Genomic DNA, 113,734 nt, shown 5'->3' on the forward strand with positions numbered 1-113,734 from the left:
ATTTCCACACGCCGGCCTCGGCCACTAACGGGAGGAGATGGCTGTCCAGCGAGACGGCGAACGTGAGCAGAGGGAACGCGTCATCCAAGCGAGGCTGCTCACTTCATGACGAGCCGACCGGTCTTGCCGAACTCCTCAAGGTCGGCCAGGGCCTCCTCGATCACCAGCGACTTCTGCCCGGGCAGCTCGTCGAGGGCGAAGAAGCCGGCGTCCACGCTCTCCTCGGTCTCCCGGAGCAGCTCACCCTCCCAGGCGTGCACCACGAAGGTCATCAAAACCTGTTGGTACGTGTGACCGAAATCGTTCGTGTACGTATAGGCCGTGTAGAACGCGTACGGCGTGAGCGAGGTGGCCGTCAGTCCGGTCTCCTCCCAGAGCTCGCGGACCGCGCACTGCTCCATGCTCTCGCCGAGCTCCATCGCCCCGGCCGGGATTGCCCAGCGATGGTTGTCGGAGCGCTGGATCAGCAGCAGCCGGTTCTGGTCGTCGAGGAGCACGGTCCGCGCCCCGACGAAGAAGATCGTGTCGGTGTCACCGACGCTCGCGCGCACCCGCCCGAGGTAAGACTCTGCCCACGTCAGCGACACCGGACCACCTCACGAGGAACCCATGCAAATCCCATGGGCCGAGCGTAGTCATGCGGACTTCTTGGCGGGCTTCTCGGTAGCCGTGGATTTTCTCGCAGCGGTGGTCTTCTTGGCCGGCGCGGCCTTCTTCGCCGCCGTGGTCGTCTTCTTGGCGGCCGTCTTCTTGGCCGGAGCCGCCTTCTTGGTGGGCGCGGACGAAGGCGAATCCGACGACGAAGGCGTACCAGAAGAATCGCGCGCCTTGCGCGCGCGTTCGACGGAGGCCTTGAGTGCCGCCATCAGGTCGATCGCCGCGGCCGGCGCCTCTTCGGCCTCTTCCGGCTGCACGACCTCGCGGCCTTCGACCTTGGCGTCGATGACCTCCTGGAGCGCGGCCCGGTAGTTGTCGGTGAAGTCCTCCGCGTTGAAGCTGCCCGCCATCGAGTCGATCAGCGAACTTGCCATCGCCAGCTCGGCCGGGCGGGTCTCGATGTCGTCGTCGAGGAACCCGAAGTCCGGCGTGCGCACCTCGTCGGGCCACATCATCGTGTTCAGGATCAAGACGTCGTCGCGGACCCGCAGGGTGGCGAGCTGTTCCCGCTGCCGGATCGCGATCTTGACGATGGCGACCCGGTCGGCGTCGCGCAGCGCGTCTCGAAGCAGGATGTAGGGCTTCGCGGCCTGGCCCTCGGGTTCGAGATAGTACGACTTGGCGAAGAGAATCGGGTCGATCTGCTCGGCCGGAACGAATTCCAGGACGTCAATGGCTCGCGACGTGCTGAGCGGGAGCTCGGCGAAGTCCTCGTCTGTCAAGATCACCATTTCGCCGCCGCCGATGTCGTACCCCTTGGCGATGTCGTCGTAGCTCACCACCTCGCCGTCGACCGAGCAGGTGCGCTGGTACTTGATGCGACCACCGTCGGTGCGGTGCACCTGGTGGAAACGAATGTCCTTCTCCTCGGTCGCCGAGTACAGCTTGACGGCGATCGACACCAGGCCGAACGAGACAGCGCCTTTCCAGATCGCTCGCATGTTCTCAGAATCGCATTACTGGGACGCCTGCGTAAGGTGATTGCTTCTGCTTATGGTGATCAGATGCCGGGTCCATCCCTGTCGCCGATGCTCGCGACGGCGGGCCCGCTGCCGGTGGGGCCGGAGTGGAGCTACGAGTTCAAGTGGGACGGCGTTCGCGTCCTGGCCCTGTTCGGTGGCGGCCCGCCGGACCTTTTCGCGCGCTCGGGCGCCGTGGTCACCCCGGCATACCCTGAAATAGCCGACTTGCACCTGCCGGAGGGCACCCTTCTCGACGGCGAGATGGTCGTCCTCGACGCTGCCGGCCGGCCGTCGTTCACCGCGCTCGCCGAGCGGATGCACGTCCGGGACAAGCCGAGGGCGGCTCGGCTCGCGGCGGCCCTTCCGGTCACGTACATGATCTTTGATCTGCTTTTTCTCGACGGCATGGACCAAACCGGTCTGCCCTATCTGGCTCGCCGGGAGCGGCTCGAGGAGCTCGGGCTGAACGAGGAGCGCTGGATGGTGCCGCCGTCCTTCGGCGACGGGCAGGCGACAGCCGACGCTGCTCGGGAGAACCGGCTCGAAGGCGTCATGGCGAAACGATCAGATTCGGTCTACCTGCCCGGCCGCCGATCCGCCGACTGGATCAAGGTCAAGTTCGACCAGACCGGCGACTACGTGATCGGCGGGTGGCGGCCCGGCGCCCGCAAACTCGGTGGTCTGCTGGTCGGTGTGCCCACCGCGGACGGTCTGGCGTTCCGCGGCCGGGTCGGCGGCGGCATCGGCGCGGCCGCCGAGAAAGAGCTTCTGGCCCGGCTCGAGCCGATCGCCTCCGGCGATTCGCCCTTCGCGCCGGGCGCGGTCCCGCGCGAGGATTCACGAGGAGCCAATTGGGTACGCCCAGAGCTGGTCGCCGAGATCAAGTTTGGCAACCGGACTCCCGATCGCCGGCTGAGGTTCCCCCGGTTTCTGCGGCTGCGCGACGACAAGACGCCAGCGGAGTGTGCCGACGATGAAGAGTGAACGGTTCCTGGTGACGATCGAGGGCCGCGACGTCGAGCTGTCCAACCTCGACAAGCTGATGTACCCGGCCGCCGGATTCACCAAAGGTGAAGTGATCGATTACTACACCCGGATCGCGCCGGTCATGCTGCCGCACCTGCGCGGCCGGGCGGCCACCCGGATCCGCTTCCCCAACGGCGTCGACGACATCAACTTCTTCGAGAAGAACAAACCAGGGGGTACCCCCGACTGGGTCAGGCTGGAGACGCTGCCCGTACCCGGGTCGACGAAGAGCCGCGAGACGATCGAGTTCGTTGTCGTCGACGACCTGCCCACCCTCGTCTGGCTGGCGAACCTCGCCGCTCTTGAACTGCACACCCCGCAGTGGCGGGTCGGCGCCGAACCGGATCTGCTCGTCGTCGACCTGGACCCGGGCGCGCCCGCTGGGCTGAAGGAGTGCTGTGCCGTCGCCACGCTGATGCGGGATCGGCTCGGCGAGGACGGCATCGCCGCCTATCCGAAGACCTCGGGGAAGAAGGGCATGCAGCTCTGCTGTCCGATTTCGGGGACCCAGGATGCTGAGGTCGTTTCCGCGTACGCGAAAAGGGTTGCCGAAGAGCTGGCGGCGATGGTCCCGAGCTCGATCACCGCGAAGATGGCCAAGGCCGTCAGGCCTGGCAAGATTTTCATCGACTGGAGTCAGAACGCGGCGGCGAAGACGACGGTGACGCCGTACTCGCTGCGCGCGGGCGAGAAACCGACCGCGTCGGCGCCGCTGACCTGGGACGAGGTGATCGCGATGGCGACGGGGGAGGCGGAGGCGCGGCAGTTCGGGGCGGGGGAGGTGCTGGAGCGGGTGGAAGAGCACGGTGACCTGCTGGTGAATTTGCTCCGAAATGGCAACGTCGTGCCGGAACCGGATCGACGTGATTGATCGAAATATGTAAGGTCCTTGCATGATCCGCTCTGCCGCGACCGCGGTGATCATTTCCTCTCTGATTCTCTCCGCGGCCGGCCCAGCTCTCGCTGACGAACCTGCCACCGATACGACCCCGCCGGTGATCGTCTCCACCGGGCTCATCGGGGGTCAGTACATCCGGCCGTTCCACATGATTTATCCCACCGGGACCGACGATGTCGGCGTCACCGGCACGCAGGTCTTCGTCAACGGCAAACACGCCGGCGCTTACGGGTGGGTCGAGGGGATGGGGCCGGCTGCCCAGCTCAGCATCGGCGACGTGGCGGACGGCGCCGAGGTGGAGATCGGGGTCCGCCTCCGGGACACGGCTTACAACTGGAGCGAGGTCCTCACCACCCGGGTGATCGTCGACCGGGTGATCCCCACTGCCACCATCTCGCCGGCGGACCAGCACATCCTGGTGGGGCGCTCGCTGACGTTCAGCGCGTCCGGCGTGCCGGCGGACACCGCCTCGATCGTGATGTACGACCGCGACGACCGGGAACTCGCCCGGGCCACCGCCGCGCCCTGGAAACTGCCGCTGGACACCGCCCAGCTGCCGGCGGACTTCCCCTCGGTGCGGATCACCATCACCGACCGGGCCACCAACAAGACCGATTACTACAAGTTCTTCGACATCGACACCGCAGGCCCGGAGATCTCCATCAATTCTCCCAAGGCCGGCATCATGGGTCCGGGTGTCTGGCCCGTGCTCGGTTACGCGGAGGACCGGGCGGGCGTGGCGCGGGCCGAGTGGTGGGTCGACGGCGCGCTGCGCGGGCGGAACCTGGACCAGCTCAGCTACGACTTCGGCACGCGGGAGCGGACCGCCACCGTTGAGTTGCGAGTCTGGGACACGTTCGGCAATCTGACCGTCGGGCGGTACCCGTTCAAGATCGACGCGCAAGCGCCCACGGCCGTGTCCCACTCTCCCGCCACGAACACCCGGGTCAGGGGCGCGACGCTCAAGGCCACGCTGCGTCTGGCGGACCCCTCCGGCATCGGGACGGTCATGACGGACCAGGGTTACGGCGCCAGCGCGACGTCACCCTTCACTGCCACCTTCCAGCTCGGCCAGGACGGTAAGCAGAATCTCGGCTGGATCGTCACCGACTACTGGAACAACCGGCGGACGATCTACCAGACCGTCATCGTGGACAACACCGGTCCGTCGGTGGCGTGGCTCGCGCCGGGTAACGGCGCCCTGATCCGCGGCTCCAAGATCTCGTCCAGCGTCAGGGCCAGTGACGGGGCCGGAGTCGCCTCGGCCACCCTCTCCGGCGCGAAGGCGGACACCACGTCGCCCTACGCCTCGTCGATCACGGCCGGTAAGGACGGCAAGAAGACGCTGACCTGGACGGTTCGCGACAAGCTCGGCAACGCGGCCGTGGTCCGGCGGACGGTGATCGTCGACAACACCAAGGCCTCGCTGAAGGTGACAAAGGCGCCGAAGAACAAGGCGAAGGTCACCGGCACCGTGAAGATCGCGGCCTCGGCGAGCGACAAGAACGGCGTCGTAAAGGTCCAGCTGCTGGTCAACGGCAAGGTGGTCGCCACCGACGCCAAGGCCGCCTACACCTTCTCGGTCAACACCAAGAAATACGGCAAGACAATCAAGATCCAACTGCGTGCGTACGACAAGGCGGGCAACGTGACAACGACATCAATCCGTACCTGGTACCGCAAATGAGCGCGCGCATGAGGCTCGTTCGAGCCGGCGCCGGCTCGGCGCTGTCCGCGACGCTGATCCTCTCGGCCGCGTCGCCGGCGGCTGCGGACGACATCGTCGACGAGACGCCGCCGGTGATCACCTCGACCGGTGTCACCGAAGGCCAGGTTCTCGGCAATCTGTCGCCGATCATCCCCACGTTCAGTGACGATGTCGGCGTCATCCAGGTACGGGTCCTGATCGATGGGGTGTTCCGGGGCGGACGCGCCCCCGGCGTGGCCGCCACGACCGGGGTCCCGGTCACCCTGTACGCCACGGACAACAACCGGGACGTCGATCTGACCGTCCAAGCCGTGGACGCCGCCCGCAACATCGGCGAGGCCACCACACGGGTCCACCTCGACTCGGTGGCGCCGTCGGTGACCTTCGCGCCGGCGCAGTACGCGATCCTGCACGGCAAGGCCACGATCACCGCGACGCCGGACGCCGCCGACACCACCGAGGTCGTGTTGAGCTGGGGCGGTAAGGAACTCAGCCGCGCGACAGCGGCGCCGTGGGCGCTTACCTGGGACACGGCCGTGCACACCGGCAAGACGGCACGGCTCAAGGTCACGGCGAAGGACCGGGCCGGCAACGAAGCGACCTACTACCAGCAGTACCGCATCGACAACGTTGGCCCGGTCATCAGCTTGCTCGACGTCCCGGCCCTGGTCGGGCCCGGGGCCACCAACCTTTACGCGTACGGGCGGGACCTGTCGAAGGTGGCTCGTATCGAGTGGTGGGTGGACGGAGTGCGCCGAGCGGCCGGGGAGGCCTACACCCACGACTTCGGCCGGAAGAGCCGCGTCGCGACGGTGACAGTCAAGGCCTGGGACAAGCTCGGCCACGCCTCCTCGGCGAGCCGCCAGGTGACAGTGGACGCCACCGGCCCGGCTGTCACCTGGCTCTCGCCGAAGTCCGGTGTCCTGCTGCGCGGGAAGACGGTTCAGACATCGATCCGCGCTGTCGATGCGCACACCGCTGTGGAGGCGCTGCTGGGCAACAACGCCTCCGGATACCTGACCTGCAAGCCGATCTGCAGCCACAAGGCGCTGCTCGTCGAAGGCAGGCAGAACCTGGTCTGGTACGTCTACGACAGGTTCGGCAACGCGACTGTCGTCCGCCGTCCGGTGATCGTCGACAACACCAAGGCCTCGCTGAAGGTGACCAAGGCGCCGAAGAACAAGGCGAAGGTCAAGGGGACCGTGAAGATCACCGCCTCGGCGAGCGACAAGAACGGCGTCGCACGAGTCGAGCTGCTGGTCAACGGCAAGGTGGTCGCCAAGGACGTCAAGGCGGCGTACAAGTTTTCGGTCAACACCAAGAAATACGGCAAGAAGATCAAGATCCAACTGCGTGCGTACGACAAAGCGGGCAATGTGACGACCACGTCTACCCGCACGTGGTATCGCAAATGACGTTCTGAGGTTAGGCTCCCGCGCACCTTGAGCTGCGAGGGAGCCACCTTTGAGCACGCTGCGGGCCGCGATTCTCGCGGTGTTGTGCGGTCTGTTGATGATCGGCGTGCCGGCCTGGCTGCCGTTGTCAGGGCCGCAGGCCGGGACGGCGGGTGCGGCTGCCGCTGTCGGCGCGGTTGTGCCGGCTCGGTCGGCGGTTTCTGCGCCTGGCGCTGTCCTGCACGGGGTTGCCACTATCGCGCCCGCGTCGCTCGCTGATGACACCGCCGGCGTCGTGTACATCCTGGGCGGGCGTGAACTCGGCCGGGCCGCGGGCGCGCCGTGGGCGTTGACGCTGGATACCCGGAGCGTCTTCGGCTCGGTGAGCGGCGACTTCCGGCTCAAGCTGGCCGTCATCGATCGTCTTGGCGGGGTTACCTACCGTTATCCGTCGTACCGGGTCGACAACGCCGGCCCGGTGATCGACACGACTGGGATTCCGGCGCGGGTTGCGGCCGGCCGCACCGAATTGTCCGTTCGGGTGGGTGATCTGTCGCGTACGGCCCGGATCGAGTGGTGGGTTGGCGGCGTTCCGAGTGGCACGGGGGAGCGCATCACCGCTGATCTCCACGGGAACACTCAGGTGACAGTGAAGGCCTGGGACCGTGTCGGCAACACCACCGCAGTGACCAGCCTCGTGATCACGAAACGCTCCTGATCGGGCTCTGCGGGCACGTTCGCTCACGCCAGCACCGGCCGGCGCGCCTCAGCCGCCCCGCTTGCCCCGGCGCGCGTCCGGCATCGGACAAACGCAGATTTACCCGGTTTGATGAGCAGGTCGGCCGTCTCAGTGTGTTGATTTGGGGTGCGTTACGCGCCCAATGTCGACACGCACGCCACGAAACGGCTGCCCTGTGTCGACTTCAGGTTCGGATCGCGCCCTAAATCAACACGCGGCGGGTTGTGGTGGGGCGGCTCTGCGGAGCGTGGCGATTTGCGGTTCCCCGGCGCCCTTTCGTCGCACCGCTGCCCGGAGTTTCCAAGATCGCGTTGGCGAAACCGCTGGCGTGTGGGACAGTTCTAGAACTGTAGAGTTCTAGAACTGTGGGGTGGGTTGTGTCGGAACTTGTGTTGCCTTCCGGTGGGGTGATGACGGAGCCGGGGGAGCTCGGCCGCTTCGGTGATTACGGCGGGCGTTTTGTCCCCGAATCCCTGATTCCGGCCTGTGCTGAGCTTGAGGAAGCGTTCCGGGACGCCTGGGCTGACCCGCGGTTTCGCCGTGATCTGGATCGGCTGCTGGCGGTCTACGCCGGGCGGCCTACCGCACTCACCCCGGCCTGGCGGCTGTCGGCCGAGCTCGGGATCAACGTGCTGCTCAAGCGCGAGGATCTGGCGCACACCGGCTCGCACAAAATCAACAACGTGCTCGGGCAGGCGCTGCTGGCTCAGCGGATGGGTAAGACCCGGCTGCTCGCCGAGACCGGGGCCGGGCAGCACGGTGTGGCTACCGCGACCGCCGGTGCGCTGCTCGGGCTCGGGGTCACGGTCTACATGGGAGAGAAGGACATCGAGCGGCAGGCGCTCAACGTCTATCGGATGAAGATGCTCGGCGCTGAAGTGGTGCCGGTCACCGGTGGCAGCCGCACGCTCAAGGACGCCACCAGTGAGGCTCTGCGGCAGTGGGTCACCTGTGTCGACGAGGCCCACTATTGCCTCGGGTCGGTGATGGGGCCTCACCCGTACCCATGGATGGTTCGTGAATTTCAGCGGGTCATCGGGGATGAGGCGCGGGGGCAGTGTGCGGCTGAGCTGAGCGCCGGGATCCCGGATTTTGTCGTCGCCTGTGTGGGTGGCGGATCCAATGCGGCGGGGACGTTCGCCGGGTTCGCTGACACGAACGCGCGGCTGATCGGGGTGGAGGCGGCCGGTGGGGCGGCGGTGGCCTCGGGGCAGACCGGTGTGCTGCACGGGTTCCGGTCATACCTGCTCCAGGACGAGAACGGGCAGGTCAGCGAGGCGCACTCGGTTGCGCCGGGCCTGGACTACCCGGGTGTCGGGCCGGAGCACGCGTACCTCAACGACATCGGGCGGGCCCGGTACGTCATGGTCGGCGACGACGAGGTTGTTCCGGCTGTGCACCGGCTTGCGCGTACCGAAGGGATCTTGCCGGCTCTGGAGTCGGCGCATGCGATCGCGTGGGTGATCCGCGCTGCTGAATCCGGTGAGCTGCCGCCGTTCTGCACGGTCCTCGTCACGCTCTCCGGCCGGGGTGACAAGGACGTCGCGACCCTGATGGAGGCGTCATGAGGAAGAAGATGCTGGTCCCCTATCTGACCGGTGGGATCCGGCCGGACTGGACGCGGTACCTGGAGGAGTACGAACGCAGCGGGGCGGACGCGATCGAGATCGGGTTGCCGTTCTCCGATCCGATCCTGGACGGGCCGACGATCCAGGAGGCTTCCGATCTGGCGCTGAGCCGTGGAGTGTCCCCCCGAAGCATCCTCGATGATCTCGCCGGACTGAAAATCACCATCCCTCTGATCGCGATGACCTACTACAACCTGGTCCTCCACAAAGGAGCTGACCGCTTCTGCCAGGATCTCGCCGAAGCCGGCGTCAGCGGCCTCATCGTGCCGGACCTTCCCCTCGACGAGGCCGGCGCGCTCTCCGAGGCGGCGATCAAGCACGGCGTCGACCTCACCCTGCTGGCCTCGCCGGTCACCGCACCCGACCGGCTGGCCGAGATCGCTTCCCGCAGCCGGGGCTTCGTCTACGCGATCTCGGTCATGGGTACGACAGGCGAACGCGACCAGGTAGCCGGCGACGGCATCAAGCTCGCCGTGGAGCTGCGGAAACTAACCGACCAGCCGATTCTGCTGGCGTTCGGCATCTCCCGGCCGGAGCACGCGACCGCCGCCGCCGAGGCCTGTGACGGCGTGGTGATCGGCGCCGCCCTGATGCGGAAGATCCTCGACGGCGGGGAGCCGGAGCAGATGGGTGCCGTCCTCAGCGAGTTCCGGAGAGCTCTCGATACTGTGACGGTCTGAGGGATCGTGACTGTGACGGTCTGAAGGATCGTGACAGGAGGACCATGGCGGATCGGGCGGATCGGGCGGATCGGGCGGATCGGGTGCCGGCCTATCGGCGGATCGCCGTCGACCTGGCTGAGAAGATCCGCGGCGGCGTTTACCGGCCCGGCGACGCGTTGCCGGCGCAGCGGGAGCTCAGCGCCAGTTACGGCGTGACGCTGATGACGCTGCGTCAGGCACTTCAGCAGCTCACGCTCGAAGGACTGATCGTCCAGCAGGCCGGCCGGGGCACCTATGTGACCCCGGCCCAGGCCGCTTACCGGGTGGACACGCTGCGCAGTTTCGTCGAGGACCTGCGGGAACAGGGCCACGAGGTGACGACCGTGGTCCTGAACAACGCGGACGGCGTCCTGGAACGGCTCCGAATCCTGGACGGCCGGCCGGCGATCCACCAAACGTCCAAGATCGCGGCGCCGTGGATATCAGCGGTTAAAAGCGAAGATTTTCGATATATCTCGCTTTATGAAGCCCTGGCAAAGGCCGGCGTGACCGTCGCCAGGGCTTCCGAGCGGATCGTGCCGGGCCTTCTCCCCGCCGACAGCGCCGCCCACCTGAACCGGGAAAGCGGCAGCCCGACCTTCGTCAGCGAACGTGCGACGTACGGCATCAACGACGAGATCCTCGTGGAAGACCGCGCGATCATCCTCGGTGACCTGCTGGAGATCCGTGCGGAGCGGGCCGCCACCCGCCTCTCGCTGCAGTGGGGAAGCTCAGTCGACCTGGGGCAGTGACGGGCCAAGAACGTCGTCGGCGTCGACGATCTTGTACGCGTACCCCTGCTCGGCCAGGAACCGCTGCCGGTGCGCCGCGTACTCGGTGTCGATCGTGTCCCGGGAGACGACCGTGTAGAAGTGCGCCTGCCGCCCGTCGCCCTTGGGCCGCAGCACCCGGCCGAGCCGCTGTGCCTCCTCCTGCCGGGAGCCGAACGTGCCGGAGACCTGGATCGCCACGGCCGCCTCGGGCAGGTCGATCGAGAAGTTGCCGACTTTCGACAGGACCAGCGTCCGCTGCGACCCGTCACGGAACGCGTCGAAGAGGCGTTCCCTCTCCTTGTTCGTCGTGGAGCCCTGCACGATCGGGGCATCCAGGTATTCGCCCAGCTCATGCAGCTGGTCGAGGAAACCGCCGATGACCAGGATCTGCTCGTCCGGGTGCTTTTCGATGAGGGCTTTCACCACGGGCAGTTTCGTCCGGGCCGACGCCGCGACCCGGTAACGCTCTTCGGCCTCGGTCACCGCGTACGACATGCGTTCCGCGTCGGTAAGGGTGACCCGGACCTCGACGCACTCGGCCGGTGCGATCCAGCCCTGCGACTCGATGTCCTTCCACGGCGCGTCGTAACGCTTGGGGCCGATCAGCGAGAAGACGTCGCCCTCACGGCCGTCCTCGCGGACCAGCGTGGCGGTGAGACCGAGCCGGCGGCGGGCCTGCAGGTCAGCGGTGAACCGGAAGATCGGCGCGGGCAGCAGGTGCACCTCGTCGTAGATCACCAGGCCCCAGTCGCGGGCGCCGAAGAGGTCCAGGTGGGTGAAGGCGCCGCCCCGGCGTGACGTCAGCACCTGGTACGTGGCGATGGTGACCGGGCGGATCTCCTTGCGCTCGCCGCTGTACTCGCCGATCTCGTCCTCGGTGAGCGACGTGCGGGCCACCAGCTCGCGTTTCCACTGCCGGCCGGCGACCGTGTTCGTCACCAGGATCAGCGTCGTGGCCTTGGCGGTCGCCATCGCGGCCGCGCCGACAAGCGTCTTGCCGGCGCCACAGGGCAGCACGACGACCCCGGAGCCACCGGCCCAGAAGCCGTCCACCGCTTCCTGCTGGTAGGACCGAAGCGTCCAGCCATCTTGTGCCAGGTCGATCTCGTGCGCCTCGCCGTCGACGTAACCGGCCAGGTCCTCGGCCGGCCAGCCGAGCTTGAGCAGCGCCTGCTTGAGGCGGCCGCGCTCGGACCCGTGCACCGCGATCGTCTCGTCGTCGATCCGGTTGCCGAGCATGCCGGCCAGTTTCTTCGATTTCGCCACCTCGACCAGCACGATCCGATCGAGGCCGCGCAGCACCAGGCCGTGCACCGGGTCGTTGACGAGCTGGAGCCGACCGTACCGATCCATCGTCTCGGCGATGTCGACGAGCAGCGCGTGCGGCACCGGGTATCGCGAGTATTTGATCAGGGCGTCGACCACGCTCTCAGCGTCGTGGCCGGCTGCCCGGGAGTTCCACAGCCCCAGCGGGGTCAGCCGGTAGGTGTGCACGTGCTCCGGCGAGCGTTCCAGCTCGGCGAAGGGTGCGATCGCCATCCGGCACGCTTGCGCGTCCGGATGGTCCACCTCCAGAAGCAGGGTCTTGTCCGACTGCACGATCAGTGGTCCGGAGCTCACTCGTACACCTTCCGTACTGCGGAAATGCCGACCCTCCAGTGTGCCACGGAAATTGGGTGCAACATTCCAGAGCTCCCGAGCGTGTATAGGTTGCCGGGCCGTGTGCGAATACGGGGGTGCACGGCCCGGCAAAATCTCACTCCTCGTTGACCGCCGCGGTGATCCGGTGCAGGGCGAACGTGTGCAGGCTTTCGCCTCGCTCGTCCTCGGCACGGAGGTATCCCGCGCTCATCGAGACGGGTTTGACCAGGCGGGACAGGGTGGCGCCGTGCGAGTCCACGTACCCGACCCAGACCTTGACCTTGTCCCGGACCGCCTGCTGAAGCACCGCCATGGCCTGGCTGTGCTGCTGCACCGCGGTGAGTCCCGGCACTGCCTGGCCCTGCGCGGCGCGGACGGTCATCGGCGCGCGATGCGCCGCGCGCGTTGCGATGTCGCCGCGGCGGAGTTGTTCGACAACGCCGGCCAGGCGCGGACCGGCCAGGTGCGGCGGCCCCATCGGTTCGGCGATTCTTGGAGTACGGCTCGGCGCCCTCCGAGCCTTCGGCCTGGTGAGCACCATCGTGCCCCCGGCGTCCTCGGCGACCGGCGCATAGCCGGCGTCCCGCAGCGCACCCAGCAGCCGGGCCACCGGACGCGGGCTGACCAGCACGGTCGGCGCGATCCGGCGCAGGTCGACCGGGATCAGCCGCTTGTCGCCGAGCACCTCGGTGAGCAGCGCCTCGTCGTCGCTGCGCAGGTATGACCCGGCGGATCCGCTGCGCAGGCCGCCGTGCTTACGGGCGGTGTCGTCGATCAGGTACGTCAGCGTCTGCGGCACCGGTGTGCGGGACCGGCGGCGGAACAGGGTGTGCAGGTCGTCGGCGCGGTAACCGATGTCCAGGGCACGCCGCACGCTCGCCGGCGTGACCCGGAACACGCTCGCGCCACCGGCTGACTCCGGCTCGGCGACGGCGTCCAGATCGGCGGCGAGTTCCGGTTCCGGCGGTCCGGGCACCACCACTGTCAGGTCGGCCTGGACCAGCAGATGGTCGACCGGCGCGGGCAGCATCGCGTCCAGGGCGCGCACGGCGTCAGCCGGGGCATCCGCCGGGTTCAACCCCAGCGGGTCGGTCTCGTCCGTCTCCGGATCGGCCAGGAGCAGGCGAGAGTACGACGTGACGGCGTTCAGCCCGGTCACACCGAGTAGCGCCGCCCCGAAGTACGCGTCCCGGTGCGCCACCTCCCGGCCCCGCGACCGCCGTGGCGTCTGCCAGGCGAGCAGCGCGAGCAGGTCGTCGACCGACGGCGCGGCGCCCTGCTCCAGGTCGGCCAGGGCGTCCAGCGCCTCCCGCCGGGCCTGCGGTGCGCCGGCCCGTTCGGCGTCCGGCGCGAGCGGGTTGATCGGGCGGTCCCGCTCGTCGCGGCGGCCGACCAGGCCGGGCTGCCGGGTCATCGTGAGCCAGGACCGAACCAGCGTGGCCCATCGGGTCGCCACACCTGTTGCCCGCCACAGGTCGTACGCCCCGGTCGGCAGGAACACGTCCTGAGCGGCCCCGTTGGTGCTGCGGGGGTTCACCTCGGACTCGCCGAGCAGGCCGGACGCGTACGAGATCTCGATCAGCAGGGCGGCGCCGGACTCGTCGACACCGGCGGCCTTGGCGAGCCGTTTCAGGTCGCGTACGCCCAGGCCACCGGCTCGGAGCACCGGAGCGGCTTCGGCGGCCAGCGCTTCGAGGATCGCCTCGGTGGCGCGTACCGCCTCCATCACCTGGCCGGCGCCGGCCGAGTCGGCGGCCTTGCGGTCGCGAACCGGTGCGTCCGGCAGCGGCGGGAACGGCCGCAGCGCGCCGAGCGGCCCGGTGTCGCGGCGCAGCAGCATGCCGACCTCGCGGGGCAGCTCGACCAGCTCGCCGTCCGGCCGTGGCGCGCGGCCGGCTTCCGAGACCGGGACCAGGATGTGCTGGTCGACGAGCCAGCGAACGGGTTCGGCCGTGTCCATCGCGGTCCGGGAAAGTGCCCCGATCGGGGGACCCGCTGCCAGGCGGTCGAGCACCGCACGGGCCGCCGCGGGTGCGGCCAGCACGGTACGGCGCAGTTTCGCCCGGTCGGCGCAGAGTGCACCGGCGGCCGGGTCCAGGAAGTCGGCGGGCCGGCCGAGACCGGCCGGGTACGGCGAGGTGACCTCGTCGACCGCTCCCACGACCTGCAGCGCCTCGGGCGGGCCGTGCAGCAGGAATCGGACGCGGAGGCGCTCGATCGCGGCTTTCACGTCCTCGGGATCGACCCCGCCGGTGAGCGTGAGAACCGCGTCGACCGAGGTCAGTGCGGTGTCGGTAGCACGGCTCAAGCGAGCCGCGTCCAGGATCAGCAGGGTGAACTCGTCCAGCCCGTCCAGGCAGCGGGCGACCGAGTTACGCGACTGTGCGCGTACAGCGAGGGCCGAGATGTCGGCGGGCACCGGCACGACGAGGTCGGGGCGCAGCTGGATGAGCGCGCCCAGGGCGTCGTCGGGCAGCGACCGTAGTTGATCGGCGAATGTGGTGGCCATCGTCTTCAACGCTAACGTTCATGGGACGATAGTGGTGGGTCCGGGCGTGGCCGGACCCCGATCTGAGGAGGACTCACTGTGGCGTCGAAGGCCAAGCCGGGTGCTCAGGTGCCCGTCAAGGAGCACAGCGGCCCTCGTGGTGTGGACATGAAGGGTCAAATGCACGTCTCCGAGCTGATTTCCGATCGGGCCGCGGCCCCGTCGCCGTTCGGTGACGACCAGACCTTCCCGCTGCCGGTGGAGAACCTCACATACCAGCCGCACGTGGCGAAGAACTCCGGGCACTGATCCGGCCCGCCTCCTCCTGGACACCGACACTGAACGGCCACTGACCGGAGTTGGACCCTGCTGCTGGGTGAGATTGCAGTTGGGTCCAAGCCCGCGTCTGGATAGCCTTGCCGTGAGCAGTTGTGTCCATTGAGTGAAGTTGAGGTCAGCGGTGCCCACGGGTCGAGTGAAGTGGTACGACGCGGCTAAGGGATTCGGGTTCGTCACCAGTGATGAGGGCGGTGACGTGTTCCTGCCCAAGGGTTCGCTGCCGACCGGGGTCACCGAGTTGAAAACCGGTCAGCGGATCGAGTTCGGCGTGGTCGACAGCCGCAAGGGCGCGCAGGCGCTCGGTGTGACGCTGTTGGAGGCTCCGCCGTCCGTTGCCGAGCTTCGACGGCGCCCGGCGGACGAGCTGGCCAGCATGATCGAAGACATGATCAAGGTCCTGGAGAGCTCGGTGCAGCCGTCGTTGCAGCGCGGCCGGTACCCGGACAAGAAAACCGCACTGAAGATCGCGCAGCTGGTGCACGCGGTCGCGCGAGAGTTCGAGGTTTAGAGCTTTCCTTTTAAACGAACGGCTTCACAGCGGGCGTAAGACCCGCCGCCGCCGCGCGCCCGAGCAGGGCGTCGGCGGCGGCGAGTCCGTCTTTGCCCAGGTCAAGGGTGAACTCGTTGACGTAGAGCTCGATGTGCTGCCGCACCACGTCCGGTTCCATCTCCTGCGCGTTGGCGAGGACGAATTCGTAACTGGCGGCCGGGTCGAGCCAGCCCTGGCGCAGTGACGCCCGGATCCACTCGGTGGCCTCGACCGGATCGACGGTGCCTTTCTTGGCGAGGATCGCGCCGAGCGGGATCGGCAGGCCGGTGTCGGCCTCCCACCACTCGCCGAGGTCGGCCAGGGCGATCAGGCCGAACCGCTGGTACGTGAAACGGGCCTCGTGGATGACCAGGCCGGCGTCGAACCGGCCCTCGGCCACGCCCGGCATGATCTCGTGGAAGGGCACGACCTCGATGTGAGCCGGCGGGTGCTCCGCGGACCAGAGGCGGAAGAGAAGGTACGCCGTGGTGCGGTCGCCTGGCACCGCAACGGTTTTGCCGGTGAGGTCGGCCAGGGGCTCCCGGGCCAGCACGAGTGGACCGCAGCCCCGGCCGAGCGCGCCGCCGCAGTGCAGCAGCTCGTAATCGTCGAGCAGCCAGGGCAAGGCCGCGTAACTCACCTTGACCAGGTCGAACCGGCCGTCGAGCGCAGCCGTGTTCGTAACGTCGACGTCCGCGAAGGTCAGGTTCACCGGCGGTGCGCCGGGCACCTGCCCGTGGATCAGAGCGTGGAACACAAAGGTGTCGTTCGGGCACGGCGAGACGGCCAGAGAAAGCTCCACGACCTCACGCTAGCCGCGTGTGTGGCGAAGCGCCCGTTACGGCGCCTGTCTAGCTCCCCACACCTCGGGGTGCACCGAGGAAAAGATTCGCGTTTACATCTGGATCTAAGCCGTGACAATTCTTACACTCCGCTTTGTTGGATCATTTGATCGATCAAAGGGGGTGTCCCGTGGCCCGGTTCCGCTCCATCGCTGCGGGCGTCCTGGTGCTCGGCCTGGTAGGTGGGCTGCCCGCGCCCGCCGCCATGGCTGCGACCTGGACGTCTGCGACCGATCTCGAGGGTGCGTGTGTCACCCTCCAGACCTCGAACGGTTACGTCTTCAAGGACAGCGTCGGGTACGGGTACACGAGCACCGCGTCGAAGGCGGAGAAGTTCCGCTTCGAGGCCACCCAGCTCGGCCGGTACTCGATCCGGGACTCGACGAGCGCCCCGATCTATCAGAGCGTGGTCAGCTGGATCTGGGCCGGCGCCGATTACGGCGACCGCGCCGACTGGACCGCCACCGTCTCCGAGGGCAAGTACAAGTTCACCTCGACCGCCACCGGCCAGCAGATGGGCGTCTACCTCGGCGGGCTGGGCGCGGGCAGTTCGACGTACACCCTCACCGCGGCGAGTGGTTGTGCCGCCATCCCGGACATCGCCACCGGTGTCACCGGGACGCCGGCCGCCGGGGTCGACGCCAACGGCAAGCTCGTCGGCTGGATCGACGCCCACGCGCACGTCACCGCTGCCGAGGCGTTCGGCGGATCACTGCACTGCGGTGACCCGTACGCATCAGGCGGTGTGACGGTGGCGCTGAAGGGCTGCGCGTCGCACGGGACGCTCGGCTGGGGTGCGCTGCTCGAAGCGATCATCGCGGGCACCGACCCGATCAACTCGGCCGAGGATGGCTGGCCGACGTTCGGCGACTGGCCGCAGAACGACACGATGCTGCACGAGGCGTCGTACTTCCGCAGCCTGGAACGGGCCTGGAAGTCCGGCCAGCGGGTGCTCAACGTGCTTCTCGTGGCGAACCGGGTGATCTGCGAGCTGACCCCGGAGCACACCTCCTGCGACGAGATGGACCAGATCCGCGCGCAGGCTGCATACCTGAAGAAGATGCAGGACTACGTGGATGCCCGCAGCGGCGGACCGGGCAAGGGCTGGTTCCGGCTGGCGAAAACCCCGGCCGAGGTACGCGCGATCGCCGCGACCGGCAAGCTGGCCGTCACGATCGGCGTGGAGAACTCCGAGCTGTTCGGCTGCCGGGAGATCAAGGACGTCCCGCAGTGCACCACCGCCGACATCGACGCCGGGCTCGACGAACTGGAGGCGATCGGGGTCAGCGGCATGTACCCGGTGCACAAGTTCGACAACGCTTTCGGCGGCACCCGGTTCGACGAGGGTGTCACCGGCGCCGCGATCAACGTGGGTCAGCTGCTCTCCAGCGGCCATTGGTGGACGGCGACCAGCTGCACCGGACCGTCCGACAACGAGCAGCCGATCGTCAGCGACGACTTCGCGAAGCTGCTCCAGCTCGGGGTCGGCCTGCCGGCCGGTGCGGTCCTCCCGGTCTATCCGAGCGGCAAGATCTGCAACACCCGCGGCTTGACCTCGCTGGGGGCGTACCTGATCCAGGAAATGATCGAGCGCGGCATGATCATCCACATCGACCACATGGGTGTGAAGACCGCGCAAGCGGTCCTCGACATCGCCACGCAGGCCGGATACCCGGGCGTCACCTCGGTGCACACCTGGTCGGACCCGACAATCGTGAACCGCATCCTCGGCCTCGGTGGCTTCGTCGCCAGTTACGCGTTCGCCGCCAGCGACGACGGCCAGGACACCGGGACCTTCCTCGACGAATGGCGTGCGCACCAGGCGCTCACCAACGCTTCGAAGATCACCGGGTACGGGGTCGGCACTGACGTGAACGGGCTGGGCCCGCAGGCAGCCCCCCGCCTGAACGCCGGGTCCAGCCCGCTCACCTATCCCTTCACCGCGACCAATGGCACTACGGTGACCAAGCAGGTGTACGGCACCAGGACGTTCGATCTGAACACCGACGGCGTCGCCCAGTACGGCCTGTACGCCGACTGGATCACCGACCTGATCAACCAGTCCGGCTCCGACGCCACCAAGCTGCGCAAACAGCTGCTGAGTGGCGCTGAGTCATACACCGTGATGTGGGAAAAGGCCCGGCTGTGACGCTCGTCGACATACCGGTCCGCCGCCGCTGGATGACCGCCTATGGCTTGGCCATGGTCGGGGTGGCGGCGGGCTGGTTCGGCCCGATCCAGATCCTGCTTCCGGAGCAGGCGGCCCGGCTCGCCGGTGAGGACGGCAAGGAGGCGCTGCTCGCCTTCGTGACCGCCTGGGGCGCCGCCGTGTCGATGGTGGCGAACCCGCTCTGGGGCGTTCTCTCCGACCGGATCGGGTCACGGCGTCTGCCGATCTTCCTGGCCGGCACCGTGGTCGGCATCGCCGGTCTGCTGGTGCTGGCCGGGGCGGACACCCGGTCCACCATGGTCATCGGCTGGTGCCTGGTGCAGGCCGGTCTCAACGGGCCGCTTGCCGCGCTGGCCGCGATGATCGGTGACCGGGTTCCGGAACGGCAGCGGGGCACGGTCGGCGCGATCTTCGGAGTGGCGCAGATCGTCGGGGTGGTGCTCGGCACCGCCGTGGCGGTCGCGGTCGGCCAGGGCGCACCGGGGTACATCGCGGTGGCGATCGCGGTGCCGGCCTTCGGTGCGGCGCTTCTGATCATGCACCGGGACGGTCCGGCCTCGCCGGCCGAGACCAGCAAGATCAAGTGGACAGTGATCACCAGGCCGGGCAGCCAGTTCGCCTGGGCCTGGGTCATCCGGTTCCTGCTGAACCTCAGCAACGCGCTGGTCCTGGTCTACCTCTTCTACTACCTGTCGGACTCCGTCGGTGTCGCCGACCCGGCCCTCTGGGTGCTGATCCTGACCGTGGTCAACGTGCTCTTCGCCGGCATCGTCGGCGGTTTCGGCGGCGTCCTCTCCGACAAGTGGGTACGCCGCCGTGTCTTCGTCGCCGCTGCCGCGGTGATCATCGCGGCCGGGAGCACGGTGCTGGCCCTGGTGCCCGTGACAGCCGTCGTCATCGTTGCTTCGGCGCTGGTCGGGGTGGGCTGGGGGGCGTACATCGCTGTCGACATGGCGGTGATCACCCATGTGCTGCCGGACGCGGAAACCCGCGCCACGATGCTCGGCGTCGCCAACATCGCCGGCACCCTGCCCCAGCTGATCGCGCCGGTGATCGCCGCGCCGATCGTCACCGGGCTCGGCGGTTATCCGGCCCTGTACCTGCTCACCGGCGGCGCCGCGCTGCTCGCGCTGGCGGCGCTGCCGCGGTTGAAAGCACTTCCGTAAGAAAGGGATCGTCTTGTACCCACAGTTCCCACCTGGCTTCCGGTTCGGCATGTCGACCTCGGCCTATCAGATCGAGGGCACCCAAGGCCTGCCCCCGAGCATCTGGGACACGTTCGCAGCCCGGCCCGGCACGATCCGGCACGGCGAGGACGCCCGGGTCGCGATCGACCACGTCAACCGGTACGCCGAGGACGTCGGGCACATCGCCGGCGCCGGGGCACACGACTATCGGTTCTCGTTCTCCTGGCCGCGAGTCCTCTCCGGAGGAATCGACTTCTACGACCGGCTTGTCGACTCGCTTCTCGAAGCCGGCGTGCGGCCGGTACCGACGCTGTACCACTGGGACCTGCCGCAGAGCCTGGAGGACGCCGGCGGCTGGATGAACCGGGACACCGCGCACCGGCTCGCCGATCACGCCAGCACGTTGGTCCTGCGCCTCGGCGACCGGGTCCGCGACTGGATCACGCTGAACGAGATGAACGTCCACACCCTTTATGGGTACGCCTTGACCGACCACGCGCCCGCCCGTGGCCTCGGCCTGGAAGCGCTGCCGGCGGCACATCACCAGTTGCTCGCGCACGGCCTGGCCGTGCAGGTGCTCCGTACGCACGGGGCCGCGTCGGTCGGTGTGGCGAACCAGCACTTCCCGGTTATCCCGGCCACCGACGACCCGGCGGACCTGGGCGCGGCGGGCCTGTTCGAGGACCTGACGAACTGGACGTTCTCCGATCCGATCCTGCGCGGCGAGTACCCGAACGAGATGATCGCGGCCGGGATCGGCACCGGTGGCGCGCAGCTCGACCGTGACCTGGAGCTGATCCGGGCCCGGCTCGACTTCTACGGGGTCAACTACTACGAGCCGACGATGATCGAGGCGCCGCGGGCCGGCAAGGATTACTCCGGCGTGCTGGAGGTGGACATCCCGGAGGGCCTGCCGTTCTCGCCGGTGCCGGTGAAGAGCGACGAGCGTACCGATTTCGGCTGGTCGATCGTGCCCTCGGCGCTCACCGAGATCCTGGTCAAGCTGAAGGACCGTTACCCGCACCTGCCGCCTGTGATCATCACCGAGAACGGGGCGTCCTTCCACGACGCGCCGCCCGGTGCGGACGACCGGGTGCACGACGAGCGGCGGATCTCCTACCTGGATTCACACCTGAGGGCGGTCAGCGAAGCCATCGATTCCGGGGTGGACGTGACCGGTTACTACATCTGGTCGGCGCTGGACAACTTCGAGTGGGCGGCCGGCTATGACGAACGATTCGGACTCATATATGTGGACAAGGCGACATTGAACCGGACGCGCAAGGACTCCTGGCACTGGTACAGGGACGTGATCGCGGCTCAGCGCCGCAGCTGATCCACGAACTGGGTGGCGAGGCGGGACAGGCGCTCGGCGCGGCCCTCCTCGGCCCACCCGTCGACCAGGCTGAGCAGCGTGCTGCCCTCGACCAGGATGATGAAGTCGTCGATCACGGCCTCGTCGTCCACCCCGGCGCGCAGCTCACCCAGCTCCCGCGCCTCGCGCAGACAGTTGATCAGGTGCACCCGGATCTCCTGGTGCGACCGGCGGCGGGACTCGGCGAGCCGGGGATGGGACAGCGCGGCGCCGGCGAACGCGACGTTGACGTGCGCGTCGGCGGCCCGCTCCTCGTCCAGCGGCAGCACCGCTTCCAGCGCGGCGCGCAGACCGTCGAGTCCGAAGAGGTCGCCGCCTATCCGGAAGGCGCGCTCCACGATCCGGTCGTAGACCGCTTTCTGTGCGGCGACCAGGATGTCGTCTTTGCCGCCCAGGAAGTGCGCGAGGACGCTCAGCGAGCAACCAGCCTCGTCGGCGATGGCCCTGGTCGTGGTGCCCTCGACACCGCGGACGCGAACCACTCGCCAAGCGGCGGCGAGCAACTCGGCTTTTCTGAGATCGCGGTCGACCAGCCTCGGCACGCGGCAAGCTTAGCCAGCGCTTTTGGCAACCGGCTCCGGGATCGAGAGATGACGCAGCCGGCGAGCCAGCGGCAGGGTCAGAATCACCGCGACAACCGGGATCAGGAACGCGATCTGAAGGCCGATCGGCTCGGAGAGAGCGCCGAGCAGAACTGCGCCGAGCAGCGCGCCGCCGTAGTTGAAGAGGTTCACCTTGGCGATCACCTCGTCGCTGTTCTCAGCGGCTGCCTCGCCGGCCGCGCTGAACGCCAGCGGGACCAGCACACCCACCCCGATGCCGGCGATCGCGAAGCCGGCCACCGCGGCGCCGATCGACGGCAGCGCCGCCACCAGCCCGCAGCCGGCACCACAGACGGCCAGGCCGCCCAGGGCGACAGCGAGACGGCCGGCCCGGGGCATCACGTGATCGGCGATGAGACGGCTCACCAGGACGGCTACCTGGTAGGCCGCGTAACCCAGCGGGGCCACCGCGGAAGCGGCCTTGAGGGTGTCGTGCAGGTAGACCGAGCTCCAGGTGCTGATTGCCGAGTCCACCAGGAACGCCGTGAAGATCAACATGCCGCAGACCAGCACGATCGGGCGGATCGCCCGGCCACCGTGCGCGTGCACGGCCGCCGCTCGAAGCGTCCGGCCGGGCTCGAAGGCGCGCCAGCCGATCACGCCGATCACCGCTGCGAACACGGCAGCCACACCGACCGCCAGCTCGGCGCCCGCGCCGATCCGGAGCACGCCGGACATCAGCAGCGCGGCCGCGATGGCGGCCGCCGTGTACGCCGCGAAGAGCCTGCTCATCACGCTGCGCCCGAGCCGGGCCTGCACGAGCACACCCTGCATGGACAGCGACGCGTCGACAGCGCCGAGACCGATGCCGTAGGCCAGCAGGATCACCGCGAAGACAGCGTTCGGCGTGGTGATGGTCGCGCCGGTCAGCCCCACCGCGACGACCAGCAGACCGGTGGCCAGTGCGTAACGGCTGCCCCAGCGGGTCGCGATCTTGTCGGCCAGCACCGAACCGCCGGCCGCCGCGACACAGACCAGCAGCAGGATCGCCGAGACGAACGTGTCGTCGATGCCCTGCCGGTCCTTGAACGTGGGCAGGGCGGTCACCACTGCGGCGTAACCGAGGCCCTGAGCCGCGTAACCGGCGCCGATCAACCGGGCTCTGGCCGCGGCCGTCATCTCGGTGCCGCCCACGTCTGTCATAGCGCCTCGCTGGGTTAGGAGACCGGCCGTCAATCGGTTGTCAGCGCAGCATGCCGTTCTCGATGTTCAACAGCAATAACTTCCAGGTAAAGGAATCGGACAAGATTCAGGAGATGGCCTTCAATGCCGGAGCGGCGGCTCGCAGGGCGGCGAACGCGTCGGCCAGGCGCCACGCCGCCCGGTCCCGCGGCCCCACCGGGTTGGAGATCGTCCTCAGCTCGGCGAACGGCACTCCGGCGCCGAGCGCCGCGCTCGCCACGCCGTACCCCTCCATGGCTTCCGCGACCGCCCGCGGGAAGCGAGCCGCCAGCCGGTCCGCGGTCGCTTGCGTGCCGGTGACCGTGCTCAGCGTCAGCACGTCGCCGGTCAGCGCCGCCGGAAGCGCCTCGCTCAGTGCCTTGACCAGCGCCGGGTCGCACTCCAGCACGCTGTTGCCGAAACCCAGCTCCTCCACCGGCAGGAATCCGTCGGGTGTCTCGGCGCCCAGATCGGCGGCGATGCTGCGGGTCGCGAGAACGGTCCCTCCGATGGTCGCGCGCCCGGGGAAACCGCCGGCGATGCCCGCACTGATCACCGCGCGGTAGCTGCCGGTGGCGAGCAGCCGTGCGGTACCGGCCGCGGCCGCTGCCGGACCGACGCCTACGGCGCCGACCACGATCAGATCACTGTCGAGACCTGGGCGGATCGCTTCGGCCTCGGCGGTCACCGCGGTCACCACCAAGATTTTGTACGCGTTCACGAGGCCTCATCGTTCGTCGGATCGGCGTTTCGTGCGCCGTTTCCGGAGCTGGACGGCCGGTAGACGTGGAATCCGGGCGGCGCCCCGGCGCCGGACGGCTTGGCCGGCGGAGTGCCGCTGCCATCACCACCTCGGTAGCGGACCGTGTGCCGCTCGGACTCGTCGAGATCTGGCCCGTTCGACTTCACCTGCGGTTCCGGGGAATGCACGACAGGCTTTTTCCCGCCCCGGCGCCATCTGCGCCCGGCTTCGCGCTGGGCCGGTGCCTTGGCTGCCGGTTTTTTGGCGACCGGCGCGGGCTCGGGGTCGGCCCACGGGTCGACGGCCTCCACCACGGGCTCACGGGTCGTGTCGTCATCCCGTACCGAAGGAGAAGGGTGACCCAGCAGGCGCTCGTTGTGCAGGCGGGCTGCCGCCCACGCGGCGCGCGCCGCGGCAAGCACCGCGAGCAGCGCGGCGAGCGCGATCCCCATCCGTCCGGGCAGCGGGATGATGCCGAGGCCGCCGCCGGCCACCCAGGCCAGCATCAACGCTGTCTCGGAGTGCGCGAACGCGGTGGCCCGCTGCTGTTCCGGCACGCGTTCCTGGATGCTGGCATCGACAGCGAGTTTCGCGATCCCGCTGAAGATCGCGGTGAGCAGGGCCAGCAGGGTGACCATCGCGAGGTTGTAGAAGATCGTGGTGAGCACCGCGACGCCGGCGGTCACCACCAGGCCGCTGGACTGCAGCGCGAGCGGGCGGCGGATGCGCAGACCGGTCCCGGCCGCGGTGGAGAGGAACGTGCCGATCGCGAGCGCGCCGCCGACCACCCCGACCGCGGCGCCCCGGCTCATCTCGACGCCGATGAACGAGCTGGGCAGGTCGTTCCCCATGATCGCGAAGGTGAGGAAGAGCAGCAGGAATCCGTAGAGAAGACGCAGGCTGGAACTGCCGATCAGGCTCGCCATGACCAGGCGCTCGGCGAGCGGACGGCCGGTGCCGGCGGTGCGGAAGACGGCACGCCAGGGTCGCGGCATCTCTTCCGGCGGGTCGGAGTCGGCGCGCGGCGGCAGGCGCAGCGCGATCACCACGCCGACCATGAAGATGATCGTGGCGACGCGCAGGGGCCACTGTGGCCCGAACTTGAACGCGAGCAGGCCGATCGGGGCCACCAGGATGCCGGCGAAGGTGCCGTAGACGCTGGCCCGGGCGCCCACCTGGGACAGTCCTACCCCGGCCGGGAGAAGGCGTGGCACTGCTGCTGATCGGGCCACGCCGTAGGCCCTGGAGAACGCCAGCACCGCGAATGCGGCCGGATAGAGCCCCCAGCCGAGCAGGTTGTCCGACATCACGTAGGCCAGGAACGCCCGGCCCAGCATCGTGGTGGCCAGGGCGTAACGCCGGCCGTGCCGGAAATGGTCCAGCAGCGGGCCGACCACCGGCGCGAGCAGGGCGAACGGCACCATCGTGATGAGCAGGTAGAGGCCCACCTTGCTACGGGCCTCGCCGAGCGGGACGCTGAAGATCGTCCCGGCCAGCCCGATCGCGATGAGTGCGTCACCGGCGCAGGAGATCGCGTGCAGGTCGAAGAGCCGGATCATGCCGGTTTCGTTGGCGGCGCCGCGCGCCCGGGCAGTGCCGACCCGGCGGGTGGCCCAGGCGCTGCCGCGCACCGAGCCCCGCACCACCAGACGGAGTGCCTTCACGCCGGTGCCGACGGTGCGTCCGAGTGTGGGAAGCAGCGGCATGACAACCATCCTGACTGATGTTCACCACCGGGTATATGGGGACTCATTGCGGGCCACCCGGTTCGGTAGGCAACAATGGGTCGGTGACCTCCAGGACCGCCGCCCGCAGTGCCCGACTCGACCAGGTCTGTGCCGATGCCGTCGGTGTGGCTCGTGGTGCCATCACCGATGTGGACGCGGATGACGTCGGTGATCACCTTGAGGCGATTGCCGAGGGCGATCGCGTCGTCACCCATTTCTTCGAGAGTCACCTCGATGGCTACAAGGGCTGGCGGTGGGCCGTCACGGTCACCCGAGTCCCGCGCAGCCGGCACGTGACGATCTGCGAGACCGTTCTGCTGCCCGGCCCCGACGCGCTGCTCGCGCCCGGCTGGGTGCCGTGGAACGAGCGGGTGCAGCCGGGCGACCTCGGCGTCGGCGACCTCATGCCGACCGCGCCCGACGACGACCGCCTCGCTCCGGGCTATGTGCTCAGCGACGACGCCGCCGTCGAGGAGGTCTCCTGGGAGCTCGGCCTCGGCCGGTCCCGGGTGATGTCCCGCGAGGGTCGCATCGAGACCGCTCAGCGGTGGTACGACGGCGACGCCGGACCGGAAGCGCCGATCTCCACTGCCGCGCCGCGTAACGCGCGCTGCGGCACCTGCGGTTTCTACCTGCCGCTCGCCGGTTCGATGCGCCCGATGTTCGGAGTCTGCGGCAACCTGTACGCGCCGGACGACGGCCGTGCGGTCGCTGCCGATCACGGTTGTGGCGCGCACTCCGAGGCGCTGCTCACGACGGCTGAGCAGCCGGTCGAGGAGTTGCCGACGGTGTACGACGACAGTGAGGTCGAGTCCGTGGCGGTCAGCCGTGGGCATGGTTCAGTGGAGTCGGGCGAGCCGGCCGAGGATTACGGCCACAGCTGACCGTCAGCTGTTGACGGTGAATTCCGGGTGGGTGAGCACCCGGCGGTGCTTGCGGCCTCGGTCGTGGACGACCATCGTCAGCGTGCCCGGAATGCCCCAGATGAGCCCGGCGAAAGCAATCTCGACCCAGTGATCGGGTGCCCCTGCCAGCCAGGTGACCAGTAGCGCGACGGCGAAGGCGGCCACGCCGGCCAAGGCGAACGGCAGCATCGGGGGGTCGAGGGGTTCTGGTCGAGGCTTGGTCCCGACGACGGCATCTAGGGTTTTCGTGGCTTTAGTAACGTCCGGGGCTTTCGTGGCGGGCGACAGGTCACTCACTCCGTCAGGGTACGACCATTACGGACCGCAACGGCGCAGCACGTGAGAGTTGTAACATCACTCCGCTTTTGCCGAGGTCAGTAGGTTCTGGCAGCATGCGCGCGTCCCCTCATGAGTGATACCCCCGAAAGGGCCACATATGTCCAGCGCCCCTGAACCTGTCACCGGACCCGTGAACAAGTTCGACCGGTTCTTTGAGATAACCGCCCGCGGATCGACCCTCAGCAGGGAGGTCCGCGGTGGCATCGTCACGTTCTTCACGATGGCGTACATCGTCGTGCTGAACCCGCTGATCCTTGCCGGTGGCGTCGACTCCACCGGCGCGCACCTGCCGATCGCCGCGCTCGCCGCCGGCACTGCGCTTGTCGCCGGCCTGATGACCATCCTGATGGGCGTGGTGGCCCGGTTCCCGCTGGCACTGGCCGCGGGTCTGGGCGTCAACGCGCTGGTGGCGTACGAGATCGCGCCGGAGATGACCTGGGCCGACGCGATGGGCCTGGTCGTCATCGAGGGTGTGCTGATCGCGATCCTGGTGCTGACCGGTCTGCGTACCGCTGTGTTCCGTGCGGTGCCGACCCAGCTGAAGACCGCGATCGGTGTGGGCATCGGCCTCTTCCTGATGATCATCGGCCTGGTCGACGCGGGGTTCGTGCACCGGGTGCCGGACGCCGCGAACACCACCGTCCCGGTCGAGCTCGGCCTCGGCGGCAAGCTGATGACCTGGCCGACGCTGGTGTTCGCGATCGGCCTGCTCTTCACGCTGGTCCTCTTCGTCCGCAAGATCAAGGGCGCCATCCTGATCGGCATCCTCGGCACGACGGTCCTGGCGATCATCGTCGAGGCGATCGCCGGTGTCGGGTCGGTCGTCACCAACCCGCACGGCTGGTCGCTCAACGTCCCGACGCTGCCGGACCAGATCATCGACACGCCGGACCTCTCGCTGATCGGGCAGTTCAACGTGCTCGACTCGTGGTCGACGGCGGGCTGGCTGGTCGTGCTGATGTTCGTCTTCACGCTGCTGATCACGGACTTCTTCGACACGATGGGCACGATGGTCGCGGTCGGCCAGGAGGGTGACCTGCTGGACGCCGAGGGCATGCCGCCGCGTACCCGGGAGATCCTGCTGGTCGACTCGGTCGCCGCCGCTGCCGGTGGTGCCGCCAGCGTTTCCAGCAACACCTCGTACGTGGAGAGTGCCTCCGGTGTCGGCGAAGGTGCGCGTACCGGTGTGGCCAGCCTGGTGACCGGTGTGTTGTTCCTGGTCGCGATGTTCTTCGCGCCGCTGGTCAAGGTTGTGCCGTTCGAGGCCGCGTCGACCGCACTGGTGGTCGTCGGCTTCCTGATGATCACCACGGTCACCAAGATCGACTGGACCGATTACACGATCGCGGTGCCGGCGTTCCTGACCGTGACGCTGATGCCGTTCACGTACTCGATCTCCAACGGCATCGGGGCCGGGATCATCTCGTACGTCGTGCTGAAGGCCTTCACCGGCAAGGCGCGCGAGATTCACCCCATTCTGTACGGGGTCGCCGCCCTGTTCGTCCTGTACTTCGCCCGGGGTCCGCTCGAGGCCTGGGTTCTCTGATCACTTGTGGTTGATGATGCTGTCACCGGTGTGCGCTAGCGTGCCGGTGACAGTGGTCATACCTGTCAACTGATGTCGTTAGCCATGCTCATTAGCTAGGCTAAGTATTGTGATGGAGCGGGTGATGACGACGGAGCGCGCGACAGCGGAACCGCTGGCGAAAACGCTGCGGGACGCGATCACCCGGCTTGGCCGCCGAGTCCGACAGGCCCGGCCGGTCGGTGACCTCACGTTCAGTCAGCTCTCCGCGTTGACCAGCCTCCAGCTGGCCGGCGCGCTGACTCCCCGTGAGCTCGCCGATGTGGAACGGGTCCAGCCACCGACGATGACCAAGATCGTCGGGAAGCTGGAGGACCGTGGGCTTGTTGCGCGTACGCCACACCCCACCGACGGGCGTCAGGTCATCCTGGCCGCCACCGAGCAGGGCAAAGCGGTGTACGCGCAGTACGAGCAGGCGCGCAACGAATGGCTGGCACAGGCTCTGGACCGTTTGAGCCCGGAAGAACGGGAAACCTTGGCAAACGCGGCGGAGATTCTCCAGCGCGTCGCCCGGGGCTGACTTCTGTTCTTGTCGTTCCGCTTCGTCACACGACGATGACGCGTACGACCGAACTCAGGGGGCCCTTTGAGCGCCATATTCCGGTCCTTGCAGGTCCCGAACTACCGCCTCTTCGCCGGCGGTCAACTGGTGAAGCTGATCGGCGTCTGGATGATGTTCACAGCCCAGGACTGGCTGGTGCTGGAACTCTCCGACAACTCCCCGAGCGCTTTGGGGATGGTGACGGCCCTTCAATTCGTACCCGTGATGCTTTTGACCCTGGTGAGCGGCCGCCTGGCTGACCGTTACGACAAGCGCAAGCTGCTCGTTGCGGCGAACGCCGCGTTCGCGTTCTTCGCTGTCGCCTTCGCGGTGCTGGTCACCACCGGGGTGGTCGAACTCTGGCACGTGTACGTGTTCGCGCTGCTCCTGGGTATCGCGAACGCTGTCGAGACGCCTGTCCGGCAGTCCTTCGTCTCGGAACTGGTCGAGCTCCGGCTCCTGCCGAACGCGCTCGCGTTGTCGGCCGCCACGTTCAACATGGCGCGGATCAGCGGTCCCGCTCTCGCCGGGGTTCTGCTCGCGGTGCTGTCCACGCCCGGGGTCTTCCTGATCTCGACGGTTCTGGCGATCGCACCGGTCTTCACCTACATCCGGATGCGGCCCGCCGACCTTTACCGGTCGCCGCGGAAAGAGGGCGCGCCGGCCCGGGTCATCGATGGACTGCGTTACGTGGGCAAGCGGCACGATCTGCTGCTTCCCATCGGGATGATGGCTGTCATTGGGATGATCGGCTTCAATTTCCCGGTCACGCTGGCGGCTCTCGCGAAAATTGACTTCAACGCCGGTCCGTCGACGTTCGGGCTGTTGACCACTTGTTTGGCCATCGGGTCGCTCGGTGGGGCGTTGGCGGGGACTCGGCGGCGGGCTCGGCCTGGGGTCTACCGGGTCATCGGGGCAGCCTTGCTGTTCGGAGTTTTCGAGTTCTTCGTAGGATTTTCCCCTAATTTCGTGACGGCCGCGCTTTTGCTGATCCCCACCGGCTTTTTCTCGATTTATCTGGCGCAAGGGGCGAATCACCGGGTGCAGATGGGGGTGGATCCGGAATATCGGGGGCGGGTCATGGCCCTCTATGTGCTGGTCTTCCTGGGAACTACGCCCATCGGGGCCACGTTGTCGGGCTGGTGGGGCGAGAGGTTCGGGGTGCCGTCGAGCATCTGGGCCGCTGGTCTCGTGAGCTTTGTGGCGGCCGCGGGCGCACTGGTGTGGCAACTGCGGGCCAGCGGCGACCGGTTGGAGTTCCAGGGCCGGCGGGTGCGGCTGGTGCAGTCGGAGTCGTCGCTGGAGGCATCGGCTTCCGAGGGCTTGCATGACGGAGGCGGGGCCGAGGCTCGTCCGCACGAGGGGGTACGAGGCCATGCCGAGCCGAGCACTCCGGCCATTCCGGTAGCCCGCGTCTGAGGCCTTCGCGCTTTTAGCGTTTTTTATAGCTTTTGCGTGCTTGTGCAGCGCTGCGACTTTGGCAGTTCCGCTCCACCAAACGGGTATTCCGGCCCGCACCGTCAGCGCCTAGCGTCGAATCGTGGCGACTGTGCACATTGCTGTGCTCTCGGCGGCGCTCTCGGCGTTGCTGATGCTGCCGTGCGCCGCCGCCGTCCTCGACCCGGGCACGCGCCGGGTGCGCCGCCTGCTGACCCGCACCGGCCGCCGGGAGCTGCGCTCCCTGCGCAACCTGGACCAAAACCTCAAACTCCGCGATCCGGTCACCCCTCTCGGTGTTCCTTCCATAGAGCAGCTTGCGTACGACCTACGCCGCCTCGACAGACAACGCCGCAGCGGCCCGACGCGCTGTTCAGAGGTGTGGATGGCCGCTGTGCTGCGTGCTTATGACGCTCGGCTCCAGCTGGCATGCCGCCGCTTGGGGGTGCCCGAGCACCTGCAGCCGCTGGAGGGCGTGGACCGCGAACTCGAACGCATGCGACTCGAGTGCCAGCTACACGCAGCCGGCCTGGCCCTCAACCACCGCCACGACTGACCCCACCCACGTCCAGAGCGTGCCGCCTCGAGGGGCACTCAACCCACCCCCTCGTGCGTGTTGACTTTGGGTGCGCTCCGCCCCTCAAATCAACACACACACCAGAGCCGACCGCTCGTGTCGATGTCCAGCTCGTCCAGCACCCAAAGTCAACGCGCGGATCAGCCCCGCTGCCCCGGAGCGCCGTTGCGTGTTGATTTGGGGTTCGATCCGCACCCAATGTCGACACGCACGCTGTGGAATGGCTGCTTGTGTCGACTTCAGGTTCGTATCGCGCCCTAAATCGACACGTTGTCCCGCCCCGGGTTTGATGGAGACATCCAAACCTGGGAGAGAATCTCGCTATGGTGGCACCGAAGAAGTACCCCGATGAGCTGCGTGAGCGTGCGACCCGGTTGGCGATCGAGGCCCGCCGAGACCCGGCATCCAGCGTCGGGGCGATTCGGCGGATCGCCGGCCAGCTCGGTGTTCATCCGGAGGCGTTGCGGGTGTGGGTGCGGCAGGCCGAGACCGATGCCGGCGTGCGGTCGGGCACGACGTCCAGCGACGCGGAACGCCTCGCGGTGCTGGAACGGGAGAATCGTGAGTTGCGGCGGGCGAATCAGATCTTGAAGTCCGCGGCGTCTTTCTTCGCGGCGGAGCTGGACCGTCCGTCGCGATGAAGGTCGCCTTCGTCGACTCCCAGCACGAGGAACACGGTGTCCAGCCGGTCCTGCAGGCGCTCGAAGACACGCCGGCACAGATCGCATCGTCGACCTACTACGCCGCCAAGTCCCGCCCCGCCTCGGCCCGTTCCCGGCGTGACGAGGAACTGACCGCGGTGATCGAGCAGATCCACGCGGAGAACTACGGCGTCTACGGGGCCCGCAAGATCTGGCACGAGCTGCGCCGTCGCGGAGCGGCTGTTCGCGGTGTCGGCGACCTGCTTTGGTAGCTCTGCGTGTCGTGTTCGCAGGCGTTACGGCCGATCTTGGTAACTGGCGGAGCCTGGAGGCACCACAATGCTCCACACATGTGCGACCGTCGCGCCTCGCCGTGACAGCGCGTAATAGTCGCAGCCAGAAGTTTCCAAGATCCGGTAGCGACCGGCGCCGCCCAGCCGGACGGGATCTCGGAGCCTGCTCAGCGTCTTCGGGCGGTCTTCGGGGCGCTCAACTCGGGTCGGTCGGGCTTCACTCACATGCGGCGACTTATCCGGACTGCCGGATATGCCCCGGGCTCAACGCCGGGCGGCCGGCGCTGGACAGGGCTCAACGCCGGGCGGCCGGCGCTGGACAGGGCTCAACGCCGGGCGGCCGGCGCTGGCCAGGGCTCAACGCCGGGCGGCCGGCGCTCGCCCGGGCTCAACGCCGCACTGCCGGATCGGCGGGGCACAACGTCGGGCGGCCGGGCGCCGGATTTCGCCGGGCGGCCTGATCCCGCCGGGGCTGCCTGATCCCGCCGGGCTTTGGGGCCGGCGGGATGGCGTTGCTGGCCCTGGTTAGGAGGACTCTCGGGCGGCCGGGCCGCCGCCGAACAACACGTCGTCCCAGCTGGGCAGACGCTTGCGCGGCTTGCTGTTCTCCTCGGTTTCCGAGTTGTTTGTCTGCGAAGCGCCCTGGCCGACCGTACGACGCGGGCGCAGGACCGCGAGCGACGGGACCGCCGGGACCTCTTTCGGCAGGTCGGCGTCGTCGTCGAACGCGGAACCCGCGCCACCACCCAGCAGGGCGGCGGCGCCGCCGGCGACCGGGCGCCGGGAGGCGGGTGAGACCGGCTCGAGGCCTCGGCCGGAGCTGGTCTCGAGCGGCCGGTCGAGGGAGGCGAGCAGGGCGTCGCGTCCGGCTCGGATCGGGTCGCGGTTGGAGCGGGGCGACGCGTTTTCCGAAGCCGCGGGCAGGCCGTGGCCGCCGCGGATGGGCTCGGGGCTGCGGGCCGGGCCGGGCAGGCCGTGGCCGCCGCGCTCCGGGACCGGGTCCTGGCCGAGGATCTGGGTGGGCCGCTCGGCGCAGAGGTATTGCGCCATGTCGTCGTGTGGCGAGACCACCTGACGACCCTTGTCCATGTCCCAGATGGCCTGAGCAGTGGCCTTGCCGGACGGCCAGGTGGCAACGATCCGCCAGGTGCCGTCGTCCTTGCGGAACGCGTCCCAGGAGATTTTCTCGGTGTCGATGCCGTGCTGCGAGAGGCGGCTGTCGACCACCTCGGCGAGCGGCTGACCGGTGTCCGAAGTCTTCAACCGGGTGCGACGGGCGTGCTGGGCCAGCATGGCCCGCTCCTGGAGCACCGGACCGGCGTAGCGGAGCACGCGGTCGACCGGCACCCCGGCGATGCGCGCGACGTCCTCGGCGGACTCGCCGGAACGGATGCGCGACTGAATGTCTCGCGGTGACAGGGAAGGAATCATCTCCGGCGACAGAACCGCCACCGCCGTCCCGGTGCCGGAGGGCTGGCCGCCGTCGGTCAGCACCCCACTCACCCGGTCGTCGATGGGGAGGGCCAGGAGCCGGCCGACTTCATCGGCGAGCACCAGGGCCTGACCGTCCTCGGAGAGGGCGACGAAGCGTACGGGCCGCATGCGTTGCCTCCGTCTCGTCGCGTTGGCCTGGACATCCCGAGAGTCAGCCACCCGGGCGCGTTTCGGAACACGGTACGCGCCTTGGTCACCCTATGGGGGTAAGCCACGCCGTCAAACTGGCTGACCAGGGGAGATGATCTTCAACTTATCCATGACCCCAAGCCATTTAAACCCAAGGGCCAATTCATTGGTACGGGCTAACGGCCGATGCGCTCGACGATGTAGTCGACGCACTCGGTGAGTGCCGTTACATCGGACGGGTCCACGGTCGGGTACAGGGCGACGCGCAGCTGGTTGCGGCCGAGTTTGCGGTACGGCTCGGTGTCCACCACGCCGTTCGCCCGCAGGACCTTGGCGATCACCGCGGCGTCGACGCCCTCGGCGAAGTCGATCGTCGCGACGGCCGACGACCGCAGGGCCGGGTCGGTGACGAAGGGCTGGGCAAAAGCGGACTTCTCCGCCCAGCCGTAGATCGCGGCCGCGCTCTCGGCGCTGCGCCCGGCCGCCCAGGAGAGGCCGCCCTGCGCGTTCATCCAGTCCACCTGCTCGGCGGCGAGGAAGACGGTGGCCAGCGCCGGCGTGTTGTACGTCTGCTCCAGCCGGGACTGCTCGATCGCGGTGACCAGGTCGAGGAACTGGGGGATGTACCGCCCGGTCGCCTTCACCTCGAACGCCCGCTCGATCGCGGCCGGTGACATCAGGGCCAGCCAGATGCCGCCGTCCGAGCCGAGCGCCTTCTGCGGCGCCAGGTAGTAGACGTCGGTCTCGCTGACGTCGACGTCGAGGCTGCCGCCGCCGGACGTGGCGTCGGTGAGCAGCAGCGCGCCCGGGTCGGCGCCGGCCACCCGGCGTACCGGGACGGCCACGCCGGTGGAGGTCTCGTTCTGCACTGTCGCGTAGACGTCGACGCCGGCTTCGGCGCTCAGGTACGCGGCCTGCCCGGCGGGGGCGCGGTGCACTGTCGGCTCGGCCAGGAACGGCGCGTCCGTCACGGCCTGGACGAACTTGGCGCCGAACTCGCCGAACTCGGCGAACTGCGCCTTCTCCTTGACCAGGCCGAACGTGGCGACTTCCCAGAACGCGCTGGTGCCGCCGTTGGCGAGGATCACCTCGTACCCGTCGGGGATGGAGAAGAAGTCGGCGAGACCGCGACGCAGGCGCGCGACCTGGTCCTTCACCGTTTTCTGCCGGTGTGACGTACCCATGAACGTGCGCGACACCGCGGAGAGCGCCTCGACACCTTCCGGCCGGACCTTGCTCGGCCCGGAGCCGAAACGGCCGTCGACAGGTTTGATCTCGTCTGGGATCCGGATGTCAAACACGGTTTAGCCTCTGTTTCCGCTGCGGGGTGGCGCTGCCACGGTCATACATTATGCGTGAGCTGACTCCAGCCCTCGACCTCCTGCGGCTTGCGCGGCTCGGGACCGATGTAGCCCAGGCCGGGCCGCAGGATCCGGCTCAGGCGTTTCTGCTCCAGGATGTGCGCGCTCCACCCGGCCACCCGGGCGCAGGTGAACATCGAGGTGAACATGTGCGAGGGCACCTCGGCGAGGTCGAGCACCACGGCCGACCAGAACTCCACGTTCGTGTGCAGGTGCTGCTCGGGCCGGCGCTCGTGCAGCTCGGCGAGCGCGGCCGCTTCGAGCTTCTCGGCCACCTCGAACCGGGGTGCTTTCAGATCCTTCGCGATCCGGCGCAGCACCCGGGCCCGCGGGTCCTCGGCGCGATAAGCCCGATGTCCGAAACCCATCAGGCGCTCACCCCGATCCAAAACCTCTTTCACGTACGCGTCCGCGTCGCCGCTGCGCTCCACCCGTTCGAGCATCTGGAGTACGCGAGTGGGCGCACCGCCGTGCAGTGGTCCGGAGAGCGCGCCGATCCCGGAGGAGATGCAGGCGGCCGCGTCCGCGCCGGTGGAAGCGACGATCCGGGCCGTGAAGGTGGACGCGTTCAGCCCGTGCTCGGCAGCCGCGATGAAGTATGCGTCGACGGCCTTGATGTGCCGCGGGTCCGGCTCGCCACGCCAGCGGCGCATGAACCGCTCGACGATGGTCTCGGCCTTGTCGATGTCCTTCTGCGGCACGGCCGGCAGGCCCAGCCCACGCGCCGCCTGGGCGACGAAGGAGAGCGCGGTCACCGACACCCGGGCCAGGTCGGAGCGGGTCTGCTCGTCGGTGATGTCGAAGAGCTGCGACAAACCCCAGTACGGCGCCAGCATCGCGACGGCCGACTGCACGTCGACCCTGATGTCACCGGAGTGCACCGGCACCGGGAACGGCTCGGCCGGTGGCAGCCCGGGACCGAATTTCCCGTCAACCAGCAGGCCCCAGACGTTGCCGAAGGAGACCTGGCCGATCAGATCCTCGATGTCGACGCCGCGGTACCGCAGCGCGGCCCCGGACGGGTCGGGCTCGGCGATCTCGGTCTCGAACGCGATGACGCCCTCGAGTCCCGGCTTGAAGTCGGACACGGCACTCCCTGGGGAACAGGACGGTGGAGCGAGTTTGCGGTGGGTGATTCATCTTGCCCGCCGGGTAACCGCACGGTCGAGGAGTCGCGGTTGTGCTCTCGATGACACCCATCCTGGATCACCTGACGTTTTGCGGCGGGAGACTTACCGTCGTTTGCGTCCTGGGGGACACCTCAGTTTCGAATCAGCAGTGAACGGAGCGCACGTGGCCGAGGAAGCGCCGTCACCGGCCGGTATGCGCAGGGACTACACCGAGTGGCCGCCCCTGCTGGAGGACAGCATCGCCGCGGACTGGACCAGCCAGTTCGCCGCGTGGTTCGCTGACGCCACGGCCTTCGGGCTGACCGAGCCGAACGCGATGATCGTCGCAACAGCCGACGCGGCGGGTCGCCCGTCGGCGCGAACAGTCCTCCTCAAGGGGTACGACGAGGCGGGGTTCGTCTTCTTCACGAACTACGCGAGTCGTAAGGGCGGCGAGCTGGCCGTCAACGCGTACGCAAGCCTGGTTTTTCCCTGGTTCGGCATGCAGCGGCAGGTGATCGTGGCGGGCGCGGTGGAGCGGGTGACGCGCGCGGAGACCGAGGAGTACTTCGGGTCGCGGCCGCGCGGGTCGCAGCTCGGTGCCTGGGCAAGCCCGCAGTCGCGGGTGCTGGACGGACCGGAAGCGGTGGAGGCGGGGCTGGCGGCGGCGGTCGAGAGGTTCGGTGACGGGCCGGTTCCGGCGCCACCGCACTGGGGTGGGTTCCGGGTGATTCCGGTGACCGTGGAGTTCTGGCAGGGCCGGAGCAGCCGGCTGCACGATCGGCTGCGGTTCCGCCGGTCGGAAACCACCTGGATCGTCGAGCGGCTGGCGCCGTGAGCCAGGAAACCGCGAAGAAGCCGAAATCTTGGATGATCGACACGCGGCCGCTGCGGGTGGTCGCGTACCGGCGGATGTGGATGGGGAACGGGGCCTCGTTCTTCGGGTTCCAGTTCACCGCGGTGGCCGTGCCGGTCCAGATGTGGGCGATCACGCATTCCACGACCTGGGTCGGCCTGCTGGGTGTGGCCGGACTCGTACCCTTGCTGGTCTTCGGTCTGTGGGGTGGTGCCGTCGCCGACGTGGTGGATCGGCGGCGGTTGTTGCTGCTCAGTTCGCTGCTGACCTGGGTGACCACGCTCGGCTTGCTGGCGCAGGCCGTTCTCGGGGTGCGCAGCGGCCATCTGCTGCTGTTGCTGACCGCCGTGCAGTCGGCCGGGTTCGCGATCAGCTCGCCGGCGCGGAACGCGATCGTGCCCCGGATCGTGCCGGCGAACCTGGTGCCGGCCGCCAACACGCTGAACTACACGACGACGACGGCCGGCGGTGTGCTCGGACCGCTCGCGGCCGGCCTGATCATGGGGATCTGGTCGACCGGGGCCGGCGTGGAGGTGGCGTACGCGGTCGACGCCCTGCTCTTCACGATCACCTTCTGGGCCACCTGGCGTCTGCCGCCGATCCCGCCGGTCGAGCGTGAGGAGGGCGAGGAGAAGCCGTCGGCCGGTCTGCGCGGCATCTTGGTCGGGCTGAAGTTCCTGGTCACTCAGCCGGTGCTGCTGCTGTCCTTCGCTGTCGACCTGATCGCGATGATCTTCGCGATGCCCCGGGCGCTCTTCCCTGCGGTGGCCGAGAACCAGTTCGGCGGCGGCTCGGCGATCGGCTGGCTCTACAGCGCCATCGCGATCGGTTCGCTGCTCGGCGGCCTCACCTCGGGCTGGATCAGCCGGGTACGCCGACAGGGGCTGGCACTTGTTGTCGCAGTCGTCGGATGGGGTGTGGCGATCGGCCTGTCCGGGCTGGCGAAACAGCTGTGGCTGATGGTGCTGCTGCTCGCCGTGGCCGGAGCGGCCGACCTGGTCAGCGCGGTCTACCGGCAATCGATCATGCAGACGTTCGCACCGGACCGGCTGCGCGGCAGGCTTCAAGGCGTATTCACCGTCGTCGTTGCCGGTGGTCCTCGGCTCGGTGACCTGCGAGCCGGCGCCACAGCCGACCTGACCAGCGTGACCACGTCCTGGGCGGGTGGTGGTTTCGTGGCCGCCGGGCTGGCCGTGGTGCTGGCGGCGGTGTCTCCGGCGCTGATCCGATACCGGCCCGCCCAGACCGACTCCGACGACCGATAGTGTCGCGGTATGAGCGCAGAGGCACCCGCGAAGTCCGGGATCCAGTGGTCCATCGAGGCGGACGGGCACCGTGCCGTCCTGACTGAGGTCGGCGGCACGCTCCGCTCGTACTCGGTCAACGGCGTCGAGCTGCTCGACGGCTTCGGGACCGACGAGATCGCGCCGGGCTCCGCGGGCCAGATCCTCGCGCCGTGGCCGAACCGGATCCGGGACGGGAAGTACGAGTTCGAGGGTCAGTCGTACCAGCTGGCGCTCACCGAGCCGGCCCGGCGTAACGCCATCCACGGCCTGGTCAACTGGTCCCGGTGGCGGCTCGCCGAGCAGTCCGCCGGCGCGGTGACGCTGGAGTACGACCTGCCTGCCCAGGTCGGTTACCCGTGGTCGCTGACGCTGCGTACCCACTGGTCAGTCTCGGCCGACGGTCTGCGCTGCGTGCAGGACGTGGTGAACACCGCCGAGGCGAACGCGCCCTGGGGTTACTCGGTCCACCCGTACCTTCGTCTCGCCGGTGTGAGCGTCGACGAGACCGTGCTGCAGGTGCCGGCCAAGTCCCGGATCCTCGCGGACAACCGGCTGCTGCCGCTCGGCGCGGTCAAGGTGGCCGGCAGCGAATTCGACTTCGCCGAACCCCGGCGGATCGGCGCTCAGGTTCTGGACACCACGTTCGGTGACATCGAGTTCGACGCGGACGGGATCACCGCGGTGACTCTGACCTCCGCCGACTCCTCGATCGTTGTCTGGGCCGACGAGAAGTTCAACTACTGGCAGGTCTTCACCGGTGACACGCTGCACGGTGAGCGGCACCGGCGGTCCGTCGCGGTCGAGCCGATGACGTGCCCGCCTGATGCTTTCCGTACCGGCCGGGACCTGGTCGTGCTGGAGCCGGGCCAGACCTGGACCACGTCGTGGGGCATCCGGGCCTGATGGAGTTCGACGAGGTGATCCGGCGGCGCCGGATGGTCCGGGGTTACGACCCCGATCGGCCGGTGCCGGCAGAGCTGGTCGACAAGATCGTCCGGCATGGGTTGCGAGCGCCGTCGGCGGGGTTTTCGCAGGGCTGGAGCTTTCTGGTCCTGACCGATCCGGCAGATCGATCGCTGTTCTGGTCGTCGTTGGCGTCGTCGTCTTCCTCGGCTTCGTCGTCCGGGTCGAACGGCTGGCTCGATCGGATGTCGACAGCGCCGCTGATCGTTGTCGCCTTGTCCAACAAGTCCGCATATATCGAGAGATACGCGGAATCCGACAAGGGCTGGACCGATCGGGATGAGAAGCACTGGCCGGTGCCGTACTGGGACATCGACACCGGGTTCGCGGCTCTGCTCATGCATCTGACCGCCGTGAACGAGGGCCTCGGATCGTGTTTCATCGGTCTGCCGGCGGAGAAAGTGGAGTCGTTCAAGGCGTCGTTCGGGGTCCCCGCCGAGTTCACCCCGGTCGGGGCGCTCACGGTCGGGTACCGCGGTGACGACAAGAGGTCTCCGTCACTCAAGCGCGGTCACCGCCCGGTGGCCGACGTGGTGCATCATGGCCGGTGGGCTTCGGCCGGCGAGGTATGAAACTCGCGCGGCTAGGCTGGCACGCGGTGGAACGACATGACGGAAAGGGGCAGCCGCCGTGATCTTCAAAGCGGTCCGGGACGGAGCCCCGTACCCCGATCACCACACGACGCTGAAGGCTTGGGCGGAAATTCCGCCACGGCCGATCCGGCTCGCTGAGCTGATCACCACGAAACGGGAGCTCGCGCTCGACAAGCTTCTCGCCGAGGACTCCACGTTCTACGGCGACCTCTTCCCGCACGTGGTGGAGTGGCACGGCGCGCTCTATCTGGAGGACGGCCTGCACCGGGCGCTGCGCGCGGCCCTGCAGCAGCGGAACCAGATTCATGCCCGGGTGCTCGTGATCGAGGGTTAGCAGCTGATTCCGCTCCCTCCGGATGCGGATTGTCGTACCCCCTCCGTACCGTTGAGTCATGGCCAACTCACCGGATGTCGACGAACCGACCAGGGAGTACCCGGCCGTGCCCGATGAGGACGCGCCGGTTACTCCGCAGCAGCGCAAAAGCGGTTTCGCGCGGCTGCTGATCTTCACGGGATTCGTCTTCGCGCTGATGGTCGCCGGCTGTTTCGGCCTGCGCGCGATCAACGTGCTGCCCACCTTCGACAACCCGTTCTCCGATCAGACCGTCGACCGCAGCCAGCCCGTGCTGCTCCAGTCCATGCGGGACCTCAACCGCTATGTGGCTGCCGACGGCACGTTCCAGGTCATCGTCGACCTCCAGGAGAACAAGGAGAACGTGCCGGACTTCCTGGTCAACCGGCGGACTTTGTTCGTCGGGTCGGGGACAGTCGAGGCGTACGTGGACTTCGGCGCGCTCGCCGGCGACGCTCTGAAAATCGACGAGGCGAACAAGTCGATCGAGCTGACCCTGCCGGCGCCCGAGCAGTCGACAGCCGCGCTCGACATGGCGAAAAGTTATGTCGTCGCCGAGGAGCGCGGCCTGCTCGACCGGATCGGTGACGCCTTCGGTGACGAGCCCGGCAAGCAGCAGCGCGTTTATCAGCTGGCTCAGGAGCGGATCACCGAGGCCGCGAAATCCAGCGGGATGGACCAGCGGGCGAAAGAGAACACCCAGCGGATGCTGGAGAGTCTCTTCGCCCGGCTGGGTTACACCACCGTGACTGTCACGTTCGCCAATCCTTGATCACTCGTTGAGCCGTGTGGTGTCCAGCGAGTCACTCGCTGGGCATCACGGCCCAGAGGATCAGGTACGCGATGAACTGCGGGCCGGGCAGCAGGCAGGAGAGCACAAAAAGCAGGCGGACGGTGCCGGCTCCAAGGCCGAAACGCTGGCCCAGGCCGGCGCAGACGCCGGCGATCATGCGGTTGTGGCGAGGGCGGGTCAGGGTGCTGGTCTTGACGGCGCGAGACACGGTCATCGACTCCTTCTGCGTGACTGTGACGTTCTGCCACAGCCACTTCGACGGTAAGTACGGAAGCTTCGGCGGCCCTCGGTCTACAGGGGGATACCGGTGGTCCAGCTCCCGTAAGGGTGACCCGTACCCGCGTGACGCCCGCTGTTAACCTGAAGCCGATTTCGGGCCGGGTGAACCCCCGCGCGGTGACGAGGAGACGAACAAGTGACCTTGGCCCTCCTCTACTCCCCGGCCGGGACCACGCTTGCGCCGACCGACGCGGCCCAGCTTTCCGGTGAGCTTGAGGAAGCGCTGCGTAAGGCCGGTGCGTCGGTGGTCGTCTCCGATCCCGCAGTCCGCCTCGGCGACGTCGTCCGCCAAGCGCGGGACAACGGCGAGCAGCTGCTGATCTGCCCGGACAATCTGGTCGCACACCCCAGCCTCCTGTGGACGCTCGCCACCGAGCCGGCCGGCCGCAGCAGCGTCCTGGTGATGGCCGACGCGACCGGCGACCTCAAGGAGGACCGCGGCCGGATCGTGCCTGCCATGCCCGGCTCCGGGACCACCCGATTCCTCGGTGCGATGTGCATCACCCCGGCCGACCTGCCGCTGCTGGAGAAGGTCGCCGACCAGCCCGACCTGCTCGCCGCGCTGCTCGATGACGGCCTGGTCCCGATCGCCACCCGCCCGCGCACGCTGCGCGCCCAGCAGGTGCACACCCCGGCCGAACTCGCGGCCGCCCGCAAATCGGTCGCCGCGGTGGACGAGGACGCGGCTCGCCTGCGGCTCGCCGTCAAAGAGCAGGACGACTTCTTCACCACGTACGCGGTCAGCAGCTGGTCGCCGCTCGTCACCAAAGCGGCAGCCCGGCTTCGCCTGACCCCGACCGCGGTCACCGGACTCTCGGTGCTCTTCGCCGTCGCCGCCGCGCTCGCGTTCTGGCAGGCGTCCCGCCCGCTCATGATCCTCGGCGGGATCCTGCTCTACCTCGGCTTCGTGCTGGACTGCGTGGACGGGCAGCTGGCTCGGTACACCCGCAACTTCGACGCCTTCGGCGGCTGGCTCGACACGATGGCCGACCGCGCCAAGGAATACGCGGTCTACGCCGGCCTCGCGGCCGGGGCGGATCGGATCGGTCTTCCGTACGCGTGGCCGCTGGCGATCACCGCGATCGTCCTGCAGACGGCCCGGCACATGACCGACACGTGGTACGGCGCGCTGCACGACGAAGCCGCTGCCCGGCCGGTCCAGCATGCCGCCGCCGCTGCCTCCGCTGGGGTCGGCGCCCGGCTCACGGCTGCCTCGGTGAAGGCGCAGAGCCAGCGTGGCTCCCTGATCTACTGGGCCAAGAAGATCGTCGTGTTCCCGATCGGCGAGCGCTGGGCGCTGATGTCGGTGCTCGCGGCGTGCTTCAACGGCCGGGTCGTGCTCGGCGCCGTGGTCGGTTTCGGTTTGCTGGCGGCGGCGTACACGCTGGCGCTGCGCTCACTGCGGGCGCTCTCGATGCGTGTGTCGGTGCTGAACACGGTCGACACGATGCGCCACCGCGACGACGGCCCGCTGGTGCGCTCGGTGCTGAGCCGGTCCGGTGTCGGCCACCCGCTCGCGTTGGCGGCGCTGTTCGCTGCTTACGCGCTGGCGACGGTGGCGATCTTCGGAGCCGCGTGGGGTTGGGGCGTGGGCACGGACTCGGCGTGGCTGCTGGGCCTTGTCCTTGTTCCGGTGGCGCTCTGCGGGTTGCCCGCTCGTTCCCGTCACGGCGGTGCCCTGGACTGGCTGGTGCCGTCGGCCCTGCGTGCCGCCGAATACCTGGTCGTGGTCGCCGCGGGGATCTACGGCTCGGTGCCTCCGCCGGTGACCTTCCTGCTGCTGTTCGTGCTCGCGCTGCGGCATTACGACCTGACTGCCCGGATGGAGAAGGGTGCCCCGGCCAGCGTCACCGGCGGCGCGATCCTGGGCTGGGACGGGCGAACGCTGCTCTTGGTAGCGGCGACCCTGCTCGGCTTCGCCACGGCCGGCACAGCGGCACTGGCGGTCCTGGTGGGCGGGTCGTTCGCCGCCACAGCGATCCGCGACTGGCGAGCCAGCCACCCCAGCTGAGCCAGCCACCCCAGCTGAGCAAGCCACCCCAGCTGAGCAAGCCCTCTAACGGACCCGGCCGGCGCTTACGGTCGCCGTAGCGCACAGCCGGCAGCCGTGCCTCTGGTGGTCGGCGCGGCGAGTCGACGACGGTGTGAGCTTGCGCCGCCAGACCAACCCAAAACTCACAAGATCAGCGCCCGCCGGTTGCCCCGCCCGCCCGCCCGCCTGGCCGCCCCACCCGCCCCTCTGGCCTCCCTGCCCGCCCGCCTGGCCTCCCTGCCCGCCCGCCTGGCCTCCCTGCCCGCCCGCCTGGCCGCCCTGCCCGCCCGCCTGGCCGCCCGGCCTGCCCGCCTGGCCTGCCCGCGCGGCCCGCCCGCGTGGCCGCCCGGCTGTGGGTGTGGGAGCGCACGGAAGGTCGGTCTGGCGTGGGTGGGGTCGCACGGTAGCGGTCTGTGTGGCTTCATCACGGCCAGGGCGTGGACCAGGGAACACGGTGGCGTTATGTGCGACCTGATCCACCCTGCGATGCGGCCCCGGCTCCCGGCCCCTCCGGTCCCCGGCTTGCGACTCGCGGCCTCCGACTCGCGGCCTGCGACCCGCGACCTGGGACCCGCGGCCAACCGGCGATCAGCGCACCTGGTGGTGGCGGCTCCGCGTGGTGGCGGCTCCGCGTGGTGGCGGCTCCGCGTGGTGGCGGCTCTGCGCGGCGTCCGCTCTGCGCGGTGGGCGGTGTGGGGGTGGGGGTGAGGGGATGCCGGGGCTGGCGGTGGGGGCGCCGGGGGGAGGGGCGTCAGGGGCGGAAGGGGCGGGTGGTTGGCGGTTATGCGTACCAAAAAGGCAGGGTGAGTGGAACGCCTGGCTGGGGAGGGATTGTCTTTTCTCACCGCCGGGGTCGTGTGCACGTGCACACTTGATCTCCTCGCGTTCAGATCTCCGTAATCGATTGATCACTATCTGCGAATGGCACTTTCGTCCGATGGCAGGGCATCGACTCCACTCGCAGAGTTAGTGCTCGATTGCCGACCGTCGTGGGATCGGGATCACACGATCGCAGGAGGTTGACGGTGTCCACCGTCGCGCTCAAGGACGTCACCAAGATCTGGCCGGATGGCACCTATGCCGTCGACAACCTCGACCTCGAGGTCAAAGACGGTGAGTTCATGGTCCTGCTCGGGCCCTCCGGCTGCGGGAAGTCGACAGTGCTCCGGATGATCGCCGGGCTGGAGGATCCCTCCGAGGGGGAGATCCTGCTGAACGGTGAGGCGGTGCTGGACCTGCCGCCGCGCGAGCGCAGCATCGCGATGGTGTTTCAGGACTTTGCGCTCTATCCGCACATGACCGTGGGCGAGAACATCGGTTTCCCGCTGAAGCTCTCCGGCGTCGAGCCATCGCCGCGGCAGGAGCGGGTGGACGCGATCGCCGGCGCGCTCGGAATAGGGGAAGTGCTCGGGCGCCGGCCCAGCCAGCTCTCCGGCGGGCAGCGGCAGCGGGTCGCGATGGGGCGTGCGATCGTGCGGCGGCCAGGCCTGTTCCTGATGGACGAGCCGCTCTCCAACCTGGACAGCGGGCTGCGTGCCGAGCTGCGTGCCGAGATCTCCAGCATGACGCGCGAGCTGGGCGTCACCACCATGTACGTGACGCACGACCAGGCCGAGGCGCTCACCATGGCCGACCGGGTCGCGATCATGCGCAAGGGCGTTCTTCAGGACGTCGGTACGCCGACCGAGGTCTACCGCCGACCAGCGACCCTCTATGTCGCGGCGTTCCTCGGCTCGCCCCGGATGAATTTGCTCGAGGCGTCCGTCTACGTGCACCTCGACCAGTACATCGTGCTGAACTTCGGCGAACAGAACCTCTACATGCCGTGGAACGACCCGCGTGCCCGGGCAGTGATGCGTTATCACGGTGAGCGGATCGTGGTGGGCATCCGGGCGGAAGCGCTGACGCCTGTCGCGCCGGATACCCAGGGGCACGTGCTGCAGGGCCGGATCCGATACCTGGAGCACCACGGGCACGAGTCGCTCGCGTTCCTTGACGTCGGCGCGACCGCGATCGTGGTCGACGAGATGAGCAACCCGGTGCACACCGAGCCGCCCGTCGAGGGCGCGCTGAAACGTCTGGGCGGTGCCTTGCAGCGTCTGACCAAGCCTGGCAGCGTGGAGGTCGAACAGCGGCCCACCAGCCGGGTGAGCGTGCTCAACGATCCGGGGCGGCACCATCGCAAGCCCGCCGAGCTCTCCGTTCGGCTCGCCCCTTACCCGGCAGTGGCCCCTGGTCACCCGCTGGCCATCGGCGTCCGCATGGATGCCCTGCACTTCTTCGACGAGAGGGGTGATCGGATCGATGTCGGTTGGCGCTAACAGCCGGGATCTCCGCCACTTCCGAGCGGGATCACCTATGCCCCGTGCCACCAGTCGGCCACAGCGCGTAGGCTACGCGACGGTGGAGGACAGGATCGGCCAGAGCGTGCGTTCGGCTCCGGGCAGGGAGCCGAGCCTTGATGCCGCTCGCCCTTCGGCCGCCCCGGTGCTGCTTGATTGCGCTTTCGGGCAGGAAGACATCACGGTTCTGCGGCACGAGGTGACCGCCAGGCTCACGCCACTCGGTCTGAACGCCGACCGCAGACACGGTTACATCCTCGCGGTGAACGAGGTGATCACCAACGTCGTCCTGCACGCGGGCGGCGAGGGCCGGCTGGTGCTGCGCACCGAGGGCGGCTCGGTGTGGTGCATGGTGACCGACTCGGGTCCCGGCATCCCCGGTGGTTACCTCGACGATCCACAGGCCCCTGAGGCGTTCGAGGTCGGGGGACGCGGATTGTGGCTGGCGCACCAGTTGTGCGACGAGGTAACGACCGCCACCGGCCCGATCGGTACTTCGATCGGATTGCGAATCTCATTGGATGGCACGCCGGATTCCTGATGAAACAGCAGGTTGAACGACCTGTGAACCATCATGGAAATGTGAAGAGGCCCTTCCGCTCTCGTCCCGCTTCCCGTCCGGCTACATTGGGCGCGTGCTCGGACTTCCTTCACAGGTGACCGTTTGTCTATTCGATCTTGATGGCGTGCTGACAGACACCGCGCTGGTGCATGGCGCCGCGTGGAAACAGACGTTCGACTCGTTCTTGGAATCGTGGTCGAAACGTCATGGCCAGCCGTTCGTCCCGTTCGATTCGGGCGTCGATTATCACCGATATGTTGACGGTCGGCAGCGTGCCGACGGTGTCCGTACCTTCCTCGCCTCCCGCGGCATCACCCTGCCCGAGGGCGACCCCGACGACGGCGTCGACGCCGAGACCGTGAACGGCGTCGGCAACCGTAAGAACGTGCTCGTGCTCCAAAAGATCAAAGAAGGCGCCGTGCAGGTCTACCCCGGATCGGTGGAGTACCTGAAGGCGGCCAAGGCCGCCGGACTGCGCCGCGCCGTCGTCTCGGCGAGCGCCAACTGCAAGGACGTCCTCGAAGCGGCCGGCATCGCCGACCTGCTGGAGGTCCGGGTGGACGGCGTGGTCGCCCGCGAGCTGGGCCTGCCCGGCAAGCCGGCACCGGACACGTTCCTGTACGCCGCGAAGCTCCTGAACGCCGCACCGGAGACCTGCGTGGTGTTCGAGGACGCCCAGGCCGGTGTGGCCGCCGGGCGAGCCGGTGGCTTCGGGCACGTCGTCGGCGTGGACCGGGTGGGCCAGGCCGAGGCGCTGCTTGAACATGGTGCCGACGTGGTCGTCACCGACCTGTCCGAGCTCCTCCCGCGGTAATCCCCTTAACAAGATCTCCTCTTCTCAGTACCGAGAGGCACGACCGTGATCCGTGAACGGGCCTACCCCGTCGACCCATGGCACATCCGGGAGACCCGGCTGGATCTGGACCTCCTGGCCCAGTCCGAGTCGGTGTTCGCGCTCTCCAACGGACACATCGGGATACGCGGAAACTTGGACGAGGGCGAGCCGCACGGCCTGCCCGGCAGCTATCTCAACTCGTTCTACGAGCTGCGGCCGCTGCCGCACGCCGAGGGCGGGTACGGCTTCCCCGAGTCCGGCCAGACGATGGTGAACGTCACCAACGCCAAGCTGATGCGCCTGCTCGTCAACGACGAGCCGTTCGACGTGCGCTACGGCGAGCTGCGGTCCCACGAGCGCTGCCTGGACATGCGTGCCGGCACGCTGGAGCGGGTGGTGGAGTGGGTCTCCCCGTCTGGCCAGGGTGTTCGCGTCCGCACTGTCCGTCTGGTCTCGTTCACACAGCGGGCCGTCGTCGCGATCCTCTACGAGGTCGAGCCCCTGGAGGGCGCGGCCCGGCTGATCCTGCAGTCCGAGCTGGTGGCGAACGAGCAGCTGCCGCCGATGAGCAAGGACCCGCGCGTCGCCGCGGTCCTGGACCGGCCGCTACAGGCCGAGGAAATGATGGAGCAGCGCACCGGCGGCATCCTGGTGCACCGCACCAAGGCCAGTGACCTCCGGATGGCCGCGGCCATGGAGCACCTGGTGGACACGCCCGGCCGGCACGCCATCACGACCGAGGGCCACCCGGACTGGCTGCGCACCACGGTCGCCTGCCGGCTGGAGCCTGGTCAGAAGCTGCGTGTGGTCAAGCTGGCGGCGTACGGGTGGTCCAGCATGCGTTCGCTGCCCGCGCTGCGTGACCAGGTCGGTGCGGCCCTCGCAAGCGCTCGCCTGGACGGCTGGGAAGGCCTGGTGCACCAGCAGCAGGAATACCTGGACGCGTTCTGGGACCACTCGGATGTCAAGGTCGAGGGTGACCCTGAGGTCCAGCAGGCGGTCCGCTTCGGGCTCTTCCACACCCTGCAGGCCGGCGCGCGCGCTGAGAAGCGCCCGATCGGCTCCAAGGGCCTCACCGGTCCCGGTTACGACGGCCACACCTTCTGGGACGCTGAGACGTTCGTTCTGCCCGCTCTGACGTACACCCAGCCGTCCGCGGCGGCCGACGTGCTGCGCTGGCGGCACTCGACGCTCGACCTGGCCCGGGAGCGCGCTCAGACGCTCGGGCTGCAGGGCGCGGCGTTCCCGTGGCGGACGATCCGCGGCCAGGAGTGCTCCGGTTACTGGCCGGCCGGCACTGCGGGCTTCCACATCGCCGCCGACATCGCCGACGCGGTCCGCCGGTACGTGCAGGCAACCGGCGACTACGACTTCGAACGTGAGGTCGGCCTGGAGCTGCTGGTCGAGACGGCCCGGCTGTGGCGCTCGCTGGGACACCACGACCGGCACGGTCGTTTCCACATCGACGGTGTGACCGGCCCGGACGAGTACACCGCGGTGGTGAACGACAACATCTACACGAACCTGATGGCGCAGCAGAACCTGATGACCGCGGTCGAGGCCTGCAAGCGCCATCCGGACCTGGCCCGCAAGTTCGGCGTGGACGACGAGGAGGCTGCCTCGTGGCGTGACGCGGCGGCTGCGGTGCACATCCCGTACGACAAGGAACTCGGGGTGCACCAGCAGTGCGAGGGCTTCACCCGGCTGCAGGAGTGGGACTTCGAGAACACTCCGCCGGAGGCGTACCCGCTGCTGCTGAACTTCCCGTACTTCGACCTGTACCGCAAGCAGGTCATCAAGCAGGCCGACCTGGTGATGGCGATGTTCCTCCGTGGGGACGCGTTCACCCCGGAGGAGAAGTCGCGTAACTTCGCCTACTACGACGCGCGGACCGTCCGGGACTCGTCGCTGTCCGCCTGCGTCCAGGCGGTGCTGGCGGCCGAGACCGGCCACCTGGAGCTGGCTCACGACTATCTGGGCGAGGCCGCCCTGATGGACCTGCATGACCTGCACCAGAACGCCCGGGACGGCGTGCACGTGGCGTCGCTTGCCGGCACCTGGATGTCGCTGGTCGCCGGTCTCGGCGGCATGCGGGACTTCAACGGGCAGCTGAGCTTCGCGCCGCGCCTGCCCAGCCGGATCAACAACCTGGAGTTCTCGCTGCTCTGGCGCGGCCTGCGGCTGCGGGTGGCGGTGACCGCTGACGAGGTCACGTACTCGCTGCGCAACGGCGGCGGCTCGGCCCGGCTCACCCTGGTCCACCACGGCAAGGAGCTGGAGGTGACCCAGGTGCGGCCGGTGACCATGCCGATCCCGCCGGCGGTCACGGTCGGCCCGGCGCCGTACCAGCCGCACGGGCGGGCTCCGGTCCGGCGCGCCGTGCACTGATTTCCGGCAGCGAAAAGCCCCCGTCCTTTCGGACGGGGGCTTTTCCATCACTGTCTAGAGCATCGACACGTGCACGTGGTCGGTGTGGTCGCTGACGCCGTGGTAGGCCTTCCAGCCGGACGCCGGGAACCAGATCTTCTTGTACCAGATGACGTAGTAGATCCCGAGCTTGTCGGCGTTACGCACCAGGAACGCCATCAGGTCGTTGCCGTACTTCATCATCTTGTCGTTGTGCGCCGAGGAGAAGCCGCTCTTCTGCAGCGACCAGTCGCAGGCCCGGCCCTTGGGGTGCTCGAAGGGCCCGCCGTCACGGTGACAACCGACGAAGAGGTCGAATCCGGCTTTCTTCGTCTCTTTGTACATATGCAGCGTGCGCTTGGTGATGCAGCCGTTTGTCGTCGGGTCGTTCTCGGTGCAGCCCTCCGCGGAGAAGCCGCCGCTGGAGTTGCGCGGCGCGGCCGAGGCGACAGGGGATTTCGCCACCACGAAACCGTCGGTGAGCGCGTCGCCACCGACCAGCTTCAGAGCTTTCTCCGCCGAGTCGCGCTGCTTTTTCATCAGCGCCGAGTTCTGCTTCTGTGCCTTGACCTCGGCATCGAGTTTCGCCTTGCTCTCGGTGACCGTTTCGATCGCCTGGTTGAGCTCGTGCAGCTTCTCGTCGTGCAGCTTGTTGATCTCCTCCAGGGAGATCGCCTTCTTCAGGAAGTCATTCGACGAGTTGGCGCCGAGAAGGAAGCCGACCGCGCTCAGGTTGCCGGTCACGTACTGCTCGCGGGCGATCGAGTTGACCTCGGGGATCAACTGGTCGCGCCGGGTCTCGGCGGCTTTGATCTCGACGTTGAGCTTCGCCTGCGCCTTCGTGGATTTCGTCACAGCTGCCTTGGCCGTGACGAATCGCCGGTTGGCGGCCTCGATGACGTCTGAGAGCAGGGCGTCCTCGTCGTCCTCCTCAGCGGTGGCGGACGAACCGCTCGGCTCCGCCGAGGCAGGGGTCACCGGCGCCACGAACAATGCCGTGGCCACCAGTGGTGCCAGGGCAAGTGTCAGCCACCGGCGGGGACTTCCGATCATCAACAGTTCCTTCCTTGTCACCGCCGACCGAGTTAGCTGACGGGTTCGGGACGGAAGAGATCCCTACCGCCCGAAGGCGGATTCACCCCACTGACTTGGTTCCCCGGCTCACCTCACGGTGATTAGGCGGCGGCCTGCCGGCTCCTCGGGGGCGGTGCCGTCCTGGCAGGACCGGCGACGAGTTTACCTGAGGAATGGCGCGGTATCAGGACCGCGGAACCGGCAAAACTGTTACCGGCCAACGACTTTCTGTAACCAAATCACCTCACGTGGCCACGCAATCGCGGAACGTACGAGAACTGTCGATCTGTCGATTGAGTGGGTATGGTCGGTTCCGGTTCCCACCCGGGGACCGCCGCCTAATCGCCACCCACGGCGAGCCGGGGAACCATATTTCCTCGGGGTGAATCCGCAACCGCGGTAGGGATTTCCTTCGTCCCGAACCCGTCAGCTAACTCGGTCGGCGGCCGACGGAAGGAATAACCTGTGCAGCGAAAGACTGCGCGGCGATTAGCGGCTGTCATGGCGCTGCTGCTCGCTGTGTGCGGGATGGCGATAGTGGCGTCACCGGCCACCGCCGCTCCCGGTGACAACGGTGACGACGGTGAGGGCGGCTCCAAGTCACTCGTCGAACAACTGGAGGACGCCTCCAGGGGTTACGTCGAGGCCAAGGCGAAGCTGAAGACCTCCAAGAAGAAGCAGACCGAGCTGACGGCCACGCTGAAGAAGCTGGACGCCGAGGTCGGGCCGAAACAGGCGGCGCTCGACGAGATCGCGTCGCAGGCGTACACGTCCGGCCGGCTCGGTGGGATGTCCGCTCTGATCACCGCGAGCGACACGGGCAGCTTCATCGACCGTGCCGAGACCCTGGCGTCCGTCGCGGCCGATCAGAACGACGCCATCGAGGATCTCAAGGCCACGCTGGACGGTCAGCGCAAGGCCAAGCTCGCCATCGACGCCACCGTCAAGGACCAGCAGAAGCAGGTCAATGTGATGGCGAAGAAGAAGCTGCAGGTCGAGACGGCGCTCAAGAAGGCGAACCAGGGCGCTGACGCGTCCTCGTCGAGCGACGGCGGCGGCAGCGCCAAGGCGGATCCGGCGCCGAGCGGCTCGGGCTCCGGTTGCAGTGAGCCCGACCCGACCAGTGGCGGCTGTCTGACCCCGCGCACCCTGCACGCGCTCAAGCAGGCGCAGAGCGACGGCTTCAAGCGGTACGTGCATTGCTTCCGCGAGCAGAACAGCGGTGAGCATCCCAAGGGCCGGGCCTGCGACTTCGCCGCCGACAAGAACGGTTTCGGCGGCGACGCGACAGGCGCCAGCAAGACGTACGGCAACAACCTGGCGAACTACTTCATCAACAACGCGGACGCACTCGACGTCCTGTACGTGATCTGGTACCGCCGGATCTGGCTACCGAGCAGTGGCTGGAAGTCGTACAGCGGGGCGGGTGGCGACCCGTCCAGCGACCACACCAACCACGTGCATCTCTCGGTCCGCTGATCCTGCCGGCGGCTGTTCTCCTGGGGAGTGCGAGGCGCTACTTACGCATGTAGGCCTCGTACTCCCGCATCACCTCGTCGGTGGGCCCGTCGGCCCGGATCTCGCCCGACTCCAGCCAGATGCACCGGTCGCAGGTGTCCCGGATCGACTGCTCGCTGTGGCTGACCAGGAAGACCGTGCCGGCCTCGGCACGCAGCTCACGCACCCGAGCCTCGCTGCGGCGACGGAACTTGGCGTCACCGGTGGCCAGCGCCTCGTCGATCAGCAGCACGTCGTGCTTCTTCGCCGCGGCGATCGAGAACTTCAGCCGGGCGGCCATGCCGGAGGAGTACGTCCGCATCGGGTACGACGAGAAGTCGCCGCGCTCGTTGATGCCGGAGAACTCGATGATCTCGTCCTTCTTCGCCTTCACCTCGGCCGGCGACATGCCCATCGCGAGGCAGCCCAGCTCGACGTTGCGCTCGCCGGGCAGTTCGTTCATCAGGGCCGCGTTCACACCGAGCAGTGACGGCTGGCCGGCCGCGTAGATCGCGCCCTTGGAGACCGGCAGCAGCCCGGCGACCGCCCGCAGCAGGGTCGACTTGCCCGACCCGTTGCTGCCGATCAGCCCGATGGCCTCACCCTTGTACGCCGTGAAGCTCACACCCTTGACGGCGTGCACCTCTTTGATGTTCGCCGCCTTGTCGTTGGTGACCAGGCGTTTGAAGCTGGCGAGCGGGCTGCCGCTGCCCGGCGAGGCCGAGCTGTGCACCTTGTAGATGATGTGGGCGTTGTCCGCGATGACGGTCGGGGTGTTCTCGTTGTCAGCCACGGCCGTAGCCCTTCTCTCCGCGCCAGAAGTACACGTAACCACCGATGCCGACGATCAGGCTCCAGGCCAGCGCCTCGATCCACAGCACGGTCGGCGATCCGGCGAGCGTGACGTTCTCCAGCAGCGCGTGGCGGTACAGCTCGATGAAGATCAGCAGAGGGTTCGCCTCGACAAGCGCGAGCTGCCAGCCGTCCAGCTTGTCCTCGAACAGGGTGACCGGGTAGAGAACCGCGGACCCGTACATCCAGAACCGCATGATGAACGGGATCAGCTGCTTGATGTCCCGATTCTTCGAGCCGTAGCGAGCCATGAACATGGCCAGGCCGGTGTTGAAGAACGACTGGAGAGCGAGCAGCGGCAGCAGCAGGAGCCACTGCGTGGTGATCGGCTCACCGGTGATCAGGACGATGCCCATCAGGACGATCAGGGCGACCATGAAGTTGCGGATCTCGACCAGCGCGGCCGAGAGCGGCAGGCTCGCCCGGGGGAAGTGCAGCGCCCTGATCAGGCCCAGGTTGCCGGTGATCGCGTTGATCCCGGACTGCACGATCGACTGGGAGAACTGGAAGACGAAAACGCCGATGCAAAGGTACGCCGGGAAGTTCTCGATGCCCCTGCTGGTCCCGATGATCACACCGAAGATCAGGTAGTACACCGCGGCGTTGATGATCGGCGTGAGGACCTGCCACACCGTGCCGAGCTTCGTGCTGCCCAGCGAAGAACTCATCTTGGCGCTGGCGTGCGACTGGATGAAGTGCCGGTACGACAACAGCTGACGCGTGTACTCAGGGAGGCTGGGAAGCCGCCCGGACGCTGTCAGACCGTGCCGCCGGGCGAGCTCCTTGGGCGAGAGCTCGGCGCCGGTCTCGGCGACCGCCGTCTCTGGCATGGGGTGGTGCTCCGATCTAGTCGGCCCGGCGGAGGCGGAGGGCTCCTGTTGCTGCTGCGAGGACACAGCTAGCAAGCATGACAGGCGCTCGCCGCTTCCGTTGGAACGGGTTCGTATCGACGTGGCTCTGAAGGTAGCTGACCAAACGGCGGAACGCAACCGTTACGTCGTAGCGTTATAGTGACTCTGTGGCGACAACAAAGCGCGCACCTGCCGGAGCGGCGGTGCTCCGAGGCGACATCACCGTGGCGATCCGCAACGCGGTCATGAACGAGTTGGCGGAAGTCGGTTACGGCCGATTGTCCATCGAGGCGGTGGCCCGCCGAGCGGGGGTCGGCAAGACCGCGATCTACCGGCGATGGAGCAACAAACTCGAGATGGTCATGGAGATCGTCTCGGACATCGCCGAGCGTAAGGTGCCACTCCCGGACACCGGGAGTTTCGCCGGCGACCTGCAGCTGCTCATGTTCATCGTGAGCAAGGCGCTGCAGCACCGGATCGCGTCGCAGATCATCCCCGATCTGATGGCCGAGGCGGCTCGCAACCCGCAGATCGCCGAGACCCTGCAGGGTGCGCTGCGCACCCAGCAGCAGGCGCTCGCCGAGAAACTGGTCGGCCAGGCGGTCACCCGGGGCGAGCTGCCCGAGGGCACCGACCCGAAGCTCGCTGTCGACCTGATGCTCGGCCCGCTGTACTGGCGGCTCGCGATCTCCCGGGACCCGATCGGCGACGAGTACCTGGAGCAGCTGGCCGCGGCGGTCACCGGAGCTCTCAAGGCGGCGCACCAGTAACTCAGGCGCGCCCGTAACTCAGGCGCGCCCATAACTCACCGGCTCGCAACCGATGAATTGCTGGCGATTGCCCGCCGACGGCCGAACGAAGGGGCTGACCCCGACCGACGCCCGGAAGCGAGACGATGACCACCCCCTGCGAGCCCTATGTCGACTTCACCGTGCTCGACGCCGCCGCCCTGCTGGCCATCGCCATGGGCGGCCACGCCGACCTGACGGCGCACTCGAACGGAACCGGACCGAAGGTGGTGACGGGCGCCGCGGTGGTCGGCGCCTGGCGCAGCCCGGACGGGGTCGTCCAGCTGCGGCTGCACACCGATGGCACGTTCGCCGGTGAGGTCGCCGGTCGCCGTAAGTCGGCCCGTGGGACGTACGACATCCAGGGCGCCGAGGTGGTGCTGCACGACGACTCCGGGCTGAACACGGCAGTGGTCGTCTACGACGGCGAGCTGGAGATGGCCGGCCACCGCCTGCTTCCGGTCTGAGGTCCCGCCGGGGATGCTGTCACCATGATCGATTGGTTGAACAGCCCAGCGGTGGCGACGTTCGGTGTGCCGACCTCCTGGGCTGAGGTGCTCGGCTTCCTCACCGGGCTGGTAAACGTCGGCCTGCTGGTACGCCGGCACATCCTCAACTGGCCTCTCGGCATCCTCAACGTCCTGCTGCTGATGGTGGTCTTCTGGAGCGTTGGCCTCTACGCCGACGCGGGCCTCCAGATCGTCTACGTGATCCTCGGCTTCTACGGCTGGTGGGCGTGGCTTTACGGCGGCGCCGACCGGACCCGGCTGGTGGTCCGGGGCACCACCCGCGCCGAATGGCTCGGGCTGGCTCTGGCCGGCGTGGTTCTGACCGGTGGCCTCTGGCTCTTCCTGGACCGGCTGACCGGGTCGACGGTGCCGCTCGCGGATGCGCTCACCACGGCGCTCTCACTGCTGGCGACGTACGGGCAGACGCGCAAGCTGGTGGAGAGCTGGTGGATCTGGATCGCCGCCGACCTGATCTACATCCCGCTCTACGGATACAAGGGTCTGTGGCTGACCGCGATCCTGTACGTGGCGTTTCTCATCCTCTGTGTGCTGGGCCTGCGGTCCTGGCGGTCCGCGTCGGTGCGGGTGCCGGCATGAGATATCGGCACGGCCTGATCGTCGGCAAGTTCTACCCGCCGCACACCGGTCACCACGCGCTCATCGAGGCTGCCGCGGCGGTCTGCGACCGGGTGACCGTGGTGGTCGCGCCGTCGTCCGGCGAGAGCATCCCGCTGGCGCTGCGGCTTGACTGGCTGCGCGCGGCGCACGGACCGGCCGTCCGGTTCGCCGGCGTCCACGACGACCATCCGATCGATTATGCCGATCCGGCGGTGTGGGAGCTGCACATGGCGGTCTTCCGGGCGGCGGCCGGCACCGACCGGGTCGACGCGGTCTTCTCCTCCGAGGAGTACGGAACCGAGCTGGCCCGGCGATTCCACGCCGAGGCGGTGCTGGTAGACCCGGAGCGTGTCCTGGTGCCGGTCTCCGGAACGGCGATCCGGGAGGATCCGATCGCCCACTGGGACCGGATCGGCCCCGGCGTACGCGGCTGGCTGGCCCGTCGGGTGATCGTGGTCGGCGCCGAGTCGTCCGGCACCACCACGATGGCCCGGGCGCTGGCCCGGCACTACCGGACGCGGGGCGGCGTCTGGTCGGACACCCGCTGGGTCCCGGAGTACGGCCGGGAGCTCACCGAGATCAAGTTGCGGAAGCTGCGACTGGCCCGGCCGGCCGCCACCGTCTTCGACGTGACCTGGGACCGGGACGACTTCCGGACCGTCGCGGCGACGCAGAACGCGGCCGAGGACGCGGCGGCCCGCTCCGGCTCGCCGGTGCTCTTCGGCGACACCGACGCGTTCGCCACCACGATCTGGGAGGAGCGCTATCTGGGCAATGCCTCACCGGCCGTCCGGGCGCTGATCCGTGAACCGGACCTCTACCTGCTCACCGAGGCCGACGGGGTGCCGTTCGATGACGACGGGCTGCGTGACGGGGAGCACCTGCGGCACTGGATGACCGAGCGGTTCCGCACCGAGCTTGCGAGCCGCGGTGTCGCGTACATCTCATTGGCCGGGAGCTATGCGCAGCGCCTGCGCACCGCGGTTCTCGCCGTCGACGGCCTTCTGGCCGGCGGCTGGAACCTGAACGCGCCGATTACGCCTAAGGCCGCCGCGGTCCGGGTCGATCAATAGGGGACATCGACCTGGGGGATGGATGCGCAAAATCAAGATCACGTTGGCTCTGACCACGCTGCCGCTGATGCTCGGTGGCTGTGCCGCGTTCGGTTTCGGTGACTCCGGATCGGCGACGGCGGTGGAGGACAAGAGCGGGGACTCGTGGATGCGCATGGACCAGGGCGCGGCGACGCCGAGCCCGACCCCGTCGAGGGGCAAGGCCTCCGCGACGCCTGAGCCGTCGGTCTCCACTCCGACGCCCGATCCGAGCTGCACGAAGGCCTGGCCGCGTACCGACCCGGTGTTCATCCCGGTCGAGGTCACGCCTGGCGCGGGTTCGCTCAAGGTGGAGTGGCCGACGCAGTACGACTCCGATTACCGGGTCGCGGCCGTGTCGCAGGAGCTGGTCAGCGGACCGCAGCCGGAGCCGGCGTGGAAGACCGTGGCGGCGGGCACCGCGGCGGCCGGTACCAGTTGCGCGGTCAGTACCACGATCACCGGGCTCACGCCGGGTGCCGCGTACATCGTCTGGCTGGACGCGCCGAACACCGGTTACGACTGGGACGGCACCAGGCACCTGTACAGCGGGCGGTCCGGAGTCGTTTACCCGAAGTGAGTCGTGGGCAGCCCGGCGGCCTGCCAGGCGGCGAATCCGCCGTCCAGGTCGGTTGCCCGGTGCAGCCCCAGGTCCTGCAGTGACGCCGCCGCCAGGCTGCTGGTGTAACCCTCCTGGCAGGTGATCACGACGGCCAGGTCGTAGCTGTTCGCGAACGGCAGGCGTGCGTCCGACCTCGGGTCGAGACGCCACTCCAGGACGTTGCGCTCGATGATCAGCGCGCCCGGAATCTCGCCGTGCTCGGCGCGCTGCGCGGCCGGGCGGATGTCCACCAGGATCGCGCCGTCGCGGATCGCTGCCGCGGTGCGCGCCGCGTCCAACCGATTCAATCGGGTACGCGCTTCCGCCAAGATCTCGTCGATGCCCTTGGAACCGGGCGGCGGGGTCGCCGTCACCACTCCAAGCCCGCACGCTCGACGGTCAGCACCTCGAGGCCGGCCGGGCTGAGCCGGTACTTGGTCATCGTGGTGAGCGCCGGGCCGTACACGTGCACGCTGATCGCCGGCTGCGTCGAGCGGTTGGTCATCCGGTGCACGTGGTGCTCGCCGAACCGCCGGCCCGCGCCATCGCCGAGCTCACGGGTGATGACTCGCGGAGCGCCGTTCCGGGCGGCGACGGTCTCCTCGTTCAGAGTGCCGCTGAAGACATGGAACGCGCCGGCCGACCCGCCGTGGTCGTGAATCTCGGTGCCCTGCCCCGGCAGCCAGGTGAGCAGCCACACCTCGTAGTCGTCGGTGACGGCGAGGCGGTGGTACCAGCGCTCGAGCGGGTCGAATCGGGGCGTGACGGGCCACCGATCGGCCTCGGCGGCGTATCGCTGGGCGATGGCGAGATGGTCGTGACGGACACCGGTGACGGTCATGGGCTCCTCCTTGCCATACATACTCTATAGACCTGATAGGTTTTACCACAAGATCAGTGTCTGTGTCTTCGGACTCGCGGAGTTGCTCCGGATAAGGCCGAAGCGTGATCCGAAAGAGGCTTAGTGTTCTTTGCCTCTTTCTCGATCTGGTGCGAAAAACTTCGTTCCGCAACGTTCCCGATACACTGTGTTGAGAGTTCTGGGCGTTCTGTCACCAGAACGGCCTACCCCGTCCGACGTAACGGTGGAATTGCTGCTCAGGGCCATGTTGGCCGTATCGAGATAGCTATATGGTGAGCTGCGCCGCCGCGAGGTGGTTCCTGGAGAACCTGCCCCACCAGGCCTTCTTGCCCCCGATTTACGAGGACGGACACGTGTTGAAGTCACGCCGCGGTCTGCTCGCGGCCGGTCTCACCGCAGCTGTGATCAGCACGATCGGTGTCGTGTCGACGCTGAACGCCGGAGCGGAGCAGATCCCCGACGCGGTGGAAACCGCGGCGGCGCCCGCCGATTCGGCCAGTGCGGAGGCCACCGCGGACACTACCGAGGCGCCGGCGCTGAAGCCGCCGACCCAGCTGCCCTGGGGTGAGCGCCCGCGCGCCATCAGGACCGGGCGGGACGGTGCCAGCAGCAAATCGCTGAAGGCGGCCGGCCTGATCGCGGCCGAGCCCGACGAGGAGTCCGAGGAGCAGGCCGAGGAGCACGCGCCGAAAGGCCGGACCTCGCGCAACACCTTCGTGAAGTCGGAGCGGACCAATGTCGTTCCGCCGGAGCCGCCGGCGACCTCGCCGACAAGCGCGCCGGTGACCAAGCCGACGGTCAACTACCTCTACAGCGTCGGTTCGCAGGCGGCCGTCTCCGACGGGGCGTACGCGACTTTGACCATCAGCAAGCCCACGCTGGACAAGAGTGATTACCACTCGCTCGCCGAGCTGGCCGTGCAGTCCGGTGACGGCGCCCAGATCGTCGAGGTCGGCTGGACCGTCGACCGCACGGTGAACGGCGACGACGATCCCCACCTGTTCGTCTACCACTGGGTCGACAAGACCTCGACCTGCTACAACACGTGCGGCTTCGTGCAGTACAGCAGCAACATCGCCCCCGGCGACGTGCTGGCGCAGGACAAGACCGCACGCTTCGGCATCCAGTACTTCAACGACGCCTGGTGGATCGCGTTCGACAGCGAATGGGTGGGGTACTTCCCGAGCAAGATCTGGGGTGACAAGTTCACCAAGACGGGTCTCGTCCAGGTCTTCGGCGAGGTCGCTGCGGCTACCCCGACGCCGTGCACCGCGATGGGCAACGGCAGGCCTGCCGATGACACCGAGTCGTCACGGATCAGCAGCGTGTCGTACCTGAACGGGCCCAAGCCGGAGATGAACATCCGCGCCACGAGCGACGTTTACGCGGTGTCCAAACTGAGCCTGCGGACCTTCCGTTACGGCGGCCCCGGGGTCTGTTGATCGACGAACCTCATTGATGCCCGGTCCCTCGCAAGAGGACCGGGCATCATTTGTCAGGGCAGCCGGTGAACCGGTCCGCGTGCCAGGATGTACATCCGGGTGGCCGGGCGGAACCCGAGGGGAGCTGGCGCCGATGAAGCGACGGGTGAACCCCGACGAGCAGCTGATGACCGCGCTCTACACCGAGCACTACGCAGTCCTGATCAACTTTGTGTCCCGTTACGTATCGGACCGGCACAAAGCGGAGGACCTGGTGCAGGAGACTCTCCTGCGGGCGTGGAAGCACATCGATCATCTGGACCCGGAACCGGGCCGGACCAGGTCGTACCTGCTGACTATTGCTCGTAACGTGGTGACCAACGCGTGGCGTGCGGAACAGCGCCGGCCGCGTCTGGTCGCTGACGAGAACGCGGTCAATTCGGTGCCGTCGGCGGACAATGTAGATCAAATGGTGGAAGGCTGGCTGGTGGCGGAGGCGCTTGAGCGTCTCTCGCCGGAACACAAGGCAGTCATCCAGGCGATGTATTACGAGGGGCAGAGCGTGGCCGACGCCTCTCGAAAACTCTCGGTGCCCGAGGGCACGGTCAAATCGCGCGCGTACTACGCGGTACGGGCGCTGCGCACCGTCTTCGAGGAGATGGGGATGTTGCGATGAGCGACCTAGACGAGCATGGCAGCTTGCACAGGCTGCTCGGTGGATACCTCCTCGGTGGCCTCGACGAGGCCGACACCGATCGTCTCGACGAGCATTTGAGGGACTGCGCGGACTGCCGGGCTGAACTGGACCGGCTGGCGCCCGTGCCCGAGATGTTGCAGCACCTGCCGGACGCGCGGCACCTGAGCAGTGGCGCGCCGCTCGCGGTCAGTCCGGCTGCGCGGCCGAGCTCGCAGAACATCGAGGGCCTGCTCAGCCGGATGCGGGCCGAGAAACACAAGGAAGTCCGGGTCAACCGGGTGCGCTGGCTGGCCGCTGCGGCGGTCGTGATGATCGCGGCCGCGGCGATCGGGTACGGGATCTTCACGAACGGCCGGGTGCAACCCGGTACGCCGGAAGCCCTGCCGAGCGTGGAACTCGTCAGCTCCCGCTTCGAGGCAGCGCCCGGCAGCAGTCTGACCGGCTCAGCGGTGATCACCCCAAAGGTCTGGGGTGTCTCGGTGGCGTTGGACGTGAGCCGGATGAAGGGTCAGGCGCCCTTCCTCTGCCTGGTGCGGACCAAGGCCGGCGCGACCGAACAGGCGGCCGTCTGGGGTGATACGCCGGACGGCAACGCGAAGGTGGTCGGCGCCAGCTCGGTGCCGGTGAACGACGTCGAGGCCATCCTGATCACCGACAAGGATGGCAAGCTGATCGGTACCGCGTCGGTGACCTGATCAGGTCACCGATGAACGGGTGGAGACGCCGGGTCGCAGAAATTGCGGGCCGGCGTCCGGCTTTCCGGCACCCGTCCGGGGATAGCCAGGAACGCCACCGCCGCGCCGGCGGCCATCAGCGCGGCGCAGATCAGCATCGCGTCGTGGTACACCGGCTGCAGCGCCACCGAGTCGGTGAGCGATCCAGCGCCGAGCCCGCCCACCAGCGGAAGAATCGCCACGGCCAGCAGACCGGCGGACCGGGCCACCGCGTTGTTCACGCCCGAGGCGATACCTGCGTACGCGTCGTCGAGGGCACTCAGCGCGGTCGCGGTCAGTGGCGCCACCAGCAGCGCCAGCCCAAGTCCGAAGATCACCACGGCCGGCAGGACATCGGTCAGGTACGACGCGCCCGGGCCGATCGAGGACATCAGCACCAGCGCACCGGCACAGATCAGCGGGCCCGCGGTCATCGGGATACGCGGGCCGATGCGCTGACCGAGCGTGCCGGCCGGCGCCGACAGCACCAGCAGCAACAGGGTCAGCGGCAGCAGCGCGAGCCCCGCGGCGATAGCCGGGAAGTCCGCGACCACCTGGAGGTTCAGCACGAACAGGAAGAACACGCCGCCGTTGGCGGTGTAGACCAGGAAGGTCACCAGGTTCGCGCCGCTGAACGCCCGGTTCTGGAAGATCCGGATCGGCAGCATCGGATCCTTCTCGCGGCGTTCGACCAGGACGAATGCAATCAGCCCCAGAACACCGGCGGCGAGCGACAGGATCACGACGGGCGCGCCGGGACCGTGCTCCGGCCAGGCGGTGAATCCGTAGGTCAGGCCGCCGAGACCGATCGCGGCGAGGAGAACGCCGGCAACGTCGATGTGACGGGACGCACTCTCATCACGGGACTCGGGGACGTGCCGTGCGGTGACCCAGAGAACCAGCGCGGCGACCGGCACGTTGATCAGGAAGAGGACCCGCCAGCTGCCGAGCTCCAGCAGCCAGCCGCCGAGCAGCGGGCCGAGCGCGCCACCGATGCCGCCCAGCCCGGACCAGGCGCCGATGGCGCGGGCGCGGTCCTGCGCGACGAACGAGGCCTGGAGGATGGCGAGGGCACCGGGGGTGAGCAGCGCTCCGCCGATGCCCTGGAGCACCCGGGCGGCGATCAGCAGCTCTACGTTCGGCGCGACGCCGCAGAGCAGCGAAGCCACCGCGAACCAGGCGACACCTGCCTGGAATGTCCGGCGTCGGCCGAAGCGGTCACCAAGGGATCCGCCCAGCAGGATCAGGGATGCCAGCGACAAGGCGTACCCATTGATCGTCCATTGCAGACCGGAGGCGCTTGCGCCGAGGTTTTCGGCGATCGTGGGAAGGGCGAGGTTGACGATCGTCGAGTCGACGAACGCCATGCTCGAACCGAGAACCATGGCGAGCAGTACCCAGCGGCCTGCCGGGGTGCCGTAGCGGACCGAGGACATGCCGTGACACTACGGCGTTATTGATCAGGCAATGCGGCGGAGCCTGCGGGAAACGGGCTGTGCCGTGGGAAGGCTCTGCCGGGCCGCCGCGAGCACGGCAGCCCGCGCGGCAGCTGCCGAACGCATGGCCGGCTTGGCGCACGGCCGCATCAGGTCGCTGAGCCGCGCGGTCAGCTCGGCCCGGCTGAACGGCTTCGCCAGGAAGTCGTCGGCTCCCGCGTGCAGCGCCGCGGTGATCTGGGTGCGTTGCACGTCCGCGCTGACCATCATGACCGGGATTGATTCGGTACGCGGATCGGCGCGAATCCACCGGCACAGCTCGACGCCGGACTCGCCGGGCATCCGCACGTCGGTCAGGACGGCGTCGATGCCACCGCCACACAGGATGGCGAACGCCTCGGCGGCGCTCTCGGCCGCTACTACCTCGTACCCGAGGCGGTGCAGTGCGAGCGTGAGCAACTCCCGGTGATCGGCCTCGTCATCTGTGATCAACACGGTGGGCACTGGTGGGACCTCCGGGACGGCTGATTGACCTTGCACCTGATGTTCGGCAGCCACGACGAACCACTGAGCCGCAAATTTCGCGCACGTACGTGCACAGCTGACTTCGTGTGCACGTACGTGCTCAAGAGTTACGATGGGCATGTACGTGCACAAGGAGGCATGGATGAGAATCTCCAACGCCCGTGACCTCGGGGTCTATCTCCGTGAGCAGCGCCGGGCGGCGGGACTCAGTCAGGAAGAGCTGGCGACCCGAGCCGGAGTGAGCCGCCGGTGGTTGTCAGCCTTCGAGTCGGGCAAGTCCTCCGCCGAGGTGGGCCTGGTCTTCCACCTGACAGCGGCCCTCGGCATGTTCGTCGAGGTGAATCCGGAGCCACCCCGCGAGCTGGACCTGGACGAATACCTCAAGCGATTCGAGGGCAACGGGTGACTACCGATCGTTGAGCTGACGCGAAGGCTTGTGCAGGGAGGCGCTGGTTCGGGAAACCGCGAAATAGAGTGAGGGATATGCGTGCTGCCGTTTTTCTCCAGCCCGGTCCCGCCGCCTCTGTTTTGACGATCGTCGATCATGACCTGCCGCACGTCGGGGTTGGTGAGGTACGCGTCCGCGTGGTTCTCTCCGCCGTGAATCCGACCGACACCGGGACGAGAGCCGGCCGGGGTGTGCCGGACGGCATCTCGCCACCCCGGGTGCCGAACCAGGACGGCGCCGGTGTGGTGGACGCGCTCGGTGACGGCGTGGTGGATCTGGAGCCGGGTGACCGGGTCTGGGTGTGGGACGCCGGGTACGGCCGGGAGAACGGCACTGCCCAGGAATACCTGGTTCTGCCCCGTCACCAAGTCGTCCGGATGAACGACGACGTGCCGTTCGAGATCGGCGCGGCCCTGGGCATCCCGGCGCTCACCGCGCACCGCTGCCTGACCCTGGCGAGCGACGGCCCGGAGAAGCTCGCCCCGGACGCGCTCGCCGGCAAGACCGTGCTGGTGGCCGGCGGCGCCGGAGCGGTCGGCAACGCGGCGATCCAGCTCGCCAAGTGGGCCGGCGCGACAGTGCTCACCACGGTCAGCTCGAAGGAGAAAGCCGAACTGGCGATCGCGGCCGGCGCCGACGTGGTGATCAACTATCGGGAAGAGGACGTCAAGGCCCGGATCCGCGAGCTGAGCGAGACCGGCCCGCACATCGTCGTCGAGGTGAACACCGACAACCTCGACCTCGATCTTGACGTGATCGCCCCGGGCGGCAACATCGCGATCTACGTGGCCGGCAAGGTCACCGTGCCGAGTTTCAAGGCGATGCTGAAAAACGTCAGCCTCGATTTCGTGCTCACCTACACGACGTCGCCGCAGGAGAAGGAGAACGCGGTCGCGGCCGTCTCCGAAGCGGTCGCCGACGGCGCCTTCACGGTTGGTGAGGGCGCCGGTCTGCCGATCATCCGGTTCCCGCTGGAGAAGATCGCCGAGGCTCACGAGGCGGTCGAGAACCACGTCGTGGGCAAGGTCGTCATCGAGGTGACCGAACCTTAGAAAGCAGCGCGTCCGCCACCCGCGCGACGCCCTGGCCATCCACCGCGGACCATCCCCGGGCAGCGACAGCAGTGCGTGCTTCCGGGGAAAGGAGCAGGTCACGCAGCACATCGACGGATGAGGGCCCGAGCGAGCCCAGACGACCGAGCCCTGCGGCGTAACCACGGGCGACCGTCCGCTCGTACCCCTGAATTTGATTGTCGACCACCCAGATCAGGGCCGCGGCGCGGCCCAGGCAGAGCAGTTCCCACGTCGAGGTTCCGCTCGCGCTGATCACCAGGTCGGCGCCGACGAGAAGTTTCGGCAGGTGGTCGGTGGGTCCGATGATCTCGAAACGCTGCCCCGGCCCGGCCTCGACCGCGAGCAACTCGTCGCGCAGGCTCTCGTCGGCGGCGATCACGGTCGCGTCAAAACCCACCGCGGTCTCGGTGAGCAGTCGCGCTACCTGCGGCGCCGCGCGGTAGGCGTCGGTCCCTCCGAAAAATGCCAAGATCTTTGGGGTACGCGTAAAGCCCTGCACCGGTGCCGAAAGAGGCCGAAGCTCGCGAACAGCCGAGCGGAGCAGCGCGTAATCGAGCCCGGCCAGCCGCACGTCCCCGTCGTGCAGGACCGCGTCGAGGTTCTGGTCGACGTAGATGTCGGCGGACTGTCCCCGCAGGTCACCGTCCACGATGGCCAGCACCGGAACCCCGGCCGACCGCACCGCGGCGCTCTGCTGAGGCGGCAACGTGTACGAGTCCACGACCAGAGCCGCCAGCTCCAGCCGCTCGACCGCCGCGACCAGCCCGACGGTGTCGTAAGGCGCCGGATGCCACGGCAGCCCTCGCTGTTCGAGCTGGGACTCGGCCCAGGCCACCCCGCCCAGATCACTGAGGAAGTGCACGTCGACCCCGCGCGCGGTCAACTCCTCGGCAAGGGCCACACACCGGACGAGATGCCCCACCCCGGTACGCGGCCCGGCGTCACACCGAATCCCGATATTCACGCTGAGCCACCTTCGGCATGCCCTCCTGGCCCTTGCTTCGCTGCGGTGCAGTCGGTCATGCCTGGTCTAGCTCCTTCTGCCGCACGTGCGCGTTCAACGCGGCCAGTTCCGGCTGCTCGTCGAGCCAGGCGGCCACGGCGCGGATCGCGACCGGCTCGTCGCCGAAGTGGTCGATGACCGATTCGATCAGCTTCCAGTCGTCCTCGGTGTCCAGAGTGAGCCGCAGGTACGACAGATCCGGCTGAGCCGTCAGCCCGATCACGTCGAAATCCGCCGGGTGCGAGTAGATGTACGACGTCACGTGCGTCCGGTGATGGTCGTACGCCAGCTTGTCGATCTCCTTGAGCACGCTGGCCCGGACCACCTCGACGTCGAGCCCGCGCGGCAGGGTACGCGTGATCGACGTGGTCAGGTAGTCGACGCCGGACGCCTCGAAGACCCGGGCGGCCCGCCTGACCAGGTGCGGGTCGAGCAGCGGGCAGTCCGCGGTGAACCGGAGCACGGTCTCCGGGGAGCGGGTCTCGAGCACACCGAGGAACCGGGTGAGCACGTCGTCGACCGGCCCGCGGTGGCAGGCCACGCCGATCCGCTCGCACTCGGCCACCACGGCGTCGTCGTCGGGTTCGATGGTGGTCGCGACGACCAGGTCGTCGAGGATGCCGCTCTCCTGGGCCGCGTGCACGACCCGGTCCAGGACACTGCGCCCGCCGAGGCGGCGCAGCACCTTGCCGGGGAGCCGGGTGGAGCCCATCCGGGCCTGAATGATGCCGAGGGTGGTCATGACCGTCCTTTGCGGAGGGAGTTCCGGGCTTGGCGCGCGAGGCCGAGACCGGCTTTGGCGGCGCGGAAGCCGAGCGAGCCGCTGAACGCGGCGATCTGAACCTTGGCGCGGCCGAGTTCGGCGTCCCGCTTCTCGAGTTCGACCTCGAAGAAGCGGCTCCGTGCCTCGGCGTCGGCGAGCTGCCGGCGCAGCGCTTCCAGCTGCTGTTCCCGCTCCCGGCGGGAGTCGGTGCCCGAAGGAGGGACTACGGCGGGCGTCGATGAGACGCCGGCCGCCCCGGCGAGGACTTCGAGCAGCCGGGCCACATCGGTGACGGCCGGCCAGGGGTGGTCGTACCCGCCGGTGAACAGGGTGTTCGCGAACCGGGCCAGGGCATCAGGCTGTTCCGGACGGTTCGGGTCGAGCAGGATGTAACGCTCGCCGTCAACGAGGACGTTCGCGGCGTCGGCGTCCGGCGCAGCTGTCATCCACCCGGTCAGCAGCCGCCGAAGAGCGGGCAGGTCGTGGCCGAGAGCCGCAGTGAGCAGCAACTCCTCCAGCAGCCGTCCGGTCGGGAGAAGATGCCCGGACCCTTCGACGATCGTGCCACCGCTGAGATGGCTGACCGGCGGGATCGGGACGACGTTCGCCGATCGGGTGGTGAGCTGGGCGACGGCGATCCAGGCCGGCGCAAGCTCGGCGCCGAGTCCGCGACGAACTGCAGCGGAGGCCAGGCGGCGCGGGTCGCTCAGGACCGCTTTCTCTTGGTACGCGTCCGCGACCGTCGCCGCTGCGAGAGCGGCGAGCGCGTCCAGTGGTCCGTAACGCAGGGTCTCCGGGGTGACCAGCAGCGTGGGTTCGCTCTGCGACGGCCAAGCGGCGGCAAGACCGGAGACCTGCATTCCTTCGGCACCGAGCGCGGCGGCGAGCCGGTCCGCGCGGCCCGGTGCCGTTCCGAACTCGCCGAGCGGACGCCACTGGCTGGTCCCCGGTGCGGTGGGTGTTCCGGTGTCGACGAGACGGTGCACGCCAAGTTCGTTCTCCACGGTCAGCAGCAGTGTGCCGCCGGGGCGCAGGGCCCGTTTCAGGGTGCGTACCGATTCGGTCCAGTCGAGTTGCGGGCCTTCGGGGGAGCAGAGCCGGGCGGTCCCGTCGAGGGCGACCACAGCGTCGAACTGGTCGTCGCCGGTCAACTTGGCGAGCGAGCCGCAGAGAACGGTGTAGCCCTGTTCGGAGAGGGCCTTGGCGTCCGGCTGGGAGCGGACCAGGCAGGTGACTTTCCGGCCGTCGGAGAGGGCTGCGAGCAGCGTGACGTCGTGCGGTCCGGCGACCAGGACCTCGGCGCCGGCCGGCAGCCGGCTGGTCAGGTGCCGATAGAGCAGGCCACGCGCCGGTGGGTGTTCCTCGGCGTACTCCGGCATCTCGCCGCCGATCATCCGGATCATGCCGGCACCAGCTTCCGGTCGGCGCCGGTCCGGCCCGGAGCGGTGGTCCAGCCCAGGGTGGCTCGCAGTTCGGCGGGTGAGGCCAGGAAGCCGTCGCCGAGTTCGGCCATCGCCGACTCCCGTGCTGCGGCCGGAGCCGGTTGCGCGCCGTGCAGTTCGGGCCACTCCCGCCGGATGCGCTCGGCGGTCGGCGCGTCCTCTTTGGCGAGACGCATCGGGTTGCCGTAGACAGCCGGTTCGCAGCCGGCCGCCACCCCGTAGAAGATCGCGCTGCTCAGCCGGTTGGAGGCCACCCGGCGGTGCGCGCGCAACTCGGCCAGCTGCTTGTGCAGGAACCGGGTGTCGGTCTGTGTCCGCATGTAACCCCGGTATCCGTGGCAGATCACCCGGCCGGCCCGTTCGTAGGACGCCCGGATCCGGGCGTCCTGGTACTCGTGCCAGTACAGGCAGAACGTGATCGGCCCGTCCTCGGTCGCCACGATCTCGTCGATCAGCCGCCGATGGTCACCGTCGACGTGCTGTCCCTCCCAGCCGTGGAACGGGTACCAGATGGTCCCTTCCCGCTCCACGTGATCTTCCGGCGCGGATTCCAGCAGATACAGGAAAGGCGAGCCGATCACCGTTGCGAGCGGGCGGCCCATCGAGGCGGCCCGGCGCCGGGTGCGCTCGGACCACACGAAGATCGGCCGGCCGGGCGCGTACGGCGTACCGGCGCCCAGCCCGTCCACCACGTTCCAGCCGTGCTGCAGGTACCCGTCGATCCGTGGTGGATCGGCCGGGTCCAGCCCGCAGTACTCGGCGAGCACGTGGGCGTGACCGTAGAAGTGATTACCGTGGTGCACCCGCTAGCTCCCGAGGATGCCGCGCAGCGTTTCGACCACACGGTCCTGGTCGGCGTCGCTGAGGTCGGCGAAGAGGGGCAGGGAGAGCTCCTCGGCGTAGAAGGCCTCCGCGACCGGGCACATGCCCCGTCGGTAACCGAGGTCCTCGAAGACCGGGTGCCAGTACACCGGGATGTAGTTGACCTGCACTCCGATGCCGGCGGCGCGCATCCGGTCGTACACCTCGCGGCGGCGGCCGTCCTGAACGCGTACCGGATAGAGGTGGCGCATCGGGTCGGTGTCCGGCCGCTGCGCCGGAAGGCGCAGGCCGGGCACGTCGGCGAGCAGTTCGTCGTACCGTGCCGAGAGGTGCGCTCGGCGCGCCTTGAACTCACCGAGCCGGCGCAACTGGGCGCTGCCAAGCGCGCAGAGCACGTCCGGCAGGCGGTAGTTGAGCCCGAACTCGGGAACCTCGTACCACCAGCCACCCTCGTCCGGGTAACGCAGGTCGTCTCGGACCACACCGACGGTACGGAACGCGCGGAGCCGTTTGACCAGCTCCGGCCGGGTCGACGCGACCGCGCCGCCCTCACCGGTGGTGAAGTTCTTGGTCGGGAAGAACGAGAACGTGGTGAGGTCGGCGAGGGTGCCGACCGGGCGCCCCTTGTAGGTGGATCCGATCGAGTGCGCGGCGTCGCCGACAAGCAACGCGCCGCTGCTCTCGCCGACCTTGCGCAGCCGGTCGTAATCGGCCGGGACGCCGGCGTAGTCGACCGCGGCGATCACCCTGGTGCGCTCGGTGAGAGCGGCCTCCACGGCGGCCGGGTCGAGGTTCGCGGTGTCCTCCTCGACGTCGGCGAAGATCACCTTGGCGCCGAGCATGGCCGCGCCGGACGCCGTGGCGACGAACGTCATCGGTGTCGTGATCACTTCGTCGCCGCTGGTCACACCGGCCGCCGCGTACGCCGCGTGCAGCGCCGTGGTGCCGTTGGTGACCGTGACGCAGGGTGCTCCGGCGACCTTCTCCAGGTCGGCCTCGAACTCGGCGACGCGCGGGCCGGTGGTCAGCCAGTCGCTGCCCAGGGCCGCGACGACCGCCTCGACATCGGCGTCGTCGATCGACTGTCGTCCGTAGGGCAGCATCAGTTCTCCGCGAGCAGGGCGCGCATGTCGTCGACCGAGAGCCAGAGGTCGTTGTTGTCGGACCGGTAGTTGAAGCCGTCCGGAACGAGCTCGCCACCCTCGGGCGACTCGTAACCCCAGCTCGCGGCGACCGGCTGGACCACGTAACGGTCCGCGAAACGCAGCGTGCGACGGCTGTCGTCGGCGGCGATCATCTCTTCGTGCAGCTTCTCGCCGGGACGCATGCCCATCTCGTGGGTGGGCGCGTCCGGCGCGACGGCCTCGACCAGGTCGAGGATGCGCATGCTCGGGATCCGCGGCACGTAGAGCTCGCCACCGCGCATCACGTCGAACGAGTCGACGACGAACTTCACCGCCTGGTCCAGGCTGATCCAGAAGCGGGTCATCCGCTTGTCGGTGATCGGCAGGCTCTTGCCCTCGGCGGCGAGCTTGCGGAAGAACGGGACGACCGAGCCGCGGCTGCCCATCACGTTGCCGTACCGGACCACGGCGAGCCGGGTCGGGTGGGTGGCGGCGTAGTGGTTGCCCGCGATCACGATCTTGTCGGCGGCCAGCTTGGTGGCGCCGTACAGGTTGATCGGGCTCGACGCCTTGTCGGTGGAGAGCGCGACGAGTTTCTTCACCTCGGCGTTGATGGCGGCGTCGATCACGTTCTGGGTGCCGTTGATGTTGGTGGCGACGAACTCGGAGGGGTTGTACTCCGCGGTGTCCACCTGCTTCAGCGCTGCGGCGTGCACGACGTAGTCGATGCCGTGCATGGCCCGGGCCAGACGGTCCCGGTCACGGATGTCGCCGATGAAGAACCGCAGGCGCGGGTCGTCGCCGAACATCTGGCGGACCTCGTACTGCTTCAGCTCGTCGCGGGAGAACACCACGATGCGAGCCGGGTCGAGGTTGTTCAGCGCGTACTGCAGGAAGGCCTTGCCGAACGAACCGGTTGAGCCGGTGACAAGGATCGAGGAGCCGGCGATTTCAGACACGTTTTTTCTCCGGGGGATTCAGCGATAGGCCGGTACGAGCCGGAAGCATAACCAGAGGATCCCGCATTTCCAGGCGCGCGGAAAAACGCCAATGCGAGTTCATTTTCAGTTAATCCGGGATTGGTCGTGACGTCCGGACTGCTGCGGGAAGGTAGGACTCCTCTAACCATCCCCCATTGGAGACAACCCGTGAGTGAGCTGCAGAGACTACGCGACGCGTTCCGCACCGCGCTTGATCTTCCGGCGGACGCGCCCGTGGACGACCTGCGCTACCAGGACAACGAGAAGTGGGATTCGCTCGCTCACATGTCGTTGGTCGCGGCGATCGAAGATGAATTCTCGGTAATGATCGACACCGACGATGTCATCAATATGTCCAGTTTTGATGAGGCCGTGCGAATCCTTGGTAAATACGGGGTTGACGTCAAGTGAGTGTCGCCCTGGTGACCGGGGCGTCGCGGGGCATCGGACGGGCCACCGCGCACCGTCTCGCCGAGCAGGGTTACGACCTGGTTCTGCACGGGCACGGCGAAGCGGGAGTGGCCGAGGCGGCCGAGTCGCTGGCCGCCAAGTTCGGTGTGACCGCGGTCTCCGCCGCCGGTGACATCGCCGACCCGCAGACCAGCAAGGCCCTCGTGCGGCTCGCGTTCGAGACCTTCAAGCGCCTCGACGCCCTCGTGATCAATGCGGGTACGCACGCGGCCGGGATGCTCGGCATGACCAGCGACGCCACCATCGAACGGCTCTTCGCGGTGAACGCGGCCGGTGCGGCCTACACGCTGCAGAACGCGGTCCGCCTTTTGGCTCGCGCGCAGGAGGCGTCGGTCGTGCTGACCGCCTCGATCACCGGTACGCACGGTGTCGCCGGCCAGGCCGTCTACGCAGCGTCGAAGGCCGCCGTGGTCGGCCTCACCAAGTCGGCGGCCAAGGAACTCGGTCCCAAGGGCATCCGGGTCAACGCGGTCGCACCCGGCTTCATCGCCACCGACATGCTCGACACCCTGGACGAGGCCGGCCGGTCCGAGCGGATCGCCGGCACCGCCCTTGGCCGGCTCGGCACCGCTGAGGACGTCGCCGACGTGATCACCTTCCTCCTTTCCGACCAGGCCCGCTTCGTCACCGGACAGGTGATCGGAGTGGACGGGGGACTGACGCTGTGAACCTGCTGCACCCGGACGCCCGCGTCGTCGACGCCGTCACCGGCGAGTCGCTGACGCCTTCGCTGATCGACAGTTTCAGTGCGGAGCTGGCGGACCAGACCCTGGTCTTCCTGCCGATGCCCACGACGATCGAGGCGATCGCGAAATATCTCGCGGCCCTGCGGCTGCACAAGCCGGTCGTCCTGCTCGACCCGGACACCGACCACACCGAGCTGATCGCGCGGTACCAGGCCGACGAGGTGCACCCGGATCTGGCTCTGCTGCTCACCACGAGCGGATCCACCGGCAATCCGAAACTGGTCCGGCTGTCCCGCTCGGCGGTGCTCGCCAACGCCGAGCAGGTCGCCGAGTCGCTCGGCGTGACAGGTGACGACGTGGCGATCACCACGCTGCCGCTCTTCTATTCGTACGGATTGTCGGTGCTGCACTCGCACCTGCTCCGGGGCGCGACCGTGGTGCTCGAACGGAGCGGGCTCATGCAGCGGGACTTCTGGACGGCCGTGGACGCTTTCGAGGTCACGTCGCTGGCTTTCGTGCCGTACCAGTACGAGATGCTGCGGCGGCTTCGCTTCGATCCGGCCAAGCACCCGTCCGTGCGTACCCTCACGCAAGCCGGCGGCAGGCTGCGCGCCGAGCTGATCACCGAGTTCTCGGCAAAGATGGACGCCGCAGGCGGCCGGTTGTTCGTGATGTACGGACAGACCGAGGCCGCGCCGCGGATGGCCACGCTGCCGCCGGACCGGATCGCCGACAAGATCGGATCGGTCGGTCTCGCGATGCCCGGCGCCAGCTTCGCGATCGAGGACGACGAGGTCGTCTACCGCGGCCCCAACGTCATGATGGGGTACGCGGAAAGCGGCGCCGACCTGGCCGGCGGCGACCAGCTCGGTGGGGTTCTGCGCACCGGTGACCTGGGCCGGCTCGACGACGAGGGCTTCCTGTTCATCACCGGCCGGCTCAAGCGGATGGGCAAGGTGTTCGGCGTCCGGATCAACCTGGACGACGTCGAGCGCAACTTCCCGATCACCGCGGTGGCCGGCGACGACAAGCTGCACGTCTTCGCCGAGGACATCTCGGCGGACGATGCCCGTGCGCTCCGCACGAAGATCGCCGAGTGGCTCGGCACGCACTTCACCGGTGTCGACGTGCGGTCGATCGAGGCGCTGCCACTGCTGCCGAACGGCAAGACCGACTATCGGGCGCTGGAGGCGTCGTTGTGAGTGTCTTCACCCTGTCGCAGGCCGCCAAAGAGGAAGTCCTGCTGAAGGAACTTTCCTCTCTCACCGAACATCACCGGGCGAACTGCGAGCCTTACGACCGGATTCTCGCTGCCAGCGGCTTCCGTGACGCGGCGTCCGTCGCCGACCTTCCGTGGCTCCCGGTCCGTCTCTTCAAGACACTCGAGTTGAAGAGCATTCCGGACGACGAGGTCTTCAAAGTGCTGACCTCAAGCGGCACAACAGGCGACGTTAGCCGGATTTATCTGGACAAGGCGGCTGCAGCCGAACAGCAACGACGGCTCGCCGCCACCGTGCAGACCATCCTCGGCCCCAAGCGTCTCCCGATGCTGCTCGTCGACACCAAGGCGATGCTCAAGGACCGGCGCTCCTTCAGCGCCCGCGGCGCCGGCGTGCTCGGCATGTCCACTTTCGGTCGTGACCACGTCTGGGCGCTCGACGGCGAAGGCCTCGTCGACCTCGACGCGATCCGAGGCTTCCTGGCCAAGCACGGCGACCAGCCGTTCCTGATCTTCGGGTTCACCTTCCTGGTCTGGCTGCATCTTTACGAAGTGGCCCGGGACAACGGGCTCGACCTCAGCAACGGCATCCTGATCCACTCCGGCGGCTGGAAGAAGCTGATCGACCAGGCCGTCTCGCCCGACGAGTTCCGCGCACGGCTGGCCGGAGTCGGGCTGACAAACGTGCACAACTACTACGGCATGGTCGAACAAATCGGCACGATCTTCCTGGAAGGGCCTTCAGGTGGCTCGCTGTACTGCCCGGACTTCGCGGACGTGGTGGTCCGTGACCCGGAGACCTGGGCGGAGCTTCCGCCCGGCAAACCGGGCCTACTGGAAGTGGTGAGCACGCTGCCGACCTCGTACCCGGGGCACGTGCTGCTCACCGAGGACCTCGGCGTGGTGCACGGCATCGACGACGGCGACTGGCCAGGCAAGCGTTTCTCGGTGCTCGGGCGGCTGCCGCGCGCCGAGGCCCGGGGCTGTTCGGACACGTATCGGAGTGCGGCGTGAGCGTCATCTTCAGGTTCGGCGCGGAGGGTGACCTCACCGCGCCTTCGGAGGACCGGCTGGCCGTCGGCGACCCCCGGGTCGTCGACTTCCTCGGTCGTCTCGCGCGCAAGTTGCTGGCGCCGGCGGTCGCCCGCAAGCACCCCGAGCTGGGCTCGCTCGGATATTTCCTGCGCCCCGCCGAGCTGAGCCGGGCTGTCTCGCGGATGCAGCGGGACGATGCGCTGATCTTTCCCCGGGGCAACGTCTTTCATCTGCCACCGGCCAATGTGGACACAATTTTCGTGTACTCGTGGGCGCTCTCGGCGCTGGCCGGCAACCACAACGTGGTCCGGATCTCCTCGCGGTCGGCGGGGGCTGCCGAGGTCATCCTGGAAGCGCTCAACGCGGTTGCCGCGGAGGCCGACCCGATCATTGCGCGTACCCAGCGAATGGTCACCTACGGTTACGACGACGCCATCACCGGCGCGCTCAGCAAGTGGTGTGACCTGCGGGTCATCTGGGGCGGTGACGCCGCTGTGAACACGATCCGCAAACTGCCGCTGCGGCCGTCCGCGCGCGACCTGACCTTCCCGGACCGCACGTCCTGGGCGATGCTGTCGACCGCCGGCTGGCGTGCCGCCGACCCGGCCACGCGGCGCAACGCGGTGGTCGGGTTCGCCAACGACGCGTACTGGTTCGACCAGGCCGCCTGCTCCTCGCCGCGGACCGTGTTCCTGGTCGGCGGCGACGGCGACGGCGTGCGGGCCGAGTTCCTGTCGCTGCTGCTGGAGGTCGTCGACGCCCGTGGCTGGACGGTTGATCCGGCGATGGCGGTGGAGAAGCGGGTCAACGCGTACGAGCTGGCCGCCATCGGTGCGGCCGGGGCGCTGGACTTCCCGGACAACCGGGTGACCGCGCTGACGCTGACCGGGACGGATGCCGCGCCCCGACGGTGGATCGGCGCCGGAGCGTTCCCGTTCGCCGAGGCCGCGTCGCTGCTCGACCTGGTACCCGCGATGAACCGGCAGGACCAGACCGTCAGCCACTTCGGGTTCACCCCGGCCGAGCTGCGGGAGTTCGGCACCGCGCTGGGCGGCCGCGGCGTGGACCGGATCGTGCCGTTCGGGCAGGCGCTGACGTTCGGCGCCATCTGGGACGGGTACGACCTGCCCAGCGAGTTCACCCGCCTGACGGTGCTCCAGCACTGATGACGACTCTTGTGGAACGGGCGCCCACGCCCGATGTCGCGGTGAAGCGGGACCGGCGCCTCTGGGCCGTCGTGCCCTGGCTGCTGCCGGCGATCTCCGCGTTCTGGGTGCTGCACGTCAACGGCACCCCGGACAAACAAATCCTTCTGTACGCGGTCTACCTCCTGCTCGCGATCGTCGTGCCGGGCACGCTGGTGTTCCGTGCGGCGTTCGGCAGCCGGGGAAACCTGCCCGAAGACCTCGGCCTCGGCGCGGCCACCGGCCTGCTCGTCCTGCTCGCCGGCTGGGCGCTCGCCGCCGCGACCGGTCTGCAACAGCTGCTGCCGGGCTGGCCGGCCCTGGTTGTCGTGCTCTTCCTGGCGGTGCCGGGACTGCGCCGGCATTGGCGCACCGGACCTGGCGAGACTCTGCCGATCGGCTGGTCCGCCGGGATGGCCGTGGTGCTGTTCCTGGTGACGCTCTGGGGTGCGGTGGTTTTCCGTACCACCCCGGTCCCGCCGTTCACCGTGGAGATGTACCCGGACCTGTACTACCACCTCGCGCTCGTGCACGAGATGACCCGCACGATGCCGTTCCAGGTGCCGCAGCTGGCCGGCGAGGTGCTGCGCTACCACTACCTGTCGGACGCGGACATCGCGAGCGCCAGCATGATCACCGGAATCGCGCCGCACATGGTGTTCCTCCGGCTCTGGCTCCTGCCGATCGCGGCGATCGGAGTGGTGGTCTTCGCGGCTCTCGCTCGGAGCGTCAGCGGCCGTTGGTGGACCGGCCCGGTCGCTGCCATGATCGGATTCGTCGGCCAGTCGGTGACCGTCGGCAACGTCGCCAGCCCGCCCGGCATCGGGCTTCCGATCACGCTGCTCAGCCCGTCGCAGACGTACGCAATGCCGTTGATCGGTCTTTTTGTGGTTGTCGCCGTGGATGCTCTGCGCGGTCGTTCGCTGCGCTGGGGCTGGGCGTTGCTGCCGCTGCTCGCGGTGGCCTGTGCCGGCAGCAAGGCGAGCGTCCTGCCGCCGCTCGCCGCCGGTCTGCTGCTCGCCGGCGTGGTCTCGCTGCTTTTCAAGCGGAAGATCCCGTGGACCACCGTCGGTCTGCTAGCCGCTGTCGGTTTCGGCATGGTCGTCGGCCTGAAACTCTTCGCCGGCGGCGGCGCCGGCACGCTGCAACCCCAGTTCCTCGCCACGCTGCGCTGGTTCCTGCCCTATCAAGAGATCATCGGTATCCCGAACGACGTGCAGTGGGGCGGTCTGGTCCCGGACGGACTTGAGACGGCCGGCACCGCGGCCCGCTGGTTCGTGGCCTGGTCGATCATCTGGTGGGTGCTGGTTCAGTCACCACGGCTGATCGGGCTGTTCCTGCCACCCGGCATGCGCTGGCACCGGCCGAAACAGTGGGCGGACGATCCGGTCCCGTGGCTGCTCGGCGGCATCGTGGTGGCCGGCGTCCTCGGGATGTGGCTTCTCTGGCACCCGTCGGCCAGCCAGATCTACTTCTACAACGCGGTCCTTCCGATCTGCGGGGTGCTGACCGCGTGGGCGCTCGCCGATCGGGTCCGCGCCTGGTGGGTGCCGGTGGCCGGCGCGGTCGCCGGAGGGCTGTGGGAGTTCTTCGCGCCCGAGGTGACCAAGCCGGCCGAGAAGACCGCCGGTGCCTGGGCGTGGGCTATGGCCGTACCCATGCTGCGCACTGCCGCGCTCGTCGCGGTGGTCTCGCTGATCTTGGTGTTGATCTGGCGCAAGCGCGCGCTGCGAGCCCTGCCGGTCGCGATCATCGCCGCCGTCGCGGCCGCGGGTGCGGTGAGCGCGGTGAGCCGGACCGTGGAGACGCTCGCCGAACCGCCCTCGATCAAGGCGAGGGAGAACGTCGCGGTCACCGCCGCCGAGATGCGGGCCGCGCTCTGGCTCCAGAAGAACGCCGGCGAGAACGACCTGGTCGCGACGAACGTGCACTGCATGCCGATGTCTAACAAGCAGTGCAACGCCCGGGCGTTCTGGGTCGCCGGGCTCGGTGGGCATCGCACCCTGGTGGAGAGCTGGGCATACACCGACCGGACCGTCGCGGCGAACGGGGTGAACGACCTGAAGTACTTCTTCCAGCCCGCGCCCGACCCCGAGGTCTTCGCCCTGAACCAGCGTGTCTTCGCCAAGGGCGACCCGGCCGACGTGGCACGACTGCGTGACGAGTACGGCGTACGCTGGCTCTTCGCCGACACCCGGGCGAGCAAGGTGGCGATCACCGCGCTGAAGTCGTCCGCCCAGGTCGTGCACCAGCGCGAATCGGTGGTGATCTACCGGCTCGGCTGATGGTCGGGTTATCCCTACCGTCGATCGGGCGGTCCGCAGGATCGGATGAGGTGGCGCCGATGCCTAACGTCAACGGCATGACAACGACCTATGCCGGCGCCACCGCCGAACCCGCTCCCGCCCGGCGGTACCTGCGCCAGCTGGGCATCGACACGCAGTACGTTCTGCTGGGCTTTCCGCTCGGGCTGATCACCCTGGTCCTCTGCATGACCGGGTTCTTCCTCGGCATCGGCATGGTGATCATCTGGGTCGGTCTGCCGGTCCTGGTGGCCACCCTGCTGATGTCCCGGGGTTTCGCCGTCGTTGAACGCGCCCGCATCGGTCCGGTGCTGGGCCGTTCGATGACGCACCCGGTTTATCGCACCGCCCCCGGCAGCGGGTGGATGCGGCGCTCGATCGCACCGCTCGCCGACGGGCAGGCCTGGCTCGATCTGGTGCACGGGATGTTCCGGTTCATCCCGAACACGATCGGCTTCGTCTTCGTCATCACCTGGTGGGCGGTGGCGCTCGGCGGTCTCACGTACCCGCTCTGGGACTGGTCGCTGCCGCACCCGCCGGAGAATTACGAAATTCCGGAAATTTTAGGATTTGATAACACCGCCGGCACCCGGATCCTGTTCTACGTCGTGATCGGCCTGATCTTCACGGCGACGCTGTACCCGGTGGTCCGTGCCGCCGCGCTGCTCGAAGCGGCGTTCGGATACAGCCTGCTCAACGGCGTCGACCGGCTCCGCCAGCAGGTCGCCGAGGCGAACGCCGCCCGTGATGTGGCGCAGGAGCAGCGGGCCGCCGCCGTCTCCGCCGAAGCGGTCGCACTGCGCAGACTGGAACGCGACATCCACGACGGTCCGCAGCAGCGGCTGGTCCGGCTCGCGATGGATCTGGGCCGCGCCGAGCAGCAGTTCGGCACCGACCCGGAAGCCGCCCGTGCCACCGTTGCCGAAGCTCTCACCCAGACCCGGGAAACCCTCGACGAGCTGCGTGCCCTCTCCCGTGGCATCGCCCCGCCGATCCTTGTCGACCGCGGACTGCGTGCGGCGCTGACCGCCCTGGCCGGCCGCTGCACGATCCCGGTGGACCTGGACGCGCCGCCGATCGAACGGCTCGACCCGGCCATCGAGTCGACGGCGTACTTCGTGGTCGCCGAGGCGCTCACCAACGTGGCGAAGCACAGCAACGCCAGCGAGGTGCAGGTCATCGTGCAGCGCAACGCGTCGGGCCTGCTCGTCACGGTCGCCGATGACGGGGTGGGCGGCGCCAGCCTCGCGAAGGGTCACGGCCTGGCCGGTCTCGACGACCGGGTACGCGCAACCGGCGGCATCCTGTCCGTGGTGAGCGCCGCAGGCGAAGGCACGCGGCTCACGGCGGCGCTGCCGATCTGAAACCATGACCGCATGCGCGTAGTAATCGCCGACGATGCGGTCCTGCTCCGAGAAGGCCTGGTACGGCTCGTCGAAGAGAACGGCCACACCGTGGTGGCGGCCGTCGGCGACGGGCCGTCCCTGGTGGCGGCGGTCAAGCAACACCGTCCGGACGTCTCCATCGTGGACGTCCGGATGCCGCCGTCGCACACCGATGAAGGGCTGCGCGCCGCAGTGGAGGCCCGCGCGGCGATCCCCGGAAGCCCGATCCTGGTGCTCTCCCAATACGTCGAGGTCTCGTACGCCGACGATCTTCTGGCCGACCGCCGCGGGGCGGTCGGCTATCTGTTGAAGGACCGGGTGTCGCTGGTCGCCGACTTCCTCGACGCGCTGGCCCGGGTCGCCGACGGCGGCACCGTGCTCGACCCCGAGGTGGTCGGCCAGCTGCTGGTCCGGCGCCGCCGCGACGATCCGCTGCGCAGCCTCACCCCGCGCGAGCGTGAGGTGCTGAGCGCGATGGCCGAGGGCCTGTCGAACGCCGCGATCGCTCGCAAGATGGTGGTCACCGACGGAGCTGTGGAGAAGCACGTACGCAACATCTTCACGAAACTCGGCCTGCACCAGGACGAGGAACAGCACCGGCGGGTCCTGGCGGTGCTGACCTACCTGCAGACGTAGGGCTAGCACTACTCCGGACCGGGGTGTCCGCCGGATCGATCGGTAGCGCTGTTCTTCATAGCGTTCTCCCCATGGAGAACAGGGAAAACGTCAGAGGCATCGCGCCTCGTATCGCGATGTGGAGCGCCCGTCATCGGGTGCTCGCGATCCTCGGATGGATCGCCTTCGTCGCCGCCACGGTGATGCTGAGCGCACAGGTGCCCACCGAGAACGCGAACTACGCGCTGGCCGGGCACGGTGAGTCCGGCAAGGCCGACCGGATCGTCGAGGAGGCCGGGTTCCCGCCCCTGCCGGCCGGCGAGATGGTCCTGGTCCAGAACCGGACGGGCAGTGACCGGGTGACCGCTGCGGAGGAGGTCACCAGTGCGCTGAGGAAGACCCCCGGTGTCGGTGAGGTCCAGCCGCCCATCGAGTCGCCGGACGGCCGCTCGACACTTGTCACTTTCGATCTCACCGGTGACCCTTCGACCGCCAGTGAAAGGGTCGGGCCGGCACTCGACGCGGTCGCCGCGGTACAGGCCGCGCACCCGGATCTCTACGTCGCCGAGGCGGGTGACGCGAGTGGGGACAAGCTGATCGGCGACGAGCTCGAAGCCGGGCTGAACCGGCTCGGGATGCTCTCCATCCCGGTCACCCTCGGCATCCTGTTGATCGGCTTCGGCGCCGTGGTGGCCGCGCTGCTCCCGGTCGCGCTGGCGGTCATGTCGGTGGTCGCCGCGATCGGTCTCATGGCCGTTGCCAGCCGGTTCGCACCCGCCGTCGACGAGACCACCCACGTGATGCTGCTGATCGGGCTCGCGGTCGGCGTCGACTACTGCCTTTTCTACATCCGCCGGGAACGCGATGAGCGGCGTAAGGGCGCCGACCCGCACCGGGCACTCATGATCGCGGCGCAGACGTCCGGACGGTCGATCTGGGTCTCCGGGCTCACCGTGATCGTGGCGATGGCCGGCATGTTCTTCACCCAGGACGTCACGTTCGTCAGCTTCGCGGTCGGCACGATCCTGGTGGTCGCGACCGCTGTGCTCGGCTCGCTCACGGTTCTGCCGGCCATGCTGTCGGCGCTCGGCGACCGGGTCGACGCCATCAAGATCCCCGGCCTGTACCGTCGGAACAGCCAGGGCCGTTTCTGGAACGGGCTGCTCACTGTCGTACTCGCAAAGCCGTTGATCTCTGCTCTTGTCGCCGTGGCTGCGCTCGGTGTGATCGCGGCGCCGGCGCTGGACCTGAAGACGAAGGGGCAGCGGATTCAGGACGTGGCGCCGGACTCGCAGGTGGTGCAGGCTTTCATGGCGATCGGTGAAGCGTTCCCGAGCAAGACGACGCCGGCCCGGATCGTGGTCTCGGCGACGTCGGTTTCGACGCCTTCGTTCGCGGCTGCCTTAGAAGATTTCCGAAATGTCGCCCAGAACAGCGGTGGCAAGCTCGTCGAACCGATCGACGTCGACATCAACCCGGCCGGCAACGTCGCCGTCGTCGCGGTCGGCCTGACCGGCAAGGAGGAGGACGCAGCCTCGGTCGACGCGCTCAACCTGTTGCGCTCGTCCGTGGTGCCGGAGACCTTCGGGCAGGTGCCGGGTGCGACCGCGCTGGTCACCGGCAACACCGCGTCCAGCATCGATTACAGCGAACGGCTGTCGGACAGCCTGCCTTGGATCTTCACCTTCGTCCTCGGGCTGGCGTTCATCCTGCTGCTTGTTTCGTTCCGCTCGGTCGTCGTAGCGCTCACCGGAGTCGCGCTCAACCTGCTGTCGGTCGCTGCCGCGTACGGCATGCTGGTCTTCATCTTCCAGGACGGCCACTTCGAGAAGCCACTCGACTTCGTCGCCGCCGGCGCGATCACCAACTGGATGCCGCTCTTCCTCTTCGTGATCCTTTTCGGACTCTCGATGGACTACCACGTCTTCGTCGTCAGCCGGATCCGCGAGGGTGCTGATCGAGGCCTGCCGATCCGCGAGGCCGTCCGCGAAGGCATCGGCCAGACCGCAGGCGTCATCACCAGCGCCGCGGTGGTGATGGTCGCGGTGTTCTCCCTCTTCGCCACGCTCCCGCTGATCGCGACGAAGGAGCTGGGTGTAGGCCTGGCCGCGGCAGTCCTCCTCGACGCGACCCTGATCCGGGCGGTCCTGCTCCCGGCCGTGATGACCATGCTCGGCCGCGCGAACTGGTGGCTGCCCCGCGGCCTGCGCTGGCTTCCCGAGATCGCCCACGAGCCCCCGGCCGCCCCGCCGGCTCAGCCCGCCCGAGAGCTGACCCCCATCGGCTGAGCCAGCCACCCCCTTCTTGGGTACGCCCAAACGCCCGCTAGCCAGCCGCCCACTTGCGGCTGGCTAGCGCTGTTCCCGCACCCCTCCAGCACAGCTTCTGCGCCAACTTGGCGTTTTCCCTCCGCAGGCTCCCGCGCTGCCACCACGCCCAGCTCCGAAAGCCCCCGCCAGTCGAGCCCTTGCCAGTCGAGCCCCCGCCAGTCGAGCCCCCGCCGTCGAGCCCCGGAGCCGGCCATTCTCGATCTTGGAGACTTCTGGCTGCGGAGTGTCACGCGCTGTCACTATGAGGCAGGCCGGCCGGCGATGGATGGAGCATTGTGGGGCCTCCAGGCTCTGCCAATTATCAAGATCTGCGCATGATGCCCGCAGACACGACACACAGAGCGACGGACAGTTCGCCAGTGAACCGCGAACAGCCCCTCCGCAGGGCGGCTCAGCCACGCCCCCGCCCTGCGTGTTGATTTAGGGTGCGATTCGAACCCGAAGTCGACACGACCAGCCGGTTCGTCGGCGTGCGTGTCGACAATGGGTGCGGATTGAACCTCAAATCACACACTGAGCCCTAAGTCGACACACTGGGCTCCGGTCGTGCGGTCGTGCGGTCGTGCGGTCGTGCGGTCGTAGGCACCGCTCCGGCTGGCGGACGTGGCTCGGTCGCCGCGCGCCGTACGGCGGGCAGCCGGGTGGCACCTTGCGGCGGGCAACGGCGCCGCATCTTTGCTGGTAGCCGCGTTGCCGCAACGGGCCAGCAGGGCCGGCACTGACGGCCGGCCGGCACTGACAGCCGGGCGGCCGGGCGGCCGGGCAGCCGGCCGGGCGGACCGGTCGTGGGCGGCAGCGGGCAACAAGCTGCTTGTGCTCGGGGTCGCTACTTCGGGACCAACCCGACCGTAATCGCGAGCAGGCGGTGAGTGGCTTGTGCGCGGGGTCGCCGCTTCGGGATCGGCGCGACCGCGAGCGCGAGCCGACGATGCTCGGCGATGGTGGGCGTGAGCCGCCGCCGGGGAGGGCGGCGGGTCGCGCCGGGGGGAGTTCCGCAGGTGTTGGGAGGCCACGTGAGCCTGGCGTTGGGCGTACGAAATCAGTCTGTTTCTGGGGAGCCTTTTGCTTTTTGGGCTTTGCGCCAGCGGCGGGCGGCTGCGGCTGCTGCGCGGCGTTGGCGGCGGCGTTGGCGTGCGGCCCGGAGGTCGCGGCTGATCAGGCGGTATGCGGTACGGGAGACCGTGAGGAACTTGCCGGCCCAGGTGGCGCGGTAGATCTGGATCTCCCAGTCCATCTTGCTGAGCCAGCGGTCGCGGGACGCGATGATGTCCTCGGTCCACTCGGTCATGTGGAGCAGGTGGCTCGTCTGGTATCGCTGGCGCCAGAGGGCCTCGGTGAGTTCGCGATATCCGACGACGTCGACCGGGACCGTGCCGGGCTGTACGGACAGCAGGTTCAGCTTGTGGTCGTGTTGCTCGGCGGGGCGCAGGCCGAGCTCGGCGGAGTCGATCGAGACCTGGAGGTCCACGGCGGTGCGCAGCTCCGGTTCGGTGACGCCGCGGCCGGCCATGCCGAGCAGGATCGTGGTGAGGTCCATGGCGCTGGACGTGATCGGCCACGGGTGCGGACGGGCGCCGGTGATCAGCCGGACCGCGAACTGCCAGAGGGATCTGACCAGGGCGGTTTCGACAGGTACCGGGCTGGTGGGCTCCCAGCGGACCGCGAGGACGACAGGGCCGTCCCGAGTGATCAGTACATCGGAGACGTCGGCGACCGCTACCGGGCCGTGCAGGAAGCCATCGCGGGCCTGTTCGCGGACCCAGCTGTCGAACTGCATGATCTCCTGGCGGAGACGGCGCACGTCGTTGGCGGCGCAGAGTTCCAGCAGGCGATCTTCGAGCAGGTAACCGTCGGCCGCGGCGACCGAGGGGACGCCGGTGCGGCGAAGGCCGGCGCGTTCGAGGGGTTCCTCGATCGGTACGAGAAGTTCCGGCTCACTGTCCACGTTGACGCCGTACGTGAAGGTGCCGTGCACATCCCCGACAATTACGTCGTGCGGTATAAATCCGGACTTGTCGGCGGCGGACGCGATCACCAGCCAGCCACCCGCTACCGCGTCCTCGGCACCCGCCCGCAGAGCCCGCGCCGCCAGCTTGCGCGGATCACTGAGCACCGGCCGGCCACGGTACGCCGAAGTAAAAGCCTGCGCGACCACACTCCCGAGCCAAGGCCGCAGCGTCGACGTGGTGTCACCGAGAACCCGCTCACCGAGCAGAACAGCGGGTTCGGCCGGATCGGGGAAAGCCGCGTACGAAGCGTCGATCACCAAACCGCCATCGGCGAGCCGGGCGACCAGTTCGGCACGCGACGACGGGCGTCCGGCGTCCAGCTCGTCGCTGGGGTACCAGTCGGCGTCGGAGCCGTACCGGCCCTCGGGCCCGAGGGCAACCGTGTGGTGCACACCGAAGTGGTTGTCGTGCATCACCAGCAGCACGCCGTCCGCGCCGACCGCGAGCGAGAGCCGGTCCAGCATCGAGCCGACCGGCAGCTGGTCACCCTCGGCCGAGTTCAGCCGGGTGACGCCGTCGGCGGCCACGACCAGGTCGTACTGGTCCGGCGCGAGTTTGCCGAGCGCTCCCGCGAGCACGGTGACCGACGGGTGGGCAGCGGCGGACTCCTCGGCGTCCGGTAGCGAACGCAGCAGCCAGGTCACCTCGGCGCCGGTGCCGACCAACTCGTTGATCAGCTCGTCCGAGTGCGGGCCGGCGACCAGCACGGTGCGACCGGGCCCCGCCAACGTGCTGAACAGGTAGCGGAACAGCCCGCCGGACGGCAGCGTGGCCTTCCGATCCGTCCAGGCGAACATCTCGCCGCCGATGCGGTGCAGGTTGTCCAGTGGCGGAGCGGCAACAGCCTCAGCCAGGTCAACCGGATCAGCCGCGACAAGGGCGGGTACGAGAGCGACCGGACGTTCCGGCATCACGCGTGCCTCTCCGTGGCGCGGGGACGCCACTTGATGTCGGCGAGGGCGGAGGTTTCGCCTCGCCATTCGTCATCCTGATTTTCAAAACGCCAGCCGAGCAGGGCACGAAGCTCAGCCGGGGAGGCCAGCTCGTCGGCGCCCAGTTGCTCGCGGGCGAGGCGGTGACAGGCTTCGTAGTCGGTCTGCTCGCCGTACAGCTCCGGCCACTGCCGGTGCAGCCGGGGCTCGCCGCCGAACATCGGGTCGGCGTTGTCGAGCACCATCGGGTCGCCGTAGACGGCCACCTCACGACCGGCCAGCGCGCCGTACCAGATGGCGCTGCACAGCCTGTTGGAGATGACCCGCTTGTGCCGGCGGATCTCGTTGAGCTGGCCCATCAGGAAGTCGCGGTTGTGGTCGCGCCACCAGAAGCCCCGGTATCCGTGGCAGATCACCCGGAAGCCGGCCTTCTGATAGAGACGGCGGACCGAACGCATCTTGTACTCGTTCCAGTACAGGCATGCGGTGATCGGCCCGGTCTCGACGGCTTTGACCTCGTCGATGAGTCGCTGGTGGTCACCGATGATCTGCTGACCCTCCCAGCCGTGGAAGGGGTAGAAGATGGTGCCCTCGCCTTCGCTGCCTTCAGGCTCGGGTTCCATCTCCAGCAGATAGGCGAAGGGCGCGCCGACGACGACCACGTCGCGGCGTCCCTGTGACCAGGAACGGCGGCGGGTCTCTTCGGACCAGACCAGCACCCGGCTGCCGCTGACGTACGGCGTACCCGGTGCGAGCCCGTCCCCGATGTTCCAGCCGTGCTGGAGATATCCCCTGATGCGCGGCGGATGCAGCGGGTCGGGGAGCTGACAGTATCGGGCGAGGATGTGCGCGTGCCCGTAGTGATAATTGGCGTGATGCATTCCTTTTCCCGTCCCCCGTACGTTGCCGGTCCATTGCCACGGCGCTTCGGACGAGCGATGGTCGATCAACGTGCGAAGCCGCACGCTATCAGTCGCCACGCTGTCCGATTTATCGCAATTGACGGTTGAATACGACCGGTTTGGCGCGATTTCTCGCCGCCGTTCACGCCGTGTCAGGCAGCAGTCGACCGGCTCGTCACCGCTGAAACACCGGCTCGACGCCCAGAATTCAAATGAACTGTGTCAGAGGCAATTTTGGAAGCCCGATCACCGGCTCTTCAAGATCCTCGCCTACAGTGGACATTCATAGCGCCGGGATCGGACGAAAGGTCCCTCGCGCCCGGATACCGGCCGGGGAGGACGCCGCCACGTCCCCCCGGCCGCCTGGGCTAACGTGATCGGTGATGGATCTTGCACGCATCGGAGCAGTGGCGGCTGGAGGCGTTCTGGGCGCCTTGGCCCGCTTCGCTATTTCATCCGCTTGGTCCGGTTCGCACTGGGCAACGTGGCTCATCAACGTCACGGGCTGTTTTCTGATCGGCGTCCTGTACACCCTGATCGACCGAAAAATCGTCAGATTGTTCCTGGGCACCGGTTTCCTCGGCGGCTACACGACGTTCTCCACGGCCGCGGTCGACACTCTGCACGCCGGTTTGCCGTACCTGGCCGCCACCCTGATCGGCTCCCTGCTGGCAGTCTGGGCAGGCAGCAGCTTGGCGGAGCATGTGGCGGGGCCTTCGAAGGGCGCACGCCGATGACACTCCTGATGGTGGCCCTCGGCGCAGCGATCGGCGCACCCCTGCGCTACATCACCGGGCTGCTGTTCCCTGAACCCTGGGGCACGCTGACGGTAAACGTCGTGGGATCGCTCATCCTGGGCGTGGTGCTCGGCCTGCCACTGTCACCGTCGCTGGTAACGCTCCTCGGCACCGGCTTCTGCGGCGCGATCACCACGTACTCCACGTTCAGCTGGGAAACCCTCGCGATGGCCCGCCGAGGCGAACGGGCGGCAGCTTTCCGTTACGTCACCCTCAGCGTCTCACTGGGCCTGGGTGCCGCCTGGCTAGCCCAAACCCTCACCCAACATTACGCGTGACCGAGGCCGGCCAACCGCAGCCGGCGCGCCCCCGAGGCCCGAGGCAACTGACGGGCCCGGCCCGGCGCGTCCCGCCGCCGGCCCCGGCCCGCGAGACCTCATCCACCCGGCTCCCACGGTGCTTTAGGAGGTCATTGAGATGTTCTGGAGGGTTACGCCGTGGGCCTGTTCGATCAGGAGTGGGGACCAGGAGTTGCCGGTTCCGGTGCCTGTCAGCCGGCAGTCTCTGACCACTGAATCCCGATATTCCAGGACCGTCACCTTGCCGTCGATCTCGCTGCGGCCCCAGCCGGCGATGCGTACCGCGTAGAGCGGCCCCGACCACTCGACATCCACATCAGCGATCTCGATGCGGGCGCCGATGTCCGGTGACGACACGAAGCGGTCCGTGTTGTCGCCGGGTAGGAGCCGGAAACCCATCTCGACGTCGGTCAGCGAGGCGCCGGACACCCGTACGTCGTGGACCGAGCTCAAGTAGAAGCCCTCGATCGCCCCTGACACCCGCAGGCCGGCAACGTCGAGGCGGTGCGGGTGAAATGTCGGGCCGACCAGCGAGGCGACGTCGGCTCCGACGGCACCCCAGTGCACGGCCAGGCCGGTGAACCCGCCCCGGACGGTCACATCCCGGATCACCACGTCGCTGACGGCGCCCATCACGCCGATCGCGTTGGCGGTGCGCAGGTTGCCGTGGTCGACCTGGACCCGGCGTACGTCCACGCCGGAGATCCACGTGGGTTCGGCGGCATAGAGGTACTCGCCGATGGTGAGGCCGGTGCCGCGGTCGCCGCCGTGTTCGCCCGGGTCGGACGGTGCCGGCTGGAGCCCGATGTCGCTGATCGAGACGTCGGAGCCGAGCACATGAAGGACCGGAGCGCCGGTGCGTTCAGTGACGACAAGCCAGGTGCCGATTTCTGAGGCGCCTCGCACGGTCCAGCCGCCCGGCACCCGCAGGCCGTCAGCGATCTCATGCCGGCCGGGCGGCAGCTCCAATTTGCCCGCGGGAGAACCAGAAAGCAGATCTTGGAGCATCCGATGGTTCGAGACCGGATCAGTGCCCAGCACCGGGCGCAATGTCATCGCAGCCGCCAGGCGAGTGTCGGCTGCGCCTGGACAGCACCGAGAAGCACCGGCGTCTCGATCGGCCCCGGCAAACGGATCTCGTCCCCGGACACTTCGATGCTGATCGGCGTACCGGTCAGCACATCAGCGGCCAGCACGCCGGAAAGTGGCCCGGGCCGGGCCGGCATCGCGCGGTACGCGACCCGGCGCGCCGCCCGAGCAACCTTGAAAGCGGCACGCGCCGGCCGACGGCGGGTGAAACGGTTACGCGGGGTCAGCGGCAGCGGCGGAGCAGCCGGCACCGCCTGGGTGGACAGCCGCTGCGACAGTGCCGCGCCGGGCTGCAGAACGGCGAAGTCGCAACCGGTCGACCCGGCCGAGACGGTGGCCGGCGCGGGGACGGACGTGGCGCACACCGCGATGCTGTTGAACCTCAGGCCCACCACCGGACGGATGGAGAGCCGCCCGGCTGCCCAGGCCGGCGGCGGCGTCTCGCCCAGCTCGACCATGAGCAGGCCATCGCCGTCGAGTTCGCCTTCGGCCAGGTCGAACGAGAGGGTCGCCTCGGCGCTCGCCGCACCGCGCCAGCCCTGCCGGCGGGCCAGCACGACGCTGCCCCGGATCCGGCCCTGGGCACGCAGGACCACCAGGCGAGGCAGTTCCGGAGTCGTCCGCGACGGGCGGACCCGGTCGGCCCACCAGCGGGTGCTGACCTCGTCGAGCCCGATCGAGACGGTTACGCGTACCGGGCCGCCGGTGCCGGCGACCTTGACCGCGACCGCGCCGAAGTCCCCGGTGATCCGGCCGATGATGCCCCGGCCGCGGACCATCTGGTCGACGATCGTCAGCGACGGGTGCATGCCGGTGGTGAGCTCCATCGGGAGCGCGGCGGGAACCGACGGCTCGTCGAAGTCGGTACGGAACCAGACCCCGACACTCATAGCGGTGTCCGGGTCAGCATCGGCTCGCGACGCGTCCACAGCCGTTCGACCGTTTCGAAGAGCGGGTCGGCGTCGCTCTCGATGTGCCGGAACGTCGCGCGTACCGCCTTGAGCAGGGTGTTCGCCGGCCAGACCTCCCACTGCGGCACGTGTGGGGTGACCACGTCGGCGCCGCTGCGGTAGAGCCAGAGCCAGAGCCGGGCCCGGCGTACCTGCTCCTCGGTGACGAGCGAGGCGCCGTCGTGCAGGGCCTTGATGTTCTCGTCGAGGGTCTTGAAGTACGCGTCGGTCGAGTCGACGACCGTCGACAGCCCGCAGGAACTCCACTCCGACCAGCCGGCCTGAATGACCGGGATTCCGTACGCCGGAAGCTCGTTGCTGACGCTGCCCCGGACGGTGACACCCAGGTCGGTGAGGCTCCACAGCGCGTTCTTGCTGATCGCGGCGCTCGGCTTGAAGACCAGGTGGCGAGAGGAACGGTGCTGCTTGGCGAGGTTGCCGAAGAAGCCGCTGGAGTCGTAGAGCGCCTGACTCGGGTGATCCAGGAAGAGCCACTGGGCGTCGTCGCGCGAAGCGGCCCAGGCAGCCGTGTCGGTGAACCAGTCGGCGAGGCTCGGGAAGAGCTCCCGGTTGGTGCCGAGCGCATCCGAGACGGCGTGGTTGAAGACCGCGACGATCGGCTTGGCCGGATCGAACCCGAACCGGGCCGCCGTGTGGGTACGCAGAACCGCCCGCTCAGCCGGGTTGTTCAGGTCGACCGAAGCGGCCGCCCCGCCCCGCCACCAGCTCGGCCGGCCCAGATTCACCTTGGCACGCCACGCGATCAGCTCGGTCGACCGGCGCAGCTCCTCGCGGCGCGGCCACAGCTTCGTCTCGAACACCTCGCCGATCTGCCGGGTCAGCTCCTCACGGAACGTGCCGGTGTGCGTGTCGTGCTCGGGGAAGAGGGCGTACGCCTTCAGGCAACCGGTCTGCTGGGTGTGCACGACCGGGACACCCGAGCGGCGGGCCACCTCGACGGCAAGACCCCACTGGTCGTAGTCGACGTGGCTGGTGACCAGCGCGACGACGTTCCGCTGGAACTGTTCCTCGTAGAACGCGGCGAGGCTGTCCCCGTACCGTTGCCGATCTGTTGGCGGCTGCTCCCGCAGTCGCGGCAGTTTCGCGAGTCGCGCGTCGGTCGCGGCCACGTAATCCGAGGTGTCGAACGTGGGCTTGCGATCCGAACGACGGACCAGATCCCAGACGTCGATCGTCTCATCCGCGCCGTAGGCAGCGGCCAGCTCACGGACCATCGCGACGTCGAAGCCCTGCCACAGCGTCTTGTGCCAGGCGTCCTCGACACCGGTGAAGACGACGAGACGGCAAGGCCGGATCCGCCTGATCGCGTTCGCCACCGCGAGGTTGCGCAGGGTGACCCGCAGATCCTGGTGGAATGCCTCGACCAGGATGACCGCGTCGTCCTCGGCCGGCGACAGGTTCTTCTGCCAGAAGACTTCCGCTGCTGTGAGGAAGTGTTTCCACTCCTGCTTGTTAGCCGTCAGCCACACGTCAGACCAGATCCCAGGTGAGCGGTGTTCCCTTGGCGGCGTCCGACTGGAAGACGCGTCCGAGCACGGTACCGATGGCGTCCGGTTCGAGACCACCGGTCGGCCGGATGGACCGGACGTTCTCCGCGGTGACCGGCTCGCCCGCGACCACGTCCTTGACGACGTAGAGCGAACGACGGAACCGCAGGCCCTCCTTCTCGGCGTCGGTCGGGCCGATGCTCGTGGTGCCGAGCGACTGCCAGGCCCGTTCCGATTCCACCACGAGCGAGGCGAGTTCGGCGGGTTCGAGGGAGAACGCCGAGTCCACGCCGCCGTCGGACCGGCTCAGCGTGACGTGTTTCTCGATCAGGACGGCGCCGAACGCGACGGCCGCGATCGGTACGCCGATGCCAAGCGTGTGGTCGCTCAGTCCGATCGGCAGCTGGAGCGCCTCGGCCAGCACCGGGATGCGGCGCAGGTTGGTGAACTCCGGCGGGGTCGGGTAGGAAGCCGTGCAGCTCAGCACCGTGATGTCGGTGGCGCCGGCGCCCTTGGCCGCGTCGACCGCGGAGGTGATCTCGCGGAGGTTCGCCATGCCGGTGGAGATGATGATCGGCTTGCCGGTCGAGGCGGCGAGGCGGATCAGCGGCAGGTCGGTGATCTCCGAGGACGCGATCTTGTACATCGGCGCGTCCAGCTTCTCCAGCAGGTCGACCGCTGTCGGGTCGAACGGGCTGGAGAAGGCCGCGATCCCACGCTCACGAGCGCGGTCGAAGATCGGCCCGTGCCAGTCCCAAGGGGTGTGCGCGCGGGTGTAGAGGTCGTAGAGGTACTCGCCGCCCCAGAGCTCGTGCCCTTTCGACAGCTGGAACCGCGGGTGCTTCACGTCCACGGTCAGGGTGTCCGCGGTGTACGTCTGGATCTTGATGGCGTCGGCCCCAGCGTCAGCGGCGGCATCCACCAGCTGCAATGCCCGATCGAGCGAACCGTTGTGGTTGCCCGACATCTCCGCGACGATGTACGGCTTCGAATTGCTCATTTCGCTCTCTCTGTCCAGACGACCGTCTTCGGCACCCCGTCGACGATCCGTTCGTATCTGCGCGTCTCCCGGAAGCCGAAGCGCCGGTGCAGCGCGAGCACCTGCTTGTTCTCCGCGAGCGTTTCGCCACCGAGGGTTGTCAGGCCCAGGGTGCCGAACGCGTACTCGACGGCTTCCTTCTCCAGGCGCATCCAGGCCGGAAGAAGGCGGGATCCGAGCCCTTCGACGTCGAGGTAGAACGACCAGGTGGTCCCGTTGAAGATCACTACTCCGGCGGGCACGTCGTTCTCGTCGACGTAGATCAGGACGTTGCCGCTGCGGGCCGCCCACCAGGCGGCGTGCTCGGCGGGCTGAATCTCGTGGGTGGTGAGGCTGACCGCTCGCACCGATGGGTGGTTGCGCCAGCCCAGCACGAGGTCACGGTCGGAGTCACGGGCGGGACGTAGCACGCCGTCAACGTAGGGATGTGGTTTGGACCCGCTGTGGCGCGGAGGGGAGGTCCGGGGAAACCACAGGTGTCCGTTCGGTGGATCGGCGCCGCAGACCCGCTACGCGGTAACCCGTTCGCAGTGCGGAGTACATCGCGTAGCTGTTGATCGCGACCAGCCGGTGCTTGATTCCGGGGGTACCGGCCGGTGGCTGATAGCCCTCGGGGCGGTGCCGCCGGTAGAGCCCGGCGATCTTCCGGAAGAACTGGCGGCGGCGGCGCGGGTGCACCCGGGAGTCGTTTCCGGCGACCACCAGCAGGTGGCTGATCATCAAGGTGAACAACCGGATTCGCAGTGCCGGGTCGACGCCTGTCGCGTCGAGCCACGCGTGGAGCCGGTCCCACTGCTCGAAGGCCTCGAAGTGCCGTTCACTGCGGGTGGCGGTGATCGCTCCGAACCGGCCGACCCGGTAGTGGTAACAGACCCGGTCGAGGACCTCGACACGCTCGGCGGCGAGCAGCACCGGGTTGCTGAACGGAACGTCCTCGTACCACCCGGCGGGGAAGCGCAGGTCGTGCTTGGTGAGGAAGTCGCGCCGCATGATCCGGTTCCATGCGGTGTGCTGCACGGCGAGCAGCCGGTCCAGGGTGACGGTGCCGCGCAGCATCGGCGAACTCGCGTCCGTCTGTAGGCGACCGTTCTCGTGGACCCGCAGGTGGTCGATGAGCAGCACGTCGGGCTCGGTGGCGCGGAGCTTGTCCAGCACCGCCCGGATCGAGCCGGAGGGCAGCCAGTCGTCGCTGTCCACGAACCACACGTACTTGCCGCGGGCCTCGACCAGACCGGCGTTGCGGGCCAGACCGAGGCCCACGTTGCTGGTGAGGTGAACAACGCGTAGGTCACCGTGGCGTGTGGCGTACCCGTCCAGCATCAGTCCGCACGAGTCGGGGGAGGCGTCGTCGACAGCGATCACCTCGACCTGCGCGTTCTCCTCGGCCGTCAGGCCGGCGCGAATCGACTCCAGACACTGGTACAGGTAGCCCTCGACCGCGTAGACCGGGACTACGACGGTCAGCAGAACGTCCATGTGGCCAAATTTCGACCCCGGACGTGAAGAGCAGGGTAACCAGACCTTTCAGGGATCTACGTCACAGGCAATTCTGGCGGTCCAAACGGGTAACAGCCGTTACCCGCCGCGTCATTCTCCGAACAGCAGGTCCTGCATCGCGTCGGCGGTAAGGGGCTCGGCGAAGAAGTAGCCCTGTCCGAGTTCGCAGTTGCCATCGGTCAGCTCGCTCAGCTGTCCGGCGTCCTCGATGCCCTCGGCGATCGTGGAAAGCTGCAGCGCCTGGCCCAGCTGGATGATCCCGTGGGTGAGCGCTGCCGCGGCCGGCACGTCGCCGACATCGTCGACGAACGACTTGTCGATCTTGATGATGTCCACCGGGAAACGCCGCAGGTACGCGAGCGACGAGTACCCGGTGCCGAAGTCGTCGATCGCCAGCCGGACACCGAGCGCCTTGATCGCGTGCAGCCGGTTCAGGGTCTCCGGCCGGTGGTCCACGATCAACGACTCGGTCAGCTCGATCACCAGGCAGTGCGGTGGCAGGCCGCTCTCGTCGAGTGCCGACTGCACCACGTCCGGCAGGTCGGCGCGTTCCAGCTGCACCGCGGAGAGGTTCACGCTGACGGTCAGTGGCGCGGCGTCGGCGGGTCGGCGCGCGTTCCACCCGGATGCCTGACGGCACGCCTCGCGCAGCACCCATTCGCCGATCGGCACGATCATGCCGGTCTCCTCGGCGAGCGGGATGAAGTCCAGCGGCGGGATCATCCCGCGCTCCGGGTGCAGCCAGCGGACCAGCGCCTCCAAACCGGAGATCTCACCGGTGCGCAGTCGCACAATCGGCTGGAACCGCAGCTGGAACTCGTGCCGCAGTACGGCCCGGCGCAGGTCGGCCTCCATCTCCAGGTGCTTCTGGAACGACGCCCGCATCTCCGGGTCGAAGACCGTGTACTGGTCCTTGCCCTGCTTCTTCGCCTCGAACATGGCGAGGTCGGCGCGGACCAGCAGCTCCTGGGCGTCCTCCTCGCCGGTTGTTCCGTACGCGACGCCGACGCTGCACGTCACGTACATCTCCCGGCCGTCGAGGTCGAACGGGTCCCGCATCGACGCGACGATCCGCCGGGCCACGGGCACTGCCGCCTCCACGCCGCTGACGTCCGGTAGCAGCACGGCGAACTCGTCGCCGCCGAGCCGGGCGGCGGTGTCGTCGGTGCGCAGGCACTCGCGGATCCGGTCGGCGACCGCGGCCAGCAGCCGGTCTCCGGCATTCGGCCCGAGCGAGTCGTTGATGACCTTGAACCGGTCCAGGTCGATCAGCAGCGCCGCCGCACCTCCGGCGCGAGACGTGACAAGAGCGTTTTCGGTACGCGTCATGAACAGCGAACGGCTCGCCATCCCGGTCAGCGCGTCGTGGAACGCGGCGTTCATCTCGCGCAGCGTCCGGGCGTCGGTGATCGCGAGACTGACGTGCTCGGCGAACGCCTTCAGGATGTCCTGGGACGCCTTGTCCCACTCCCGGATCCTGGTGTACGACCCGACGAACATCGCGCCGACGACCACGCCGTTCTCGTGCACCGGCAGAGCCATCACGCTCTTGAGCTGGGCACGGACAATCTCGGGTACGGCAATCGGCGAGTTTGCGTAGTCGTCGACAGCGACCAGCTCGTCGCCCATGATCGCGAGCCCGGCGGCGCCGAGAGCGGCGACCGGCACCCGCTGCATGCGGATCACGGCATCGTCCGGCACCCCGTGCGAGGCGACCAGACTGGTCTTGCTCAGGTCGTCGGCGTCGAGCACGGTGAGCCCGGCCATCTCGACGTCCATCAGCTCGGCGGCCGACTCGGTGATCATTTCGAGGAGCCGGGGGAGCGGCTCGCGCCGGGCGATCGCCCGCTGCACGGTGCTGAGCTCGTCGAAGAGGCGCTGGCGGCGCTGGAGCGAGTCGATCAGCCGGCCGTTCTCGGCTGCCTGCAGCCGCTCCGCCTCGACCAGCTGGAGTGCCTGAAGGCTCAGTTCGAGCACCTGTGCCATGCCGCGAAGCAGGCAGATCTCCTCGATCGTGAAGCCGGCGGCCCGCCGGCCCAGCACCAGCGCACCGGGCGAGTAACCGCTGATCGGGGCGTGAGCCACCGTGTATGAGTCGTCGCCGATCTCCAGCGTCACACGTCGGCCGGCGGCGATCTCGCCGATGGCGTACGCGGGAACGGCATCGGCGGGCAGCCCGACGACCGCAGCAACGCCCCCGTCGACCATCAGAACCGCGAGGTCGGCGCCGAGCGCGCGAACCGCGCACTCCACGGCGGCGTGCTGCGCCGCGGTCTCGTCCGGCCGATCCGCCACGACGGTGAGGAACTCCGTCAGTTGCTCTGTCGCTAGCACGTGGTTGCAGTCGGCGGTGGTGATGCCCACCTGAGGAAAAGTTGCGATTCACGTGCCAACCTGGTCACGAACGGTCAGTGAACGGCTACCCCCAGTTGCGTGGATGAGGCTGGTGCGACTGAATGGAAGCCGTGGGCACGCCTGAGGATGATCCGCCGCACGTGCTGGCCTCCGGTCGCATCGGCGCGGCCTCCGTATCCTTCTTCGGTCTGGCGGCCGCTGCGCCGGTGGTCACCCTGATCACTCTGGTCCCGGTCGCCCTCGCGGCGGGCTCCGGCGCGCTCGTACCTCTCTCTTTCGTCGCCCTTGCCGTGGTGCTGCTGCTCTTCTGCGGCGGGTACGCGGCGATGGCTCGCCGGTCGCCGAGCGCCGGTGCCGCGTACGCACAGGTTGCTCGCGGTCTGGGCCGCCCCGCGGGCTTGACCACCGCCTGGCTCGCGGTGACCGGCTATCAGGCGATCCAGTTCGGTCTGTACGCGCTGGCCGGCGCCGCCGTCACGCCACTGGCACAGAGCTGGGCCGGTGTGACGGTCCCGTGGTGGGCCGGAGCGGCCGGGTGCTGGGTACTTGTGGCGCTGTTCGGGACCATGCGCATCGAGGTGGCTGCCGGAGTGATCGGCCTGCTCGCGGTCGGCGAGGCCGCGGTTCTGGCCGGGATGGGCGCGAGCAACCTGCTCCAGCCGTTCGGCGGGCGGATCACCCTGGACTCGATCCGCGTGGACGATCCCGGTCTGATCGACCGCCCGGTGCTCGGGCTTCTGCTCGCGGCAGGTGTGCTGGCGTTCGCCGGTTTCGAGAGCACCGGGAATTACGCCGAGGAGTCACTGCGGCCGCAGCGCACCGCCGGGCTTGGTGGGTACGGGGCCGCGGTGCTCGTCGCGCTGCTGCTCGGCGGCCTCTCCTGGACGATGATCGTGGCGGCCGGACCCTCCCGGATCGGCGCGGTGGCCGACGCCCGCGGCTCCGAGCTGCTCTTCGACCTGGCCGACGAGCGGTTGCTGCCGTGGGCCGTGACGCTGGGCCGGCTGATCCTGGTCACCAGCGTGCTGGCCGGCGTGCTGGCACTGCATCACGCCCTGGCGCGCCACCTGTACGCGCTGGGCCGGGACGGCGTGCTGCCCGGTGTGCTGGCCGGCACCGGTCGGCGTACCGGGGCTCCACGGGCCGCCTCCCTGACCCAGTCTCTGATCGCGGGAGCCGCGCTGGCCGGTGCGTATGTGGCCGGCGCCGATCCGGGGCCGGTGACCGCGCGCTGGATGATCCTCGGCGGTGCGCTCAGCATCCTGCTCCTGCTCCTGGCGGCGTCGCTGGCGGCGCTGCTCCACCTCAACCGGGTGCCGGGTGACGAGGGCGCCTGGACCCGTTTTATTTCGCCCCTTCTGTCCACTGTGTCCCTTGGAAGCCTCGTTTACCTGGCGTTTCGCGACCTACCCCAGATCCTCGGGCTGCCGGCCGGCTATCCCCTGGTCCGGGCGGTGCCGGCGGCGATCGGAGCAGTCGTGCTGGTCGGGCTCGTGCATGCGGCGGTGATCAGGTGGCGGTGGCCGATCCGATACGCGGGGATCGGCCTGGGCGGAACCGCAGTGGTGGTGACGCCAGAGAAAGTAAAAGAGGAGTCGCCAGAAATCCGGATCCCCCAGCAACGGGATCCCGGCGTTCATCGCCCCGAACGGGCGGCTAACCGAAGAAGTCCTGGACCTGGGTGAGTGTCAGATAACCCTGATGTTCCAGCTCACGAGGGATGCTGGGCAGCGATTTCGCGGTGATCGGCACGTCGTCCGGGTTCGCCGGCGGCGCTGACGGCTCCGGGGTCGGCGGCAGATCGGGCAGGGCCATCGCCTCACGGATCACCGCGAACATCGTCCGGATCTCGGTGGTGGCGCGGCGGGCCAGCTCGTCCGGGCCGGCGCCTGCTGGTGGCAGTTCACAGGTGAAGTTCGCCCGCAGAAGGTCGTCGACCCGGCGGATGTCGGCGCTGGGCCGCAGGTGGTCGAGCCGGCCCTCGGTGACGATGCCGAGTTCGCACCCGGCCAGCCCGGAAACCTGCCACCACTGCTGCCAGTTCGGATCCGCGTCGAGGGTCTGCGCCGCGTGCTGGAGGGCGACCAGGTAATGCCACGGGGCCTGGCCGTCCCGAGTTGCCGTCCCCAGCCGTGGGTGGAGCCAGAACTCGTCCATGTTTCGCATGGTGACAGGCCACACCGCCGGAAGGGGAAATTTCGGGCGCGCGCGTTCGGGTGGAGCTGAAATCAGCTGGATTCTGGAAATTCGTTGTCGAGCAGGACGGCCGCCATCGCCCGTGCGAGCGTTGCCGCCTGTGGGCCCCGATCGAGCCGAGCCCCGGCGTTCGAGCCGTCGTAGAGGATGACCAGTTGCGCGGCGAGCGCCTCCGGATCCCGGGCGCCCGCGTCCCGGGCCAGGTCGACGAAGAGCGCCCGGGTCCACGCCCGGGTCGTGTCCGCCTCCTCCTGGACAACGCCGGCCGGGTCGGACTCGGCGCTGGCGTTGTAGAACGCGCACCCCCGGTAGCCCGGCCGGGCGGCGGTCTCGGCGAGCAGATCGAAGACCCCGAGCAACCGGTCGCGCGGGTTGCCGAAGCGCTCCAGGCCCGTCGTGATCCGGATCCGGCGGGCCTCGTGCCGGCGCTGAAGGTAGGCCCTGACCAGCTCGTCCTTGCTGCCGAACGTGCTGTAGAGGGACGCCTTTGCCACACCGGCCCGCTCGATCACCCGGTCGATGCCGACGACGTGCACACCCTCGGCGTAGAAGAGCTCGTCGGCGGCGTCCAGCAGGCGATCACGTGCCGACCTGCGGGGTGATGTGACTGACATGGTTTGACGATAACAGACAGGTCTGTCTAGTGTCAGGGAGTCGCTAGACAGACCTGTCTGTTCAAACGGGAGAAGCTGTGACTCTGACAGCGCAAGCCATCAGCAAGACGAAACAACCCGCCGGCTTCGCCGCGGTCGCCGCCATCCTGGTGACCTTCGCGGCGGCGGCCGCCGTGCCGTCCCCGCTGTACGTCGTTTACCAGCACCTCTGGGGCTTCTCCGCGGCGACGCTCACGGTGATCTTCGCGGTCTACGTCGCGGCCCTGATCCTCGCGCTGCTGATGCTCGGCGCGCTCTCCGACCACGTCGGCCGCCGCCCGGTGCTGGTCGGCGCGGTCGCGCTGGAAGCGGTCGCCCTGCTCCTGTTCGTCCTGGCCGGTGACGTCACCACGCTGATCGCGGCCCGGATCGTGCAGGGTGTGGCGACCGGTGCGGCGCTGAGCACGCTCGGCGCCACGCTCATCGACCTGAACCCGCGGCACGCTCCCGGCCGGGCCGGCCTGATCAGCGGCATCGCCCCGGTCGCCGGCCTCGGCGTCGGCGCGCTCGGCTCCGGTGTCCTGGTGGAGTACGCGCCCTTCCCGACCCACCTGGTGTACGGGTTGCTGCTGGCTGGGATGGTCGCCGCGGGTGTCGCCGTCGTCCTGCTTCCGGAGACGGCCGGCGGTCGTCCGGGCGTTGCCGGGTCTCTCGTACCGAAGCTCGGTGTTCCGGCCCGGCTGCGGGCCGACCTGCTGGGGCTCGTCCCGATCATCGTGGCGAGCTGGGCGCTCGGCGGGCTCTACCTGTCGCTCGGCCCCTCGGTGGCGGCCGACACGTTCGGGCTGCACGACCACCTGGTCGGTGGACTGGTGGTGACGCTGCTCTGCGGCGCCGGCGCGGTGACGTCGTTCCTGCTGCGTGCCGTGCCGACCGCGCGGGTGCTGGCGATCGCCGGCACCGGCCTGGCGGCGGGCGGGGCGACCGCGGTCGCCGGCATGGTCGCCGGAGATCTCCCGCTGGCGGTGGCCGGCACGGTCCTGTCCGGCATCGGCTTCGGCGCGGCCTCGCTCGCGTCGTTCGGCACCCTGGCCCGGATCGCCGCGCCGCACGAGCGTGGTGAGCTGATGGCGGTGGCGTTGGTGATCTCCTACGCCGCGTTCAGCCTGCCCGCTGTGGTCGCCGGCGTGGTGGCCGGACGGATCGGGCTGCACGAGACGGCGCTGTTACGGCGGGGTGGTGGCGGCCCTGGGAGCGCTGGCCCTGGCGATCCAGGCGCGCCCCCTGGTGATTCAGGTGCGCTCGAAAAAGGCATAAAGACGCGACCGCCCGGCGTGGACTCCCACCCGATGTCCGATTCACCCCACACCATATGGGGTGAATCGGACACAAGGGGCAAACATGAGAAGATTCTGGGCGGCCGCCACCACGGTCGCGCTCTGCGCCACCGGCGCCATGGTGACGGGGGCACAAGCCGGGACGATCGGCGGCGGGCGCAACGCGGCGGCGATCACCTGGGGCCCCTGCACCGAAGCCGGACTTAAGGCACAGGCTGCCGAGTGCGCGATGCTGGCCGTGCCGATGGACCACGACAAGCCGGCCGGCACCAAGATCCAGCTGGCCGTCTCCCGGATCAAGCACACCGTTCCGCAGGACAAGTACCAGGGCGTCATCCTGGTCAACCCGGGTGGGCCGGGCGGCGCCGGGCAGAGCATGGCCACGCTTGGTGCGCACGTGCCGAAGGGCGCCGGGTCCGCGTACGACTGGATCGGCTTCGACCCGCGCGGGGTCGGCGCCAGCACGCCGAAGCTGACCTGCGTCAGTGACTACGCGGGGTACAACCGTCCGGCATACGTGCCGACGACGAAGGAGATCGAGAAGGCCTGGCACGCCAAGACCACGGCGTACGCGAAGGCCTGCGCCAAGTCCGGCGGTGAGCTGCTGAACCACATGCGCACCGAGGACGCGGTACGCGACATCGACGCGATCCGGGCCGCCCTGGGCGCCGAAAAGATCAACTTCTACGGCTTCTCGTACGGCACCTACCTGGGCCAGGTCTACGCGACCAAGTTCCCGGAGCGGGTACGCCGGATGGTCCTCGACGGCGTCGTCGACCCGACCCGGGTCTGGTACGAGTCGAACCTCGACCAGGACATCGCCTTCGACAAAGCGATCAAGGTGTACTTCGCCTGGCTCGCCAAGTACGACGCGATCTATCACCTGGGCAAGACCGCGAAGGCCGTGGAGAAGCTGTACTACAAGCAACTCGCCGACCTGGCCAAGAAACCGGCCGGCGGACTGATCGGCCCGGCCGAGTTCACCGACGTCTTCCTTCAGGCCGGCTACTACGTCTTCGGCTGGGAGGCGACCGCGCAGGCGTTCTCGGCGTGGGTGACCAAGAAGGACTCGGCGGCGCTGAAGCGGCTCTACGACGAGAAGAACCCGCAGGACGCCGGCGCGGACAACAGTTACGCGATCTATCTGGCCGTCCAGTGCACCGACAACAAGTGGCCGTCCGACTGGCGCCGCTGGAAGAAGGACAACTGGCGGGTGCACAAGAAGGCGCCGTTCGAGACCTGGGGCAACGCCTGGTACAACGCGCCGTGCCGGCACTGGCCCGCGAAGGCCGGCCGCCCGGTGAAGGTGAACGGCGCGAAGTCGCCGCCGCTGCTGATGCTGAGCGAGACCCTGGACGCGGCCACGCCGTTCTCCGGCGCTCTCGAGGCACGCCGCCGGTTCCCGACGTCCGCGCTGATCGAAGGGGTCGGCGGGACCACGCACGCCGGGTCGCTCTTCGGCAACCGGTGCATCGACGACACGATCGCGGATTACCTGGCGACGGGCGCGCTCCCGAAACGGCTGAAGGCCGACCGCTCCGACAAGGAATGCGTGCCGGTCGTGCTGCCAACCCCGAACGCCGCGTTGGGAAGGACCGTGACGAAGAACTACGACCGCCTTCGTCTGCAGGAACTGATCACTCGGTGAGCTATGCTCGACCCCGCGAAGGGGAGTAGCTCCCAATGACGCGGTCGACATACTGACGCTCCGGCGTCCGGCCGCGCGGCCTTTCTCCGGAAAGGCGAGCGAGACCTTCGGCCAGGCCGTTTCATTAAGAGCGGCCGGGTCGAGGTCGCCCGTCGCCCTTCTCCCGGTCGCCAGATACCGGGAGTTTCCTGTGGATGGTTTTCTCGTCGCGCTCGGCGTCAGTTTCGCCGTGATCTTCGTGGCCGAGTTGGGCGACAAGTCGCAGCTCATGGCGATGACGTTCGCCACCCGATTCAAAACAGTGCCGGTCCTGATCGGCATCACGGTGGCGACCGCCGTCGTGCACCTCGTCTCGGTCGGCATCGGTTACGGCCTCGGTGCCGCGCTCCCGACCGGCTGGATCTCGCTGGTCGCCGGCATCGCGTTCCTCGCGTTCGGTGCGTGGACACTGCGCGGCGACAAGCTCACCGACGACGAGAAGACCAAGGCAGAACGCTCCACCGGCTCGGCGATCTGGGCCGTCGGTGGAGCGTTCTTCCTGGCCGAGCTCGGTGACAAGACCATGCTCGCCACCATCACGCTCGCCACCCAGCACGGCTGGTTCGGCGTCTGGGTCGGCTCGACGATCGGCATGGTCGCCGCTGACGCCCTGGCCATCCTGGTCGGCCGGTACCTCGGCAAGCACCTGCCGGAGAAGGTGATCAAATATGGCGCTGCCGCACTCTTCGCTATCTTCGGCATCTGGTTGATCGCCGAGGGTGTGATCGAAGTCCGTTAGGAGGGCGTCCGCGTGACCCGTTCCGTCGAGATGGCCCGGATCCAGCTGGTCCGTGGTGAGCCTGGCGCCGCCGCGGAGCTGCTGGGCCCGGTGCTCGCGTCGGAACCGGACGACGTCACCGCCCTGATATTGATGACCCACGCGCAGCTCGCGCTCAAGAAGCCCGAGCTCGCCGAGGAGGTGGCCCGGCGCGCGGTGCGCAACGCCCCGGAGTGGGCGGACGCGCTCGCCGCTCTGAGCCGGGTGCTCACCGCACTGGACCGGCACGACGAGGCGATCGCCACGGCGCGTGAGGCGGTGCTGCGCCAGCCGGACAACCCGTACCGGCACAACCGGCTGGCCTGGGCTTTCCTGGAGGAGAGCCGGCATCCGGTGGAGGCCGAGCACGCGGCGCGCGAAGCGGTCCGGCTCGGCCCGGACGAGGCCGACTTCCGGATCACGTACGCCATGGTGATGAAGCAGCTCGACCTGCGGGACCGGGCCCGTCAGGCGCTTCGCGACGCGCTGGCCCTCGACCCGGACAACGCGGTCGCCCAGCACGAGCTGGCCGCCCTCGACGTGGTGCATCACCACCCGTTCGCCCTGGGCCGCCTCGCCCGAGGCGCATCCGGCCTGGTCGGGGCATTGCGGTCGGATCCGGGACAGCAGGCGAGCCGGTTCCTGCTGGACGTCGCGCTGCGGCAGTTCCTGGTCTACACGGCGATTCTGCTGACGCTTCTCGCGTACCTGGGCTGGCGTTTCGCCTCCTCCTCGCCTGGTTCCGCGCGGGTGATCGCGGCCGCTGCGGCGCTCGCGCCGGCCGCGTACGCAGGTCTTTTTGTCGCCCGGCTCGATCCAGCACTGCGTAGTTATCTGCGCAACCTGCTCACGTCCGGCCGGCAGCGGATCGCGGTGATCGCCGCCGGCGTGGCCGTCGCGCTGCTGCTCTTCGCGATCGTGGCGCCGGCCGGCTGGCTCTCCGCGCTGCTCGGAACGGCCGCCGCCACCGGTTTCGGTGTCCGTCTGCTGACCGCTCCGGCCGATCAGCCGGGCGACGACGGCCGAGGCCTCTCCACCAACTCGCTCTGGCTCATCGTTGGCGTCTGCGCCGCGGCCACGCTTGGCCTCGCGATCACCGACGCGGCGGATCCGGCTTGGCGGCTCGCCGCCTTCCTGGCGGCGCCGGCTGCCGCCGTCGCCTGCCTGTCAGTCATCTTCCGGCGACGTCGCTCTTCATTCAGGGGTACGCACTAAGAGCCCTTTTGTCTCAGAAACGACCCGTGGCTGCCGAAGAAGACCGCGTGACCCCCAGCCGTATGTGCCCCGGAGCGACCCGATGACCGAGCTGGCCCGGACCGAGCTGGCACGGACCGAACTGGCCCGGACTGCGCTGCCCCTCGGCGTCGCGACCCCGGATGCCCCGGCGCGTGCTTTCGCCGACCCGGCCGACATGGGTGTGGCCCGTGCCGCCGCGCTCTTCGAACACATGCAGCCGGAACAGGCCGCCGCCCAGCTCGAACCGATCCTGGCTGCCCACCCCGCGTCGGTGTCCGGCTGGATCCTGATGGGCCGGGTCCGGCTGGCCCTCGATCAGATGGACACCGCACTCGACGCCGCGAACAAGGCCATCGAGCTGGCACCCGAGGATCCGCGCCCGCTCGCCATCGCAAGCCGCGCGCTCACCCTGCTCGGACGCCATGACGAGGCGCTGTCGATGGCGTACCGCGCGATCGTCGTGGAACCGAAGAACCCACTCTGGCACGACCGGGTGGCCTGGGCGCTGCTCGCCGCCGACCGGCAGACCGCCGACGCGGAGCAGGCCGCCCGTACCGCGATCAGCCTGGACCCGAACGAGGCCCACTACTACTTCACCCACGGCATGGCCCTTGCCGCGCTGGGCCATGTCGATCAGGCCCGCCAGGCGCTGGCGACCTCGCTGCGGATCGAGCCGGGCAACCCGGTCGCCAAGACCCGGCTGGACATACTCAACGGCGCTGCCGAGCCGGTCGTCGAGAAGAAGAAGCGTGGCTGGAAGCTGTTCGGCCGCAAGGACGAGTGATCTCACTAGGCTCATGCCCATGACGCAGCGATGTGCCATCTTCAGCGGCTCGGAGTACGAAGAGCGCTTCGGATACGCCCGAGCCGTCCTCGACGGCGACCGGGTGCACGTCTCCGGGACGACCGGCTTCGATTACGCCACGATGACCATCTCGGACGACGTGGCCGAGCAGACCGAGCAGTGCCTGCGCACGATCGCGTCGGCGCTGGCCGAGGCCGGCGGCTCGATCGCCGACGTGGTCCGGGTCCGCTACCTGCTGCCCTCCGGCGCCGACTTCGAGGCCTGCGCCCCGGTCCTGTCCCGCTGGTTCGGCGACGTACGCCCGGCAGCCACCATGATGGTCGTCGGCCTCCTCGACCCCCGAATGAAAATCGAGATAGAGGTAGAGGCTCACCTCTCCAGCTGACTTGCGGAATTTCCGGGTGCGGCTAAAAGGGCACATCCGATAATCCGGGTATGCGATCATGCTTGTCCACCGCACTGCTGGTCATCGTGACCGTCGCCGCGCCGGAGCCGGCCGTCGCCAGTTCCCCGGCACCTGACCAGCCGATCGAGCCGATCCCGGTGACCATCGCCCGGTACGACTTCAACGGGCTGCCCTCGTCGATCGTCGACGAGTCGGGCAACGGCCACAATCTGCGTGTGCTCTCCGTCGGCGGCGGCCAGGTACGCCCGGTCGTGCACGGCCCCGGCACCGCCCTGGCCTTCCCCGGCAAGTGCACCGGCACCGTCTGCCCGCACGTGGCCCTGCAGAGCACCATCTCGGCCGACCTGAACCCGGGAACCCGGGACATCGGGTTCGGCGCCGACGTCCTGCTCGCTCCCGGGCAGACCAGCCCCGGGCAGAACGTCCTGCAGAAGGGCTATTCGCGGGCCAACAGCCAGTACAAACTCCAGATCGACGGCACAGCCGGCCATCCCAGCTGCGTGCTGGTGGACGTGAGCCGGCCGACGATCCGGATCGCCCGCAGCGCCGTCGGCACTGCGGACGGCCGATGGCACCGGCTGCGCTGCGAACGCACCGGCGACCGGCTGGAGATCTACGTCGACGACGTCCGGCACGGCTGGACCACGGTCCCTGCGACCCTGGCGGTCAGCAACAACCGCCCGCTGACCATCGGGGCGAAGGGCGCTTACCGCGACAACGACCAGTTCAACGGCGTCCTCGACAATGTCTGGGTCAGGATCGGCTGAGCGCCTTCATGAGAGCCGCGTCCGGGGTGTCGCCGGACAGCTCCCAGGCGAACAGCCCGCCGAGACCTCGGGCCCGCGCGAAGTCCACCTTCGAGGCGATCGTTTCCGGGGTGTCGTAGGACCACCACTGCGTACCGCATCGGGCGTACGCCTGACCGCCCGCCGTTCCGGTCGGCGGGCAACGGTCCGCCAGCACGTGGTAGTCCTCGATGCCCTTGGCGTACTTGCCGGGTGCCGGGCCGGTGGCGGTGGCGCCCGGTCCGGCGGCGTCCACCCCGGTCCAGCCCCGGCCGTAGAAACCGACGCCGATCAGCAGTTTCGCCGCCGGCACACCGAGGGCGAGCAGCTCGGCGACGGTCGCCTCGGTGGTCGCGGCCGTGCGCGGGATACCTGGGTACGGAGTAAGCGCCGAATGCGCCGCCGTCCGCAGATCCTTCGACCCGGAACTGGCGCCGAAGTAGTCGTACGTCATCGCTCCGAGCCAATCGGCGTACCGTGAGGCGCTTGCGTAATCGCTGGCCCGCAGCTTTCCGACGTCGCCTGGCACCGCGGCTGTGATCAAGGCGGAGGCGCCGAGAGACGCGCGAAGCGCGGCGAGCGTAGCGGTGAGCGCGCCCGGACCACTGGTGTCGCAGACGACCCCGCACGCGTTCGGGTACTCCCAGTCGACGTCGATGCCGTCGAAGAGCCCGGCCCAGCGCGGGTCGTGAATCAGGGCGCGGCAGGACTCGGCGAATCCGGCCGGGTCGCGGGCCGCCTCGGTGAAACCGGCCGATCCGCTCCAGCCGCCGAACGACCAGAGCACCTTCAGACCCGGGTTCGTGGCCTTGAGTTTGCGCAGCTGGCCGAAGCTGCCCTTGAGCACGTCCGCCGGCGCGTCGGCGACGCCGTCCACACTGTCCGCCGCCTCGATCGGCTTGCGGTACGCCGCCCACTGGTCCCCGACCGCGCACTTGCCGCCGTCGACCTTGCCGAAGGCGTACTTCAAATGGGTGAGACGACCGACCGCGCCGCTGTCCTGAAGGTTCTTGACCCGGAATCCGCGACCGTAGACACCCCACTCGGTGAAATAGCCGGCCACGACCTGGGCACCGGGGGTGGGTGACGGCGACGGCTCTGGATCATCGGTGCAGGAGGTCAGTAAAAGGAGCAGGATAAGAAGGAACGCCGAGCGACCGCGCATCGGCCCGAACCTAGCCGCCACCTGCGGTGAGCCGCCTCTATTTCCCTCTAAAGGAGTAGGACGATCACGAACGTGTCCTTCGTGACGTCAGCGGGTCAGGAAAGCGTGGCTGTGCGATCGTCAAAGCCGTGGCACTGAGCCGGCATACCGACCCGGACCCGTACGCCCGAGGCTGGCGCGCCGAGGTGCGTGACCTGATCGCCTGGCGACGCGTCTTCAAGCGGATGCGTGCCGTGCTGCGCAGCGCGGTGACCACGTTCGTGGTGCTCACGCTCACCCTCTGGCTGATGCCCGGTGTGGCGAGCACCGACCTGCTCGACATCCTCGGCCTGGTGGTGATGGTCGCCGTGGTCGGCGCGGTGCTGCGCCCGCTGCTGCTGCTCGGCATCACCGCGCTGGGCGGCTGGGGCGCGATGCTGCTCGGCGTGGTCGCGCAGGTCGCGGTCATGGTGATCGCCCTCGAACTGGATCCGGCCGAGCAGATCAGCGGTTTCCCGACGCTTGTCGCCGCTGCGATCCTGGCGGTCGTGGTGGCTGCTCTGCTGGACTGGATGGCGGACAGCGGCAGCGACGACACGTTCGTCCGGGAAGCGCGCCGGCTGATGCGCGGCGTCCGCCGCCGAGCCGCACGCCGATCCGGCGGACCACTGATCACATTCCGCCGCCCGCGTCCCGGTGCTGAGCCGGGCCTGCTGATCGTGCAGCTGGACGGTGTCGCCGAGCCGGTGCTGCGCTGGGCGGTCCGGGCCGGCAACCTGCCCACCCTCGGTCACTGGCTGCGAACCGGCAGCCACGCGATGCGCGGCTGGCACACCGGCCTGCCGTCGACCACGCCGGCATCGCAGGCCGGCATCCTGCACGGCGCGACCCGGCAGATCCCCGGCTTCCGCTGGTTCGAGAAGGAGACCGGCAAGCTGATGGTCTCCAACCGCCCGCGCGACGCGGCGATCATCGAGAAACGACTCAGCGACGGCCGGGGACTGCTCCGCGACGGCGGGGTGAGCATCAGCAACGCGTTCAGCGGCGACGCGGCGACGAACCTGCTGACGGTCAGCCACGCGGCGCTGCCCGGCCGTTCCGCCCGGGGATGGGCCGCGTTCATGGCCTCCCCGTACGGCTTCACCCGCGCGCTCGTGCTCGGTGTTGCCGAGGTCTTCACCGAGCTGCACCAGGCCCGCTTGCAGCGGCGACGCAACCTTCAGCCCCGGGTCAGCCGGTCCGGCGCGTTCCTCGCCCTGCGGCCGGCGTCAATGCTGCTGCGCGACGTGAACGTCTCCCTGATGGCCGAACAGATGGCCCGCGGTGTGCCGGCCATCTACTGCGACCTGGTCGATTACGACGAGGTGGCGCACCACGCCGGCCCGGCCCGCCCGGAGTCGATGCGCCAGCTGGAGAGCCTGGACCGGATGCTCGGGGTGCTGGAACGCCTTGCACCGGAGGCGGCCCGCCGCTATCACCTGGTGGTCCTCTCCGACCACGGCCAGAGCCAGGGCGCCACGTTCCGCCAGCGGTACGGCGAGACGCTTGACGAAGTGGTCGACCGGCTGGCCGGGGCCGATCAGGCGACCGGCCCGCAGATGCCGGCCGAGGAGGAGGGCAAGGTCGAGCCGGAAAACACTCCGCCGCCGTCCGCGCCGCTGCTCGTGGTCTCCTCCGGCAACCTGTCGCTGATCTACCTGACCCGGTTCCCGCACCGGCTCAACCGGGCGGCGGTCGATCACGCGTACCCACGGCTGGTCGACGGGCTGGCAGCGCACCCGGGCGTCGGCCTGGTGGTGGCGCAGACCGACGAGGGACCCGTCGCGTACGGCACGGACGGCTCGCACCGGCTGCGCGACGGCATGATCACCGGCGCCGATCCGCTCCTGCCGTACGGTCCGGCGGCCTGCCACGACCTGCTGCGGCACCAAAGTTCGGTGCACATCGGCGACCTCGTGGTGATCAGCTCGGTGGACCCGGTCACGCACGAGGTGGCGGCGTTCGAGGAGCTGGTCGGCTCGCACGGCGGCCTCGGCGGCTGGCAGACCGACGCGGTGCTGGTGCACCCGTCCGGCTGGCCGATCGCCCGTGAGCTGGACGGGCCGGACGCGATTCACCAGCAGCTCGTCGAATGGCTGGAGATGCTGGGCCTGCGAAAAGAGACCCTATATGCCGAGGATCTCGATCCGGCGGGAACGGCGCGACTTTCCCCCAGCCGAGATGGTTAGAGCAATGTGCGTTTCCTTGCTGCTCTGTTCCTCGCGTTGACTCCGGCACCACCACCTGCCGACATCACCCGGCCGGCACCCACTTTCAACGGCACGGTTCACGCGGTCGCGTACCGGGGTGACACGGTCTATGTCGGGGGGTCGTTCACGAAGGCGACGTGGGAGGGGCGCACCTATCCACGGCAGCGGCTGGCGGCTTTCGATTCGCGTACCGGAAAGCTGATGAAATGGGCGCCGGACGCCGACGGCGCTGTTCGCGCACTCGCCACCACCACCGATGGGGTGTTCGCCGCCGGTGACTTCCACCGGGTCGCCGGGGTCAAACGGGACGCGATCGCCCACTTCAGCGGGGTCAGCGGCACCCTCGCGCCGTTCAGCCACGAGGTCGACGGCACTCCGTACACGCTTGCCGCCGGCAACGGTCGCCTCTATCTCGGCGGCAGCTTCTCCTCGGTCGACGGCAAGCCGCGCCGGAACCTCGCGGCGTTCGATCTGAAGACCGGCCGGATCGACACGCGCTGGGCGGCGAAGGCCGACGACCGGGTGCACACCCTCGCCGTGAGCGGCCAGCAGGTTTTCCTCGGCGGGGCGTTCCACAAGATCAACGATGTGAGCAGCACGCTGCGGCTGGCCGCGGTCAGTAGCAGCAACGGAAGTCTTGACCGGTATTTCCGGCCGAAGGTGACCGCCGAGGTGAACGCGCTCGCGGTGGACAGCGGCGGGGTCTTCGTGGCCACCGGCGGGCAGGGTGGGCGGGCGGTCGCGTACCGCCTCGACGGCTCATTGCGCTGGCAGCGGGTCTTCGACGGCGACGCCGTGGCGATCACCAGGCACAAGGGTGTGACCTATGTCGGCGGGCATTTCGACAAGGTCTGCCTCACCCCGCGTAACGGGCCGCGCGGCACCTGCCTGGACGGCGCCGAACCGCGGATCAAGCTCGCCGCGATCACCGGATCGGGCCGCCTGACCGACTGGGCGCCGCAGGCGAACGGCGTCATCGGGGTGCGTGTCCTCGGCGTCGACAGCCGGGCGGAAGCCATCGACGCGGGTGGCGACTTCACCACGGTGGGCGGATCGCCCAGACCGCATTTCGCCCGATTTTCCAGTGAAGCTACTGAAACCGGCGGGCGACCAGCTCACTGATCTTCCAGTACCGCGCGGGCGCGATCCGGGCCAGCCAATCACCGGCCCGCGCCTCCCGGGTGATCACCAGACGTGGCCGGCGGGACTGGATGGCCGCCACGATCTGCCGGGCGGCCTCCTCCGGCGGCATGGTGAGCGCCGCCTCCGCGAACCGGCGGGCCTGCGCTGCCTGCTCGCCGTCCGGGTCCAGGCCGCTGACCCGGGCGTTCGCCGCGATCCGGGTGCGGATCCCGCCGGGATGCACCACGGTCACCCCGACGCCGCGCGGTTCCAGCTCGTGCCGGAGTGCCTCGGTGAAGCCGCGTACCGCGTACTTGCTTGTCGCGTACGCCACCTGCCCCGGCGGCGCGAGCAGCCCGAACAGGCTTGAGACATTGACGATGTGCGAACCCGGCCGCTCCAGCAACTGCGGCAGGAAAGCCTTGGTCGTCCGGATCACCGCATGCAGGTTGATCTCCAGGAGCCACTCCACGTCGTCCAGGCTGTTCTGCTCGAACGTCCCGGTCAGCGTCACCCCCGCGTTGTTGATCAAGAGATCGGCGCGGCCAAGGCGGCCCAAGACCGCCGCGGCCAGGTCCCGCCGGTCACCACCATCACTCAGATCAATTTCGTACGTCGAAACGTCCGCTGCTCCGAGCTCGCCGGCGAGTTCCGCGACCCGCCGCAAACCTTGGGCATCCCGATCGACGAGTGCCAGGGCCGCCCGCCGTCTCGCCAGTTCGAGCGCCAGCGCCCCGCCGATCCCGCCGGCCGCCCCGGTGATCACGCAGGTACGCCCCGCGAAGGTGAACCGCTGCATGTCGATGCTCTTTCGTCAGCTCTGATATCCGGCGCCTAACGACCGCACAGGATCCGCATAGCCCGGCTCGTCAGTCTTTCTCCCGGTAGCGCCGCACACAACCGAGGAGCTCCGATGACCCAGCACGATCCGTACGCACCGGGCCGCCCGTCCGGGGCTCATCCCCGTACCCCCCACGGTGAGCCGGCGACCTGGCCGGCCGAGGTGCCCGACCCGAGTTCGATACCGCTCGACTGGTCCCCGTCCGCACCCTCCGGCGAGCCGGGTGGCGCGCACGCCGCCTGGCCTGCTCCCCCGGCGGATCCAGGCGGCGCGCACGCTTCCTGGGAGCGCCCGAACGTGGGTGTCCCCCGAAGCGGACGGGACTCGTGGGCGGCCGAAGGCGCTAGTGCCCCCGGCGCTTGGCCGCCCGCGTCCCCGCAGGCTGTTGATCCCGGAGCGGGCTGGAACGACAACACCTCCCTCTCCTGGACCCCGGCCGTCGACAACCGGCCGCAGAGCCCCGCGCCGCAGCCGTGGAACAACGAGGTGGCGGAGTCCTGGAACAGCAGCACCTCGGAGTCCTGGAACAGCAGCACCTCGCAGTCCTGGTCAGCCCCGGCCTCTCCGCCTTGGAACGAAACCGTGCCCGACTCGGTCCCGCCCTCCTGGAGCGGCGTCCCCGAGCAGCCCCAGCCGTGGAACGCGGCCGCCGAGCAACCGACAGCGGCGTGGAACGCTCCGCGGGAGGTCTCCGAACCCAGCACTTCATGGCGAACGCCGGCCCAGCCAGCGCCGACCGCATGGGTGAAGCAGGGTACGCACGCACCGAACGGCCCGGTGGAGATGTCCGCCGCGGCACCGACCGGTTTCATCCAGGCAGTGCCGTCCCAGGCGGTGCCGTCCCAGGCAGTGCCGCCTCAGCCAGTGCTGTCGCAGCCAATGCCCGCCCCACCCGCCGCGCCACCGGCACACGGTGAGCCGTCGTTCCCCGGAGCAGGAGCAGGAGCAGGAGCACACGGTGAGCTTCCGTCCTCCGGGTCGAGGGCCCACGGTGAGCTTCCGTCCTCCGGGTCGAGGGCCCACGGTGAGCTGTCGTTCCCGGGAGCAGGAGCACACGGTGAGCTTCCGTCCTCCGGGTCCAGAGCACACGGTGAGCCGTCGTCCCCCGGAGCAGGAGCACACGGTGGGCCGTCAGCCTCGGCGCCGGAGCCGTGGGCGCCTGATCTCAGCGACACCCGTGGTGGCCGGAAGAAACCGAAGATGGCCATGGTCGCGGCACTTGTGGCAGCTGCGCTCGGCGGTGCCGGCGTTGGTGCCGGTGTAACCGCGGCTCTGAGCAACGACAGCAGCGCCTCGGTCCCGGCCGCACCCGGTGGCGGTGCTCCGGGGCTGCAGCAGCAGAACGGGCAGGCGCCCGCCGGTCAGGCTCCGGCGGACGGGCAGGCGCCGACGACCGCGCCTTCGCAGGGAACCTAAAAGAAAGACTTTGTTCGGGGATAGGAACGAGGGCGGTTCCCGCAGTGGGCGGCGGGGACTGCCCTCGTTTACGCGTACCCAAGAAGGGTTTAGGCCTGGCTCTCCTCGACGGAGCCGGCGGCGAGTCGCGCGCGGCGCTTCCGGATGTGGCGAACGTGCCAGAAGGCGTATCCGCCGATCGCGAGCACGAGCACCAGGATGACGGCCCAGGAGTACTTGTGGGCGTGGGCCATGATCTTGACGATGTGCACGCCGAGCAGGTGTGCCACCGTGCACCACCAGCCGACCCAGAGGGCCGCGCCGATCGCGTTGTAGAGAAGGAAGGCCCGCCACGGCATCTTGGTGATGCCGGCGATCACGCCGTTGAGTTGCCGAAGACCGTCGATGAAGCGAGCCACCACGATGATCCGGTTGCCGCGCCGGGCGAAGAACTGTTCGGCGCGCTCGAGCCGTTCCGGGGTGACGAAGATGTACTTGCCCCAGCGGTGCACGGCTTTGCGGCCGCCGCGGAGGCCGATCCAGTAACCGATGTTGTCGCCGACCACGGCAGCGACGAACGAGATGATCGCGACGAACCAGATGTTCATCCGGCCGGCGCCCGCGTAGATGGATGCCGCCACCATGATCGTCTGGCCCGGGGCCGGAACACCGAAGCTCTCCACGCCGATCACGCCGCCGATGGCGAGGTAGCCCCAGCGGTCCAGGATCGGGGCAACACTGTCCAGAAACCCGGGGAGATCGGCTGAAGGTGGCATCCGCTACACGGTAGCGCCACTGGGGAGCGTCACCACATGGACCTGTTCCCGAACCGATGTCGGACCTTTGGCGATCCGGGTCATGGTCGGCGGAATCACCCGGCGGAGTAGGGTCGCGACCTCGTTCGGTGGGTACTAGTGATCAAGGTTAAGCCCTGGCGAACAGACGTGTATCCGATTCCAACCCTTTTCGTACGGTAAATGACTCATACTTTCGGCTAGTCTTCTCTGGGCCTGTCAGTTAGAGTCTGCATAACCGAACGGCCAAGTGCGCTCGGATGGCGTTTAGAACCCGTCGTCCGATGGATATGGATCGCCCTTACCGACACCGGGCCCTCACCAGGGCCGGCTCTCCGGAAGGGCCAGGGAGGACCACGACATGACCGTGACCGAGACGAAGACGGCGGTGGCGCCGTCGACCGCCGCCAGCGCCAAGGCTCCGGTGGACAGTGCGGCCGAACTGCTCAGCGCCTTCGCCGCCGTTCCCGCCGGGCACCCGTCCCGCGCTCAGCTCCGTGACAAGGCGATCGAGGCCTGGCTGCCGCTCGCCCGTCACCTCGCGCACCGTTACTCGGGCCGCGGCGAGCCCACCGACGACCTGATCCAGACCGCGATGGTGGGTCTGATCAAGGCGGTCGACAAGTTCGACCCCGAGCGTGGAGTCGACTTCGCCGGCTATGCGATTCCGACGATCATCGGTGAGATCAAGCGGCACTTCCGGGACCGGACCTGGTCGGTGCGGGTGCCGCGCCGGCTGCAGGAGCTGCGCCTGGCGATCACCGAGGCCAACAGCACGCTGACCCACTCGCTGGGCCGTTCCCCGACAGTGCCGGACATCGCGGTGCACCTGGGCATCAGCGAAGAGGACGTGCTGGAAGGCCTGGAAGGCGCTCGCGCCTACAACGCCACCAGCCTCTCCACCCCGATCAGCGCCGACGGCAACACCGAGCTCGGTGACACGCTGGGCGGCGAGGACCACGAGTTCGAGATCGCCGAGACCCGGGTTTCCCTGGGCCCGGCTCTGGCCACCCTCGACGAGCGTGAGCAGAAGATCCTGACGCTGCGCTTCTACGGCAACCTGACCCAGTCGCAGATCGCCGACGAGATCGGCATCTCCCAGATGCACGTCTCGCGACTGCTCACCAAGGCGCTGACGAAGCTGCGTGGCCAGCTGTCCGCCGACACGATCTGATTCACGTGAATGGCGGCGCCGACCTGGTTCTTCGGGTCGGCGCCGCTGTCTGTTTATGAGCTGGTCGTACCAGTGCGAATTTTGGCGCAGCGGGCAAGATGGACGGCATGACCGCGCTGCCCGCCTCGGTGCCTCCCAAAGGTGCCGTCGAGCTGGGCAGCTGGATGATCGAGGACTATCACGGGCTGCGGATCATCCGGGCCGAGCTGCGCCGGGCTGTTGGTGAGCTGGGCCTGGTCGGCGTTTCCGCTGGTCCCTGCACTTCGGGTTCCGGGTCTTCAGCTGGTCGGCCTTCGGCCGACGACGATGATGACGACGTCGCCGAGCGGATCGCGGTGGTCGCGACCGAGCTCGCCACCAACGCTCTGCGGCACGGTCGCCCTCCAGCTTTGGTACGCCTTTTGCGGGTCACCGGTCTC

The 113,734-nt window shown here is 68.6% G+C and carries 108 protein-coding genes and 2 riboswitches (1 of these 110 running past the window's edge); of the genes, 66 read left to right on the forward strand and 42 right to left on the reverse strand.

Features of this window, described 5'->3' with window-relative positions; translation table 11 throughout:
- Positions 1-98 precede the first annotated feature (98 nt).
- Both ACQP2E_RS01515 and ACQP2E_RS01520 read right to left on the reverse strand, forming a co-directional pair.
- Complete coding sequence (locus tag ACQP2E_RS01515; RefSeq protein ID WP_433828096.1) at positions 99-587, reverse strand: NUDIX domain-containing protein; 489 nt, start codon at positions 585-587, stop codon at positions 99-101.
- Positions 588-635: 48 nt separating this feature from the next.
- A complete protein-coding gene (locus ACQP2E_RS01520; protein WP_433828097.1) occupies positions 636-1,598 on the reverse strand; it encodes a Ku protein in 963 nt (320 codons plus the stop codon).
- 63 nt (positions 1,599-1,661) lie between these two features.
- Here ACQP2E_RS01520 and ligD (ACQP2E_RS01525) point away from each other — a divergent pair, with 63 nt between their 5' ends.
- From ligD (ACQP2E_RS01525) to ACQP2E_RS01560, 8 genes are all read left to right on the forward strand, one after another.
- Complete coding sequence (ligD, locus tag ACQP2E_RS01525; RefSeq protein ID WP_433828098.1) at positions 1,662-2,603, forward strand: non-homologous end-joining DNA ligase; 942 nt, start codon at positions 1,662-1,664, stop codon at positions 2,601-2,603.
- Positions 2,593-3,516, forward strand: coding sequence for a non-homologous end-joining DNA ligase (gene ligD, locus ACQP2E_RS01530; RefSeq protein WP_433828099.1), 924 nt, complete (start codon positions 2,593-2,595; stop codon positions 3,514-3,516). The genes ligD (ACQP2E_RS01525) and ligD (ACQP2E_RS01530) overlap by 11 nt, the downstream gene beginning before the upstream one ends.
- Before the next feature lie 22 nt (positions 3,517-3,538).
- Positions 3,539-5,230, forward strand: coding sequence for an Ig-like domain-containing protein (locus ACQP2E_RS01535; RefSeq protein WP_433828100.1), 1,692 nt, complete (start codon positions 3,539-3,541; stop codon positions 5,228-5,230).
- An 8-nt stretch (positions 5,231-5,238) separates the two neighbouring features.
- Entirely contained in the window at positions 5,239-6,666 is a 1,428-nt protein-coding gene (locus ACQP2E_RS01540) for an Ig-like domain-containing protein (RefSeq protein WP_433828101.1), read from the forward strand.
- A 49-nt stretch (positions 6,667-6,715) separates the two neighbouring features.
- The gene (locus tag ACQP2E_RS01545) at positions 6,716-7,363 is read left to right on the forward strand and encodes a hypothetical protein (RefSeq protein ID WP_433828102.1); all 648 of its coding nucleotides are present in this window, start codon (positions 6,716-6,718) and stop codon (positions 7,361-7,363) included.
- A 431-nt stretch (positions 7,364-7,794) separates the two neighbouring features.
- Complete coding sequence (gene trpB, locus ACQP2E_RS01550; protein WP_433828103.1) at positions 7,795-8,952, forward strand: tryptophan synthase subunit beta; 1,158 nt, start codon at positions 7,795-7,797, stop codon at positions 8,950-8,952.
- Positions 8,949-9,692: a tryptophan synthase subunit alpha gene (trpA, locus tag ACQP2E_RS01555; protein WP_433828104.1), complete on the forward strand. Its 744-nt coding sequence runs from the start codon at positions 8,949-8,951 to the stop codon at positions 9,690-9,692. The genes trpB and trpA overlap by 4 nt, the downstream gene beginning before the upstream one ends.
- Before the next feature lie 44 nt (positions 9,693-9,736).
- Positions 9,737-10,465 (forward strand): GntR family transcriptional regulator, encoded by a 729-nt coding sequence (locus ACQP2E_RS01560; RefSeq protein ID WP_433828105.1) that lies wholly within the window; start codon positions 9,737-9,739, stop codon positions 10,463-10,465.
- Here the strand turns inward: ACQP2E_RS01560 and ACQP2E_RS01565 are convergent.
- Both ACQP2E_RS01565 and ACQP2E_RS01570 read right to left on the reverse strand, forming a co-directional pair.
- A complete protein-coding gene (locus tag ACQP2E_RS01565) occupies positions 10,445-12,106 on the reverse strand; it encodes a DNA repair helicase XPB (RefSeq protein ID WP_433828106.1) in 1,662 nt (553 codons plus the stop codon). The two genes, ACQP2E_RS01560 and ACQP2E_RS01565, sit on opposite strands and share 21 nt — an antisense overlap.
- Before the next feature lie 136 nt (positions 12,107-12,242).
- A complete protein-coding gene (locus ACQP2E_RS01570; protein WP_433828107.1) occupies positions 12,243-14,636 on the reverse strand; it encodes a helicase-associated domain-containing protein in 2,394 nt (797 codons plus the stop codon).
- 78 nt (positions 14,637-14,714) lie between these two features.
- On the opposite strand from ACQP2E_RS01570, the gene ACQP2E_RS01575 reads away from it, so the two are divergent.
- Positions 14,715-14,924, forward strand: a complete 210-nt coding sequence (locus ACQP2E_RS01575) for a hypothetical protein (RefSeq protein WP_111652021.1) — start codon at positions 14,715-14,717, stop codon at positions 14,922-14,924.
- Positions 14,925-15,075: 151 nt separating this feature from the next.
- Positions 15,076-15,462: a cold-shock protein gene (locus ACQP2E_RS01580; RefSeq protein WP_111652022.1), complete on the forward strand. Its 387-nt coding sequence runs from the start codon at positions 15,076-15,078 to the stop codon at positions 15,460-15,462.
- Between the two features lie 10 nt (positions 15,463-15,472).
- On the opposite strand, the gene ACQP2E_RS01585 is transcribed toward ACQP2E_RS01580, so the two are convergent.
- Positions 15,473-16,285, reverse strand: a complete 813-nt coding sequence (locus ACQP2E_RS01585) for a 1,4-dihydroxy-6-naphthoate synthase (protein ID WP_433828108.1) — start codon at positions 16,283-16,285, stop codon at positions 15,473-15,475.
- 170 nt (positions 16,286-16,455) lie between these two features.
- On the opposite strand from ACQP2E_RS01585, the gene ACQP2E_RS01590 reads away from it, so the two are divergent.
- Genes ACQP2E_RS01590 through ACQP2E_RS01600 form a run of 3 tightly spaced genes read left to right on the forward strand, consistent with a single transcriptional unit; the run spans position 16,456 to position 21,018 of the window.
- On the forward strand, positions 16,456-18,474 hold the full coding sequence (locus ACQP2E_RS01590) for a hypothetical protein (RefSeq protein ID WP_433828109.1): 2,019 nt from the start codon (positions 16,456-16,458) through the stop codon (positions 18,472-18,474).
- On the forward strand, positions 18,471-19,661 hold the full coding sequence (locus ACQP2E_RS01595) for an MFS transporter (protein ID WP_433828110.1): 1,191 nt from the start codon (positions 18,471-18,473) through the stop codon (positions 19,659-19,661). The genes ACQP2E_RS01590 and ACQP2E_RS01595 overlap by 4 nt, the downstream gene beginning before the upstream one ends.
- Before the next feature lie 13 nt (positions 19,662-19,674).
- The gene (locus tag ACQP2E_RS01600; protein WP_433828111.1) at positions 19,675-21,018 is read left to right on the forward strand and encodes a glycoside hydrolase family 1 protein; all 1,344 of its coding nucleotides are present in this window, start codon (positions 19,675-19,677) and stop codon (positions 21,016-21,018) included.
- Here ACQP2E_RS01600 and ACQP2E_RS01605 read toward each other — a convergent pair.
- From ACQP2E_RS01605 to ACQP2E_RS01620, 4 genes are all read right to left on the reverse strand, one after another.
- Positions 21,003-21,599, reverse strand: a complete 597-nt coding sequence (locus ACQP2E_RS01605; RefSeq protein WP_433828112.1) for a TetR/AcrR family transcriptional regulator — start codon at positions 21,597-21,599, stop codon at positions 21,003-21,005. The genes ACQP2E_RS01600 and ACQP2E_RS01605 overlap by 16 nt on opposite strands.
- 9 nt (positions 21,600-21,608) lie before the next feature.
- A complete protein-coding gene (locus ACQP2E_RS01610; protein WP_433828113.1) occupies positions 21,609-22,802 on the reverse strand; it encodes an MFS transporter in 1,194 nt (397 codons plus the stop codon).
- 106 nt (positions 22,803-22,908) lie between these two features.
- Complete coding sequence (locus tag ACQP2E_RS01615; protein ID WP_433828114.1) at positions 22,909-23,541, reverse strand: futalosine hydrolase; 633 nt, start codon at positions 23,539-23,541, stop codon at positions 22,909-22,911.
- Positions 23,538-25,268, reverse strand: a complete 1,731-nt coding sequence (locus ACQP2E_RS01620) for an MFS transporter (protein WP_433828115.1) — start codon at positions 25,266-25,268, stop codon at positions 23,538-23,540. Before ACQP2E_RS01620 ends, ACQP2E_RS01615 begins: the two co-directional genes overlap by 4 nt.
- Positions 25,269-25,303: 35 nt before the next feature.
- On the opposite strand from ACQP2E_RS01620, the gene ACQP2E_RS01625 reads away from it, so the two are divergent.
- Positions 25,304-26,173 (forward strand): DUF3027 domain-containing protein, encoded by an 870-nt coding sequence (locus ACQP2E_RS01625; protein WP_433833722.1) that lies wholly within the window; start codon positions 25,304-25,306, stop codon positions 26,171-26,173.
- Positions 26,174-26,176: 3 nt separating this feature from the next.
- Here the strand turns inward: ACQP2E_RS01625 and ACQP2E_RS01630 are convergent, their stop codons facing one another.
- On the reverse strand, positions 26,177-26,491 hold the full coding sequence (locus tag ACQP2E_RS01630; protein ID WP_433828116.1) for a DUF2530 domain-containing protein: 315 nt from the start codon (positions 26,489-26,491) through the stop codon (positions 26,177-26,179).
- Positions 26,492-26,630: 139 nt separating this feature from the next.
- On the opposite strand from ACQP2E_RS01630, the gene ACQP2E_RS01635 reads away from it, so the two are divergent.
- From ACQP2E_RS01635 to ACQP2E_RS01660, 6 genes are all read left to right on the forward strand, one after another.
- On the forward strand, positions 26,631-28,079 hold the full coding sequence (locus ACQP2E_RS01635; RefSeq protein ID WP_433828117.1) for an NCS2 family permease: 1,449 nt from the start codon (positions 26,631-26,633) through the stop codon (positions 28,077-28,079).
- A gap of 124 nt (positions 28,080-28,203) precedes the next feature.
- On the forward strand, positions 28,204-28,638 hold the full coding sequence (locus tag ACQP2E_RS01640; RefSeq protein WP_433828118.1) for a MarR family winged helix-turn-helix transcriptional regulator: 435 nt from the start codon (positions 28,204-28,206) through the stop codon (positions 28,636-28,638).
- A gap of 66 nt (positions 28,639-28,704) precedes the next feature.
- Positions 28,705-30,078 (forward strand): MFS transporter, encoded by a 1,374-nt coding sequence (locus ACQP2E_RS01645; protein ID WP_433828119.1) that lies wholly within the window; start codon positions 28,705-28,707, stop codon positions 30,076-30,078.
- 121 nt (positions 30,079-30,199) lie between these two features.
- Complete coding sequence (locus tag ACQP2E_RS01650; RefSeq protein WP_433828120.1) at positions 30,200-30,652, forward strand: hypothetical protein; 453 nt, start codon at positions 30,200-30,202, stop codon at positions 30,650-30,652.
- Positions 30,653-30,996: 344 nt separating this feature from the next.
- Positions 30,997-31,314: a transposase gene (locus tag ACQP2E_RS01655; protein ID WP_433828121.1), complete on the forward strand. Its 318-nt coding sequence runs from the start codon at positions 30,997-30,999 to the stop codon at positions 31,312-31,314.
- Positions 31,311-31,586, forward strand: a complete 276-nt coding sequence (locus tag ACQP2E_RS01660) for an IS3 family transposase (RefSeq protein ID WP_433828122.1) — start codon at positions 31,311-31,313, stop codon at positions 31,584-31,586. Before ACQP2E_RS01655 ends, ACQP2E_RS01660 begins: the two co-directional genes overlap by 4 nt.
- Positions 31,587-32,132: 546 nt before the next feature.
- Here the strand turns inward: ACQP2E_RS01660 and sepH are convergent.
- The 3 genes from sepH to ACQP2E_RS01675 all read right to left on the reverse strand — a co-directional run bounded on the left by sepH (position 32,133) and on the right by ACQP2E_RS01675 (position 35,679).
- Positions 32,133-33,209 carry a septation protein SepH gene (sepH, locus tag ACQP2E_RS01665; RefSeq protein WP_433828123.1) on the reverse strand — a complete coding sequence of 359 codons (1,077 nt, stop codon included), beginning with the start codon at positions 33,207-33,209 and terminating at the stop codon, positions 32,133-32,135.
- Between the two features lie 197 nt (positions 33,210-33,406).
- Positions 33,407-34,531, reverse strand: a complete 1,125-nt coding sequence (gene serC, locus ACQP2E_RS01670) for a phosphoserine transaminase (RefSeq protein ID WP_433828124.1) — start codon at positions 34,529-34,531, stop codon at positions 33,407-33,409.
- A 41-nt stretch (positions 34,532-34,572) separates the two neighbouring features.
- Entirely contained in the window at positions 34,573-35,679 is a 1,107-nt protein-coding gene (locus ACQP2E_RS01675) for a citrate synthase 2 (protein ID WP_433828125.1), read from the reverse strand.
- A 235-nt stretch (positions 35,680-35,914) separates the two neighbouring features.
- On the opposite strand from ACQP2E_RS01675, the gene pdxH reads away from it, so the two are divergent.
- Genes pdxH through ACQP2E_RS01705 form a run of 6 tightly spaced genes read left to right on the forward strand, consistent with a single transcriptional unit; the run spans position 35,915 to position 40,522 of the window.
- A complete protein-coding gene (gene pdxH, locus ACQP2E_RS01680; protein WP_433833724.1) occupies positions 35,915-36,538 on the forward strand; it encodes a pyridoxamine 5'-phosphate oxidase in 624 nt (207 codons plus the stop codon).
- 32 nt (positions 36,539-36,570) lie between these two features.
- Positions 36,571-37,821, forward strand: a complete 1,251-nt coding sequence (locus ACQP2E_RS01685; RefSeq protein ID WP_433828126.1) for an MFS transporter — start codon at positions 36,571-36,573, stop codon at positions 37,819-37,821.
- A gap of 9 nt (positions 37,822-37,830) precedes the next feature.
- Positions 37,831-38,745 carry an aldose 1-epimerase family protein gene (locus tag ACQP2E_RS01690; protein ID WP_433828127.1) on the forward strand — a complete coding sequence of 305 codons (915 nt, stop codon included), beginning with the start codon at positions 37,831-37,833 and terminating at the stop codon, positions 38,743-38,745.
- The gene (locus tag ACQP2E_RS01695) at positions 38,745-39,377 is read left to right on the forward strand and encodes a nitroreductase family protein (RefSeq protein ID WP_433833726.1); all 633 of its coding nucleotides are present in this window, start codon (positions 38,745-38,747) and stop codon (positions 39,375-39,377) included. The genes ACQP2E_RS01690 and ACQP2E_RS01695 overlap by 1 nt, the downstream gene beginning before the upstream one ends.
- Before the next feature lie 58 nt (positions 39,378-39,435).
- A complete protein-coding gene (locus ACQP2E_RS01700; RefSeq protein WP_433828128.1) occupies positions 39,436-39,732 on the forward strand; it encodes a type II toxin-antitoxin system VapB family antitoxin in 297 nt (98 codons plus the stop codon).
- Between the two features lie 58 nt (positions 39,733-39,790).
- Complete coding sequence (locus tag ACQP2E_RS01705; protein WP_433828129.1) at positions 39,791-40,522, forward strand: DUF4230 domain-containing protein; 732 nt, start codon at positions 39,791-39,793, stop codon at positions 40,520-40,522.
- A gap of 31 nt (positions 40,523-40,553) precedes the next feature.
- Here the strand turns inward: ACQP2E_RS01705 and ACQP2E_RS01710 are convergent, their stop codons facing one another.
- On the reverse strand, positions 40,554-40,757 hold the full coding sequence (locus ACQP2E_RS01710; RefSeq protein WP_433828130.1) for a PspC domain-containing protein: 204 nt from the start codon (positions 40,755-40,757) through the stop codon (positions 40,554-40,556).
- Between the two features lie 201 nt (positions 40,758-40,958).
- Between ACQP2E_RS01710 and ACQP2E_RS01715 the strand changes: the two genes are divergently transcribed.
- From ACQP2E_RS01715 to ACQP2E_RS01735, 5 genes are all read left to right on the forward strand, one after another.
- The gene (locus ACQP2E_RS01715) at positions 40,959-42,833 is read left to right on the forward strand and encodes a DUF5941 domain-containing protein (RefSeq protein WP_433828131.1); all 1,875 of its coding nucleotides are present in this window, start codon (positions 40,959-40,961) and stop codon (positions 42,831-42,833) included.
- A gap of 1,046 nt (positions 42,834-43,879) precedes the next feature.
- Positions 43,880-45,175, forward strand: coding sequence for an ABC transporter ATP-binding protein (locus ACQP2E_RS01720; protein ID WP_433828132.1), 1,296 nt, complete (start codon positions 43,880-43,882; stop codon positions 45,173-45,175).
- Positions 45,176-45,257: 82 nt separating this feature from the next.
- Positions 45,258-45,737 carry an ATP-binding protein gene (locus ACQP2E_RS01725; protein ID WP_433828133.1) on the forward strand — a complete coding sequence of 160 codons (480 nt, stop codon included), beginning with the start codon at positions 45,258-45,260 and terminating at the stop codon, positions 45,735-45,737.
- Between the two features lie 94 nt (positions 45,738-45,831).
- Positions 45,832-46,572, forward strand: coding sequence for a beta-phosphoglucomutase family hydrolase (locus ACQP2E_RS01730; protein WP_433828134.1), 741 nt, complete (start codon positions 45,832-45,834; stop codon positions 46,570-46,572).
- Between the two features lie 45 nt (positions 46,573-46,617).
- Positions 46,618-48,981, forward strand: coding sequence for a glycoside hydrolase family 65 protein (locus ACQP2E_RS01735; RefSeq protein ID WP_433828135.1), 2,364 nt, complete (start codon positions 46,618-46,620; stop codon positions 48,979-48,981).
- Positions 48,982-49,035: 54 nt separating this feature from the next.
- Here the strand turns inward: ACQP2E_RS01735 and ACQP2E_RS01740 are convergent, their stop codons facing one another.
- A complete protein-coding gene (locus ACQP2E_RS01740) occupies positions 49,036-50,052 on the reverse strand; it encodes a coiled-coil domain-containing protein (protein WP_433828136.1) in 1,017 nt (338 codons plus the stop codon).
- Between the two features lie 6 nt (positions 50,053-50,058).
- A riboswitch (cyclic di-AMP (ydaO/yuaA leader) is annotated at positions 50,059-50,191 on the reverse strand.
- A gap of 207 nt (positions 50,192-50,398) precedes the next feature.
- A riboswitch (cyclic di-AMP (ydaO/yuaA leader) is annotated at positions 50,399-50,534 on the forward strand.
- Positions 50,535-50,538: 4 nt separating this feature from the next.
- On the opposite strand from ACQP2E_RS01740, the gene ACQP2E_RS01745 reads away from it, so the two are divergent.
- Complete coding sequence (locus tag ACQP2E_RS01745) at positions 50,539-51,552, forward strand: coiled-coil domain-containing protein (protein WP_433828137.1); 1,014 nt, start codon at positions 50,539-50,541, stop codon at positions 51,550-51,552.
- A 37-nt stretch (positions 51,553-51,589) separates the two neighbouring features.
- On the opposite strand, the gene ACQP2E_RS01750 is transcribed toward ACQP2E_RS01745, so the two are convergent.
- On the reverse strand, positions 51,590-52,363 hold the full coding sequence (locus ACQP2E_RS01750; RefSeq protein WP_433828138.1) for an ABC transporter ATP-binding protein: 774 nt from the start codon (positions 52,361-52,363) through the stop codon (positions 51,590-51,592).
- Positions 52,356-53,252 carry an ABC transporter permease gene (locus ACQP2E_RS01755; RefSeq protein WP_433828139.1) on the reverse strand — a complete coding sequence of 299 codons (897 nt, stop codon included), beginning with the start codon at positions 53,250-53,252 and terminating at the stop codon, positions 52,356-52,358. The genes ACQP2E_RS01750 and ACQP2E_RS01755 overlap by 8 nt, the downstream gene beginning before the upstream one ends.
- Positions 53,253-53,440: 188 nt before the next feature.
- Between ACQP2E_RS01755 and ACQP2E_RS01760 the strand changes: the two genes are divergently transcribed.
- The 5 genes from ACQP2E_RS01760 (at position 53,441) to ACQP2E_RS01780 (ending at position 56,859) form a co-directional block, all read left to right on the forward strand.
- Positions 53,441-54,043: a TetR/AcrR family transcriptional regulator gene (locus tag ACQP2E_RS01760; RefSeq protein WP_433828140.1), complete on the forward strand. Its 603-nt coding sequence runs from the start codon at positions 53,441-53,443 to the stop codon at positions 54,041-54,043.
- A gap of 125 nt (positions 54,044-54,168) precedes the next feature.
- Positions 54,169-54,528: an Atu4866 domain-containing protein gene (locus ACQP2E_RS01765; protein WP_433828141.1), complete on the forward strand. Its 360-nt coding sequence runs from the start codon at positions 54,169-54,171 to the stop codon at positions 54,526-54,528.
- A 24-nt stretch (positions 54,529-54,552) separates the two neighbouring features.
- Complete coding sequence (pnuC, locus tag ACQP2E_RS01770) at positions 54,553-55,167, forward strand: nicotinamide riboside transporter PnuC (protein WP_433828142.1); 615 nt, start codon at positions 54,553-54,555, stop codon at positions 55,165-55,167.
- Positions 55,164-56,261 carry an AAA family ATPase gene (locus ACQP2E_RS01775; RefSeq protein ID WP_433828143.1) on the forward strand — a complete coding sequence of 366 codons (1,098 nt, stop codon included), beginning with the start codon at positions 55,164-55,166 and terminating at the stop codon, positions 56,259-56,261. Before pnuC ends, ACQP2E_RS01775 begins: the two co-directional genes overlap by 4 nt.
- A gap of 22 nt (positions 56,262-56,283) precedes the next feature.
- Positions 56,284-56,859, forward strand: a complete 576-nt coding sequence (locus ACQP2E_RS01780; protein WP_433828144.1) for a hypothetical protein — start codon at positions 56,284-56,286, stop codon at positions 56,857-56,859.
- On the opposite strand, the gene ACQP2E_RS01785 is transcribed toward ACQP2E_RS01780, so the two are convergent.
- Both ACQP2E_RS01785 and ACQP2E_RS01790 read right to left on the reverse strand, forming a co-directional pair.
- Positions 56,847-57,257, reverse strand: coding sequence for a rhodanese-like domain-containing protein (locus ACQP2E_RS01785; protein WP_433828145.1), 411 nt, complete (start codon positions 57,255-57,257; stop codon positions 56,847-56,849). The two genes, ACQP2E_RS01780 and ACQP2E_RS01785, sit on opposite strands and share 13 nt — an antisense overlap.
- Entirely contained in the window at positions 57,251-57,721 is a 471-nt protein-coding gene (locus ACQP2E_RS01790) for a cysteine dioxygenase (protein WP_433828146.1), read from the reverse strand. Before ACQP2E_RS01790 ends, ACQP2E_RS01785 begins: the two co-directional genes overlap by 7 nt.
- A gap of 374 nt (positions 57,722-58,095) precedes the next feature.
- Between ACQP2E_RS01790 and ACQP2E_RS01795 the strand changes: the two genes are divergently transcribed.
- The 3 genes from ACQP2E_RS01795 (at position 58,096) to ACQP2E_RS01805 (ending at position 60,555) form a co-directional block, all read left to right on the forward strand.
- Entirely contained in the window at positions 58,096-59,184 is a 1,089-nt protein-coding gene (locus ACQP2E_RS01795; RefSeq protein ID WP_433828147.1) for a neprosin family prolyl endopeptidase, read from the forward strand.
- A 133-nt stretch (positions 59,185-59,317) separates the two neighbouring features.
- Positions 59,318-59,839 (forward strand): sigma-70 family RNA polymerase sigma factor, encoded by a 522-nt coding sequence (locus ACQP2E_RS01800; protein WP_111652057.1) that lies wholly within the window; start codon positions 59,318-59,320, stop codon positions 59,837-59,839.
- Positions 59,836-60,555, forward strand: a complete 720-nt coding sequence (locus ACQP2E_RS01805) for a zf-HC2 domain-containing protein (RefSeq protein WP_433828148.1) — start codon at positions 59,836-59,838, stop codon at positions 60,553-60,555. The genes ACQP2E_RS01800 and ACQP2E_RS01805 overlap by 4 nt, the downstream gene beginning before the upstream one ends.
- Before the next feature lie 5 nt (positions 60,556-60,560).
- On the opposite strand, the gene ACQP2E_RS01810 is transcribed toward ACQP2E_RS01805, so the two are convergent.
- Together ACQP2E_RS01810 and ACQP2E_RS01815 are read right to left on the reverse strand one after the other, a co-directional pair.
- Positions 60,561-62,009, reverse strand: a complete 1,449-nt coding sequence (locus ACQP2E_RS01810; RefSeq protein WP_433828149.1) for a DHA2 family efflux MFS transporter permease subunit — start codon at positions 62,007-62,009, stop codon at positions 60,561-60,563.
- A gap of 24 nt (positions 62,010-62,033) precedes the next feature.
- The gene (locus ACQP2E_RS01815) at positions 62,034-62,504 is read right to left on the reverse strand and encodes a response regulator (protein ID WP_433828150.1); all 471 of its coding nucleotides are present in this window, start codon (positions 62,502-62,504) and stop codon (positions 62,034-62,036) included.
- Between the two features lie 172 nt (positions 62,505-62,676).
- On the opposite strand from ACQP2E_RS01815, the gene ACQP2E_RS01820 reads away from it, so the two are divergent.
- Both ACQP2E_RS01820 and ACQP2E_RS01825 read left to right on the forward strand, forming a co-directional pair.
- On the forward strand, positions 62,677-62,940 hold the full coding sequence (locus ACQP2E_RS01820; protein ID WP_433828151.1) for a helix-turn-helix domain-containing protein: 264 nt from the start codon (positions 62,677-62,679) through the stop codon (positions 62,938-62,940).
- Between the two features lie 77 nt (positions 62,941-63,017).
- Positions 63,018-64,034 (forward strand): NADPH:quinone reductase, encoded by a 1,017-nt coding sequence (locus ACQP2E_RS01825; protein WP_433828152.1) that lies wholly within the window; start codon positions 63,018-63,020, stop codon positions 64,032-64,034.
- Here the strand turns inward: ACQP2E_RS01825 and ACQP2E_RS01830 are convergent.
- Genes ACQP2E_RS01830 through pseB form a run of 6 tightly spaced genes read right to left on the reverse strand, consistent with a single transcriptional unit; the run spans position 64,012 to position 70,168 of the window.
- Positions 64,012-65,019, reverse strand: coding sequence for a PseG/SpsG family protein (locus tag ACQP2E_RS01830; protein ID WP_433828153.1), 1,008 nt, complete (start codon positions 65,017-65,019; stop codon positions 64,012-64,014). The two genes, ACQP2E_RS01825 and ACQP2E_RS01830, sit on opposite strands and share 23 nt — an antisense overlap.
- Before the next feature lie 55 nt (positions 65,020-65,074).
- Positions 65,075-65,800 (reverse strand): cytidylyltransferase domain-containing protein, encoded by a 726-nt coding sequence (locus ACQP2E_RS01835; protein WP_433828154.1) that lies wholly within the window; start codon positions 65,798-65,800, stop codon positions 65,075-65,077.
- Positions 65,797-67,224: a hypothetical protein gene (locus ACQP2E_RS01840; RefSeq protein WP_433828155.1), complete on the reverse strand. Its 1,428-nt coding sequence runs from the start codon at positions 67,222-67,224 to the stop codon at positions 65,797-65,799. Before ACQP2E_RS01840 ends, ACQP2E_RS01835 begins: the two co-directional genes overlap by 4 nt.
- Positions 67,221-68,066, reverse strand: a complete 846-nt coding sequence (locus tag ACQP2E_RS01845) for a hypothetical protein (protein WP_433828156.1) — start codon at positions 68,064-68,066, stop codon at positions 67,221-67,223. The genes ACQP2E_RS01840 and ACQP2E_RS01845 overlap by 4 nt, the downstream gene beginning before the upstream one ends.
- 3 nt (positions 68,067-68,069) lie before the next feature.
- Positions 68,070-69,188: a DegT/DnrJ/EryC1/StrS family aminotransferase gene (locus tag ACQP2E_RS01850; RefSeq protein WP_433828157.1), complete on the reverse strand. Its 1,119-nt coding sequence runs from the start codon at positions 69,186-69,188 to the stop codon at positions 68,070-68,072.
- Positions 69,188-70,168 carry a UDP-N-acetylglucosamine 4,6-dehydratase (inverting) gene (gene pseB, locus ACQP2E_RS01855; RefSeq protein ID WP_433828158.1) on the reverse strand — a complete coding sequence of 327 codons (981 nt, stop codon included), beginning with the start codon at positions 70,166-70,168 and terminating at the stop codon, positions 69,188-69,190. Before pseB ends, ACQP2E_RS01850 begins: the two co-directional genes overlap by 1 nt.
- A gap of 189 nt (positions 70,169-70,357) precedes the next feature.
- Here pseB and ACQP2E_RS01860 point away from each other — a divergent pair, with 189 nt between their 5' ends.
- The 9 genes from ACQP2E_RS01860 to ACQP2E_RS01900 all read left to right on the forward strand — a co-directional run bounded on the left by ACQP2E_RS01860 (position 70,358) and on the right by ACQP2E_RS01900 (position 81,375).
- On the forward strand, positions 70,358-70,600 hold the full coding sequence (locus ACQP2E_RS01860) for an acyl carrier protein (protein ID WP_111652070.1): 243 nt from the start codon (positions 70,358-70,360) through the stop codon (positions 70,598-70,600).
- Positions 70,597-71,328 (forward strand): SDR family NAD(P)-dependent oxidoreductase, encoded by a 732-nt coding sequence (locus tag ACQP2E_RS01865; RefSeq protein ID WP_433828159.1) that lies wholly within the window; start codon positions 70,597-70,599, stop codon positions 71,326-71,328. Before ACQP2E_RS01860 ends, ACQP2E_RS01865 begins: the two co-directional genes overlap by 4 nt.
- Positions 71,325-72,548 carry an AMP-binding protein gene (locus tag ACQP2E_RS01870; protein ID WP_433828160.1) on the forward strand — a complete coding sequence of 408 codons (1,224 nt, stop codon included), beginning with the start codon at positions 71,325-71,327 and terminating at the stop codon, positions 72,546-72,548. Before ACQP2E_RS01865 ends, ACQP2E_RS01870 begins: the two co-directional genes overlap by 4 nt.
- Complete coding sequence (locus ACQP2E_RS01875; protein WP_433828161.1) at positions 72,545-73,579, forward strand: acyl-protein synthetase; 1,035 nt, start codon at positions 72,545-72,547, stop codon at positions 73,577-73,579. Before ACQP2E_RS01870 ends, ACQP2E_RS01875 begins: the two co-directional genes overlap by 4 nt.
- Positions 73,576-74,766 (forward strand): acyl-CoA reductase, encoded by a 1,191-nt coding sequence (locus ACQP2E_RS01880; RefSeq protein WP_433828162.1) that lies wholly within the window; start codon positions 73,576-73,578, stop codon positions 74,764-74,766. The genes ACQP2E_RS01875 and ACQP2E_RS01880 overlap by 4 nt, the downstream gene beginning before the upstream one ends.
- The gene (locus ACQP2E_RS01885) at positions 74,766-77,069 is read left to right on the forward strand and encodes a hypothetical protein (protein ID WP_433828163.1); all 2,304 of its coding nucleotides are present in this window, start codon (positions 74,766-74,768) and stop codon (positions 77,067-77,069) included. The genes ACQP2E_RS01880 and ACQP2E_RS01885 overlap by 1 nt, the downstream gene beginning before the upstream one ends.
- Before the next feature lie 77 nt (positions 77,070-77,146).
- Entirely contained in the window at positions 77,147-78,451 is a 1,305-nt protein-coding gene (locus ACQP2E_RS01890; protein WP_433828164.1) for a sensor histidine kinase, read from the forward strand.
- Between the two features lie 12 nt (positions 78,452-78,463).
- Positions 78,464-79,108 (forward strand): response regulator, encoded by a 645-nt coding sequence (locus tag ACQP2E_RS01895; RefSeq protein WP_433828165.1) that lies wholly within the window; start codon positions 78,464-78,466, stop codon positions 79,106-79,108.
- A gap of 71 nt (positions 79,109-79,179) precedes the next feature.
- Entirely contained in the window at positions 79,180-81,375 is a 2,196-nt protein-coding gene (locus tag ACQP2E_RS01900) for an MMPL family transporter (protein ID WP_433828166.1), read from the forward strand.
- Positions 81,376-82,456: 1,081 nt separating this feature from the next.
- Here ACQP2E_RS01900 and ACQP2E_RS01905 read toward each other — a convergent pair.
- Entirely contained in the window at positions 82,457-84,337 is a 1,881-nt protein-coding gene (locus tag ACQP2E_RS01905) for a hypothetical protein (RefSeq protein WP_433828167.1), read from the reverse strand.
- The gene (locus tag ACQP2E_RS01910; RefSeq protein ID WP_433828168.1) at positions 84,337-85,239 is read right to left on the reverse strand and encodes a hypothetical protein; all 903 of its coding nucleotides are present in this window, start codon (positions 85,237-85,239) and stop codon (positions 84,337-84,339) included. The genes ACQP2E_RS01905 and ACQP2E_RS01910 overlap by 1 nt, the downstream gene beginning before the upstream one ends.
- Before the next feature lie 404 nt (positions 85,240-85,643).
- Here ACQP2E_RS01910 and ACQP2E_RS01915 point away from each other — a divergent pair, with 404 nt between their 5' ends.
- Entirely contained in the window at positions 85,644-85,997 is a 354-nt protein-coding gene (locus ACQP2E_RS01915) for a fluoride efflux transporter FluC (RefSeq protein WP_433828169.1), read from the forward strand.
- Positions 85,994-86,335, forward strand: a complete 342-nt coding sequence (locus tag ACQP2E_RS01920) for a fluoride efflux transporter FluC (protein ID WP_433828170.1) — start codon at positions 85,994-85,996, stop codon at positions 86,333-86,335. The genes ACQP2E_RS01915 and ACQP2E_RS01920 overlap by 4 nt, the downstream gene beginning before the upstream one ends.
- 123 nt (positions 86,336-86,458) lie before the next feature.
- Here the strand turns inward: ACQP2E_RS01920 and ACQP2E_RS01925 are convergent, their stop codons facing one another.
- The 7 genes from ACQP2E_RS01925 to ACQP2E_RS01955 all read right to left on the reverse strand — a co-directional run bounded on the left by ACQP2E_RS01925 (position 86,459) and on the right by ACQP2E_RS01955 (position 94,803).
- Complete coding sequence (locus ACQP2E_RS01925) at positions 86,459-87,412, reverse strand: hypothetical protein (protein WP_433828171.1); 954 nt, start codon at positions 87,410-87,412, stop codon at positions 86,459-86,461.
- Positions 87,409-88,335: a hypothetical protein gene (locus tag ACQP2E_RS01930; protein ID WP_433828172.1), complete on the reverse strand. Its 927-nt coding sequence runs from the start codon at positions 88,333-88,335 to the stop codon at positions 87,409-87,411. The genes ACQP2E_RS01925 and ACQP2E_RS01930 overlap by 4 nt, the downstream gene beginning before the upstream one ends.
- A complete protein-coding gene (locus ACQP2E_RS01935; protein ID WP_433828173.1) occupies positions 88,332-89,885 on the reverse strand; it encodes a hypothetical protein in 1,554 nt (517 codons plus the stop codon). The genes ACQP2E_RS01930 and ACQP2E_RS01935 overlap by 4 nt, the downstream gene beginning before the upstream one ends.
- 1 nt (position 89,886) lies before the next feature.
- On the reverse strand, positions 89,887-90,903 hold the full coding sequence (pseI, locus tag ACQP2E_RS01940; protein ID WP_433828174.1) for a pseudaminic acid synthase: 1,017 nt from the start codon (positions 90,901-90,903) through the stop codon (positions 89,887-89,889).
- The gene (locus ACQP2E_RS01945; RefSeq protein ID WP_433828175.1) at positions 90,900-91,352 is read right to left on the reverse strand and encodes a GNAT family N-acetyltransferase; all 453 of its coding nucleotides are present in this window, start codon (positions 91,350-91,352) and stop codon (positions 90,900-90,902) included. Before ACQP2E_RS01945 ends, pseI begins: the two co-directional genes overlap by 4 nt.
- 4 nt (positions 91,353-91,356) lie before the next feature.
- Positions 91,357-92,418, reverse strand: coding sequence for a glycosyltransferase family 2 protein (locus ACQP2E_RS01950; RefSeq protein ID WP_433828176.1), 1,062 nt, complete (start codon positions 92,416-92,418; stop codon positions 91,357-91,359).
- A 111-nt stretch (positions 92,419-92,529) separates the two neighbouring features.
- Complete coding sequence (locus tag ACQP2E_RS01955) at positions 92,530-94,803, reverse strand: putative bifunctional diguanylate cyclase/phosphodiesterase (protein ID WP_433828177.1); 2,274 nt, start codon at positions 94,801-94,803, stop codon at positions 92,530-92,532.
- Positions 94,804-94,904: 101 nt separating this feature from the next.
- Here ACQP2E_RS01955 and ACQP2E_RS01960 point away from each other — a divergent pair, with 101 nt between their 5' ends.
- The gene (locus ACQP2E_RS01960) at positions 94,905-96,479 is read left to right on the forward strand and encodes an APC family permease (RefSeq protein WP_433828178.1); all 1,575 of its coding nucleotides are present in this window, start codon (positions 94,905-94,907) and stop codon (positions 96,477-96,479) included.
- Here ACQP2E_RS01960 and ACQP2E_RS01965 read toward each other — a convergent pair.
- Positions 96,451-96,951, reverse strand: coding sequence for a hypothetical protein (locus ACQP2E_RS01965; protein WP_433828179.1), 501 nt, complete (start codon positions 96,949-96,951; stop codon positions 96,451-96,453). The two genes, ACQP2E_RS01960 and ACQP2E_RS01965, sit on opposite strands and share 29 nt — an antisense overlap.
- A gap of 71 nt (positions 96,952-97,022) precedes the next feature.
- Positions 97,023-97,604 (reverse strand): TetR/AcrR family transcriptional regulator, encoded by a 582-nt coding sequence (locus tag ACQP2E_RS01970; RefSeq protein ID WP_433828180.1) that lies wholly within the window; start codon positions 97,602-97,604, stop codon positions 97,023-97,025.
- Positions 97,605-97,681: 77 nt separating this feature from the next.
- Here ACQP2E_RS01970 and ACQP2E_RS01975 point away from each other — a divergent pair, with 77 nt between their 5' ends.
- The 7 genes from ACQP2E_RS01975 to ACQP2E_RS02005 all read left to right on the forward strand — a co-directional run bounded on the left by ACQP2E_RS01975 (position 97,682) and on the right by ACQP2E_RS02005 (position 104,578).
- A complete protein-coding gene (locus ACQP2E_RS01975; protein WP_433828181.1) occupies positions 97,682-99,127 on the forward strand; it encodes an MFS transporter in 1,446 nt (481 codons plus the stop codon).
- A gap of 37 nt (positions 99,128-99,164) precedes the next feature.
- Positions 99,165-100,568 (forward strand): alpha/beta hydrolase, encoded by a 1,404-nt coding sequence (locus ACQP2E_RS01980; protein WP_433833730.1) that lies wholly within the window; start codon positions 99,165-99,167, stop codon positions 100,566-100,568.
- Between the two features lie 190 nt (positions 100,569-100,758).
- The gene (locus tag ACQP2E_RS01985; RefSeq protein ID WP_433828182.1) at positions 100,759-101,346 is read left to right on the forward strand and encodes a TMEM165/GDT1 family protein; all 588 of its coding nucleotides are present in this window, start codon (positions 100,759-100,761) and stop codon (positions 101,344-101,346) included.
- Between the two features lie 12 nt (positions 101,347-101,358).
- Positions 101,359-102,579, forward strand: coding sequence for a tetratricopeptide repeat protein (locus ACQP2E_RS01990; protein WP_433828183.1), 1,221 nt, complete (start codon positions 101,359-101,361; stop codon positions 102,577-102,579).
- An 82-nt stretch (positions 102,580-102,661) separates the two neighbouring features.
- On the forward strand, positions 102,662-103,384 hold the full coding sequence (locus ACQP2E_RS01995; protein WP_433828184.1) for a tetratricopeptide repeat protein: 723 nt from the start codon (positions 102,662-102,664) through the stop codon (positions 103,382-103,384).
- Between the two features lie 19 nt (positions 103,385-103,403).
- Entirely contained in the window at positions 103,404-103,790 is a 387-nt protein-coding gene (locus ACQP2E_RS02000) for a RidA family protein (protein WP_433828185.1), read from the forward strand.
- A 50-nt stretch (positions 103,791-103,840) separates the two neighbouring features.
- The gene (locus ACQP2E_RS02005; protein WP_433828186.1) at positions 103,841-104,578 is read left to right on the forward strand and encodes a LamG domain-containing protein; all 738 of its coding nucleotides are present in this window, start codon (positions 103,841-103,843) and stop codon (positions 104,576-104,578) included.
- Here the strand turns inward: ACQP2E_RS02005 and ACQP2E_RS02010 are convergent.
- The gene (locus tag ACQP2E_RS02010; RefSeq protein ID WP_433828187.1) at positions 104,565-105,761 is read right to left on the reverse strand and encodes a glycoside hydrolase family 18 protein; all 1,197 of its coding nucleotides are present in this window, start codon (positions 105,759-105,761) and stop codon (positions 104,565-104,567) included. The two genes, ACQP2E_RS02005 and ACQP2E_RS02010, sit on opposite strands and share 14 nt — an antisense overlap.
- Before the next feature lie 128 nt (positions 105,762-105,889).
- On the opposite strand from ACQP2E_RS02010, the gene ACQP2E_RS02015 reads away from it, so the two are divergent.
- Positions 105,890-107,968 carry an alkaline phosphatase family protein gene (locus ACQP2E_RS02015; RefSeq protein ID WP_433828188.1) on the forward strand — a complete coding sequence of 693 codons (2,079 nt, stop codon included), beginning with the start codon at positions 105,890-105,892 and terminating at the stop codon, positions 107,966-107,968.
- 6 nt (positions 107,969-107,974) lie between these two features.
- The gene (locus ACQP2E_RS02020; RefSeq protein WP_433828189.1) at positions 107,975-109,111 is read left to right on the forward strand and encodes a hypothetical protein; all 1,137 of its coding nucleotides are present in this window, start codon (positions 107,975-107,977) and stop codon (positions 109,109-109,111) included.
- Here ACQP2E_RS02020 and ACQP2E_RS02025 read toward each other — a convergent pair.
- Both ACQP2E_RS02025 and ACQP2E_RS02030 read right to left on the reverse strand, forming a co-directional pair.
- On the reverse strand, positions 109,080-109,910 hold the full coding sequence (locus ACQP2E_RS02025; protein ID WP_433828190.1) for an SDR family NAD(P)-dependent oxidoreductase: 831 nt from the start codon (positions 109,908-109,910) through the stop codon (positions 109,080-109,082). The two genes, ACQP2E_RS02020 and ACQP2E_RS02025, sit on opposite strands and share 32 nt — an antisense overlap.
- Positions 109,911-110,068: 158 nt before the next feature.
- Positions 110,069-110,764 (reverse strand): hypothetical protein, encoded by a 696-nt coding sequence (locus ACQP2E_RS02030; RefSeq protein WP_433828191.1) that lies wholly within the window; start codon positions 110,762-110,764, stop codon positions 110,069-110,071.
- 388 nt (positions 110,765-111,152) lie between these two features.
- On the opposite strand from ACQP2E_RS02030, the gene ACQP2E_RS02035 reads away from it, so the two are divergent.
- Entirely contained in the window at positions 111,153-111,368 is a 216-nt protein-coding gene (locus tag ACQP2E_RS02035) for a hypothetical protein (RefSeq protein WP_433828192.1), read from the forward strand.
- A gap of 89 nt (positions 111,369-111,457) precedes the next feature.
- Here ACQP2E_RS02035 and ACQP2E_RS02040 read toward each other — a convergent pair whose 3' ends face one another.
- Complete coding sequence (locus ACQP2E_RS02040) at positions 111,458-112,123, reverse strand: DedA family protein (protein WP_433828193.1); 666 nt, start codon at positions 112,121-112,123, stop codon at positions 111,458-111,460.
- A gap of 379 nt (positions 112,124-112,502) precedes the next feature.
- Between ACQP2E_RS02040 and ACQP2E_RS02045 the strand changes: the two genes are divergently transcribed.
- Together ACQP2E_RS02045 and ACQP2E_RS02050 are read left to right on the forward strand one after the other, a co-directional pair.
- A complete protein-coding gene (locus ACQP2E_RS02045) occupies positions 112,503-113,315 on the forward strand; it encodes an RNA polymerase sigma factor SigF (protein WP_111652103.1) in 813 nt (270 codons plus the stop codon).
- Between the two features lie 107 nt (positions 113,316-113,422).
- A protein-coding gene (locus ACQP2E_RS02050) for an ATP-binding protein (protein WP_433828194.1) crosses the window boundary here: on the forward strand, positions 113,423-113,734 show its 5' portion. It continues 171 nt past the right edge of the window; only the first 312 of its 483 coding nucleotides appear in the window; it begins with the start codon at positions 113,423-113,425; the stop codon falls past the right edge of the window.

The sequence above is a fragment of the Actinoplanes sp. CA-015351 genome (assembly GCF_050955685.1).
Taxonomy (GTDB): domain Bacteria; phylum Actinomycetota; class Actinomycetes; order Mycobacteriales; family Micromonosporaceae; genus Actinoplanes.

What these genes read in the sequence shown, in the direction of transcription:
- ACQP2E_RS01925 (WP_433828171.1), bottom strand. Translation starts at nt 87,412, where the DNA reads ATGACATTGCGCCCGGTGCTGGGCACTGATCCGGTCTCGAACCATCGG.
- ACQP2E_RS01900 (WP_433828166.1), top strand. Translation starts at nt 79,180, where the DNA reads ATGGAGAACAGGGAAAACGTCAGAGGCATCGCGCCTCGTATCGCGATG.
- ACQP2E_RS01995 (WP_433828184.1), top strand. Translation starts at nt 102,662, where the DNA reads ATGACCGAGCTGGCCCGGACCGAGCTGGCACGGACCGAACTGGCCCGG.
- ACQP2E_RS01950 (WP_433828176.1), bottom strand. Translation starts at nt 92,418, where the DNA reads ATGGACGTTCTGCTGACCGTCGTAGTCCCGGTCTACGCGGTCGAGGGC.
- ACQP2E_RS01775 (WP_433828143.1), top strand. Translation starts at nt 55,164, where the DNA reads ATGAGATATCGGCACGGCCTGATCGTCGGCAAGTTCTACCCGCCGCAC.
- ACQP2E_RS01655 (WP_433828121.1), top strand. Translation starts at nt 30,997, where the DNA reads ATGGTGGCACCGAAGAAGTACCCCGATGAGCTGCGTGAGCGTGCGACC.
- ACQP2E_RS02005 (WP_433828186.1), top strand. Translation starts at nt 103,841, where the DNA reads ATGCGATCATGCTTGTCCACCGCACTGCTGGTCATCGTGACCGTCGCC.
- ACQP2E_RS01835 (WP_433828154.1), bottom strand. Translation starts at nt 65,800, where the DNA reads ATGACCACCCTCGGCATCATTCAGGCCCGGATGGGCTCCACCCGGCTC.
- ACQP2E_RS01965 (WP_433828179.1), bottom strand. Translation starts at nt 96,951, where the DNA reads ATGGACGAGTTCTGGCTCCACCCACGGCTGGGGACGGCAACTCGGGAC.
- ACQP2E_RS01930 (WP_433828172.1), bottom strand. Translation starts at nt 88,335, where the DNA reads ATGAGTGTCGGGGTCTGGTTCCGTACCGACTTCGACGAGCCGTCGGTT.
- ACQP2E_RS02000 (WP_433828185.1), top strand. Translation starts at nt 103,404, where the DNA reads ATGACGCAGCGATGTGCCATCTTCAGCGGCTCGGAGTACGAAGAGCGC.
- pnuC (WP_433828142.1), top strand. Translation starts at nt 54,553, where the DNA reads ATGATCGATTGGTTGAACAGCCCAGCGGTGGCGACGTTCGGTGTGCCG.
- ACQP2E_RS01800 (WP_111652057.1), top strand. Translation starts at nt 59,318, where the DNA reads ATGAAGCGACGGGTGAACCCCGACGAGCAGCTGATGACCGCGCTCTAC.
- ACQP2E_RS01740 (WP_433828136.1), bottom strand. Translation starts at nt 50,052, where the DNA reads ATGATCGGAAGTCCCCGCCGGTGGCTGACACTTGCCCTGGCACCACTG.
- ACQP2E_RS01610 (WP_433828113.1), bottom strand. Translation starts at nt 22,802, where the DNA reads ATGACAGACGTGGGCGGCACCGAGATGACGGCCGCGGCCAGAGCCCGG.
- ACQP2E_RS01695 (WP_433833726.1), top strand. Translation starts at nt 38,745, where the DNA reads ATGGAGTTCGACGAGGTGATCCGGCGGCGCCGGATGGTCCGGGGTTAC.
- pseI (WP_433828174.1), bottom strand. Translation starts at nt 90,903, where the DNA reads ATGAGCAATTCGAAGCCGTACATCGTCGCGGAGATGTCGGGCAACCAC.
- ACQP2E_RS02030 (WP_433828191.1), bottom strand. Translation starts at nt 110,764, where the DNA reads ATGAAACCGGTCGGTGCCGCGGCGGACATCTCCACCGGGCCGTTCGGT.
- ACQP2E_RS01635 (WP_433828117.1), top strand. Translation starts at nt 26,631, where the DNA reads ATGTCCAGCGCCCCTGAACCTGTCACCGGACCCGTGAACAAGTTCGAC.
- ACQP2E_RS01825 (WP_433828152.1), top strand. Translation starts at nt 63,018, where the DNA reads ATGCGTGCTGCCGTTTTTCTCCAGCCCGGTCCCGCCGCCTCTGTTTTG.
- ACQP2E_RS01810 (WP_433828149.1), bottom strand. Translation starts at nt 62,009, where the DNA reads ATGTCCTCGGTCCGCTACGGCACCCCGGCAGGCCGCTGGGTACTGCTC.
- ACQP2E_RS01780 (WP_433828144.1), top strand. Translation starts at nt 56,284, where the DNA reads ATGCGCAAAATCAAGATCACGTTGGCTCTGACCACGCTGCCGCTGATG.
- ACQP2E_RS02045 (WP_111652103.1), top strand. Translation starts at nt 112,503, where the DNA reads ATGACCGTGACCGAGACGAAGACGGCGGTGGCGCCGTCGACCGCCGCC.
- ACQP2E_RS01625 (WP_433833722.1), top strand. Translation starts at nt 25,304, where the DNA reads ATGGGGACTCATTGCGGGCCACCCGGTTCGGTAGGCAACAATGGGTCG.
- ACQP2E_RS01685 (WP_433828126.1), top strand. Translation starts at nt 36,571, where the DNA reads ATGATCGACACGCGGCCGCTGCGGGTGGTCGCGTACCGGCGGATGTGG.
- ACQP2E_RS01850 (WP_433828157.1), bottom strand. Translation starts at nt 69,188, where the DNA reads ATGCTGCCCTACGGACGACAGTCGATCGACGACGCCGATGTCGAGGCG.
- ACQP2E_RS01820 (WP_433828151.1), top strand. Translation starts at nt 62,677, where the DNA reads ATGAGAATCTCCAACGCCCGTGACCTCGGGGTCTATCTCCGTGAGCAG.
- ACQP2E_RS01790 (WP_433828146.1), bottom strand. Translation starts at nt 57,721, where the DNA reads ATGACCGTCACCGGTGTCCGTCACGACCATCTCGCCATCGCCCAGCGA.
- sepH (WP_433828123.1), bottom strand. Translation starts at nt 33,209, where the DNA reads ATGCGGCCCGTACGCTTCGTCGCCCTCTCCGAGGACGGTCAGGCCCTG.
- ACQP2E_RS01535 (WP_433828100.1), top strand. Translation starts at nt 3,539, where the DNA reads ATGATCCGCTCTGCCGCGACCGCGGTGATCATTTCCTCTCTGATTCTC.
- ACQP2E_RS01705 (WP_433828129.1), top strand. Translation starts at nt 39,791, where the DNA reads ATGGCCAACTCACCGGATGTCGACGAACCGACCAGGGAGTACCCGGCC.
- ACQP2E_RS01890 (WP_433828164.1), top strand. Translation starts at nt 77,147, where the DNA reads ATGACAACGACCTATGCCGGCGCCACCGCCGAACCCGCTCCCGCCCGG.
- ACQP2E_RS01520 (WP_433828097.1), bottom strand. Translation starts at nt 1,598, where the DNA reads ATGCGAGCGATCTGGAAAGGCGCTGTCTCGTTCGGCCTGGTGTCGATC.
- ACQP2E_RS01765 (WP_433828141.1), top strand. Translation starts at nt 54,169, where the DNA reads ATGACCACCCCCTGCGAGCCCTATGTCGACTTCACCGTGCTCGACGCC.
- ACQP2E_RS01980 (WP_433833730.1), top strand. Translation starts at nt 99,165, where the DNA reads ATGGACCACGACAAGCCGGCCGGCACCAAGATCCAGCTGGCCGTCTCC.
- ACQP2E_RS01805 (WP_433828148.1), top strand. Translation starts at nt 59,836, where the DNA reads ATGAGCGACCTAGACGAGCATGGCAGCTTGCACAGGCTGCTCGGTGGA.
- ACQP2E_RS01970 (WP_433828180.1), bottom strand. Translation starts at nt 97,604, where the DNA reads ATGTCAGTCACATCACCCCGCAGGTCGGCACGTGATCGCCTGCTGGAC.
- ACQP2E_RS01620 (WP_433828115.1), bottom strand. Translation starts at nt 25,268, where the DNA reads ATGCCGCTGCTTCCCACACTCGGACGCACCGTCGGCACCGGCGTGAAG.
- ACQP2E_RS01920 (WP_433828170.1), top strand. Translation starts at nt 85,994, where the DNA reads ATGACACTCCTGATGGTGGCCCTCGGCGCAGCGATCGGCGCACCCCTG.
- ACQP2E_RS01885 (WP_433828163.1), top strand. Translation starts at nt 74,766, where the DNA reads ATGACGACTCTTGTGGAACGGGCGCCCACGCCCGATGTCGCGGTGAAG.
- ACQP2E_RS02035 (WP_433828192.1), top strand. Translation starts at nt 111,153, where the DNA reads ATGGCCATGGTCGCGGCACTTGTGGCAGCTGCGCTCGGCGGTGCCGGC.
- trpB (WP_433828103.1), top strand. Translation starts at nt 7,795, where the DNA reads ATGACGGAGCCGGGGGAGCTCGGCCGCTTCGGTGATTACGGCGGGCGT.
- ACQP2E_RS01905 (WP_433828167.1), bottom strand. Translation starts at nt 84,337, where the DNA reads ATGCCGGAACGTCCGGTCGCTCTCGTACCCGCCCTTGTCGCGGCTGAT.
- ACQP2E_RS01660 (WP_433828122.1), top strand. Translation starts at nt 31,311, where the DNA reads ATGAAGGTCGCCTTCGTCGACTCCCAGCACGAGGAACACGGTGTCCAG.
- ACQP2E_RS01570 (WP_433828107.1), bottom strand. Translation starts at nt 14,636, where the DNA reads ATGGCCACCACATTCGCCGATCAACTACGGTCGCTGCCCGACGACGCC.
- ACQP2E_RS01560 (WP_433828105.1), top strand. Translation starts at nt 9,737, where the DNA reads ATGGCGGATCGGGCGGATCGGGCGGATCGGGCGGATCGGGTGCCGGCC.
- ACQP2E_RS01540 (WP_433828101.1), top strand. Translation starts at nt 5,239, where the DNA reads ATGAGGCTCGTTCGAGCCGGCGCCGGCTCGGCGCTGTCCGCGACGCTG.
- ACQP2E_RS02025 (WP_433828190.1), bottom strand. Translation starts at nt 109,910, where the DNA reads ATGCAGCGGTTCACCTTCGCGGGGCGTACCTGCGTGATCACCGGGGCG.
- ACQP2E_RS01910 (WP_433828168.1), bottom strand. Translation starts at nt 85,239, where the DNA reads ATGCATCACGCCAATTATCACTACGGGCACGCGCACATCCTCGCCCGA.
- ACQP2E_RS01690 (WP_433828127.1), top strand. Translation starts at nt 37,831, where the DNA reads ATGAGCGCAGAGGCACCCGCGAAGTCCGGGATCCAGTGGTCCATCGAG.
- pdxH (WP_433833724.1), top strand. Translation starts at nt 35,915, where the DNA reads ATGCGCAGGGACTACACCGAGTGGCCGCCCCTGCTGGAGGACAGCATC.
- ACQP2E_RS01710 (WP_433828130.1), bottom strand. Translation starts at nt 40,757, where the DNA reads ATGACCGTGTCTCGCGCCGTCAAGACCAGCACCCTGACCCGCCCTCGC.
- trpA (WP_433828104.1), top strand. Translation starts at nt 8,949, where the DNA reads ATGAGGAAGAAGATGCTGGTCCCCTATCTGACCGGTGGGATCCGGCCG.
- ligD (WP_433828098.1), top strand. Translation starts at nt 1,662, where the DNA reads ATGCCGGGTCCATCCCTGTCGCCGATGCTCGCGACGGCGGGCCCGCTG.
- ACQP2E_RS02010 (WP_433828187.1), bottom strand. Translation starts at nt 105,761, where the DNA reads ATGCGCGGTCGCTCGGCGTTCCTTCTTATCCTGCTCCTTTTACTGACC.
- ACQP2E_RS01755 (WP_433828139.1), bottom strand. Translation starts at nt 53,252, where the DNA reads ATGCCAGAGACGGCGGTCGCCGAGACCGGCGCCGAGCTCTCGCCCAAG.
- ACQP2E_RS01895 (WP_433828165.1), top strand. Translation starts at nt 78,464, where the DNA reads ATGCGCGTAGTAATCGCCGACGATGCGGTCCTGCTCCGAGAAGGCCTG.
- ACQP2E_RS01840 (WP_433828155.1), bottom strand. Translation starts at nt 67,224, where the DNA reads ATGATCCGGATGATCGGCGGCGAGATGCCGGAGTACGCCGAGGAACAC.
- ACQP2E_RS02040 (WP_433828193.1), bottom strand. Translation starts at nt 112,123, where the DNA reads ATGCCACCTTCAGCCGATCTCCCCGGGTTTCTGGACAGTGTTGCCCCG.
- ACQP2E_RS01915 (WP_433828169.1), top strand. Translation starts at nt 85,644, where the DNA reads ATGGATCTTGCACGCATCGGAGCAGTGGCGGCTGGAGGCGTTCTGGGC.
- ACQP2E_RS01640 (WP_433828118.1), top strand. Translation starts at nt 28,204, where the DNA reads ATGACGACGGAGCGCGCGACAGCGGAACCGCTGGCGAAAACGCTGCGG.
- ligD (WP_433828099.1), top strand. Translation starts at nt 2,593, where the DNA reads ATGAAGAGTGAACGGTTCCTGGTGACGATCGAGGGCCGCGACGTCGAG.